The following is a 95,967-nucleotide window of genomic DNA, read 5'->3' as shown; positions in this document are numbered from 1 at the left end:
CCACGGGGCCGGCCGCCGGAATCAACAGCTGGGACCTACTTCGCCGTGGCCGGAGCGCCGACCGGGGCCTTCTTCTCGCCGCCGGAGGGGGCGGCGGCGGGGGCGGTGTGCGCGGCCGAGGCCACGGCGGTGCGCCGCAGACCGAGGACCGAGACCACGACGATGGCCACGGAGAGGCCGGTCGTGAACCAGAAGGCGCCCTGGAAGCCGCTGAGCGGGATGGTCGCGACCTTGGCGCCGTGCACCACGCCGGCGAGGGCGACGCCGACCGCGAGGCCGATGCCGACACCCAGCTGACGGCTGGAGTTGAACAGGCCGGAGGCGAGGCCCATCTGCGGACCGCTGACACCGCTGGTGCCCGCGATGGCCGTGGAGATCATCATCACCGTCACGCCGAGGCCGATCAGGACACCACCGGGCAGCACGCCCAGCCAGTACGAGCTGTCCGCGGTGACCTGCGCCAGCAGCGCCGCACCGGCGGCCAGCAGCACACCGCCGGCGATCAGTACATTGCGGGCACCGAGCTTGTGGGTGAGCTTGACGACCGGGAGGCTCGCCAGGAAGACCACGAAGGCCTGCGGGAAGAAGCCCATGCTCGCCCGCAGCGCGGAGTAGCCGAGCACCTGCTGCATGTACATGGTGATGAAGAAGGTCGACACCGACATCACGCCACCGGACAGGAACGCGATCCCGTTGCCCGCCGACAGCGCGCGGTTACGGAAGATCGACAGCGGGACGAGGGGGCCGGAGACCCGGGTCTGGACGACCAGGAAGACGATCAGCAGGGCGGCGCCGCCGCCCAGCGAGGCGAGGACGCTCGTGGCGCCCCAGCCCTTGCCGGAGGCCTCGGTCAGGCCGTAGGTGAGGGCGCACATCGCGGAGGTGACCAGGAGCGCGCCGGGCAGGTCCAGCTTCGCGGAGCCGGAGCCCTTGTGGTCGGCGAGGAGCCGGCGGGCGGCCAGGGCGACGAGCAGGATGCCGACCGGGACGTTGACGAGCATCACGGCGCGCCAGGTGAGGAACTCGGTGAGCAGGCCGCCCGCGACCACGCCGCCGGTGAAGCCGGCCGAGGAGACAGCGCCGAAGACGCCCATCGCCTTCACACGCTCGGGGCCCTCGGGGAAGCCGCCCGCGATCATCGCGAGGACCGCGGGGGAGACGGCCGCGGCCGACAGACCCTGGACCGCGCGGGCGAGCACGAGGATCCACGGCTCGTTGGCGATACCGCCGACGAGCGAGGCGATCGTGAAGACCGCCAGACCGGTCACGAACATGCGCTTGCGGCCGAAGGCGTCACCGGCACGGCCGCCGAGCAGCAGGAAGCCGCCGTAGAAGAGCGCGTACGCGCCGACGACCCACTGCAGTCCGCTGGCGGTGAACCCGAGGTCACGCTGCATGGCGCCCAGGGCCACGTTCACGATGGCGAAGTCGAGGACGAGCATGAACTGTGCGGCGCACAGCAGGCCGAGCGGCGGCCGGGTGGACCCGGCCGTGCTGGTGGAGCTGGTCATGATGTTCCTTTCACGGGGAGAGATGCGGGAGCGGGGGATACCGGCGAAAGTGATTGGCCGGTAGGGTCTGCGGGATGACGGAACCCAAGCGCGTGCGACAGCCGGGCGACCGTGAGGTGGCCCCCGGCCGGCTCGCTCTGGTGCAGTCCTTCGTCAACAGCGTCAATGTCGAGTTCGGGCCGGACGAGTTCACGTCCGTCGCGGGGCTGACGCGGTGGATGGAGCGGCAGGGCTTCCCCGCGGGAGCCCTCGCCCCCTCCGAGCCCGACCGCGTCGAGGCGGTCGAGGTCCGGGAGGCGCTGCGCGCCCTCATGCGGGAGAACAACGGAGCCGACGCCGACCCGGCGGCCCGCGCCGTCGTCGAACGCGTCGCCGCCGACTGCCCGTTGGTCCTGGCCTTCGGCGAGGACGGCGTCCCCGGCCTGCGTCCCGGCTCCACCGGCACCCGCGGCATGATCGGCCGGATCCTGGCGATCGTCGTCGAGGCCGCCGGCGACGGTTCCTGGCAGCGCCTGAAGGCCTGTCACGAGCACCGCTGCGAGTGGGCCTTCTACGACCGGGCCCGCAACCGCAGCGGCCGTTGGTGCTCCATGGCCGTCTGCGGCACGCGCTCCAAGATGCAGACCTACCGTCAGGGGCTGCGCACCCCGGCCGGCGCCCGCTGACAGCAGCGCCGCCACGGACCGTACGGCGTCCGCGGGCCGTAACGCGCCGACCGGGCTCTCGGCCACCGGCGCGGTCACGGCGCGTACTCCTTGCCGAGCAGCATCCGGGCCACGGTCAGCTTGGTGGCCGCCGCGGTGCCGTCCGCGAGCTGGAGGCCGATGACGTCCCGCAGCCGCTGGGCGACCGGGCCGTCCTCGCTCCACCCCTGGTGGCCCATGGTCAGCAGCGCCTGATGCACGGCCTCCACGGCCGCCTTCGGCGCCCACCACTTGGCCATGTTCGACGGGATGCGGGGATCCTCGCCCCGGTCCGCCTTCCACAGCGCCTCGAAGGAGACCAGCCGGGCCGCATGCAGCAGGGTGGTGTGCTCGACGAGCGGGAACACCACCGACTGGAAGCGGCTGATCGGCTGCCCGAAGGCGGTGCGCCCGGTGGCATGCGCGTACGCCTCCGCGAGGGCGGCGTCCCCGACGGCGATCGCCATCAGCGCGATGTACGCCCGGGAGACCCCGAAGCCGCGCATCACCGCGCCGAAGCCCCCGCCGGGAGTCCCGACCAGGTCCTCGGGCCCGACCCGCAGACCGTCGAAGACGATCCGGCCGCGTCCGCCGGAGCGGCAGCCGAGGTCGGTCAGCGGCTCCTTGCGGACCCGGTCGCCGTCGAGCCGGGTGTAGAACGCGCTGATGCCGTGCGCGCCCTCGCCGCCCGTCCGGGCGAAGACCAGCGCGTGGGTGGCATAGGCGGTGACCATGATCGAGGTCTTCTCGCCGGAGAGCAGCCAGCCGTCGCCGTCGGGCTCGGCGCGCATCTCGATGCCCGCCGCGTCCGTCCCGTGACCGGCCTCGGTCAGCGCGAGCGCCACCACGGCCTCGCCGCGGGCGATCGGCGGCAGCCAGCGCTCCAGCTGCTCCGGGCTGCCGTTGGCGGCCAGGACACCGCCGATGAGCGCGGCGTTGAGCACGGGGAAGCACACGGACAGATCGGCCGCCGCCAGCTTCTCGAGCGCGATGCCCGCGCTGACGGCGTCGAGCCCCTGCCCGCCGTACTCCTCGGGCACCCGCAGCGCGAACAGACCGGCCGCGGCCATGTCCTCGATCAGACCCGGGCGGTACGCGCCGCGACGGTCGTTCTCCTGACGGTGCGGGGCGATCTTCTCGCCGGCGAACTCCTCTATGCGCTTGGCCAGTTCGTCCTGCCGCGCGGTGAAGGCGTAGTTCATGAGGCCGTGCGTCCTTCCTGGGCCCGGAGCCGGTCCCGCAGAGCGAATTTCTGGATCTTTCCGGAGGGGGTCCTCGGCAGGGCCGGCACCAGTTCCAGCCGCTCGGGCCAGTACGTACGCGCCATGCCGAGCCCGGCGAGATGGCTGCGCACGCCCTCCAGGTCGGGGGCGGCCGCGCCGGTGGTGACGAGGAACGCGCAGGCGCGCTCCCCGAGCCGCTGGTCCGGGTAGCCGACCACGGCGACGTCCTTGACCACGGGGTGGCGCAACAGGGCCGCCTCGACCTCCACCACCGGGATGTTCTCGGCGCCCCGCATGATCACGTCCTTGACCCGGCCCGTGATCCGTATCCCGTCGTGGCCGTCGGCCCGGGCGAGATCACCGGTGTCGAACCAGCCGTCGGCGGTCACCGAGGCGTCGTACACGTCCTGGCGCCGGAAGTAGCCCAGGCACTGGGCGGACCCGCGCACCTGGAGATGTCCGGGGGTGCCCGTCGCCACCGGCTCGCCGTCCTTGCCGACGATCCGGACCTCCATGCCGGGCACGGTGGTGCCGTCGCTCTCGGCGGCGCGCAGCACCGGCTGTCCGGGGCGGGTGACGGTGACACAGCCGTTCTCCGTCATGCCCCACAGCGCGTACACCCGGCAGCCGAGCACCTCGCGCGCGTCCTCCACGAGCAACGGCGCTATCGGCGCGCTGCCGGTGGCGAAGCTGCTCAGCGCCGACAGGTCGTGGGGCGTCTCGCGCTGGGCGTAGATCAGATCGGAGAGGAAGGTCGGAGCTCCCATGAAGAACGTCACCCGCTGCTCCTGGAGCGTCCGCAGCATCTGCCGCGGATCCCAGCGGTCCACCTGCACGGCGGTCGCGCCGAGCAGCAGCGGCATCACGAAGTTCCAGGTGAAACCGGCCTGATGGGTGGTCGGCGACCCCATCGCGGTGACCTCGGAGCCGGTCAGGCCGAGCACATCGGCCTGCGCCTTGTTCATCGAGTACAGGGTGTTGTGGCTGTGCAGCACACCCTTGGGCTCACCGGTGGTCCCGGAGGTGAACATGATCTGGGCGGCGTCGTCCGGCCCGGCCTCGACCGCGTCGAGGGAGGCGAGCAGCTCCGGATCGGGCTCGGGCCCGTACAGATCGCGTACGAAGTCCAGCGCGCCGGCCTCGATGTCACCGGTACCGGCGCCGAGCAGCACCCGGTGTCGCAGGGTCGGCACGGCCTCGGCGATCTCGGCGGCCATCTCCCCGTAGGAGAAACCGCGCACCTCGCTGGCGGCGATGTAGACCGGGCTCGCGGTGAGCCGGGTCATGAACTCCACCTCGCGCCGGCGCATCACCGGAACCACCGGGCCCGCGACCGCGCCGACCCGGGCGGCCGCCAGACAGAGCGCCACCAGCTCCCAGGAGTTGGGCAGCTGGAGCGTCACCACGTCGCCGCGGCGCACCCCGAGCCGGAGCAGACCGACCGCGAGACGGTCGACCCGCCGGGCCAGCTCGGCGTAGGTCAGGGTCTCGTGATCGGCGCCCTTGTAACAGACCAGGGCCGGCTTGTCCGGCTGCTCACGGGCCCAGCGGCGCAGATCGTGCAGGACGGTCTCGTCCCGCCACCAGCCGGCGGCGCGGTAGGTGTCGGCGGCGGTCAACGGATGCCTCCACGGCGTGAATCGAGCGAGGTACGGGCCCGCTCGGCGATCGCCCGCGCGCTGACCCCGCCCCGTTCGAGCAGATAGCGCTGGCTGCCGGCGACGGGGACGAACTCGTCCGGCAGCGCCATCCGGTGCACCCGCACCGGGCGCACGGCACTGAGCGCCTCGGCGACGGCCGAGCCGAAGCCGCCGGAGCTCCAGTGCTCCTCCACGGTGATCACCGTGTCGCGCACACCCAGCGAGCTCAGCAGCGCCGGGGTGTCCAGCGGCTTGACGGTGTGCAGGTGCAGCACGTTCGCCGTGATGCCCTCGGACTCCAGCAGGTCGGCCGCCTCCAGGGCGGCGAGCGTCGGGTACGGCCCGCAGGCCGCCAGGGTGATGTCCGTACCGTGGCGCAGCTGCTGGGCCTTGCCGAGCCGCACCGGCGGACCGGCGGGCAGATCGGGGGTGGCGCCCCGGCCGAGCCGGAAGTAGACCGGGCCGCCCAGCGTGAGCGCCTGGCGCAGCAGGTCCTCCGTACCGGCCGCGTCGCCCGGGACCACCACGGTCATGTGGGGCAGCGCCCGCATCACCGCGAGGTCCTCAAGGGCGTGGTGGGTCGGGCCGAGGTGCCCGGCCGACACCCCGGAGTGGGTGGCCGCGATCAGCACCGGAAGGTTGCCCATCGCGATGTCGATCTTCACCGCCTCCACCGCGCGGGAGGAGGCGAACGCCGCCATGGTGTTGACCAGCGGGATACGGCCCTCCCGGGCGAGGCCGGCGGCCGTGCCCATCAGGGTGTGCTCGGCGATGCCGAGGTTGAGGTAGCGGTCGGCGGCGGAACCGAAGTCCACTCCGCCGAACAGTCCGGTGTCGCTGTCCAGGACGACCAGCCGCGGCTCACCGGGGAGCAGTTCGGCCACCGTGTCGCGGTAGACCTCACGGGCGGCGCGGGCCGGAGCGGGGGCGGGAGCCGTGGTCATCGACGGTCACCTCCCGAGGCGCGGACCGCGTTGAGCGCCCGCTGGTGCTGCCGTCCGCTCAGCCGGGCGTAGTGGCTCTTGGCCTGGCCCTCGATGAAGGGCACGCCCTTGCCCTTGACGGTGTGGGCGATGATCACGGTGGGCCTGTCCAGGTCCGCCGGCAGGGTCAACGCGCTCGTCAGAGCTTCGGCGTCGTGTCCGTCGGCCTCCACGACGCGCCAGCCGAAGGCCCGCCAGCGGTCGGCCAGCGGCTCCAGGGAGTTGACGGACTCCGTGCCGCCGGTGATCTGGAGACCGTTGCGGTCGACGATCGCGGTCAGGCTGTTCAGCCGGTGCGCGGAGGCGACCGAGGCGGCCTCCCAGACCGAGCCCTCCTGGAGCTCGCCGTCGCCCATCACCACGAAGCAGCGACGGTCCGAGCCGTCCAGACGGTTGGCCAGCGCGTAGCCGACGCCGAGGGCGAGACCGTGGCCGAGCGAGCCGGAGGCGATCTCCACACCGGCGATCTCGGGGTGCGGATGGGCCATCAGATGGCTGCCCGGCCTGGCGTACTCGTCGAGGTCCTCGGCCGGGAAGTAGCCGGCCTCGCAGAGCGTCGCGAACAGGGCGATGCCGCCGTGTCCCTTGCTCAGCAGCAGGACGTCGCGCTCGGGCAGGCCGGGGAAGCGGGGGTCGTGCCGCATCACCCGGAAGTACAGGACGGACAGGATCTCGACGAGCGACATCGACCCGCCCAGGTGGCCGCCCTCGGGGCCGGCGCACATGGCGACGATGTGCTCCCTGATCCGGCCGGCGATGTCGGCGAGCTCAGCCGCGTCGGGGCCGGGTGCGTCCGGGCGGCGCTCGTCGAGGCCGGTGCCGGTGAGATCGGTGCGGGCGGGGGCGCCCCGCAGCAGAGGCGGGCTGCTCATGCCTGGGTCCTTTCGGCTGGTACGTGAGGCGGCTGGTGGGTGGGGCGGGGCTGCTGAAGCGAGGTGGCCGGGAGCGCGGTGACGGTCAGTTGGGGTGCAGGCCGGTGAACTCGAGACCGCGGGTCTCGGGCTCGCCGAAGCGCACGTTCATGCACTGCACCGCGTTGCCCGCACCGCCCTTGACGAGGTTGTCCAGGGCCGCGATCACGGTGACGGTCGCCGCGCCCCGGTCCAGGGCGAACCCGACGTCGCAGAAGTTGGAACCGGAGAGGATCTTGGCGTCGGGGAAGCGGTGCATCCCGCGCCGGGCGGCGACGATCCGCATGAACGGCTCGTCGGCGTAGCGGCTCCGGTAGGCGGACCGGATGGCGCGCTCGTCGACACCGTCGGCGAGGGTCGCCCGGCTCAGCAGCTGGACGCCGCGGACCGCTTCGACACCGGTCGCCGACATCCGGACGGTGTGCCCGGTGGCCTGGGCGATCTCCGCCTCGTGCCGGTGCCGGGTGGGGGCGAACACCCGGAGGGCGCCGCTGCGTTCGGCGTGCAGGTTCTCCGCGCCGGCCTTGGCGCCCGAGCCGCTGGAGCCCGTCCTCGCGTCGACCGTGACATCGCCCGTGATGAGGCCTGCCTCGGCCAGCGGGACGAGGGAGAGGATGCCGGCGGCGGCCATGCAGCCGGGCACGGAGATCCGGTCCGCGGTGCGCAGCCGCGCGCGGTGGAGCTCCGGAAGCCCCTGGACGAAGGTGCCGATGAGCCCGGGGGTCTCGTGCGGGGTGCCGTAGTAGTCCTCGTACACCTCGGGGTCGGCGAGCCGGAAGTCGCCGGAGAGGTCGATGACGACGTTCGCCTTGGTGAGGAACTCCGGCATCCGCTGCATCGTCTCGCGGTGCGGAGTCGCCAGGAACAGCACGTCGACGCGGGGGAGTTGCTCCTCGGACGAGAACGTCAGCCGGGTGCGGCCGCGCAGATTGGGGTGCACGCCGTCGATCTGACGCCCCTGGAGGGTGCGCGAGGTGGCGGCCACCAGGTCGACCTGGGGGTGGTTGACGAGCAGCCGCAGCAGCTCCCCGCCGATGTAGCCGGCCGCTCCCAGCACTGCCGCGCGGATCATGACTCTGCCTTTGCTGTCAGGAGGGCGGCGATGGTGTCCGCCACATCGAGGTCGGTTCCGTACGTCGACTGCAGGCCGCGGAACTCGACCCGGTCGTTGACCTCCAGGACGGTCAGCCGGCCGCCCGGCTCCTCCAGGAGGTCCACCCCCGCCACACAGGCGCCGACGGTCTCCGCCGCCGCGACCGCGAGCTCGGTGAGGTCCGCCTCCAGCGGGCAGCGCTCGCTGACCGCGCCGCGGGCCACGTTGGTGCGCCAGTCCTCGCTGCGGCGGTAGGTGGCCCCGACCGCCCGGCCGCCGACGACGAGGACCCGGATGTCCCGGTCCGCCTTGGCGACCTCGCGCTGGACGTAGACGATGTGCGACTGCGGGGAGGGCAGGGCCGCGAGGTGCTCCAGCACCGCCTCGGCCATCGCCCGGTCGGTGACCCGGGTGACGAGCCGCCCCCAGGAGCCGACCAGCGGCTTGATCACCGCGGGATAGCCCAGCTCCTCCAGGGCCTTCAGGGCCGCGTCCGGAGTCAGGGCGAGCGTGGTCTCCGGGGTCGGCAGGCCCCGGGCGACCAGGGCCGCCGAGGTCTGCCACTTGTCCCCGCAGACGGCCGTGGCGGCGGCACTGTTGAGCACCGTCACGCCCGCCGACTCCAGTGCGGAAGCCGCGTACAGGGCACGGTAGTGACCCACTTCGCGGTTGAGCACGATCTGCGGGCCGTCCCAGGGCGTTCCGGCCCGGACCGACAGAGCGCGGGGGTCGATCTGTTCACAGGCGACGCCGCGCCTCTCCAGCGCGGTCAGGATGTTCTTCTCCTCGAACCGGACCCGGGAGGCGAGGACACCGAGTCGCGCTGCCGCAGAGCTCATCAGGGAAATCTCCTTCTCGTCTTCTCGTCGGGATGGCCGGGCCCGTTACTCGCCCCAGTCCTCCTCGACCTCGGGGGCGAGCAGAAGTCGCGGCGGCTCGACGGACTCGATCTCCAGCTCCAGCCGGCATTCCGGGCACTCGACTATTTCGCTCACCCGGGCGTCCGTTCCCAGCGACACCTCGGCGTCGCACTCGGGGCACTCGGGGGCGACAAGGGTTTCCTGCATGGCGATTTCCTCAATTCTTCCGTGGAGTTGGCGAATCGGAAATTACTGTAGTGCCGTCGTGGCGCCCTATTCCGTGGTGCTCCGACGCATGATCTGATCGGAACGAGGGCGAATGCTTATGGAAATGAAGGGGCCGTCAGGCCGCGGCGGTCGCGAGCACGGGAGCGCCGGCGGGGTCGGACGGGTCCGATGTCGGGGCCGTGTCGGCGGCCGGTGCGGACGTCGGGTCGGCGGGTGCGTCGGCGCGCGTTTCCGCGGCCGCCTCCGAGACGAGCGGATAGCCCCTCAGGGCCTGGCGGAACGCCTTCTCCGCGATGGCCGTGAAGCCCTCCGGCACGCCTCCCGGAGCCAGCGCCATCGTCACCGGCACCGGCTCGGGCGGCTCCGGGAGCCCGGGGCGTACGGACGGGGTCAGGCCCCACAGTTCGTCCCCGTTGGCCACCAGGCAGGTCATACCGAGACCCGCCTTGGCGGCCGACCTCAGTCCGATCAGCTCGCTGCTCTCGTACGCCACCCGCCACTCGATGCCCGAGGCGTCGAGGACCTCGCGGACCCGGCCCCGCAGCGTGCAGGGCTCGGGGAAGAGCGCCAGGGGCAGCGCGCCCCGCTCCCCGTGGGCCGGCCGCCCGAACCAGGCCATGCGCATCCTGCCCAGCTCCCGGCAGTCCGTGCCGGCAGCGGGCGGATCGGCCTGGAGCAGCAGCGCAGCGTCGAGCTGACCGCCGGACAGCTGGGCCGCCAGCTCCTCGCTCGCCCCGGTCCGCACGCTCAGCTGTGCCTGGGGCATCCCCCGGTTCAGGAGCCGGAGGAACTCGGGCAGCACCTCCGCGAGCTGGCTCGACACCCCGATCGAGAGCATGAGCTGGCCGGCCTGCGGGATGAAGCGGTCGACGGCCTCGTCGTTGAGGGCCACCATCCGGCGGGCGTATCTCAGGAGCTCCTCGCCCCGCGGGCTGAGCCGCAGATTGCGTCCCGTGGAGGCGAACACCGGGCTCCGGATGAGACCGCTCAGCTGGCGTATCTGCTGGCTGACGGCGGGCTGGGTGATGTGCAGTGACTCCGCCGCCCTCCGGAAACCGCCGAGTTCGACGACGGCCACCAGAGTCCTCAGCCTGTTTATCTGCAAGTCGTGATGCATTCTCCCACCCACATCGTCGAAGGACGTTCCGTGAAGTCTGCGGCTCAGCCTAGGGTCGGTGGTTTCGACGGCGCCATGGATGCGGTCACGGGCTGGATGTGACATCTTCATGTGACGGGTGTGCAACGCTCAAGAACGGGGTCCGTGGCCGGAATCAACGCCCCTTATTCGAGCCATAAATACAAGCCATCGACTTTCTCCCTCGAAATGCCGTCGGGTGCCTAATGTGAATGGCCGACCGAACATTTCACCGAACACCCGAGGAGACGTCATGCTGGCAGCCACCGCAGATTCCGCAGTGCAGCAGGGAGTCCAGATACAGCTCGCCGACCCGGCCCTCGCCACCCGCAGCCCGGGCGAGGAGTTCGCCTGGTCGGTCCGTGCCGCCGGCCCGGACCAGGACCACGAGGTGCCCTTCCGCGCCCATCTCCCGGCCGTCTTCCCGCTGTTCGCGACCCGTCCGCGGTACGCCGTGCGGCACCTGCTGAAGACCGCGTCGGTCGCCGACGCGCCCGTCACCTTCGTCCACGAGCCGCCGGCCGCCCGGCTGGCCGCCGCCGGCACCTCGTACCAGGCCACTCCCGAGGGTGCCTTCGCCCCGCGGCTCGAGCAGGCCGAGCTCACCGATCTCACCGTGCGCGTCCCGCTGCCCGCCGGGCTGCTCGACCAGCCGGCGCTGCTCGCGTCCTTCGTCGACTACCGCGTGCTGGTCCGGCTGTCCGTCGTGGAGAACGAGACGCTGCTGCACGGCAGTGCCGACAAGGCGATCAGCGGCCTGCTGAACCTTCCGGAGATCCGCCGCGGCACACTCGGCGACGACGTGTACGCCGCCATCACCGAGGCCGCCGCCGAGGTCGAGGAGACGGGCGGCTCCTGCGACGGGATCGTCGTGCACCCCTTCACGTACTGGGAGTTGGTCCGGGCCGGCGTCCTCGGTCAGCTGGGCGCGGCCGGCATCACCGTCTCGCGCACCCGCATGATCCCGCGCGGCCAGATCCTCCTCGGCGACTTCCGGGCCGCCGTCACCCTGCTCGTCCCGGGCGTGGCCTCGCTGGCGCTGCGCCGCGGCGCGGGCCCGGACGGCTCCGACGCCATCGAGGCGACCAGCCGCATCGGTCTCGCCGTCCACCTTCCGCAGCACTTCCTGCTGCTGACCCGCGACTGACGCGGACCGACCCCGCGACCGACCCGCGACGACCGCGTCCGGGGCGGCCCGATCACCTCGGGCCCGCGCCCGACCGCGCCAGGCCCGCGCCCGATCACCCCGGGCCCGCGCCCGATCACCCCGGGCCCGCGCCCGATCCGTGTCCGACCGTGTCGGTGGCACCACGAAGGGACCCCCACCACCATGACAGGCCCCTCCCCGCGCGTCCTCTACATCACCGGATGGATGCGCAGCGGCAGCACCCTGCTCGGCAACGTCCTCAACGAGATCCCCGGCGTCCGGCACGTCGGAGAGCTGTACTACCTCTGGCGCAACGGCGTCCTCGGCGCCGGCACCAACTCCAGCTGCGGCTGCGGCAGTCCGCTGCGCGAGTGCCCGCTCTGGGCAGGCGTCCTCGCCGGCCTGCCCGAGGGGTCCGCCGATCACACCGCGCACCGGATGGCCACGCTCCAGCAGGCGCTGCTGCGCACCCGGCACACCCCCGCCCGGCTCGCCGAGGCCCGCGGTGAGCGCCCGACCGCCCCCGGCGTGACGGAGCTCCTCGACCACTCGGCCTCCGTCTACCGCCAGGTGGCCGCCCTCGGCGGCGACCGCCTGATCGTGGACGGCTCCAAGTACCCGGCGGAGGCGGCGGCCCTCCTGGGCCGTACCGACCTGGACGTACGGGTGCTGCACATCGTGCGGGACCCGCGGGCCACCGCGCTGTCCTACCGCAGCGCCAAGGACTACATCGACCCCATGTCCCCGGCCCGCAGCAGCGGTTACTGGACCGCCTTCAACCTCGCCTCCGAACTGGTCGGCCGGACGGCCGGGGAGCGCTACCTGCGCATCCGCCACGAGGACCTGGCGCGCGACCCGCGAGAGGTGACGACCAGGGTCCTGCGCTTCGCGGGCCTCGACGACGAATCCCCCGTGGACGAATCCGGCCGGATCCCGCTCGGCGCCAACCACACCGTCACCGGCAACCCGGACCGGCTGCGCCGAGGCGTCACCCAGATCCGCCCCGACGAGCGCTGGCGCACCGCACTGCCCGGCGCCGACATCGCGGCGGCCACGGCGGCGGCCGCACCCCTGCTGCCCCGCTACGGCTACCCGCTCGCCCCCGTCCGCCCCTCCCGGACCACGGGCGCGGGCTCGGCCCAGGGCTCCGGCAGGAGCTCCGGCCCCGCCGGCCGGCCGGCCTCGCGGACCTCGGGACCGCCCTCGCGGGGTGAGGCCTCGTGAACCTGGGCCTCTCCGGACGCTCCGCCCTGGTCGCCGCGTCCAGCAGCGGAATCGGCCTCGCGGTGGCCCGAGTCCTGGCCACCGAGGGCGCCGACGTGTCGATCTGCGGCCGTGACCCGGAGCGGCTGGCCCGCGCCCACAAGGAGGTGGACGCCTGCGGTACGGGCCGGGTGCTGAGCACGGTCGTGGATCTGACCGACGAGGACGCCGCCGCAGACTGGGTCCGCCGCACCGCGACGGAGTTCGGCGCGCTGCACGTGGTCGTCACCAACTCCGGCGGGGTGCCCTTCGGTCCCGTGGAGGACTTCGAGGTCGCCGAGTACCGCGAGGCGGTCGACGCCAACCTGCTGCCGCACGTGTCGATCTCGCTGGCCGCCGCGCCGCATCTGCGGCACGCCGGCTGGGGCCGGATCGTCATGATCACCTCCGAGTCGGTGCGCCAGCCCCATCCGGGCAGCGGACTGTCCTCGGTGGCCCGGCTCGGCGTCCTCGGATTCGCCAAGGGCCTCGTGCACGCCTTCGGTCCCGCCGGGGTGACCGTGAACGTACTGGCGCCCGGCTTCCACCGCACCCCGATCCTCGACGTCCAGTACGGCGACGAGGTCGAGGAGCGCCTGGCCGAGGTCGCCGCCGGGATCCCGCTGGGCCGGATCGGGCGGGCCGAGGACCTCGGCGCACTGGTCGCCTTCCTCGCCGCCGAACAGGCCGCGTTCGTCACCGGCGCCGTGCTGGTCGCGGACGGCGGCAACACCCGCGGCATCGGCTGACACCGGCCGCTCCCCTCTCCGCCGCCCGGGACCCGGGCGGCCCGCCCGCCCCAGGACCGTCCGCCCTCCCAACAGCCGAAGGAGTTCCGTACATGCCAGCCCTCGGGGAAGTCGCCAGCTCACGCGAGGCCGCGCTCTACGTGGTCAAACTTGGCAGCGCCACCTTGCTCCACAGTCAGGTCTTCGACGAACTGCTCGAACTCAACCGGCGCGGCGCGCGCCTGCTCGTCATCGCCGGGGGAGCGGCCGGCATCCGGGAGCACTACCGGCGCACCGGCCGCGAGGTCCGCACCCTGCTCTCCCGCACCGGCGACGAGATCCGCTACTGCCCGCCGGAGGAGATGCGGCACATCGTCGCCGCGTACGAGGAGGTCACCCTGCCCCTGGTGGAGGAGGAGCTGACCCGGCGCGGACTCTCCGTCTACGCGGCGGTCGCCCGTACCGGCGCGCTCGTCAAGGCCACCGTCAACGGCCCGCTGCGCGTACAGGAGGACGGCAGGACCCGGGTGATCCGCGACCACCGCGCGGGCACCGTCAGCTCCGTGGACGTCCCCCGGCTGAACGGCCTGCTCGCCACCTTCGACGTCGTCTGCCTCTCCCCGCCGGTCGCCGACGCCGAAGGCGGTACGGCGCTCAACGTGGACGCCGACGTGCTCGCCGCAGAGGCCGCGCTCGCCCTGGACGCCGACCACCTGCGGCTGGTCACCGGCACCGCCGGGCTGCTCACGGACCCGGCCGACCCCACCAGCAGCCTGCGCCACCTCACCGAGGGCGAGGGCCGGCGCTACGCCAAGGGCCGGATGCGCCAGAAGGTCAGGGCCGCCGAGATCGCCCTCAAGGGCACCTCCGACACCGCCATCACCGGGCCGCACACACTGTCCGCCGCCGGGGCCACCTGGTTCTGGCGAGCCCCCGCCCCCGCCCCCGACCTCGATCTGCTCGCCCGCACGGTGGAGCTGTCCTCCGTCTCGCGCGACGAGCGGGAGATCGCAGAGTTCCTCGCCGAGTGGTGCGCGGAGCACGGCATCAAGGCGGAGATCGACGCCGCGAACAACCTGGTGGCCACCAAGGGGGCCGGCTCCCGGCGACTGCTGATGCTCGGTCACCTGGACACCGTCCCGCACCGCTGGCCCGTCCGCTGGGACGGCGAGGTGCTGTCCGGGCGCGGTTCCGTGGACGCCAAGGGCAGCCTGGTGACGTACCTCCAGACCCTGGCCGACTTCGACCCGCCCGAGGGTGTCGAGGTGCGGGTGGTCGGCGCCGTCGAGGAGGAGATCACCGGCGCCGGCGCCTTCCACGTCCGCGACGCCTACCCGGCCGACGCGGTCGTCGTGGGCGAGCCCAGCGGCGCCGAGGCCCTCACCCTCGGCTACTACGGCCTGGTCAAGGTCCGCTACGGCGTCGAGGAACCCACCGGGCACACGGCCGGCGAGGGCGTCCGCACCGCGGGCGACCGGATGGTCGAGGTGCTCGCCAAGGTCCCGGGCACGGTGGCCGGACTGCACCCGGACGCGCTCACCGCGGTGCTCGGCGTACGGGCCCTCAACCAGGGCGACGCCCAGGTCGGCGAGGCCGTCGTGGACGTCCGCGTACCGCCCGGCCTGGACGTGGAGACGACCGTGGACGCGCTGTGCGCGCTCGCGACCGCCCCGGTACGGATCGACGTCCTGCGGGCCACCCCCGGAGTGACCACGGGACGCACCAGTCCGCTGGTCAAGGCCTTCCAGCGGGCCTTCAGGGCGGAGGGGATCACCCCTCGGTACCTGATGAAGAAGGGCAGCAGCGACATGAACACGCTCGCCACCACCTGGCACGGCGTCCCCATGGTCGCCTACGGCCCCGGCGACGCGAAGCTCGACCACACCCCCGACGAACACCTGCACGCGGACGAGTTCCGGCGGGCCCAGCGCCTGCTGGCCGCCGCGGTCCGAGAATGGAGCTTGCTGTGACCGTCCTGACGGCCGCCCCCGGGCACGACCGCGCGGCCCCCGTCGTCCACTGCACCTGCTACCCCGGCTCGACCCTCTGGCTGACCGGCCTGCCCAGCGCGGGCAAGACCACCCTCGCGTACGCCACCGCCGAACTGCTGCGCTCGCAGGGCAGACGCGTGGAGGTCCTCGACGGCGACGAGCTGCGCCGGACCTTCTCGGCCGGCCTCGGCTTCTCCCGCACCGACCGGATCGACAACGTCGAGCGCATCGGCAGGGTCGCCCAGGTGCTCGCCCGCAACGGTGTGACCGTCCTCGTCCCGGTGATCGCGCCCTACGCGGAGTCCCGCGACACGGTGCGCTCCTGGCACCGGGAGAGCGGCACCGACTTCCTGGAGGTCCATGTCGCCGCACCGCTGTCGGTCTGCGCCCGACGGGACGTCAAGGGCCTGTACGCCCGGCAGGCGGCCGGCGAGATCAGCGGCCTGACCGGTGTGGACGACCCGTACGAGGAGCCGGCCGCGCCCGACCTGAGGATCGCCTCGCACACCCAGAGCGTCGCCGAGTCCGCGCAGGAGCTGCTCGATCTGCTCACCCGGCGGGGGCTCCTCGCCGGCGCGGACGAGAAGGAGAGGAGTGCCGCATGACCGCCACGACCGTCACCTCGGCCGCCACCACGTTCGCCGCCCCTTCGCTGCCGCCCGTCCGGACCGGTGACGCCTTCGGGCTCTCCCACCTCGACGCGGTCGAGTCCGAGGCCGTCCACATCTTCCGGGAGGTCGCGGGCGAGTTCGAGCGGCCGGTGATCCTCTTCTCGGGCGGCAAGGACTCCATCGTCATGCTCCACCTGGCGCTCAAGGCCTTCGCGCCCGCGCCGCTGCCCTTCTCCCTGCTGCACGTCGACACCGGGCACAACTTCCCCGAGGTCCTCGACTACCGCGACCGTGTGGTCGCCGAGCACGGCCTGCGGCTGCACGTCGCCCGGGTGCAGGACTTCATCGACGACGGCCGGCTGCGCGAGCGCCCGGACGGCACCCGTAACCCGCTGCAGACCGTCCCGCTGCTCGATGCCATCGCCGGCGGCCGCTACGACGCGGTGTTCGGCGGCGGCCGGCGCGACGAGGAGAAGGCCCGCGCCAAGGAGCGGGTGTTCTCGCTGCGCGACGAGTTCGGCGCCTGGGACCCCCGCCGCCAGCGGCCCGAACTCTGGTCGCTGTACAACGGCCGCCACGCTCCCGGCGAGCACGTCCGGGTCTTCCCGCTCTCCAACTGGACCGAGCTCGACGTCTGGCAGTACATCCAGCGCGAGAACATCGCCCTGCCGGAGATCTACTACGCCCACCACCGCGAGGTCTTCGCCCGCAACGGCATGTGGCTGGCCCCAGGCGACTGGGGCGGCCCGCGCGCCGACGAGCAGCTGGAGACCAGGCTCGTCCGCTACCGCACGGTCGGCGACATGTCCTGCACAGGGGCCGTGGAGTCCACCGCCGCCACCGTCGAGTCCGTGATCGCCGAGATCGCCGCCTCCCGGCTCACCGAACGCGGCGCGACCCGCGCCGACGACAAGCTCTCGGAAGCCGCCATGGAAGACCGCAAACGCGAAGGGTACTTCTAGCCGTGAATCTCACCGAAGCTCCGAACACCGCTCCGTACCCGACCGGTTCGCACGCCGCCGACCAGCGCGCCGCGGACTCCCACCGGGCCGTGGACACCCTGCGGTTCGCCACCGCGGGCTCCGTCGACGACGGCAAGTCCACCCTGGTGGGACGCCTCCTGCACGACTCCAAGTCGGTCCTCGCCGACCAGCTTGAGGCCGTCGAGGCCGCGTCCCTCAAGCGCGGCCAGGAAGCGCCCGACCTGGCGCTGCTGACCGACGGACTGCGCGCCGAGCGCGAACAGGGCATCACCATCGACGTGGCCTACCGCTACTTCGCCACCGCCCGCCGCCGGTTCATCCTCGCCGACACCCCCGGCCATGTGCAGTACACCCGCAACATGGTCACCGGCGCCTCCACGGCCGACCTCGCCCTCGTCCTCGTCGACGCCCGCAACGGCGTCGTCGAGCAGACCCGCCGCCACCTCGCCGTCGCCGCCCTGCTCCGCATCCGCCACGTCACCCTCGTGGTCAACAAGATGGACCTGGTGGGCTGCTCGGAGGAGGTGTTCGCCAGCACCGCCGCCGAGTTCTCCGACTGCGCCGCCGCCCTCGGCGTCGAGCGGGTGACCGCGATCCCGATCTCGGCCCTGGCCGGCGACAACGTGGTACGCCCCTCGGAGCGCATGGACTGGTACGCGGGGCCCACGGTGCTCGAACACCTGGAGTCGGTACCGGTGGGCGCCGACCCCCGTACCGAGTCCGCCCGGCTGCCGGTCCAGTACGTCATCCGGCCGAACACGGCCGCACACCGCGACTACCGCGGCTACGCCGGGCAGATCACCTCCGGCGTCCTGCGGGTCGGCGACCGGGTCACCGCCCTGCCGTCCGGCGCGGTCAGCACCATCGCGGCCATCGACACCCTGGACGGCACCGGCACCGACACCGCCTGGGCGCCCCAGTCCGTGACGGTCCGGCTGACCGACGACCTCGACATCGCCCGGGGCGATCTGCTGGCCCCGGCCGCCGCCGCGCCCCGCGCCGTCCGGCTGCTGACCGCCACCGTCTGCCATCTCGGCGAGCAGCCCCTGCACGCCGGCCGGCAGGTCCTGCTGCGGCACACCACCCGCACCGTACGGGCGGTGGTCGTGGAGGTCACCTCGCGGCTCGACCTCCAGGACCTCTCCGCCCGCCCGGGGCCCGACACCCTCGGCGTCAACGACATCGGCCGGATCGTCGTCCGCACCGCCGAACCGCTCGCCCTGGACGGCTACGCGGACTTCCGGCGCACCGGTTCGTTCCTGCTCATCGACCCCTCCGACGGCAGCACCCTCACTGCCGCGATGGCGGACGGACCGAGCCCCGCGGAAGGGGTGTGACGCCATCGCGAGATGACCATGAGAACTTCATGTCGGCCCGGTGACACAGGCACTGTCGGCCCTTCCCGGCGCCCAGCAGACTCTTCCCCGTCAGCAGGTCAACGACTCCAGGAAGGGCCGACATGAACCTCACCGTCGCCACCGCCGTCACCGCCGCCCCGGTCACCGAGGACCTGGTCATAGAGGACTTCGGTGCCATGGCCACCGAGCAGTACCAGCCCGGTACGTGCATCTGCTGGATGGGCGACTCGGTCGCGGAGTAACCGTCCGCACCCCGACGCACCCAACCGACCGCAGGCCGCACACCAGACAGGGGGAATCACGGTGGCACACCGCCAGGGCACCACGACCGGACTCGGGTTCAAGCCTCATCTGAAGGCCGAAGTCGTCCCCGGGGAGGGCGTGTTCCTCATATCCGAGCGCGGAGTGACCGCGCTGCGAGGATCCTGCGTCACCGCTCTCGCCCCGCTGCTCGACGGCACCCGCAGCCTCGACCGTCTGATCGCCGACGCCGCCGGCTCCCACCCCGCAGACCAGGTGCGCCAGGTCGTCACCCGGCTCCTCGGCTCCGGACTGCTCGCCCACCGGGCGCCGGACACGGCCACCGCCGGCTCGGGCGAGGCGTTCTGGGAACTGGCCGGAGTGGACGGCGGCGAAGCCGCCCGCCGCACCGGCAGCGCAGCCGTCGCCGGCCTCGGCCGCGGCACGGAGGCGGGCGCCGGCACCGAGGAACTGATCGCCGCACTGGCCGCGGCCGGCCTGCGCATCCACCGCACCGACACGGACACCGAACCCCCCGGTCTGGCCGTCGTCCTCTGCGACAGCTACCTCGACCCCGCGCTCGCCGAGCTCGACGCCACGTACCGCGCCAGTGGCACCCCCTGGCTCCCTGTCCGGCTGACGGGCGAACAGCCCTGGATCGGCCCGGTGTTCCAGCCGGACGACGGACCGTGCTGGCACTGCCTTGCCGAACCCCTGCGCCGTAACCGCCCCGCCGAGACCTATCTCGGCCGAGCCCTCGGACGCCCGGTCAGCGTGCCGCCCTCCGGTCTCGCCGCGGGCCGCGCCGTCGGGCTCCACCTGGCCTGCCTCGAAGCGGTCAAGTGGATGGCGGGACACCGCCACTCCGGCCAGAACGCGCTCTGGACGATGGACACCCTGACCCTGGCCGGCCGCCACCATCCCGTACGCCGCCGCCCCCAGTGCCCCTCCTGCGGCGACCCCGAGGTGACCGCCCGCCGGATCTGGGCACCGGTCCGGCCGGTCAGCCGGCCCAAGTCCGGCACCGGCACCGGGGAGCGGTCCCTGACCCCCGAGGAGATGCTGGAGACCTACGGCCACCTGGTGGACGAACTGACCGGCGTGGTCAAGGAGGTGCGCCGCGACCGGCGCGACCCCGGCTTCCTCAACTGCTTCCACTCCGGCCACAACCCGGCCACCTCGCCGACCGGACTCGCCGCGGTCCGCGCCGGCCTGCGCAGCCACAGCTCCGGCAAGGGCACCACCCCGCTGCAGGCCCGGGTCAGCGCCCTGTGCGAGGCCGTCGAACGCCACAGCGGCTACCGGCAGGGCGACGAACCCACCCTCCGCGCCACCTACCGCGAGGTCGCCGACCGCGCCGTCCATCCCGACACGGTCCAGCTGTTCCACCCCCGCCAGTTCCCCGACCGGGCCACCTGGAACGCCGAGCACGGCCCGGCACACCGGATCGTCGCGCCCTTCGACGAGGACACCCCGGTCGACTGGACCCCCGTCTGGTCGCTCACCGAGGACCGCCACCGGCTGCTGCCGACCTCGATGCTCTACTACGACGCGCCCTGCCCCACAGGCTTCTTCTCCGCGCACTCCAACGGCACGGCAGCCGGCAGCTCCCGCGAGGACGCCATCGTCCAGGGCTTCCTGGAACTCGTCGAACGCGACGCCGTGGCCCTGTGGTGGTACAACCGCACCCGCCAGCCCGGCGTGGACCTCGCATCCTTCGGCGACTCCTGGATCGAGAAGACCCGGGCCGCCCACGCCGACCTGGACCGCGAGCTCTGGGTGCTCGACCTCACCAGCGACCTCGGCGTCCCCGTCTTCGCCGCGCTCTCCCGCCGTACCGACAAGCCCGCCGAGGACATCACCCTCGGATTCGGCGCCCACTTCGACCCCCGGGTGGCACTGCGAAGAGCCGTGGCGGAGGTCAACCAGATGCTGCCGCCGGTCGTCAACGTGACCGCGGACGGCGCCGGCTACACCTGCGACGACCCCGCCGCACTGAACTGGTGGCGGTCCGCCACCACCACCGACCAGCCCTATCTGCTCCCGTCGGGACCGGACCGTACACCCGCCGACTTCCCGTACACGCCGCGCGCCGACCTGGCCGACGACGTGGCCGCGGCGGCGGAGCTCGCCCGCGGTCTCGGCAGCGAACTCCTGGTCCTCGACCAGACCCGGGCCGACATCGGGCTCCCCGTCGTCAAGGTGATCGTGCCCGGCCTGCGTACCTTCTGGACCCGCTTCGCCCCCGGCCGGCTGTACGACGTCCCGGTACGTCTGGGCCGGCTGGCCACCCCCACCCGCTACGAGGACCTCAACCCGGTCCCTCTCTTCCTGTGACACCCGTCGCGCGCCATCCGTGAGGTCCCGGCCATGAAGTCATCCGCCCCACCCGCCCCGCGGGACACCCGACTGATCGAACTCTGGTCGCTCCGCGAGGACACCACGGTGGAGACTGCGGCGGACGATCCCGGAACCGGCCTCGTCAGCACCCGCTGGGACGAGATCCGGCTGCCGTTCGCCGACCCGGTGATCTCGCGCGCCCTGGAACGCATGACGTACGGACCGGTGTCGCTGGACAACGTCCTGCCCGGCTTCAGCGAAGCCGGGTCCCTCCCCGGCGACCCGCGCCGCGCCGCACTCCGGGCCACCCTCGACTCGGTACGGCATGCGGTGATCCGCACGCTCGCCCTGTCCGACGGCACCGAACAGCTGGCGGTCGTGCCGATCGTGCGCGAGGCCCGGTTCGCTCCGGGCAGGCCGCCGCTGGACGCCGTCCACCGGCTGTCCCGGTTCGCCACCCTGCGCGTCGGCTCACAGGACATGATCCTCGAGTCACCGCTCAGCGCCCACCGGGTGCTGCTGCACACCCCGCAGGCGATGTGGCTGGTCAGCTGCTACGTACGCCCCACCTCGGTCCGCGACACGGCCCGACTCCTCGACGTCCCCGTGGACGTGGTGCGCACCGCGGTCGGCTATCTGGAGGCGTCCGGGATGCTCGTGCCCGGGACGCCCCCGGGACGCTCCGACGGCCGCACCACCGGAGCGGAGGACCGGGGGGCGTACGCCGTCACCTTCGCCGAGGACCGGGACCCCGCACTGGAGCACTGGTCGCCGCGCGAGCTGATGCTGCACAACCGCAGCCGGCCGGGCCTGCACGACGAGCCGCTCGGTCTCGACGTCAAGGACGGCGCGACCGCGCGGGAACACCCGGCACCCGGCGGTGCGCCCCTGACACTGCCGGTACCCGACCTCGACCTGGTGCTCGCCCGGGACCCCCGTCTGACCACCGTGCTCGAATCCCGCCGCTCGGTCCGCCCGGACGGCGGACTTCCGCTGTCCCTGGCCCAGTTGGGGGAGCTGCTCTACCGCTCGGCCCGGGCCCGGCCGGCCGCCGGGCGCCCGTACCCGAGCGCCGGCTCGATCTACCCGCTGGAGCTGTACGTCACGGTCGCGGGCTCCACCGAACTGCCGCGCGGGGTCTACCACTACGACCCGGCCGGACACACCCTCTTCCCGCTCGGCACCGAGCCGATCCTGGTGGACGCCCTGCTGGGCGAGGCCGGCGCCAACGCCGGGCTGAGCGAGGAACCGCCCGTCCTGATCAGCATGACGGCCCGGTTCCGCCGTATGAGCACCGCCTATCCGGGCAGCGCCTACAGCGTGCTCCTCAAGGAGGTCGGTGCGCTCCAGCAGACCCTGTACCTGGTATCCACGGCCATGGGCATCGGGCCGTGCGCCCTGGCGTTCGGCGACACCGCTACCTCGGCACGCGCCTTCGGACTCGACTGGCGCGCCGAGTCGGGCGTCGGCGAGTTCGTCCTGGCCGCGCTGCCGACCGGTGCCATCTCCGCGGAACACCAAGTTCCGGACACCTCGGGCGGCTTGGACGCGAGAGGTTCCCGACCGGAGATACCTCCCAGTCCGTAACCTACTCGGCCTATGCTGCACACCCCGTGCGAAAACGCAGTCGAGTAGGGAGCCCCTGTGCGATGGTCCCGCACCGCAGATTCAGACGCATACACCCACCGGGCCACCGAGGGAGGTGACTTGGCGCCGCGCGTCGCCGGCACCATCACCATCGTCGTCATCCTCTGCTTCTTCGCCGTCGCCCTGACGTACGCCATCGGCGGAGGATTCGGAGGAGGGGAGCTCGCCCTGTGCGGCGTCCTCATGCTGATGCTGCTCTTCCTCCAGCTCAGCCACTCCTTCCCGGACTGGATACCCGCGGCCGCCCGCTTCCGCCGGGGGACCTTGGCCCTCCAGGCGGTCCTCACCTTCGCCCCGTTCACCCTGTTCGGCGCCGCCTGGCTGGGAATGCCCGGCTTCCTCGCCGCCTCCTCGCTGCTCGTCCTCAGGGCGGCAGTGGGCTGGACCGCCTTCGCCGCCGTCATCGCCGCCACCGGCGTGGTCCAGTTCGCCGTGGGGTACGGAGTGGGGCAGCTCGCGTACAACACCGTGGCCACCGTCCTCACCGGCCTGGTCGTGTACGGACTCAGCCGGCTCTCCGGCCTGATCCGCGAAGTACAGGCGGCCCGCGAGGAGTTGGTCCGTCTCGCCGTGACGCAGGAACGGCTCCGGTTCGCCCGCGATCTGCACGACCTGCTCGGATTCAGCCTCTCCACCATCACGCTCAAGTGCGAACTCGCCCACCGGCTGGTGCGGGTGGCCCCCGAGCGCGCCGAGATGGAGATCACCGAGATCGTCCAGACCGCGCGCCAGGCCCTCACCGACGTCCGCTCCGTGGCCAGCAGCTATGTCCAGATGAGCCTGAACCGCGAGGTCGGCTGCGCGGCCTCCCTGCTGCGCGCCGTGGGCATCCGTACCGACATCCGGGTCACGCAGGAGCCGCTGCACAGCTCCGTGGACACCGTCCTCGCGACCGTACTGCGCGAAGGAGTGACCAACCTGCTGCGGCACAGCAAGGCCCAGCACTGTGTGATCGAGGCGGGCGTCGACGGCGGAACCGCCCACCTCCGCATCGCCAACGACGGTCTGCGCGACCGGGATTCCGCCCACTGCCCCGACAGCGAGGGCGTCACCGGCGGAGTGGGTCTGCGCAGCCTCACGATCCGCGCCGAGGCCGTGGGCGGCAAGCTCACCAGCCGCGTCCGCGAGGACGGCTGGTTCGAGCTCACCGTGGAACTCCCGTCCCCGCCGCCGGGCGCCGCCGCGGAGCCGACCGACCGCGAGGCCGCGGAGAGCTAGGGCGTGTCCCCGGAACGTGCCGCGGACCCCACCGCGGGCCGGCCCGCGGGACACGCCCCCGGCTCACAGCCAGCCGGCGTCCCGGGCGATCCGTACGGCGTCCATCCGGTTACGGGCGTTGAGCTTGGTCACCACCGTGGTCAGGTAGTTGCGCACGGTCCCCGCGGACAGGAACAGCTTCCGCGCGATCTCCGGCGCGTCGAGCCCCTGCGCGGCCAGCCGCAGCACCTCGCTCTCCCGCGCGCTCAGCGGACTCCCCCCGGCCGTCAGCGTCGCGAGCGCCAACTGCGGGTCCACCACCTGCTCCCCGGCCACCACCTGGTGGATCGCCGCCGCGAGCCGGGTCGGGTCGGCGTCCTTGAGTAGGAACCCGGACACCTTCGCCTCCAGCGCCCGACGCAGGTTCCCCGGCCTGCCGAGACTGGTGAGGATGATCGTCCTGCACTCCGGGAGCTCCCGGCTCAGCAGCTCCGCCGCTCTGATGCCGTCGATCCCCGGCATGTCGATGTCCAGTACCGCGACGTCCGGCCGCGTCTCCAGCGCCACCGGAAGCACCCGGTCGCCGTTGTCGGCCTCTCCCACCACTTCGATGCCGTCCTCCAGCTCCAGCAGCGAGACCAGGGCCCGCCGGAGCATCAGCATGTCGTCCGCGAGCATGACTCTGATCACTGTCGTCCCCCCTCACGAACCCCCCTGTGGAGCCCGTTCGCGAGGTGAATCGTAGTGCGGCAGAGGCTATTTGGCGGATAATCGTCACCGGACTCCGGTATCCGCGCTGGTCACGGCTCCGGGGAGAGAGCGACCGCCGCGGCATGATCGTCCGGAGTGGCCACATCCCGTACGGTCCAGCCGTCGGGACCCGCGGCCGGGGTGACACCCGTGCCCACGTAGTCCAGCGCGGGGGAGCGGCCGAGCCCCGTACCGATGCCCTTCAAATACGCCTCCTTGCGCGCCCACGCGCGCGTGAAGGCCGGCAGGCGCGACTCCTCGTCGAGTACCGCCAGTTCGGCCTGCTCCTCCGGGTGCAGGACGGTCATCGTCTCCGCGACGGCCTCCGGCGTCGGCACGCGCTCCACATCCACCCCGAGCGGTACCGGCGCGAGACCCAGCAGCACCATCGACCCGCCGTGCGAGAGCGAGAAGTGCGCCCCGCCCCCCTCGACCACGGGCCGGCCGTGCGGCCCGCCGCAGCAGGGGCACACCGCCCGCCCCAGCCGGACCGCCTCCGGCGCCAGACCGAGCCGTTCGCCGAGCAGCACCCGCAGCGCCACATGGGCCACGAGATAGCTCCGCCGGTCCGCCTCGCGCCGCAGGGAGTCCGCGCGCCGCGACTCCCCGGCGTCCAGCACCCGGGGAGCGAGCCGCCCCGCCCAGCCGGCCCAGGCATCCGCCTCGACCAGCCACAACGTCGTCTCCGACGCCCGCTGTACGGGCAGGGCGGCGGGCACCGCCACGAGCGGCGACGGGGGCAGGGGCGGGATCACGGCTGCCTCCGGGGTCCGTGCGGGGGATCGCCGGCCTCCAGCCGCCCGACGTACCCCGCGATCCTGCGCGCCCGCGTCTCCGCCTTCACCGCCTTCTCCACGTTGAGCAGGATCTGGTACCTGTTGCTCCTGCTCAACGCCTCGTACGCGGCGGCCGCCGCCGGGGACGCGTCGAGCGCGGCCCGCAGGTCGGGCGGGACCTCCGCCGTGCTCTGCGGGGCGTACGCGGCGGCCCAACGGCCGTCGGCCTTGGCCAGCTCGATCTGCGCGAGCCCCGCGGGCCGCATCCGGCCCGCGGCGATCAGCTTCTCGACCTTGGCGCAGTTGATCTTCGACCAGGGGCTGCGGCGCTTGCGGGGCGAGAAGCGCTGCGCCCACCAGCCGTCCGGCACGTTCCCGGAGAAGGCCTTGCCGTCGATCCAGCCGTAGCAGAGCGCGACGTCCAGGGCCTCGGACCGGGTGACCGAGGCGACCGCCGTGCCCTTCTTCGGCAGAGCGAGCCAGACCTCGTCGGCCGCCTCGTGATGCGTCTCCATCCAGGCGGCGAACTCCTCGACGGAGGAGCAGCGCAGATTGTCGTCCGTCATGCCGCCGTGTCCACCTCCACCGCCTCCGTGACGAGCGCACCGGAGCGCGCGGTGTCCTGCACGCTGCTCAGCGGCCGGCCCTGCTGCTCGGCGGCGGCCTTGACGCGCTCCAGAGTCATCCGCATCCCCTCGCGCAGCTCCTCGGTGTGGTTCTCGTAGCCGCCGAGCATCGAGTTGGCGAAGGACGCGGTGCGCTTGCGCTGCCCGGTGTTCTGCCCGGAGACGTCCCACACCTCGGTGACCAGTGTGCCTCCCTGGCCGTCCCGCTCGAGACGGTACCCCCAGCGCACCCCGTTGGTCGTCGTGTGGAAGGCGAAGGACTTGCCCCGCTCCCACTGCTCGACCGTGTTGGAGGTGATCCACGCGACCCAGCCGCGGCGGTTGATGCCGATGAACTTCGACCCCACCCCGCGCTTGTCACCGCGCCAGTGGCAGCGGCGGCACTCGGGACTCCACTCGCCCATCCGCGTCACATCGCTGATCAGGTCCCACACCACCTCGGGAGACGCGCCGATCCGGATCGACACCTCCTCGGGACGGTAGTCGGGCGCGAGCGTCCCGCCGGCCTTCTTCGCGAGCTTGGCGCCCCTGCGACGTACCCCGCGCAGCTCCGCGAGATAGGGGTAGTGGTCCACCTGCATGGTGTGCCGCTTGGACGTGATGTAGCGCTTGGCGAGCTTCTCCTTGTACCGGGTGATCTCCTTGCGCATCTCCGACAGGGACGGCAGCGCGGCCTTGCCCTGGAGCAGATCGGCGATCCAGTGGGACTGGGCCTCGGCCAGCACCGTCGTCGCGCCCAGCGGCTGGAACAGCCCCACGAAGTACAGCCCGGAGCGCTGGGGGTCGACCACACGGTGGAAGAGGGAGACGTCGTTGTCCGTCGGGGCCATCACGGACTCGTCGAGGAAGGGGAAGCTGACCTTGTAACCGGTGCTGTAGATGACCGTGTCGACGACCTCGCTGCTGCCGTCGGTGAAGTGCACCGTGTCGCCGTCGAAGTGCGAGATGTTCGGCTTGACCGAGAGGCCGCCGTGGCCGAGCCGGGGGAGCAGGGACTCCGAGACGGTCGGGTGGGAGTTGAACAGCTTGTGGCCCGGCTTCGGCAGACCGAAGTCGGTGACCTTGCCGATCGTCATCCGCAGCAGGAGGGCCATGACCCAGCGCTGGGTCTCGCGCGGCATCACCCGGGTGATGAAGGGGCTGATCATGTCGTCGCCGGGCTTGCCGAACATGAACTTCGGGAAGACGTAGCCACCGGTACGGATCGACAGGAACGTGCGCTCGGAGACGGTGGAGGTCTCCACCGCGATGTCGGACGCCGAGTTGCCGAACCCCAGCACCAGCACCCGCTTGCCGGCGTACTCGTCGGGGACCTTGTAGTAGTGCGAGTGGATCTGGGTGCCGGTGAAGGTGTCCGCGCCGGGGAAGGCCGGCTCGGGGTCGCGCGGGTCCCAGTGGTGGCCGTTGGCCACGACCACGGAGCCGTAGTGCCGGGTCGTCTCGACCCCGGTGTCACGGTCCTGCGAGGTCACGGTCCAGCCGCCGCCCTCGGCGGGCTCCACATGGGTCACCGACGTACGGAAGGCGATCGACTCGCGGAAGCCGAAGTGGTCGACGTAGTCGTCCAGGTACTGCGCGATCTGGACGTGGTCGGGGTAGTGCGGATAGTCCTTCGGCATGGGGTACGCGCGGTACTCGGACAGCTTCTTGGACGTGTTGATGTGCAGGGAGCGGTAGCCGGACGACATGCCGTTGTCGTTGAGATAGCGCCAGTTGCCGCCGACCTTCGAGCCGGCTTCGTAGCAGTCGAAATCGATCCCGCGCGCGTGCAGGACCTGGCAGGCGGCAAGCCCCGACCAGCCGGCTCCGATGATGCAGACCTTCTCCATGGGGGTGCTTCTCCTTGTGTGTCAGGACAGGTGGTGGCCGCCGGCGGTGACCCGGGCGGGGCCTCCGACGGCGGAGATGACCTGGTGGGCGCTGCGGAGCAGCACATGTCCGACGGCCGAGTCGATCGCACCCGCGAGATGGGGGACGCTCGTGCTGAAACTGACCTCGAAGGCGACCTCGCTGCCACCGGGGACGTCGGTGCTGGTCCAGGTCCCCTTCAGATGCTGGAAGTCCCCGCTGACCTGCTCGAACTCGATGCGGTACGACTGCTCGCCAGTGGTGTCGCCCTCGCCGGGCCGCACATCGGCGGAGTCGCTCGGCCGAACGTCCGCACGGCCGTCTCGACCGGTCCGCCCGGTGGCCCGAGCGCCCGCGGGGGCGTGGCGCTCGGCCGGCCCGGTGCGCTGCACCCAGCCGGCCGTACCGCCGCGGAAGGCGAGCACCCACGCCTGATCCCCGTCGGCGGTGGGCGCGACGGACAGGATGTCCTCGGCGTACGAGGGGAACGCCAACCCGTCCGCGAGACGTTCGATGACGTCGGCCGCCGAGGCGGGGACCGTGGCCTTCAGTACGCGGGTCGTCATGACGCGTCCTCCTTGTCGGCCGACGGGCGCAGCACGCTGACGGCCTGGAAGCGGGTGGTGCGCAGCATGGGGTGGCTCGCCTCGCCGAAGGCACCGCCGGTGAGACCGGGACCGCCCTGGTTGGGAAGGAAGGGGAGGAAGCCGCTGTGCGAGTCGTTGATCTTCAGATTGCCGGCGTTGGTGACCCCGTCCAGGAAGCGCTCGATCGTCGCGAAGCTGGAGGACCAGACGGAGTTGCGCAGCCCGTACGCGTTGCTGTTGACGAACTCCAGCACCTGCTCCAGGAGTTCCTCGTCCGAGGCCGCCGCCTCGGGCACGATGATCGGCAGCAGCGGGAAGAAGGTCTCGTCACGGACGACGGAGAGCGACCTGGCGCCCTGGAGGCCCTCCACGCGCACGATGCTCGGCTCGACGAAGAAGCCGGTGCTCGACTCCGACCCGTCCACCTCCAGGCGGCGCCCGCCGTGCACGAGCTTCGCGCCCTTGGCGAGCGCCTCGCCCAGGCAACCGAAGAACCAGTCGACCCCGAGGACCGGGGTGAGGACCACGCCCGACTCGTCGGGATACCCCGGCTGGATGTCCTTGGTGGCCGCGACGAGCCGCTCGATGAGCTCGTCGGCGATCGCCGGGTGGGCGACGACCTGGTTGGGGACGTTGCAGATCTGGCCGGAGTTCAGGAAGAACTGGGTGATGGTCTCCACCGCGGCGTCCAGGTCGGCGTCGTGCCAGACCACGCAGCAGTCGTTCCCCGCGAGCTCCAGGATCGGCTTCTTGCCCGCGGCGATCGCGTCGGCCTCGAACTCCAGGCCCTTCTTGCTGCCGCCGAAGTAGAGCACGTCGTCGACGTGCTCACTGGCGAGCCAGGTCTCCAGCATGGGGGCCCCGCAGAACGCGTTGACCGTCCCGGCCGGTGCGCCCATCTCCTCCAGCACGGGTGCCACGACCTCTCTCATCGCGTACATACAGCTGAGCGCGACGCCACGCGGCGCCCGCACCACGACGGTGTTGCCCGCGATGAGGGCGGTGAGCCCGTTCAGCGCGTTCACGGTCGCGGCGTTCTGCGGCGGATTGATGCACACGACGCCGTCGGGAATGCGGCGCAGAATCATCTCCCGCTCGCCGTCCATGCGCCGGAACTCCAGCTGCTCGGCACACCATTCGAGCGTTTCCCTGCTCCAACTGGTGAAAGGAATTCCCGTGATCATTCCCGCGGCCGCGTCCCGGGGAGTCCCCTCGGCGACCAGAATCTCGACAAGCGGCTCCCGGTGCTCCAACAAACGCTCTCCGATCCGCCGCCCCACCTCCAGACGTGTCTCGATCGGCACCCGCCGCCACTCCTCGGCGGCCTTGGCCGCCGCCTCCAGCGCCAGCGCCGCCATGCCCTCGTCGGCGACGACGCAGGCCCCGACGACGCGCTCCCCTGCCGCATCCGGATCGACGATTCCCAGATCGAGATCGCGCTTGAGACGCAGACTGGGGAAGGTGTCCTCGATGAGGGAACGGGCGGTAATGGTGTGTACGAACTGCGGATTGTCGCCGGTGATGTCCTGGCCACCGATGTAGGCCGGATATACCCCGAACTTCATTTCGCCCCCTTCGGTCAGTCCGAATACGGCTGACGTTTGTCCCCAAAGCTAGGGCGGCGAATCAACGCGAACAATGAGCCCACCATCAGGCTTGCTTATGGAAGCGATCCGACCCGACTCGGCGCCGCACACACCGTCGGAACGCCGCCGGCGCCGGCTGACGGGGTGATGGTCGCGGGGGGCCTGGGCGGCCGCTTCCTCCTCATGCAGCGGGCGCATACGAGACCGACGGCTCGCTGCCGGGCACCCCCATCAGGAGGCGGGGAACTCTCCCGCCATCCACCCGACTTCGCCCGCGAGCTGCCGGAACACGGCACGAGGCACTGGGCCCGACGAACTCTCCCGCCATCCACTCGACTTCGCCCGCGAGCTGCCGGAACACGGCACGAGGCACTGGGCCCGCAGATCCAGGGCAGCCCGCACCTCCTCGCGGACGGGCCGAGTCGCGGCCCGAAGCGGGTGAGCACCGCTGCCAGGCCACGGCGGGGGCCGAGGGTGCATGGCTGGTGCTCCGGGCCGGGCATGCGCGACCATGACCGGATGGACGCTCGCTTCCTCGGCATCGTCGACCTGGTCGAAACCCCGTCCGTGGCGGTCGTGGTCGACGTCATGCGCGCCTACACGGTGGCCGCCTGGGCCTTCGCCCAGGGGGCGGAAAAAATCGTTCTCGCCGAGTCGCTGGACGAGGCCCTGGCCCTCAAGGCCCGCCACCCGGACTGGGTGGCGCTCAAGGACGGCCCGCCCGCGCCGGGATTCGACGCCGTCAACTCGCCCGCCCTGCTGCGGTCCATCGACCTCGGCGGACGGACGGTCGTGCAGAAGACCACGGCAGGGACGGTCGGCGCCCTCGCGGTCAAGGAGGCGTCGCTCGTGCTGTGCGCCGGCTTCGTGGTGGCGGAGGCGACGGCTCGACTCCTGCGGACACGGGACTGCGCCGGTGTCACGTTCGTGGTCACGGGCGAGGACGGGCACGCCGAAGAGGATCTGGCATGCGCCCAGTACATCGCTCGAAGGACCACCGAAGCCGGAACGGACCCAGCCGAGTTCCTCCGCCGCGCAGCCAAGTCGCGCGCCGCCGAAGAACTGGCGGAAGGGGTACGTCGAGGCTCCCATCCGGACGACGTGGCACTCTGCCTGGAACTCGACCGCTTCCCCTTCGCCATGGTGGCGACCCAGGAAGACACCCTCATGGTCCTCCGCCCGCACACGATCTGAGGCCCGGGGGATCCGAGGCGGTCAGCTTCCGTGCCGACGACCTCATTCACGCACCAACGGCAAGGGCGTGGCGGGACGAGCACCGCCCGCGCTCAGTAGACGATCTCCATGCTCCGGCAACAGGGCCCAGGCACGGCCAGAGGCGTACGACACCCCGGATCGTTCGAGAACTCCAAGGCCGACCACGCGTAACCCTCCTCCACCTCCCCGACCGGGTCATCCCACCGCTCAATGAGCGGTGCGGGGGCGCGGCGAGTGCTCGCACAGGGCACGCGGATTTGAGCGTGCGCGGCAACCGCGGGCCATCCGGGATGGATCAGGGCTCATGAGGACACGATGGGCAGGGCATTGTCGGCCGCCTCGGCCAGAATGCGCGGGGTGAGTATCGAGATGCAGCTGCGCGCCATGCCGGAGTCCGAGATCCGAGAGGAGTGGGCTTGGCTGGATGAGTTCATGGGAGCCGCCGGGGACTTCGACCGCTTCCAGGCCGAACGCCAGGCCGGAATCGCCGAAGTCGTGGAGTACCACTTCCCCGCCCTCCATACGGTCTACGAGGGGGCGTGCACCCCTCAGGGGCCTCATGACTGGGAGCTCCCTGTCTTCGGGGGCAGTCCCGTGTATCACGCCACTCACGGCCAACCGCCGTTTCTGATACTCCGCCCCGACCAGGTGCGCGAGGTGGCGGACTTCCTGGCTGCGGTCTCGTTCGACGATCTCTGGGAGGCAGCCCGGCCGAAGGTCCTGCCGCCCTTCTCCGCCTTCGGCGAGGCGGAGGTCAAGGGCTGGTTCCTCACCCATCACGCCGACCTGAAGGCCTTCTACCTTCGTAACGTCTCCACAGGGCACGCCATCGTGAAGGCATTCTGGTACTGAACGCAGTCTCGACTCCCCTCGATCGAGCTCGGGAGGGGCACGTCTCTAGTCGTCGAGCCAGGGGCCTCGGGTGATGTGCTTGTGAAGCCGATCGTCCAGGCAGATCAGGTGGGCCCAGACGATCTGCGTGCTGGGGGATCCAGCCCGCGTGATGTCCAACGTGACGCCGTCACCGGAGACGCCGACGTCGGTGGTTTCCATACAAAACGCGCAGCTCACTAGCTCCTCGGTGCTCATCGGACGAATGTAGCCCGAAGAGCTCAGAGGCTGTAGCCGTCAGGTAGGTCGGACCTCGTGAGGACGGTGGGGCTCGTTCAAGGCCCTAGGGGCGCCCGGTCGAGGCGGCACCGACCGGCACTCGGAAACGAACATCGTCGGCCCGCCGTGACCTGGTGCAGCCGCCATCGTGCCCTCCCTCGATGGCGGCTGCGTCGTGTCTCAGTTCAGCCGGGTGATGGCGTAGGCATCCATGGCGTCGCGCTGGTACGCGGCGAGCCCGGGAGCGATGGCCTCGTATGCGGCGTGCCATGTCTCATTGTCGACGAGGGAGCGTCCGATGGCCCGGTAGTCCTCGGCGGAGACGGCGCGCAGTTCGGCCAGTGCCTGGTACTGGGTGTCGATCTCGGCCTGGACGGGGGCGGCGTCGGCGGGGTGGCCCGCGGCCATGAGTTCGGCCAACCGGATCATCTGCGCCGTGCGCTGGCGGTGCGCGGCGTCGGCGTCGGCCTGGGTCATCGTGGCGGCGCGCCGGCCGACCTCCTGGGCGAGTTCGGGGTAGTCGCGCATGTTGTCTTCGTAGTGGGAGGGCGTCACGCCCTCGAAGAGGTTCTCCGGTCGATTGATGGTCATGGGGTTGTCGTCCTTCCTGGACTGTTCCAGTTCGGCGATCGTGCGGGAGACGGTGCCGGCCAGGGCGCCGAGCCGGTCTCGCTCCGCAAGGAGGCGCCGGTGGTGGCCTCGCAGGGCGTCCACCGCGTCGACCTGCTCGGACAGGATCCGGCCGATCTCCGGCAGCCCGACGCCCAGCGCTCGCAGTACGAGGATCTGTTGCAGCCGCAGGAGCTGGGGCTCCTCGTAGTAGCGGTGACCGTTGGCGCCGATCCGGGCCGGTGGCAGCAGGCCGGTCTCGTCGTAGTGGCGCAGTGTCCGGGCGGTCACGCCCGACATCCGTGCCACCTCTGCGATCGGCCAGTCCATCGCCACTCCCGCACGTATGTGTCGCCGGGCCGGTCGCTCCGGCCCTGGTCACGACGGTAGAAGCTGCCGCAACGGCAACTTCAACCCCGAGAACCGAGATCCTCGCAACCGAACAGGCGCGGTCGCCCGCCGGGAAGACTTGTGAACATGCTGGACCCCGCCCAGGACGTTGCGAATCGCTGCCGTCTCTCGTGAGCAGAGCCAAGAATCAGACTTGCGGCTGGTTTGTGCCCCTACCCGAGACGGCGGGCTCTCGTCACACTCTGGTTGGAGTGAGCGAGATATCCATTGGCTTGGTGCTGAGTGCGCTGGGGGAAGCCGTTGGCTTACGTTCCGATACTCAAGGGAAAAGCGGGGGAGTTCTCGGCACTCGGGCATGTCACGCCGGCTGTCCGCTCTCACATCCGCCCTGTCATGGAGCTGGTCCCTGACCCGGACGTCCGGGATGCCCTGGAGACCTTCTGTGACCGTGCGATGGACGCAGTGCCTCAGGACGCGGTCCTGACCGTCGACAGCGGAGCCATTCCAGCAGTACGAGTCCTTGAGGGCGATGCCGGTGGTCCCACGGCCCGCCTCAGCGAGTCTCTCGGCTTCCGTGGCGTGGCCATGTGCCCGGTCGTTCGGCACACAGACGAAAGAGATGCCCTCGTAGAGGCGGCACGGGCTGCGGCGGAGCATGAGCGAGGTGCCTGTTTGCGGGTTTCTGTTGCTGTTGACTCGCCCCAATGCCTTCCCGATCACGCCCAGATCCGGGCGCTCCTCAGGGTGTTGCGCCTTGAACCAGAAGAGATGGACCTCCTCATTGATGCCGGCCCGGTGGAATCAGAGATCGAAAGGGATCGACTTGCTGACCGCGCTGTCCTCGCCTTGGAGGCCCTTGCCTCATGGGGCTGGCGCCACGAGTGTGTCGCTGCCGGCGCCTTCCCGGTCAACCTGACCGGCTTCCCGAGGGGCCGAGCAACGCCGGTGACCCGGAGAGATGCACAGCTCTGGCGACGCGTCCTCGATGGGTACTGCGGGAGATCCCCAGACTTCGGAGACTTCGGCGTGACGCATCCGCGGATGCCGGTGAATTCCCGGGGGACGCCGGACCCCAACATGCGCTACACGACACCGGATGCCTGGCAAGTCTTCGTCTATCCGCGAGTCCGCTCCGGCAATGACGACTTCTTTCTTCTGAGTGCTGACTTGGTCGACTCTCCGCATTGGCCGGCCACAGGTGCGCGAACGTCATGGGGTGACGCCCGACTGAAGGAGTGCGCGAATCGCCAGAGACGCAAGGCCGGAGGCGGAACGGAATGGCGAGCCTGGGCGACCTCGCACCACCTGGCGGTAGTGTCATCAAACCTCGCCACGCTTGGACACCCCTGAGATACCGCGGCACGGCAAACCGCGCAAGCACCCGGCCCGGGTGCGGGCCGACAAGGCATGCGACGCGCCGTCCGCTACGAAGCGACCGTGCTGGCCGCAGCCATCAACGAATGGCTGTGACCAGCACGTTCACAACAGGCCCTAGGGCCTTTCCGATGGCTCGGGGGACGGGCATACAGGCGAATCGTCCCGGTAGGCGCTCACCGCAGCCCCGGTCAAGGAACCGAATCACTCTCCCCAGGAGTCAGTCGCAGACTGATGTGGATTCATCTGCGGCCAAGAAGCGCGTAGTCAAGCATGGTTGATGTGCGCGACGATCATCTACGGCACAGTCGTTCTGGGGTCGGGGGTCGATCGTCGGGAACCCGAAGAACTGGGTGGGCGGCGCCCTCGCGATCACCATGATCGTGGCCGCCGTACATGCCGCCACCCTGGACGCGGACTGGAAGCCAGGGCGGTAGCCAGTCGAGACAAGCTGACCTGCTCATTGAGACGCCGGCGGGCTGCCGCCGACACGACTCGGGTAGACCGAGCCGTGTCCGTCTCGGTGGACTTTCTGATCCGTAGCTCTAGCCAGACCGGTCAGCAATGGTCATTCCGGCCGCTCCAAGGCCCCGAAGGGGCGCTGTCGGACGGGGTCGGTTGCTGGAGTTGCTGTACAGCACGGGCATCACCAGTCGCGCCGGCAGTCCGTGATCTCCGACCGATCGGCGGCTAGAGCTGCCCTGGCCACCATCTGACGTCAGGAGAGTCGACGGGGATGACCTTGGCACGGGCCAGGATCTTTGAGTCGAGAGCCCATACGCGTCGTCGCAGCTCGCGGGCTGACTTCGTAGGAAGGGCGTGCAGGACCTCTTCAAGGTGGTCGCGGTAGAGGGAGGGATCACAGCCGCATTCGCGGATGTCGCATCGGGTTTCGGTGCGCGGACTGGCCAGCCGCTTTAGAGGGCCGTGGGCCAGGGCAGCCCAGTGCCAAAAGGCTCCGGCTGTGGCCTCAAACCAGTAGCGACTCTGGTCCAGCTGGCGGATGTCGGCTGTGCAGGCTCCGGACAGGCGGTCGATCACCGGATAGAGGCGTCGGCGGTCGCGGTTCCGTATGGGGATGCCAGCCCGCACGTGAGAGGGGCGCCTACGCGGCATTGCCCTTTCGGTTGTCAGTCATGGGATCAACGTACCGGGCTTAGGCACCGCATTCTAGGCCGACTGGGCGGCTGCTGATCAGTGTCAGGTTGGCACGTACTTCTTGCCCTGGTTCTTGATCCGACCTGGGGCGCTGTCAGGATGATGGTCTCTGACCTGCGGCCGAGCGGTCGCCTGTTGTCACGCGCGGTCGCTGTTGGTTGCCCTTCCACGGCCCACAGACGGCCCGGCGGTCGGCTGCTCTCTCAGTTGCTGAATACGTGCGGAACCGGGCAGAGGTCCATGGATGCGTCCGGCTGATCGGCCCAATGCCACCAGAGCTGTCGGTCTGGGCACCGCCACAGGGCACGGCATGTCCGCTTGCTGTCCTCTTCCCGCAGCATGAGGACAAAGCCGCCGAACTTCATCGGCTGAGCGCACTCGGGGCAGAGGGGAGGACCACTAGACATGCCGCGCACCATATCCAGGGGCCGATGATTCTGAGGGCGGTCCCGGAACGCGGAAGCGCCGAAGTCGTCGCTCGTGGCAGGTTGGCCGCACAAGTGAGACACCAGACCCCGGCAACCCGAACGGCATCCAGGTGGGCGTCATCTATGAAGGCTGTTCGTTCCATCCGATCATGTGTACCGCGGTTGATGAAGTGGCGGGCGTAGTGCTCAGCGGCATCTCACTCATCGACGGCGGCCTTCCCCGCTCCTGCGATGCCCCGCGCTGCGGACCCATCCGCATCCGCGTTGAGGACGTCATGACCATCAAGCAGGACCTGGAGGGTTACGCCCGCCGACGAATGGAGGAGCTACGGACCGGCGACACCACTTGATCCGTTTGCGGTACCGCGCTGCTGCACGGAAGACCTCTTCGTCCCGAAGCAACTCGGGCGGGCCGCTTCCTCGGACTGTTGCGCCTATAGCCAGCACTGATGGTCCGCAGACGTTCGCGCTCGTCCTCCGCTGTCCGTCGGCATTGTCACGCAGTGAGACACTCACCTCTCACGACCAGCCACGGGCAGGCCCGTTGTCAGTGTCGGCCTCTATGGTCTCAAGCGCGCGGTCGGCTTCCGGGGGTTCCAGCTCTGAAGGTAATGGTTGCATCCCCGGCCTGTCTGGGGGCGGCCCGGAGACTCGTCCGGGACCTAACCGACGGTCGGGCTTCGTCGATGGCCAGGAGACAACCTGTCAGCGCCGGCCGCGCACCGCCCCCTTGCGAGGTCAGTGGTCCGCCGGTGGGCCGTACGCGTACCGATCAGAAGGGAGGTTCGAGATCGCCGCGGCCATCGCTGTGTGGCCCCCAGTCCCAGGGCTCCTCCCGGAAAGGTTCAGGGTCGGGGACGTCGTGGCCCCATGCTTCGAGGGCCTTCCGCGCAACGCGCCGATTGGGGTCGTCGCTGCTGGTGTCCAGGATGCGGTGCGCGTGCACGGCGAGGTGATCGCGGTGCACGGCGAGCGCGGGGTGTTCGGCGAGGATGAGCGCGGCGATGACGGCGGCTTCGCGCACGTCCTCGTGGCTGTCCTGCAGGAAGGGCGCGACGGCCCGATAGAGCATCGGGCGCAGGTCCCGGAAGGCCGCCACGGTGGTGCCGTGGGTGAGGAAGCCAGGGAAGTACTGCTCGGTGCGGCCAACAATCTCGTCGGAGGCGTCGTAGGCCGTGGTAGCCAGCCAGTTCAGCAGCGTCGCGCGGATGGGGACGTTGCGATAGGGCCGGAGGGTCATAGCCGCCGGGTGGGCGAGGATGCCGGCGACATACATCGCGACTGGGGCGGTGGCTTCGTAGATGGTGTTCTGGTGGCCGACCAGCTCACTCAGCTCCGACAAACCGGTGACCTGGACCCTGGGATCGGGCTCCAACAGCCGCGCCAGGACCTTGGGAAGGTCTTCGCCGTTCCCGAAAGCTGTCTGGAGCGAACCCCAATCAGTCTCCGCCAGAACTACCTGGTAGGGCGGCAAGTCAGGCTCGCGGGGCGCCCCGGCGTTGGAACGGCTCTGGTTCACAGGCCCAACCTAGACCAGACTTCTGACGCGATTCCCTTCCGGGCCAACTTGGTCTGCGGTCCTGCCTTAGGCGGCTGCTGCATGAGTGGCATGTCACCAGTTTGGAAGACCCCGTATGCGGATGGGGCCTGACCTGCGGGGCTCCTGACCTGGCGGTGAGCCGGCTGCACCCCCGCGATTCTCCGCGACTCCCCGCGGCTTCCCTCTATGTCGGGCACGCGCCGGGCACGCGTCGGGCACGCAAGGGAGCAGTCTGCGATGATGCCCGCGTATGCGGCTCGGCCGTGACGTGACGTGACGTGACGTGATCAGTGTGGGGCACCGTGGCTGCGTTGGGCTTCTTCTTCATCATCCTGCCGTGCCTGGCCATCGTCAGCTTCACCTGCTTCGCCGCTTGCCGTGCTCGACGGCAGAAGGTGTTCAAAGCCCTGGCGTATGTGTGCCTGTCCGTTGGCGTCATCTGCGGGCTGACTCCTGTAGGGGTCCTGATCTGGGCTTCCACGCTCTGAGTGGTTTCCAGCGGCTTCGTCACCTCGCATCTCAACCAAACGCTTACCCAGCTCCCATCCCGTCTGCCGTCGGCCCACACACCGTGGAGCAGGCCCGGTGCCGCGTCTGCTCGGCTCTGCCTGGGTGGACGGCAGACGGGATGGGAGTTCCCCACCGACACACCCCACCGGCCGCACCCGCGTACAGAGCCCCCGCCATCCCGGAGCCTGAGCGCCCCCGCCGGAGGCATCATCTTCGACCCGCGGCTGCCCTATCGCCTTCTCGACCGCCCGCTGCACGTGGCGCCCCGCCGTAAAGGCGGCGCGCTCCCGCGCCGTGCGCGGGTCTTGATGAGGTAGAGAAACCTGTAACAGCTCGCCCCTAGAAGCGAGCGAAGATCACCGTTGCGTCGTCGTGCTCCTTGGAGAGCGGGGCCAGCGCTCACGGTCTGGGTCGCTCTGCTCGGCGTCGCGGACTTGGCCGATGAGAGAGGCTGGGCCGTGTTGTTCCAGAACGTCGAGGCAATCTGACCAGTCGCCAAGAGCGAAGGTGTCGACGAACCGGGCAGAGCCGTCAGTGAGAAGCGCCGCTCGTCTCAGGTGTGCGATCGGCGTCGTGCCCGTCAGAGCCTCGGCCGCAGCTTCGGGCTCCGCAGCGGCCACCCAGAACCCGCCCGGCCGGTTGCGCAGTGCCCGCTCCTCCTCGACCAACGAGGTGTGCGTTGCCCGTTCCTCCTGTGACCCCGGCTTGGCCGCGCGCAAGGCGGCTCGCTTCTCGCTTGCGACCGCTTTCAGGCGTTGATCAGTGACGACTAGGGGCTTCTGCCCTTCGTCGAGGACGAGAGAGCCGTCTCCCAGCACGAGCCATTCGGCTTGCTCGTCCTGGACTCGAAGCAGGGCGACCATCGCTGACGGGGAGAACGGACTGTTCACATCGCAGGTCCCCCGGTGAAGATCCGCCGTCTGCTCAATGGCGGTAGCGAGGCAGTGAGTCAGCTCCCGTCGGCTTTCGGTGGCCTCTCTGTGCAGCGAGTTGCCCAGCCTCTGGACGAACCAAGCCACGCCGTGGATGCATCCGGTGGCCAGGCCCTGTGGCATCCCGGCTCCATCCAGCACCACGACGCACTCGGCGCTGCCGATGGCGAAGTCCTCGTTGGGTCCCCCAGGTCGGGGGGTGCTGGACAGGGCGACATCCACGTCAGCTCACCTCGTGCAGGAGCAACTCACTGATCGCGCGGCTGTCCGTGATCGACGGCATCAACGAGTCGCTGACGTCGGTCACGATGGCGTTCCTGGCTGACCGCCCCGGCCGGCCGGTCGACAACGAGCTTCGCAAGATCCTCAGGACTTGGGCATTCGTCCTTCCCGGGCCGGGGGAGAGGGAGCTCCCCATCGAGGCTGGCAACGCTCTGCACTGGGTAGCCAAGGCCTCGCGGCCCCTGGCTGATCTTGCGGACCCGGTTGTCGGACGGGCTGTCCTCGACTCGCTGAAACTGAAGCTGGACGGCACCGCCGCGGCCGCATAGACGGTACGCCGGAAGCGGCGCACGCTCGTCAACGCCATGAACTACGCGGTCGACCTCGGCGAGTTCTCGGAGAACCCGCTCGCCGCGGTGCGCTGGCACAAGCCCAAGGTGTCCGGCGAGGTGGGCCCGCGCGTCGTGGCCAACCCGGAGCAGGCCCGGTCCCTCCTTCACGCCGTCTCGTACATCGGGGGCTATCGGCGAGCTCGCGGCCGGCGTCTGGTCGGCCTGTTTGCCGGGATGTACTTCGGGGGCTTCAGACCTGCTGAAGTGGTGGGCATAGCCGAGCCGGATCTCACGCTCCCCGCCTCCGGATGGGGCTCCGCTCTCCTGCACCGGACCCGCCCGAGTGTCGGCAAGCAGTGGACCGACTCAGGAGAGAGCCACGACGACCGCGGGCTGAAGAACCGCCCGAACGAGGACGTCCGTCGGGTCCCCATCCCTCCCCAGCTCGTGAGCATCTTCCGCGAGCACATCGAGACCTTCGGCACCGCTGGCGACGGGCGGCTGTTCTTCAGCGAGAGCGGGGGAGTGGTCTCCTCGTCGACGTACTACCGGGCCTGGCAGGAAGCCCGAGAGCTCGCGCTCCCGCCGGCAGTGGTCGCCTCCCCGCTCGCCCGTCGGCCTTACGACCTCAGGCACTCGGCGCTCTCCACGTGGCTCAACGCGGGTGTCGACGCCACTGAGGTCGCCGAGCGTGCGGGCAACAGCGTGGAGGTGCTGCTGAGTCGGTATGCGAAGTGCCTCGACGGCCGTCAGGAAGTGGCGAATCGGCGCATCGAGGACCTGCTCCGCGAATACGAGTGAGAGCCGTCGAACGCGCTCCGAGGCCCCTGGACCTGTCCGGGGGCCTCTGTCGTTCCCCTGGACCGACCTGCGTCGATGCCTCAAGATCCTGTCCACAAATAGTCCACGGACCCCGACATACGGCCGCTCCGAGCGGCACATGGCTGCACATACGACAAGACCCCGTCCTCAGCATCAACGCTGGTGGCGGGGTCTTTAGGCACTTCCTGCGAAGTGCCCCCGGCAGGATTCGAACCTGCGCACACGGCTCCGGAGGCCGTTGCTCTATCCCCTGAGCTACGGGGGCGTCCGCCGTGTTCGGCGGCGACGGGTAGAACCCTACCAGCATCCGAGGAGTGCCTGTGAACAGGTATTTCCGTCGCGTCACCGACCCCTCGTTCCCCCTCACGGGTCGGAAGTGGGCAAAACCCGGACGCAGCCCCTCCCCGCGACCTACTCTCGTCGTGTGTCAGGCGTGTCCGGTCGGGTGCTCGTTGTCGATGACAACCGGGTGATCCGGCAGTTGATCAGGGTCAATCTTGAACTCGAGGGGTTCGAGGTCGTGACCGCGGCCGATGGTGCCGAGTGTCTGGATGTCGTGCATCAGGTCTGTCCTGATGTCGTCACCCTCGACGTCGTCATGCCCCGGCTGGACGGGTTCCGCACCGCCGAGAAGCTGCGGTCCGATCCGCGGACCAGTCATGTGCCCGTTGCCATCGTCAGTGCCTGTACGCAGCACGAGATGGACAGCGGAGTCGCGGCCGGTGTCGACGCGTTCCTCGCCAAGCCCTTCGAGCCCGCCGAGCTCGTCCGCGTCGTGCGCCAGCTCATGCACCGGGAGCGCGGCCAGCGGCGCGACGGACAGGAGGGGCCTTCTGCCGTCGACGGCAGACACGGGGCCGGGCGTGCCGGCAGTCCCAGCGGGTCCCACTAGTCGTGCTCCACCGCGTGCCCGGCCGCGAGTGAGCGTGCCCGCTTCCCCGCTGCCCGCATTGCGAAACCGGTTCGCGTTCCGCCCCCCCTTCTCCCATACGCTTGTCCCGTGACCCCCGCGGACCTCTCCCTCACCGTGCTGCACGCCGTGCGCCGTGCGGTCGACGACGGTGCGCTGCGGGTCGACAGCGGAGACATGCCCCGGCACATCAAGGTCGAGCGGCCCCGCCCCGGCGGGCGCGGGGACTACGCGAGCAACGTGGCCCTGACCCTCGCGCGCGCCGCCCAGCGCACCCCCCTCGACGTGGCCGCCATCCTCCGGGACCGGCTCCACCACAGCCCCGGGCTCGCCGCCGTCGACATCACCGGCCCCGGCTTCCTCAACTTCACCCTGCGCCACGAGGCACAGCAGGACCTCGTACGCGAGATCCTCCACCGCGGTCCCCACTACGGGTGGCACCAGCCCACCGGCCAGACCGCCCAGCCCTGCTACCGCGCCGACCTCCGCGCCGCCGTCACCGCCGACTCCGTGCGGCGGATCCTCCTCTCCCAGGGCGTCGCCGTCCGCACCAGCTGCGAGGACGCCGCCGACCCCGACTGGGCGCTCTTCGACGTGCGGATCGAGGCCCAGGAAGCGAGGGGAAAGCTACCCGTCGACCTCGCGCCCCTCCCCGTTTCCGACACCCCCCGCGCCCTCCTCCGCCGTCTCGGTGTCGACGCCGCACGTTGGGGGCTCCTCTCCGCCGCCTCGCACGACCGGGCCCGTCTCGGTGACGAACTCCTCCGTCAGCACGAGGACAATCCCCTCTTCCGCGTCCGGTACGCCCACTCCCGTACCCGCGCCCTCCTCCGTAACGCCGCACAGCTCCGGATCGAGTCCCATCGTTCGTCCGACCGCTGCGGCTACGTCGATGACTGCGGCGCTGAGCGCAGCCACCCCACCGTCCAAGACGCCGAGCCCGCGAACCCCGCCGCGCCCACCCACGCCGCGCCCGCCGACGACCCCGCCGCGCCCACCCCCGCCACCCACACCGTCGACGCCCACGCCCTGACCCGCGCCCTCGCCGACCACCCCGACGTTCTCGCCTCCGCCGCCCGCCTTCGCGCCCCCGATCGGGTCGCCCGGCATCTCGAAGTCGTCGCCGATGCGCTGCTCGACTTCCAGCACACCGTCCTGCCCCTCGGCGACGAGAAACCCTCGGCCGCCCACCGTTCCCGGCTCGCGCTCGCCGAAGCCGCCGGGGTGGTGCTCGCCGGTGGCCTCTCCCTGCTCGGCATCAGCGCACCCGACCAGATTTGAAAGATGCAGACATGAGCCGTTCCGCCCACCCCGCCGGGCCCCGTCACGCCGATGTCCTTCCCGAAGGGCACTACACCGCCCCGCCCGCCGATCTGAACCTCCTCGACCCCAAGGTCTGGGCCAGGACCGTCGAGCGGAACGATCTGGGCGTCGTCACCGTCGGCGGTATCGGAGTCGACGAGCTCCGCGAGCAGTTCGGCACCCCCGCGTACTTCCTCGACGAGGCCGACTTCCGCGCGCGCTGCCGCGCCTGGGCCGACGCCTTCGGCGCCGACGCCGACGTCTTCTACGCCGGCAAGGCCTTCCTCTCCCGCGCCGTCGTGCGCTGGCTGAAGGAGGAGGGGCTGAATCTGGACGTGTGCTCCGGTGGCGAGCTGTCCACGGCCCTGTCCGCCGGGATGCCCGCCGAGCGCATCGCCTTCCACGGGAACAACAAGTCCCACGACGAGATCCAGCGCGCGATCGAGGTCGGCGTCGGGCGCATCGTCCTCGACTCCTTCCAGGAGATCGTCCGCGTCGCCCACATCGCCCAGTCCCTCGGCAAGCGCCAGCGCGTGCAGATCCGGGTGACGGTCGGGGTCGAGGCTCACACGCACGAGTTCATCGCCACCGCCCACGAGGACCAGAAGTTCGGCATCGCCCTCGCCGGGGGACAGGCCGCCGAGGCCGTCCGCAGGATCCTCAAGCTCGACGGGCTCGAGCTCATCGGCATCCACTCCCACATCGGGTCCCAGATCTTCGACATGGCCGGCTTCGAGGTGTCCGCCCGCCGCGTCGTCCAGCTGCTCGCCGAGGTACGCGACGAGCACGGCGTCGAGCTCCCCGAGATCGACCTCGGCGGCGGCCTCGGCATCGCCTACACCTCCGAGGACGACCCCCGCGAGCCGCACCACATCGCCAAGGCCCTCACCGAGATCGTCACCCGTGAGTGCGAGTCCGCGGGGCTCCGTACACCCCGGATCTCCGTCGAGCCCGGGCGCGCCATCGTCGGGCCCACCGCCTTCACCCTCTACGAGGTCGGCACCGTCAAGCCCCTCGAAGGGCTGCGGACGTACGTCAGCGTCGACGGCGGCATGTCGGACAACATCCGCACCGCGCTGTACGACGCCGAGTACAGCGTCGCCCTGGTGTCGCGGACGAGTGACGCCGAGCCCATGCTCGCCCGCGTCGTCGGCAAGCACTGCGAGAGTGGCGACATCGTCGTACGGGACGCGTTCCTGCCCGCCGACATCGCCCCCGGCGATCTCATCGCCGTACCGGCCACCGGGGCGTACTGCCGCTCCATGGCCAGCAACTACAACCACGCACTCCGCCCGCCCGTCGTCGCCGTGCGCGACGGCGAGGCGAAGGTGATCGTCCGGCGTGAGACAGAGGAAGATCTCCTGCGTCTCGATGTCGGGTGATGAAATAAGCGTCTCAGGATCCGGACGAGGGGCAGAAACCCTCGTCCGGTGAGTGAGACTGGTCCAACCGTAGAGATACGAAGTAGTACGAGAAACGAGGTCGGATGATGCGTACGCGTCCGCTGAAGGTGGCGCTGCTGGGCTGTGGTGTGGTCGGCTCAGAGGTGGCGCGCATCATGACGACGCACGCCGACGACCTCGCCGCGCGCATCGGCGCCCCGGTCGAGCTCGCCGGCGTGGCGGTCCGCCGCCCGGACAAGGTCCGTGAGGGCATCCCCGCGGAGCTGATCACCACCGACGCCACCGCCCTGGTCAAACGGGGCGACATCGACGTCGTCGTCGAGGTCATCGGCGGGGTCGAGCCCGCCCGCACCCTCATCACCACCGCCTTCGAGCACGGCGCCTCCGTCGTCTCGGCCAACAAGGCGCTCCTCGCCCAGGACGGCGCGAGCCTCTACGCCTCCGCCGACCAGCACGGCCAGGACCTGTACTACGAGGCCGCCGTCGCGGGTGCCATCCCGCTCATCCGGCCGCTGCGCGAGTCCCTCGCCGGCGACAAGATCAACCGCGTGATGGGCATCGTCAACGGGACGACCAACTTCATCCTCGACAAGATGGACACGTCCGGCGCCGGGTACTCCGAAGCGCTCGACGAGGCCACCGCCCTCGGGTACGCCGAGGCCGACCCGACCGCCGACGTCGAGGGCTTCGACGCCGCCGCCAAGGCCGCCATCCTCGCCGGGATCGCCTTCCACACCCGCGTGCGCCTCGACGACGTCTACCGCGAGGGCATGACCGAGGTCACCGCCGCCGACTTCGCCTCCGCCAAGCGCATGGGCTGCACCATCAAGCTGCTCGCCATCTGCGAGCGCTCCGCGGACGGCGGCTCCGTCACCGCGCGCGTGCACCCCGCGATGATCCCGCTGAGCCACCCGCTCGCCTCCGTCCGCGAGGCCTACAACGCGGTCTTCGTCGAGGCCGAGGCCGCCGGGCGGCTCATGTTCTACGGCCCCGGCGCCGGCGGTTCTCCGACCGCCTCGGCCGTCCTCGGCGACCTGGTCGCCGTGTGCCGCAACAAGCTCAACGAGGCCACCGGCCCCGGCGAGTCCGCGTACACCCAGCTGCCCGTGAGTCCCATGGGCGACGTCGTGACGCGGTACCACATCAGCCTCGACGTGGCCGACAAGCCTGGCGTGCTCGCCCAGGTCGCGACGGTCTTCGCCGAGCACGGCGTATCCATCGATACGGTGCGCCAGCAGGGCAAGGACGGCGAGGCCTCCCTCGTCGTCGTCACCCACCGCGCGCCCGACGCCGCCCTCTCCGGGACCGTCGAGGCGCTGCGCAAGCTCGACACCGTGCGCGGTGTCGCCAGCATCATGCGTGTTGAAGGGGAGTAAGGACCCATGACCAGCAAGGGCACCCACCAGTGGCGCGGCATCATCGAGGAGTACCGGGACCGCCTTCCGGTCACGGACACGACGCCCGTCGTCACGCTCCGTGAGGGCGGCACGCCGCTCGTCCCCGCTCAGGTCCTCTCCGAGCGCACGGGCTGCGAGGTGCACCTCAAGGTCGAGGGCGCCAACCCCACCGGTTCCTTCAAGGACCGCGGTATGACCATGGCCATCTCCAAGGCCAAGGAGGAGGGCGCGCAGGCCGTCATCTGCGCCTCCACCGGCAACACCTCGGCGTCCGCGGCGGCTTACGCGGTCCGCGCCGGGATGGTGTCCGCCGTCCTCGTGCCGCAGGGCAAGATCGCGCTCGGCAAGATGGGCCAGGCCCTCGTGCACGGCGCGAAGATCCTCCAGGTCGACGGCAACTTCGACGACTGCCTCACCCTGGCCCGCGCGCTCTCCGAGAACTACCCGGTGGCGCTGGTCAATTCGGTGAACCCGGTCCGTATCGAGGGCCAGAAGACCGCGGCCTTCGAGATCGTGGACATGCTGGGCGACGCCCCCGACATCCACGTCCTGCCCGTGGGCAACGCCGGCAACATCACGGCGTACTGGAAGGGGTACCGGGAGTACGCCGCGGACGGTCTGGCGACGCACACCCCGCGCATGTGGGGCTTCCAGGCCTCCGGCTCCGCGCCGCTCGTGCGCGGCGAGGTCGTCAAGGACCCGTCGACCATCGCCACCGCGATCCGGATCGGAAACCCGGCCTCCTGGGACTTCGCGATCGCCGCGCGGGACGAGTCCGGCGGCTTCATCGACGAGGTGACGGACCGTGAGATCCTGCGCGCCTACCGGCTGTTGGCCGCGCAGGAGGGTGTCTTCGTCGAGCCCGCCTCCGCCGCGTCCGTCGCCGGTCTGCTGAAGGCCGCCGAGCAGGGCAAGGTCGACCCGGGCCAGCGGATCGTCTGCACGGTCACCGGCAACGGCCTGAAGGACCCCGACTGGGCCGTCGCCGGCGCGCCCCAGCCGGTCACCGTCCCGGTCGACGCGGCCACCGCCGCGGAGCGCCTCGGCCTGATCTGATCGGCCCCGTCCGGTCCGTTCGGCCTCGGATCGGGGGCTGATCCGCCGCGCCCGGCGCGATCAGCCTCCTGATCTGGCCTGATCCACCTCTGCCTGGCCTGATTCGGCCCCTCCTCACGGAGGGGCCACCGGGTGAAACCCGATCAGGAACGTACATAGGCGCACAGGATGGCTCGCGACACGCATCGTGCGCCTCCTGTGCGCCCTATGTCGCCACAGAACCTTCCTTCGATAGGCTGTACCGAACCCGCCCCGTTGCATATGCGCGGTGTCGTTGCCGTTGTCGCCCCCGAGGCAGAAGCGGCCCCCGGGTTTCCGTGTACTTCTCTTGAAATCCCGTAGTCGCAAGTCAAGGAGAGTCATCGAGCGATGGCCGGTCCCGCGTTCCGCGCCGCCGCCGTACGGGTGCGCGTTCCCGCCACCAGCGCCAACCTCGGCCCGGGCTTCGATGCCTTCGGCCTGTCGCTGGGTCTCTACGACGACGTCGTCGTCCGGGTCGCCGACTCCGGGCTGCACATCGACATCGCCGGAGAGGGCGCCGACACGCTCCCGCGCGACGAGAGCCACCTGCTCGTACGCTCCCTGCGCACGGCCTTCGACCTGCTCGGCGGTCAGCCGCGCGGCCTCGAGGTCGTCTGCGCCAACCGCATCCCGCACGGCCGCGGCCTCGGCTCCTCCTCCGCCGCCATCTGCGCCGGCATCGTCGCCGCGCGAGCCGTGACCATAGGCGGCGACACGCGCCTCGACGAGGCGGCCCTCCTCGAGCTCGCCACGGAGATCGAGGGGCACCCCGACAACGTCGCCGCCTGCCTGCTCGGCGGCTTCACGCTCGCGTGGACCGAATCCGGTGCCGCGCGGGCGATCAGGATGGATCCCTCGGATTCCATCGTTCCGGTGGTTTTCGTCCCCGGAAAGCCCGTGCTGACCGAGACCGCCCGCGGTCTGCTGCCGCGCACCGTCCCGCACGTCGACGCCGCGGCCAACGCCGGGCGTGCCGCGCTCCTCGTGGAGGCGCTCACCCGCCGCCCCGAGCTGCTGCTCGCGGCCACCGAGGACCGGCTGCACCAGGAGTACCGGGCTCCCGCGATGCCCGAGAGCATCGCCCTTGTGAACCGGCTGCGGGCGGACGGAGTCCCCGCGGTCATCTCCGGCGCGGGCCCCACGGTGCTCGCGCTGGCCGAACACGGGACGGCCGACAAGGTCGCCCGGCTGGCGGGAGAGGGATGGGCCGCGAACCGGCTCGACCTCGACGTGTCCGGAGCGAGTGTTCTGCCGCTCGCTCCGTAGGGACACGTGATTGCCGGTGATGGAGAGGGGGAATGTTTGTTGGAGCCGGTAGTGTTAACCTCAAGTCAGCACCCGGCGCCTTTGTGGCGCGGTGCTGAGTGTCCCCATCCGGGACCACCGATTCTTCCGGGAGCCTCCCCAACTGCCTGAGCAGCCTGCCTGAGCAGTTTCGAGCACGCTCCGGAACCGGCACGACACCCCTCGCTCTTCCCAGGTGAGGGCCGAGCAGGGGGCCTCGGGCCGGACCCACAGCACGTTTTTTCTCTTCCGCCGTACCCGGCGGGACCACCGCCCCGACACGGTCCACAAGCCAGGACCGCTGCCGGACAGCACAACCGGTCGCCGAGCCAGATGGCCGACGTCCGCTCCAGGGAAGGACCCTTCGTGAGCGACACCACCGATCTGATGGGCGTGACTGCCGACAACAGTGTCGACAACGCCGCGCCCGCCGAAGGTGCTGCCACTGGCACCACCGCACGGCGCCGCCGCTCCGGCACCGGCCTCGAGGGCATGGTCCTGGCCGAGCTGCAGCAGGTCGCGTCCGGCCTCGGCATCAGGGGCACCGCGCGGATGCGCAAGAGCCAGCTGATCGAGGTCATCAAGGAGGCGCAGGCCGGAGGCGGCTCGTCCGCCCCCGCCAAGGCCGCCGACACGGCCGAGACCAAGCCGAAGCGCCGTGCCACGTCCAAGGCGCGCACGAGCGAGGGCGCGGCCGAGACCGCCGCCCCGCAGGCGGAGAAGGCCGAGAAGGCCGTCGCCCAGCAGCAGATCGACATCCCCGGTCAGCCCGCCTCCGACGACCAGCCGGCCGGCGAGCGCCGCCGCCGCCGGGCCACCGCGCCCGCCGGCAGCCCGGAGGGCGAGGCCAAGGCGGAGACGGCCCAGGCCGTGAAGACCGAGGCCAAGGCCGAGGCCCGTACGGACACGTCCGCCGACGCCAAGGCCGACACCGCCGTCGACACCGCCGAGGGTCGCGGCCGCCGTGACCGCGGCGAGCGGGGCGAGCGCGGGGAGCGCCGTGACCGCGGCGACCGCCAGCGCGACCGCCGTGACCGCGGCAAGGGCGACGACCAGCAGGGCGGTGGCCAGGGCGGCCAGCGCCAGCAGCGTCAGGGCGGCCAGCAGCCGAACACCGGCCCGCAGGACGACTTCGACGACGAGGGCGGCCGTCGTGGCCGTCGCGGCCGCTACCGCGACCGTCGTGGCCGTCGTGGCCGTGACGACTTCGCGACCGGCGAGCCGCAGGTCTCGGACGACGATGTCCTGATCCCCGTCGCGGGCATCCTCGACATCCTCGACAACTACGCGTTCATCCGGACCTCCGGCTACCTGCCCGGCCCGAACGACGTGTACGTCTCCCTCGCCCAGGTCCGCAAGAACGGCCTGCGCAAGGGTGACCACGTCACCGGCGCCGTGCGTCAGCCGAAGGAGGGCGAGCGCCGCGAGAAGTTCAACGCGCTGGTCCGCCTGGACTCCTCGAACGGCATGGCCGCCGATTCCGGCCGTGGCCGCCCGGAGTTCAACAAGCTGACCCCGCTCTACCCGCAGGACCGGCTCCGTCTGGAGACCGACCCGGGCGTGCTGACCACGCGGATCATCGACCTCGTGTCGCCGATCGGCAAGGGCCAGCGTGGCCTGATCGTGGCCCCGCCGAAGACCGGCAAGACCATGATCATGCAGGCGATCGCCAACGCGATCACGCACAACAACCCCGAGTGCCACCTGATGGTCGTCCTGGTCGACGAGCGTCCGGAAGAGGTCACCGACATGCAGCGGTCGGTCAAGGGCGAGGTCATCTCCTCGACCTTCGACCGCCCGGCCGAGGACCACACCACGGTCGCCGAGCTGGCCATCGAGCGCGCCAAGCGTCTCGTGGAGCTGGGTCACGACGTGGTCGTCCTGCTCGACTCGATCACCCGCCTGGGCCGCGCGTACAACCTCGCGGCGCCGGCCTCCGGCCGCATCCTGTCCGGTGGTGTCGACTCGACCGCGCTCTACCCGCCGAAGCGCTTCTTCGGTGCCGCGCGCAACATCGAGGACGGCGGCTCGCTGACCATCCTGGCCACCGCGCTGGTCGACACCGGCTCGCGCATGGACGAGGTGATCTTCGAGGAGTTCAAGGGCACCGGCAACATGGAGCTCAAGCTCGACCGGAAGCTCGCCGACAAGCGCATCTTCCCGGCCGTCGACGTCGACGCCTCGGGTACGCGTAAGGAAGAGATCCTGCTCGGCAGCGACGAGCTCGCCGTCACCTGGAAGCTGCGCCGTGTGCTGCACGCGCTCGACCAGCAGCAGGCGATCGAGCTGCTCCTCGACAAGATGAAGCAGACGAAGTCGAACGGCGAGTTCCTGCTCCAGATCCAGAAGACGACTCCCGGAGCCGCCAACAACGACTGAGGCGAGACCTCCGTCACACGGCGGGGAACCGGCCTCAGGGCCGTAACCCCGCCGTGACCTGGACAAACCCACTGCGCCCACCGTGCCTCGCACGGTGGGCGCGGTGCGTTGTGGGCCGTCGCTCTGCGAAACCTCACAGGTTCCTATGCAACCCTTTTGGGCGCTTCGCCGTCACAGAAGGTGAAACTAGGACCTGAGGTAGCAGATGAGTCAGCAGAGCAGGAGTGGCCGAATACCAGGCAGCGGCAACGGCCGCCGGCGCAAGCCGCCCACCAAGGGCCGGCGCGCGGTGACCGTCGCCGCCTGGGGCGCGGCCGCACTCGTCGTGGTCGGCGGCTCCGGACTCGGTTACGTCTACTTCAAGCTGAACGGCAACCTCAAGGGCGTCGACATCAACGCCCAGCTCGGCACCGAACGGCCCGAGAACGTCGACAACGGCTCCATGGACATCCTCGTCCTGGGCTCCGACTCCCGCTCCGGGGACAACGGCGCGTACGGCAAGGACGAGGGCGGGGCCCGCTCCGACACCGCGATGATCGTCCACGTCTACGAGGGCCACAAGAAGGCAAGCGTCGTCTCCGTCCCGCGTGACACCATCGTCGCCCGCCCCGCCTGCACCGACGGGCAGGGCAACGCCGTCGCCGGCGACAAGCGGGCGATGTTCAACACCGCGTACGAGGTGGGCGGCCCGGCCTGCGCCGTGAAGACCGTCGAGTCGATGTCCGGCATCCGCATGGACCACTACATCGAGGTCGACTTCACCGGCTTCACCAAGCTGATCGACAAGCTCGGCGGCGTGGAGGTCACCACGACGCGCCGGATCACGGACGACAAGAGCCACCTCGACCTCGCACCGGGCACCCACACCCTCGACGGCGAGCAGTCCCTCGGTCTGGTGCGCACCCGCAAGACCGTCGGCGACGGCAGCGACCTCGGCCGCATCCAGCTCCAGCAGGCCTTCATGAAGGCCTTCATCGAGCAGGTCAAGGACGTCGGCGTCCTCACCGACCCCAAGAAGCTCCTGGACGTCGCGGACACGGCCACCAAGGCGATCACGCCCGACTCCGAGCTGGACTCCGTCAACGAGCTCATGAGCTTCTCCCAGGGGCTCTCGGGGATCGACTCGCAGGACGTCCGGATGGTCACGATGCCGGTTCGGTACGACCCCGCCGACCCGAACCGCGTCATACCCCTGGAAGCCCAGTCCCGGCAGGTCTGGCAGGCGCTCAAGGCCGACAGGCCCATCCCCGCCTCCGCGACCGAGGACGCGGCCACCGGGCAGGCGGACGGCGTCGTGAAGTAGCCCTTCGGGACACCGCTCGACGGCCCCGGAATAGTTTCACCACGGACCCGGTTTTGGGAGATACGGCCGGTCCTGGCAGACTGGTACGTCGGCTCCGGTTCACGCAGGTGCAATCCGCACGGCGACCCGGCGCCCTCCCGAAACTAGGAGACACCTTGAAGCGCGAGATCCACCCCGAGTACGTCGAGACCCAGGTCAGCTGCACCTGTGGCGCGTCGTTCACCACCCGTAGCACCCTGGCCGAGGGCACCATCCGTGCCGAGGTCTGCTCCGAGTGCCACCCGTTCTACACGGGCAAGCAGAAGATCCTCGACACCGGCGGCCGCGTCGCCCGCTTCGAGGCCCGCTTCGGCAAGGCTGCGGCCAAGAAGTAGCACGTCACTGCGCCGGTCCTTGGTCGCTCCCCCTGGGAGTACCGGACCGGCGCTTTGCCGTCCCCGCAGTCCGTTCGTACGAAAACCAGGAGCCCCCGATGTTCGAGGCGGTCGAGGAACTGATCGGCGAGCACGCCGATCTCGAGAAGAAGCTCGCTGACCCTTCGGTCCACGCGGACCAGGCCAACGCGCGCAAGCTGAACAAGCGTTACGCCGAGCTGACCCCGATCGTCGCCGTCTACCGTTCGTGGAAGCAGAACGGTGACGACATCGAGACCGCCCGCGAGCTGATGCACGACGACCCCGACTTCGCGGCCGAGGTCAAGGAGCTGGAGAAGCAGCGCGAGGAGCTGACCGACAAGCTGCGGCTGCTGCTCGTCCCGCGCGACCCCAGCGACGACAAGGACGTCATCCTGGAGATCAAGGCCGGCGCGGGCGGCGACGAGTCCGCCCTGTTCGCCGGCGATCTGCTGCGGATGTATCTGCGCTACGCCGAGCGCGTCGGCTGGAAGACCGAGATCATCGACTCCACCGAGTCCGAGCTCGGCGGCTACAAGGACGTCCAGGTCGCGGTGAAGACCAAGGGCGGCAACGGCGCGACCGAGCCCGGCCAGGGCGTCTGGGCGCGGCTGAAGTACGAGGGCGGGGTGCACCGCGTGCAGCGCGTGCCCGCCACCGAGTCGGCCGGCCGGATCCACACCTCCGCCGCCGGTGTCCTCGTGACGCCCGAGGCCGAGGAGATCGACGTCGAGATCCACGCCAACGACCTGCGCATCGACGTGTACCGCTCCTCCGGTCCCGGCGGCCAGTCCGTCAACACGACCGACTCCGCGGTCCGCATCACGCACCTGCCGACCGGCATCGTCGCCTCCTGCCAGAACGAGAAGAGCCAGCTCCAGAACAAGGAGCAGGCCATGCGAATCCTCCGGTCCCGGCTGCTCGCCGCGGCGCAGGAGGAGGCCGAGTCCAAGGCCGCCGACGCCCGCCGCAGCCAGGTCCGCACCGTCGACCGGTCCGAGAAGATCCGTACGTACAACTTCCCGGAAAACCGGATCTCGGACCACCGCGTCGGCTTCAAGGCGTACAACTTGGACCAGGTGCTCGACGGCGACCTGGACTCGATGATCCAGGCCTGCGTCGACGCCGACTCTGCTGCGAAACTGGCCGCCGCGTAAGTTCCGTAAGCCCCACCCCGTACCACGGAGGACCAGCGTGAACCTGCTGCTTGCCGAGGTGGCCCAGGCCACCCAGCGGCTGGCCGACGCCGGCGTTCCCTCTCCGCGTTTCGACGCGGAGGAGCTCGCCGCGTTCGTGCACGGCGTCAAGCGGGGGGAGCTGCACAACGTCAAGGACGCGGACTTCGACGCCCGCTACTGGGAGGCGGTGGCCCGCCGGGAGGCGCGCGAGCCGCTCCAGCACATCACCGGCCGGGCGTTCTTCCGCTACCTGGAGCTCCAGGTGGGGCCGGGCGTCTTCGTGCCCCGCCCGGAGACCGAGTCGGTCGTCGGCTGGGCCATAGACGCCGTACGGGCCATGGACGTCGTCGAGCCGCTGATCGTCGACCTGTGCAGCGGTTCGGGCGCGATCGCGCTCGCCATGGCGCAGGAGGTGCCGCGCTCGCGCGTGCACGCCGTGGAGCTCTCGGACGACGCGCTGGTGTGGACCCGTAAGAACGCCGAGGGTTCACGGGTCACCGTGCACCAGGGCGACGCGCTCAGCGCGCTGCCCGAGCTCGACGGTCAGGTCGACCTGGTCATCTCCAACCCGCCGTACATCCCGCTGACCGAGTGGGAGTACGTCGCGCCCGAGGCACGCGACCACGACCCGGAGATGGCACTCTTCTCCGGCGAGGACGGCCTCGACACGATCCGGGGGATCGAGCGCACCGCGCACCGGCTGCTGCGCCCGGGGGGCCTCGTCGTGATCGAACACGCGGACACCCAGGGCGGCCAGGTGCCGTGGATCTTCAACGAGGAGGCCGGCTGGGCGGACGCAGCCGACCACCCCGACCTGAACAACCGGCCGCGCTTCGCCACCGCCCGCAAGGCGATGCCGTGAACCGCACCGCCATGACCACGCTTGTGTATGAGGAGGCCCGCTGATGGCTCGGCGATACGACTGCAACGAGGCGACGGACCGGGTGACCGGTCTGCGCGAGGCCGCGTCCGCCGTTCGTCGTGGCGAGCTGGTCGTGCTGCCCACCGACACCGTGTACGGGATCGGCGCGGACGCCTTCAGCTCGGAGGCGGTCGCGGACCTGCTGGACGCCAAGGGCCGGGGCCGCAACATGCCCACGCCCGTCCTCATCGGCTCCCCGAACACGCTGCACGGGCTCGTCACGGACTTCTCCGAGCAGGCGTGGGAGCTCGTCGACGCCTTCTGGCCGGGCGCGCTGACGCTGGTCGCCAAGCACCAGCCGTCGCTGCAGTGGGACCTGGGGGACACCCGGGGCACGGTGGCGATCCGCATGCCGCTGCACCCGGTCGCGATCGAGCTGCTCACCGAGGTGGGCCCCATGGCCGTCTCCTCGGCGAACCTCACGGGACACCCGTCGCCGGAGGACTGCGACGCGGCACAGGGCATGCTGGGGGACTCCGTCTCGGTGTACCTCGACGGCGGCCCGACGCCCGGGATCGTCCCGTCGTCGATCGTGGACGTCACGGGCAAGGTGCCCGTCCTGCTGCGCGAGGGCGCCCTGTCCCCGGAGGAGCTCCGCAAGGTCGTACCCGACCTCGAGGTGGCCAATTGACCGCCCCTGAGGGGCGTGGCATAGCGGGGCACGAGAGCACTTCCTTCCGCATCCTCCACGTCAGCACCGGCAACGTCTGCCGCTCGCCGATCACCGAGCGGCTGACCCGCCATGCCCTGTGCGACCGCCTGGGCGACCCCCGGGGCGGTGGCCTGATCGTGGAGAGCGCGGGCACCTGGGGCCACGAGGGCGCCCCGATGGAGGCCAACGCGGAGCTGGTCCTCGCCGACTTCGGCGCGGACGCCAGCGGCTTCGTGGGCCGCGAGCTCCTCGACGAGCACGTCATCCGCGCGGACCTCGTCCTGACGGCGACCCGCGACCACCGGGCGCAGGTCATCTCGATGGGCCACTCGGCGGGACTGCGGACCTTCACCCTGAAGGAGTTCACCCGGCTCGTCCGCGCCATAGATCCCGCGACGCTGCCGGACCCCCTGGGCGACGGCATGGTCGAACGCGCACGCGCCCTGGTCCGCGCGGCGGCCGCTCTACGCGGGTGGCTCCTGGCCCCGAACGCGGAGGCGGACGAGGTGAACGACCCGTACGGTGCGCCGATCACGTTCTTCCGCTCGATCGGCGAGGAGATCAACACGGCCCTCGACCCGGTCGTGACGGCGCTGACGGGCGTGCCCACACGGCGTTGAGGTGCGGACGGGGGCGGGGCTCGACACGGCGTCGACCCGGTCGTGAGGGCACTCACGGGTGTGCCCGATGTGGCACCGACGGGTGTGCCCGCGCGGCGTTGACGGGTGGGCACCGTTCCGGCGAGCGGGCGTCAGGGCCATCCGGCCCAGGAGCTTCGTGAACATCGGGCAAACCCTTGCCGACGCGCCTACATTGGAGCTGAAGCCCAGCCCACGCCTGGAGCCAACGATGCCGGTCACCGCTCCCCCCGAAGTGGATCTCGACGTCCTGCGCCGGCAGGACCCGGAGATCGCCGACGTGCTGCTCGGGGAGGTGCGCCGGCAGTCCGACAGTCTCCAGCTGATCGCGGCCGAGAACTTCACCTCGCCCGCCGTCCTCGCCGCGCTCGGCTCCCCGCTCGCCAACAAGTACGCCGAGGGCTATCCCGGCGCCCGGCACCACGGCGGCTGCGAGTTCGTCGACGCCGCCGAGCGGATCGCCGTGGACCGGGCCAAGGCGCTCTTCGGGTCCGAGCACGCCAATGTGCAGTCCCACTCCGGTTCCTCCGCCGTCCTCGCCGCCTACGCGGCCCTCCTGCGGCCCGGGGACACCGTCCTCGCCATGGGCCTCGAACACGGCGGCCATCTCACCCACGGCTCGCCCGCCAACTTCTCGGGACGCTGGTTCGACTTCGTTCCCTACGGCGTCGACGCCGAGACCGGACTCGTCGACTACGAGCAGGTCGCCGCCCTCGCCCGTCACCACCGCCCGAAGGCGATCGTCTGCGGCTCCATCTCCTACCCCCGGCATCTCGACTACGCGCTCTTCCGCGAGATCGCCGACGAGACCGGCGCCTATCTCATCGCCGACGCCGCGCACCCCATCGGCCTCGTCGCCGGGGGAGCGGCCCCCAACCCCGTCCCCTACGCCGATGTGGTGTGCGCCACCACGCACAAGGTGCTCCGCGGTCCGCGCGGCGGGATGATCCTGTGCGGCGCCGAGCTCGCCGACCGCGTCGACCGGGCCGTCTTCCCGTTCACGCAGGGCGGCGCCCAGATGCACACCATCGCCGCGAAGGCCGTCGCCTTCGGAGAGGCGGCGACGCCGGCCTTCGCCGCGTACGCCCATCAGGTGGTCGCGCACGCCCGCGTCCTCGCCGACGCGCTCGCCGCCGAGGGCTTCGCCGTCACCACGGGCGGCACGGACACCCACCTGATCACCGCGGATCCCGCCCCGCTCGGCATCGAGGGCCGCACCGCCCGGATGCGCCTCGCCGCCGCCGGCATGGTCCTCGACACATGTGCTCTTCCTTACGGGGACGGGCGCGGCATCCGGCTCGGTACGGCCGCCCTCACCACCCAGGGGATGGGCTCCCGGGAGATGGCCCGGATCGCCGCGTTGTTCACGATCGCGCTACGGGACGAGCCCGAGGAGACAGGCCGGGTACGCGCCGAAGTGCGCGATCTGGCCGGGCGATTTCCACCGTATGGACGGTGATGGCAGGCGGAGCGCAACCATCCTCGCGGGCCGAATGTCCTCAAGCACATGGACAGCACGGCTAGGGTGTGGGGCTGAGATGGCCAGCGATTCCTGTGGGGCAGCCCGTGCGTGATTACCTGCTGACGCTCTGTGTCACGGCCGCGGTGACCTATCTGCTGACCGGTCCGGTGCGGAAGTTCGCCATCGCGACCGGGGCGATGCCGGAGATCCGTGCCCGAGACGTACACCGAGAACCGACTCCGCGGCTCGGTGGCATCGCCATGTTCTTCGGGCTGTGCGCCGGACTGCTGGTCGCCGACCACCTCCAGAACCTCAACAGCGTCTTCGAGCTCTCCAACGAGCCCAGGGCGCTGCTGTCCGGAGCCGCGCTGATCTGGCTGATCGGTGTCCTCGACGACAAGTTCGAGCTGGACGCCCTGATCAAGCTGGGCGCGCAGATGATCTCCGCCGGCGTGATGGTGATCCAGGGTCTGACGATCCTGTGGCTGCCGATCCCCGGTGTCGGCACGGTCGCCCTCACCCGCGGGCAGGGCACGCTCCTCACGGTCGCCCTGGTGGTCCTCACCATCAACGCGGTGAACTTCGTGGACGGGCTCGACGGCCTCGCCGCCGGCATGGTCTGCATCGCGGCCGCCGCCTTCTTCCTGTACGCCTACCGCCTCTGGTACGGCTACACGATCGAGGCCGCCGCCCCCGCCACGCTCTTCGCCGCGATCCTCATGGGCATGTGCCTGGGCTTCCTGCCGCACAACATGCATCCGGCCCGGATCTTCATGGGCGACTCCGGCTCGATGCTGATCGGTCTGATCCTGGCCGCCTCGGCGATCTCGATCACCGGCCAGGTCGACCCGGACGCGCTGAAGATCTTCGAGGGCTCGACCCGCCAGGCCACCCACGCCGCGCTCCCGGTCTTCATCCCGCTCGTGCTGCCGCTGACGATCATCGCGATCCCGATGGCGGACCTGATCCTGGCCATCGTGCGCCGCACCTGGAACGGCCAGTCGCCGTTCGCGGCCGACCGCGGGCATCTGCACCACCGGCTTCTGGAGATCGGGCACTCGCACAGCCGTGCCGTGCTGATCATGTACTTCTGGTCGGCGCTGATCGCCTTCGGGACGCTCGCGTACTCGGTGCACTCGGCGTCCATGTGGATCGTGCTCGTGGTGGTGCTGCTCAGCGCGATCGGTCTGGTGCTGCTCCTGCTGCCGCGCTTCTCGCCGCGGGCCCCGCGGTGGGCGGAGTCCTTCGTCCCGCCGCGCTACCGGCGCCGTAAGCGGACGGCCGTGGAACCCCTGGCCGAATCCGCGACTCCGGTCCCCGCGTCCGTGGAGGGGCCTCTGGAGGAGCGCATCCCGCTCCCGGCAGGAGTCAACGGCGCCACCGCCATCGGCCACCGTTCGCGCTTCACCGACCGGCGGAAGGCCGGAACGTCGAGTTGACGAACGCCTCATCGGCGTCCAATACCAGACAAGTCCACCCCGTGTCGTGCACACACGCGCGCGGTAACTCTCATGTGTGACAGTCAGCACACTTCACGGGTAAAGAACTACTCAAATAGTTTGTGATACCGTTCACGAGACCCGGCGACAGAGCCGAAGGACCGTAGTGCGACGGTTCATTGGCCCCGAGACTCACCTCGGACCGGGCTTACGCTCGTCCCTGACGACACCATCGCCCCCACCAAGCAACAGCGGAGACACCGCCATGCCGTCCAACGACGCACGCATCCTTCTGTCAGCTGCCATTCCCACTGCTGCCACCGGCGCGATCGCCGCGGTCATCAGCGGCGTGGTCGCCGGTGGGAAGGGTGCGATCGGCGCCGTCCTCGGCTGCGTGATCGTCATCGCGTTCATGGGTATCGGGCTCGTGGTGCTCCAGCGGACGGCGAAGTCGTACCCGCACCTGTTCCAGGCGATGGGTCTTCTGCTCTACACGACCCAGCTCCTGCTTCTCTTCGTCTTGTTGCTGTTGCTCAAGAGCACCACGTTCTTCGACTTCAAGGCTTTCGCCTTCACCCTGCTCGCGTCGACCCTCGTCTGGATCGCCGCGCAGGCGCGTGCCTACATGAAGGCCAAGATCATGTACATCGACGACCCCAAGAAGCCGGGGTCGTCGACGTGAGGGGTAGGGCCGGGATAAAGGCGCATTCGGCTTCCTGCTATCGTCCGGTGCCAACTGCGGCACTGCGGGCGCGGGCATCCGAGCTGACGCCTGTCCCAGCGCGAGGCTCGAAGCCGAACCGCCGCCCCCTTATCCGTAAGACCAGTCCAGTGCCGACCCGCGGCTGCGTGCCGCGCCGACACAACGAGGTTGCCGTACCTATGCGCCACGCTGAAGGAGCCCGCGGTGAGTGCTGACCAGACGCTTGCCTTCGACCCGGATTGCCACATCTTCAGTGGATGCGGTTTCCCGGCGCCGGGCCTGCACACGTTCATGTACGAGCCCATCGCCACGGTGGGGGGCATCGACATCACCAAGCCGATGCTGCTCGCCGTGCTGGGCTCCATCGTGGTCGTCGGGTTCTTCTGGGCCGCCTTCAACAAGCCCAAGCTGATCCCCGGCAAGATGCAGATGGTCGGCGAGGCCGGTTACGACTTCGTTCGCCGCGGCATCGTCTACGAGATCATCGGCAAGAAGGACGGCGAGAAGTACGTCCCCTTCATGGTGTCGCTGTTCTTCTTCGTCTGGATCATGAACCTCTGGTCGATCATTCCGCTCGCCCAGTTCCCGGTCACGTCGCTGATCGCCTTCCCGGCCGGTCTCGCGCTGATCGTGTACGTCATGTGGATCTCGCTGACGTTCAAGAAGCACGGCTTCGTGGGCGGCTGGAAGAACATCGTCGGTTACGACAAGTCCCTCGGCGCGATCCTGCCGATGGTCGTCGTCCTCGAGTTCTTCTCGAACCTCATCATCCGGCCCTTCACGCACGCGGTCCGACTGTTCGCGAACATGTTCGCCGGTCACCTGCTGATCGTGATGTTCTCGCTGGCCACCTGGTACCTGATGAACGGCCTGGGCTTCGTCTACGCCGGCGCCTCGTTCGTCATGGTCCTCGTGATGACGGCCTTCGAGCTCTTCATCCAGGCCGTCCAGGCGTACGTCTTCGTCCTCCTGGCCTGCAGCTACATCCAGGGCGCGCTCGCCGAGCACCACTGAGCGACTCCCGCCCGGGATTCGGCTACACCCCCAATCCAACAGTCGTCCGGTGGCCAACCCCCACCGGGTCATTGAAAGAGAAGGAAGTAACGGCATGTCCGCTGCTCTCGAGCTGATCAACCTCGCCGCCCCCGGTGACAGCGCCAAGACCACCCTCGTCGGCAACGTCGCCTCGATCGGCTACGGCCTGGCCGCGATCGGCCCCGGCGTCGGCGTCGGCATCATCTTCGGTAACGGTACGCAGGCCCTCGCCCGCCAGCCCGAGGCCGCCGGTCTGATCCGCACCAACCAGATCATGGGCTTCGCCTTCTGTGAGGCGCTCGCCCTCATCGGCATCGTCATGGGCTTCGTCTACCAGTAAATCGGACCGACAGCCCAAACCTTTTTACGGAAGGCACTGATGTGAACGCTCTGCTTCTTGCGCAGGGTCAGGAGCCCCAGCCTCCTCTGATCCCGCATCTTGACGAGCTCGTCATCGGCCTGATCGCCTTCGTCATCGTCTTCGGCTTCCTCGCCAAGAAGCTCCTCCCGAACATCAACAAGGTTCTGGACGAGCGTCGGCAGGCCATCGAGGGCGGCATCGAGAAGGCCGAGTCGGCCCAGATCGAGGCCAAGAGCGTGCTGGAGCAGTACAAGGCCCAGCTCGCCGAGGCCCGCCATGAGGCCGCGCGTCTTCGCCAGGAGGCGACGGAGCAGGGCACCGCGATCATCCAGGAGATGAAGGCGGAAGGCCAGCGCCAGCGCGAGGAGATCATCGCGGCCGGCCACACGCAGATCGAGGCCGACCGCAAGGCTGCGGCGACCTCGCTGCGTCAGGACGTGGGCAAGCTCGCCACCGACCTGGCCGGCAAGCTGGTCGGCGAGTCCCTCGAGGACCACGCCCGCCAGAGCCGCACGATCGACCGCTTCCTCGATGAGCTCGAGGAGAAGGCCGAGGCCGTCCGATGAACGGAGCGAGCCGTGAAGCACTGGCCGCCGCACGTGAGTCCCTCGACGCGCTGACCGACAACACCTCGGTCGACGCCGCGAAGCTCGCGGGTGAGCTGGCCGCAGTCACCGCGCTGCTCGACCGCGAGGTGTCGCTGCGTCGGGTCCTGACCGACCCGGCGCAGGCAGGCGAGGCCAAGGCCGAGCTCGCCGGGCGCCTGCTCGGCGGCCAGGTGGGCGGCGAGACCGTCGACCTGATCTCCGGCATGGTGCGTTCCCGCTGGTCGTCCTCGCGTGACCTGGTCGACTCGGCCGAGGAGCTGGCGAACATCGCCGACCTCACCGCCGCGCAGCGGGCCGGTGCCCTGGACGACGTCGAGGACGAGCTGTTCCGGTTCGGCCGGATCATCACCTCCAGCACCGAGCTGCGCTCGGCGCTGACCGACAAGGCCGCCACGGCGTCCGCCAAGAGCGAGCTGCTGCGCAGCCTGCTCGGCGGCAAGGCCAACCCGGTCACCGAGCGTCTGGTCGTCCGTCTCGTGACCCAGCCGCGTGGACGTAGCCTGGAAGCGGGACTCGAGTCCCTCTCCAAGCTCGCCGCGGCGCGCCGGGACCGGATGGTCGCCGTCGTCACCTCGGCGGTGCCGCTGACCGACCAGCAGAAGCAGCGCCTCGGTGCCGTCCTGGCCAAGCTGTACGGCCGACAGATGCACCTGAACCTCGATGTGGACCCGGCGGTCCTCGGCGGGATCACGGTGCAGGTCGGTGACGAGGTCATCAACGGCACCATCGCGGAGCGCCTCGACGAGGCGACCCGGCGGCTGGCCGGCTGACGGCTTCGGCCACCAACTGAACAAGCATGATCAGCGGCCCGGTTGGGCCGTGCAATTGCAGAAGATTCCTGGGGGTCGGCCCCCAGACCCCCAAGAAAACTTCGGGCCCAACAAGGAGAGCAGGGAACCCAGATGGCGGAGCTCACGATCCGGCCGGAGGAGATCCGGGACGCGCTGGAGAACTTCGTCCAGTCGTACCAGCCGGACGCGGCCTCGCGCGAGGAGGTCGGAACGGTCAGCCTGGCCGGCGACGGCATTGCCAAGATCGAGGGTCTTCCCTCGGCCATGGCGAACGAGCTGCTGAAGTTCGAGGACGGCACCCTCGGTCTCGCCCTCAACCTCGAGGAGCGCGAGATCGGTGCGATCGTCCTCGGCGAGTTCAGCGGTATCGAGGAGGGCCAGCCGGTGCAGCGCACCGGTGAGGTTCTCTCCGTAGGTGTCGGCGAGGGCTACCTCGGCCGCGTCGTCGACCCGCTCGGCAACCCGATCGACGGCCTCGGCGAGATCGCGACCGAGGGCCGCCGCGCCCTCGAGCTGCAGGCCCCGGGCGTCATGGCCCGTAAGTCGGTGCACGAGCCGATGGAGACCGGCTACAAGGCCGTCGACGCCATGACGCCGGTCGGCCGTGGCCAGCGTCAGCTGATCATCGGCGACCGTCAGACCGGCAAGACCGCGCTGTGCGTCGACACGATCATCAACCAGCGTGACAACTGGCGCTCGGGCGACGTGAACAAGCAGGTTCGCTGCATCTACGTCGCCGTCGGCCAGAAGGGCTCGACCATCGCGTCCGTTCGCGGCGCCCTGGAAGAGGCCGGAGCCCTCGAGTACACGACGATCGTCGCCGCCCCGGCGTCCGACCCGGCCGGCTTCAAGTACCTGGCGCCGTACACCGGCTCCGCCATCGGTCAGCACTGGATGTACCAGGGCAAGCACGTCCTGATCGTCTTCGACGACCTGTCGAAGCAGGCCGACGCCTACCGCGCCGTGTCGCTGCTGCTGCGCCGCCCGCCGGGCCGTGAGGCCTACCCGGGTGACGTCTTCTACCTGCACTCCCGTCTGCTCGAGCGTTGCGCCAAGCTCTCGGACGAGCTGGGTGCCGGTTCGATGACCGGTCTGCCGATCGTCGAGACCAAGGCGAACGACGTGTCGGCGTTCATCCCGACCAACGTCATCTCCATCACCGACGGCCAGTGCTTCCTGGAGTCCGACCTGTTCAACGCCGGCCAGCGTCCGGCCCTGAACGTCGGTATCTCGGTCTCGCGTGTCGGTGGCTCCGCCCAGCACAAGGCGATGAAGCAGATCTCCGGTCGCCTCCGTGTCGACCTGGCCCAGTTCCGTGAGCTCGAGGCGTTCGCCGCCTTCGGTTCGGACCTGGACGCCGCGTCGAAGGCGCAGCTGGAGCGTGGTCAGCGCATGGTCGAGCTGCTCAAGCAGGCTCAGTACCAGCCGATGCCCACCGAGAACCAGGTCGTTTCCGTCTGGGCCGGCACCACCGGCAAGATGGACGACGTCCCGGTGGCCGACATCCGCCGCTTCGAGGCCGAGATGCTGGCGTACCTGCGCCAGAGCCACTCCGGTCTCATGGCCTCCATCCGTGAGGGCGGCAAGATGTCGGACGACACCCTGCAGTCCGTGGCCGACGCCATCGCGGAGTTCAAGAAGCAGTTCGAGACCTCTGACGGGAAGCTGCTGGGCGACGACGCTTCCGCTGCCGTCAACGTCTCGAAGTGACGACGGAAGGGACCTGACTCATGGGAGCGCAGCTCCGGGTCTACAAGCGTCGCATCAAATCCGTCACCGCGACGAAGAAGATCACCAAGGCGATGGAGATGATCGCCGCCTCGCGTGTCGTCAAGGCGCAGCGCAAGGTGCAGGCGTCGACCCCGTACGCCACCGAGCTGACCCGCGCGGTCACCGCGGTGGCCACGGGTGCGAACGACAAGCACCCGCTGACCACGGAGACGGAGAACCCGACCCGTGCCGCAGTCCTGCTCCTCTCGAGCGACCGCGGTCTGGCCGGCGCCTTCAACTCCAACGCCATCAAGGCGGCGGAAGCGCTGACGAGGAAGCTGGAGAGCGAGGGACGCGAGGTCGACATCTACGTCGTCGGCCGTCGTGGCATCGCGCACTACAACTTCCGTGAGCGCAAGCTGGCCGACTCGTGGACCGGTTTCACGGACCAGCCGGAGTACGCGGACGCCAAGAAGATCGCGGCTCCGCTGATCGAGGCGATCGAGAAGGACACGGCCGAGGGCGGAGTGGACGAGCTCCACATCGTCTACACCGAGTTCGTCTCGATGATGACGCAGACGGCGGTCGAGGCCCGGCTGCTGCCCCTCAGCCTCGACGAGGTGGCGAAGGAGGCGGGCGAGCAGGACACGCTCCGTCCGCTGTACGACTTCGAGCCGTCGGCGGAGGACGTCCTCGACGCCCTTCTGCCGCGCTACGTCGAGAGCCGGATCTACAACGCGCTGCTTCAGTCGGCTGCCTCCAAGCACGCCGCCACGCGCCGTGCGATGAAGTCGGCGACCGACAACGCGGGAGACTTGATCAACAACCTCTCCCGACTTGCCAACGCGGCCCGCCAGGCCGAAATCACCCAGGAAATCAGCGAGATCGTCGGTGGCACCGCAGCCCTGGCCGACGCGACCGCGGGGAGTGACAAGTAATGACGACCACTGTTGAGACGGCCGCCGCCACGGGCCGCGTCGCCCGGGTCATCGGCCCGGTCGTCGACGTGGAGTTCCCCGTCGACGCGATGCCGGAGATCTACAACGCGCTGAACGTCGAGGTTCCGGACCCGGCCGAGGAGGGCGCGACCAAGACGCTGACCCTCGAGGTCGCCCAGCACCTCGGTGACGGCGTCGTCCGCACCATCTCGATGCAGCCCACCGACGGTCTGGTCCGCCAGGCGGCGGTGACCGACACCGGCACGGGCATCACCGTTCCCGTCGGTGACGTCACCAAGGGCCGCGTGTTCAACACGCTGGGTCAGGTGCTGAACGCGGACGAGTCCACCGTGGCCGACGCGCCGCGCTGGACGATCCACCGCAAGGCCCCGGCCTTCGACCAGCTCGAGTCCAAGACCGAGATGTTCGAGACCGGCCTGAAGGTCGTCGACCTTCTCACCCCGTACGTCAAGGGTGGAAAGATCGGTCTGTTCGGTGGCGCCGGTGTCGGCAAGACCGTTCTGATCCAGGAAATGATCGTCCGTGTGGCCAAGCTGCACGACGGTGTGTCGGTCTTCGCGGGCGTCGGCGAGCGCACCCGTGAGGGCAACGACCTCATGGTGGAGATGGAGGAGGCCGGCGTTCTGGACAAGACCGCGCTGGTCTTCGGCCAGATGGACGAGCCCCCGGGCACCCGTCTGCGCGTGGCCCTCGCCGGTCTGACCATGGCGGAGTACTTCCGCGATGTGCAGAAGCAGGACGTGCTGTTCTTCATCGACAACATCTTCCGCTTCACGCAGGCCGGCTCCGAGGTCTCGACCCTGCTCGGCCGTATGCCCTCCGCCGTGGGTTACCAGCCGAACCTGGCCGACGAGATGGGTCTCCTCCAGGAGCGCATCACCTCGACCCGTGGTCACTCGATCACCTCGATGCAGGCGATCTACGTCCCCGCGGACGACCTGACCGACCCGGCTCCGGCCACCACCTTCGCCCACCTCGACGCGACGACGGTTCTCTCCCGTCCGATCTCCGAGAAGGGCATCTACCCGGCCGTGGACCCGCTGGACTCCACGTCCCGGATCCTGGACCCGCGCTACATCGCGCAGGACCACTACGACGCCGCCACGCGCGTCAAGGGAATCCTGCAGAAGTACAAGGACCTCCAGGACATCATCGCGATCCTCGGTATCGACGAGCTGAGCGAGGAGGACAAGCTCGTTGTCCACCGCGCCCGCCGTGTCGAGCGCTTCCTGTCCCAGAACACCCACGCGGCGAAGCAGTTCACCGGTGTGGACGGTTCGGACGTTCCGCTCGACGAGTCGATCGCCGCGTTCAACGCGATCTGCGACGGTGAGTACGACCACTTCCCCGAGCAGGCCTTCTTCATGTGTGGTGGCCTCGAGGACCTCAAGAAGAACGCCAAGGAGCTTGGCGTCTCCTGAGCCCCGTGCTCTCGCGAGGGGGGCGGGTGTGTCCTGCCCCCCTCGTCACGCCCATTAGAATTGACCCCAACACCCGGCACGACCGCCGGGTGGTGACCCGAGGAGCCACCCTTGGCTGCTGAGCTGCACGTCGAGCTGGTCGCCGCGGACCGGAGTGTCTGGTCCGGCGAGGCCACCTTGGTCATCGCACGTACCACCTCCGGCGACATCGGCGTCATGCCCGGCCACCAGCCGCTGCTCGGTGTGCTGGAGTCGGGCCCGGTGACCATCCGTACCAGCGAGGGCGACACCGTCGTCGCCGCTGTGCACGGTGGATTCATCTCGTTCGCCGACGACAAGCTGTCTCTGCTCGCGGAGATCGTCGAGCTGGCGGACGAGATCGACGCCCAGCGCGCCGAGCGTGCGCTGGAGCGCGCCAAGTCGGAGTCGGACGCCGCCGCCGAGCGTCGCGCCGACGTCCGGTTGCGTGCGGTAGCGGTCCGCTAGCGGACCGCGCCGAGAGTTGTGCCCTCAGCCGCGGCACGGCTGGAATTCTCCAGACCGTGTCGCGGCTGAGGCGATGCATATGCAGGTTGTATTCGGTTACGCCGGCGAAGCCGGTCACGGGACGCAGCGAGGAGGTCGGTGAAGATGTTCCTCGCTCTGCTCCTGAGCGGCCTGGTCGTCGCACTGGTGGTGATCGGGCTCTTCGTCTTCGGCTTGCGCCGCCGCCTGATCCAGCGTGCCGGCGGCACCTTCGACTGTTCCCTTCGCTGGAACGTCCCCGAGGAGCCGGACATCTCCGGCAAGGGCTGGGTGTACGGCGTCGCCCGCTACAGCGGTGACCAGGTCTCCTGGTTCCGCGTCTTCTCCTACGCGCCGCGCCCGCGCCGTGTCCTCGAGCGCTCGGCGATCGAGGTCCTGGAGCGCCGGATGCCCGAGGGCGAGGAGGAGCTGGCGCTGCTCTCCGACGCCGTGATCCAGGGCTGTATGCACCGGGGGACCCGCCTGGAGCTGGCGATGAGCGAGGACGCTCTCACCGGCTTCCTCGCATGGCTGGAAGCGGCGCCTCCTGGCCAGAGGGTGAACGTGGCCTGATCGGCCTCACCCCTGGATGGGGGTCCCCCCGGACGAAGTCTGGGGGAGGGTGAATGTGGCCTGACAGTGGAAGTACGACGGCGGGGACGGTGTGCTGCACCGTCCCCGCCGCGTTCTCCGTGGGGCTAGTTCAGCCCGCTGTTGATGGCTCCGACCAGCTCGCCGTTGCCCGTGTCACCGCTGAACTCCCAGAAGAACGCGCCTCCCAGGCCCTGGTTCTTCGCCCAGCTCATCTTGGACGTGACCGTGGCCGGGGTGTCGTAGCTCCACCAGTTGCTGCCGCAGTGCGCGTACGCCGTACCGGCCACCGTGCCGTTGGCCGGGCAGGAGTTCTTCAGGACCTTGTAGTCCTCGATGCCCTGCTCGTACGTGCCGGCCGCCGGGCCGGTCGCGCTGCCGCCCGGTGCGGACTGGCTGACGCCGGTCCAGCCGCGGCCGTAGAAGCCGATGCCGAGCAGCAGCTTGTTGGCCGGGACGCCCTTCGCCTTGAACTTGGCGATCGCCTCGGCGGAGTTGAAGCCCGCCTGCGGGATGCCGGCGTAGGAGGTGAGCGGGGAGTGCGGGGCCGTCGGGCCCTGCGCCGCCCAGGCGCCGAAGAAGTCGTACGTCATCACGTTGAACCAGTTCATGTACTGCGCCGCGCCCGCGTAGTCGGCCGCGTCGATCTTGCCGCCGGAGGAGGCGTCGGCCGTCACGGCCGCCGTGACCAGGGCGTTGCCGCCGAACTTGGCACGCATGGCCTGCATCATGTTCTTGAAGGAGGCCGGGCCGCTGGTGTCGCAGGAGAGACCGCAGGCGTTCGGGTACTCCCAGTCCAGGTCGATGCCGTCGAAGACGTCGGCCCAGCGCGGGTCCTCCACCAGGTCGTAGCAGGACTGCGCGAAGGCGGTCGGGTTCTGCACGGCCTGGCCGAAGCCGCCGGACCAGGTCCAGCCGCCGAAGGACCACAGCACCTTGATGTTCGGGTACGCCTTCTTCAGCTTGCGCAGCTGGTTGAAGTTGCCGCGCAGCGGCTGGTCCCAGGTGTCGGCGACGCCGTCGACGGACTGGTCGGCGGTGTAGGCCTTGTCGTAGTCCGCGTAGGCGTCACCGATCGTGCACTTGCCGCCGGTCACGTTGCCGAAGGCGTAGTTGATGTGCGTGATCTTGGACGCGGAGCCGGAGGTCGCGATGTTCTTGACGTGGTAGTTCCGGCCGTAGACGCCCCAGTTGGTGAAGTAGCCGAGCTTCACGGTGGAGCCGGGGTTGGGGTTGCCCCCGCCGCCCGTGGTCCGGACGCTCGCGGTGCCGCTCGCCGGGCCGGTCTGGTCGATGGTGTCGCGGGCGACGACCGTGTAGGTGTAGTCGGTGCCGGCGGTCAGCCCGGTGTTGGTGTAGGTCAGTCCGGTGACCGTCGCGACCGTGGTGCCGTCGCGCTTGACGTCGTAGTTCTTGATGCCCTTGTCGTCCGTGGCCGCGGTCCAGGTCAGCTTGACCGAGGTGTTGGTGATGTCGGAGGCGACGGGAGTGCCGGGCGCGGAGGGCGCGTTGTCGCCGGGCTGGGTGCCTCCGTCGCACGAGGCGCCGTTGATCTTGCAGCCGCTGGGCGCGCCGGAGCCGGAGCCGTTGAAGCCGAAGGAGACGGTGGCGCCGGGGGCGAGGGTGCCGTTCCAGCCGACGTTCTTGGCGGTCCAGTGGGTGCCGGAGCTGGTGACGGTCGCGTCCCAGGCGGAGGTGACGGCGGTGCCGGCGGGGTAGTCCCACTCGACTGTCCAGGAGGAGAGCGTGGTGGTGCCGGTGTTCTTCACCGTCCACTTGCCCTCGAAGCCGGAGCCCCAGTCGGAGACCTTGGTGTACGTGGCGGTGGCCGCCGTGGCGGCCTCGGCGGGTGCTGCGAGGCCGACCATGGCGGCCAGGGGCAGGATCAGGGCGGTCAGACCGGCGGCGGCCCGGTGTCTGAACCCTGTTCTGCGCGTCGGTGCTTGAGTGCTCAACGGTGCTCCTCAAGTTGCGGACGGACAAGCTGGGGGTGGTCCGTGAATGTGCGCGCGCCCCGCGAGCGTAGAAAGGTCTGGACCAACCGTCAAGAGGTCCAGACCAACGTCGGAGTCCGGTCCTTCAGACCCCCAACTCCTGTGCCAGCACTGCCGCTTGGACCCTGCTGCGCAGCTTCAGCTTCCCCAGCACCTTGCTGACGTGGGTCTTCACCGTGGCCTCCGCCATGTCCAGGCGTACCGCGATCTCGGCGTTCGACAGACCCTTGCCCAGCGCGGAGAGCACCTCCCGCTCCCGCGGTGTCAGCGCGTCCAGTACGGAAGGATCCGGCGCACCGGGCGCACGCACCGGCGTGCGGGGCGCCGCGAACTCGGCGATCAGCCGCCGGGTCACGGCCGGGGCGATCATGCCTTCCCCGCGCCCCACCGTCCGTACCGCCTCGATCAGGTCCTTCGCGTCGGTGTTCTTCAGCAGGAACCCCGCCGCACCGGCCCGCAGCGCCCCGAAGACGTACTCGTCGAGGTCGAAGGTGGTCAGGACCAGCACATCGGCCAGGCCCTCGGAGACCACGAGCCGGGTCGCCGTCACCCCGTCCATCCGCGGCATCTGCACATCCATCAGGACCAGGTCCGGGCGGAGTTCGCGGGCCAGTTCCACCGCCCGTTCGCCGTCGGCGGCCTCCCCGACCACCTCGATGTCCGGTGCGCTGCCCAGGATCAGGACGAGTCCCGCCCTGACCGCGCTCTGATCCTCGGCCACGATCACCCGTACCATGCCGGCGGCTCCCTGTCGCTCGTACCGACGGGCAGGACCGCCCGTACCCGCCATTCTTTCCGCCCGTCGTCCGCCGTCACCGGACCGGACTCGAACTGCCCGTCGAGCAGTGCCACGCGTTCCCGCATCCCCACCAGGCCCGCGCCGGATCCAGGGGCGCGCGGCCCGGGCTGCCCGCCGAGCACACTGGTCACGCCGACCGTGAGGCCACCGTCACGGCAGCGGCCCAGCTCCACCCTTACCTCGCCGGGGGCCGCGTGCTTGAGGGCGTTGGTCAGCGACTCCTGCACGATCCGGTACGCGGCGAGCTCGACCGGAGCCGGCAGCGCCACGGCGTCGCGCGACCGGCTGTCGTCGAGGACGAACGTCAGTCCGCTCGACTCCCCGTTCGTCGCCGCCTGGGCCACCAGCGCGTCCAGCCCGTCCAGGGTGGGCGCCGCCGCCGGTGCCGCGTCCCCGCTGCTGTCCCGCAGCAGCCCGATCAGCCGCCGCATCTCCGCGAGCCCCTCCACGCTGTTCTCCCGGATCACGGTCAGCGCCTGCCGGGTGGTCGCCGGATCGTCGAGCGACAGCGCGGCCGTGGAGTGGATCGCGATCGCGGAGAGATGGTTGGCGACCATGTCGTGCAGCTCCCGCGCCATCCGCGCGCGCTCGGCCACGACGGCCTGGCTGCGGTCCATCTCGGCGAGCAGCGCGGTCTGCTCCGCGCGCAGACGGGCGGCGTCGGCGGCCTGGCGGTGATTGCGTACGACGGCGCCGGTGACCGCGGGCAGGAAGGACACCATGCCGGTGATCAGGCCGACGACCAGGGCGACCGCGTTCTGCCACCAGACGAGGAAGCCGATCGTCACACCGATCGTGATCAGTCCGGTCGTGTACGGGATGCGCCGGGCGGCCCCGGACGTGCCGTAGACCACGGCCGAGTAGACCAGGTCCGTGAACATCAACGCGGTCACGAGGCTGCCGTAGGTGAACTGGTCCGCCACCAGAGCGATCGTGCCGACGGTCAGGGCGGTCTGGGGCATCGTGCGCCGCAGGGCCTCCATCGAGGCCATCACCACGAGCGGGATCAGCGTCGCCCACCGCGCGGTGATCATCCGGTCGGTCTGGGTGTGCAGCCCGAACGACCACATCAGCAGGCCGATGGCGAGGCCGCCGGCGGCGATGAGCAGGTCGTCGCGGTGCGGTCGGGGGAAGGTCACGTTCCCATCCAACACGGCGGGTGGACTCCGGGCCTCGCCGCCGGGGCCGATCCGTGCCTCCGTCGAAGGATGTAGCCGCACTTCGTCATCGGCGACGACGATCCGGGCGGAATGCGACGGGACGCTGGAGGGGAACCGAAAGGGGAGTACCGCCGTGATCGTCATGCTGATCGTGATCTGCGAAGTGGGATTCTGGGTCCTGCTGGCCGCGGGTCTCGCCACCCGCTATCTGCTGAAGATGCCCCGGACGGGTCTCGCCCTGCTGCTGTGCGAGCCGCTCCTGGAAGTCCTGCTGCTCGTCGTCACCGCGATCGACCTCAAGAACGGGGCGGAGCCGAGCTGGCGGCACGGACTCGCGGCGGTGTACATCGGCTACACCGTCGGGCACGGCCACCGCACCGTGAAGTGGCTCGACGGTCACGCCGCCCACCGCCTCGGCGGCGGACCGCCGCCCGTGAAGCCGCCGCCCTACGGGATGGCCCGTGCCCGCCACGAGGGCAAGGTCTGGCTGGGCTCGGTGACGGCGGCGGCCGTCGCGTCCGGACTGCTGCTGCTCGCGATCTGGTACGTCGGCGACGACGGGAACACCGACTCGCTGCGGAGCTGGATCTTCGTCGCCTGGCGGGCGGCCGGGATCCACGGTCTGATCGCGCTCAGCTACGCGATCTGGCCGAAGAAGGCCCCGGCCGGCGACCCGGAGTCAGCGGTCCCCGCCCGGGACCCAGAGCACGTCCCCGACCTCCTTGTTCGCGACTCGCGCAAGGATGAAGAGCAGGTCTGAGAGGCGGTTGAGGTACGTGGCGGTCAGCGGGTTCATCGTCTCGCCGTGGACCTCCAGGGCCGCCCAGGTGGAACGCTCCGCGCGCCGGACCACCGTGCACGCCTGGTGCAGCAGTGCCGCACCGGGCGTGCCGCCCGGCAGGATGAAGGAGCGCAGCTTCTCCAGCTCCTCCAGGAAGCCGTCGCAGTCCGCCTCCAGCTTGTCGATGTACGACTGCTCGACCCGCAGCGGCGGGTACTTCGGGTCCTGGACCACCGGGGTGGAGAGGTCCGCGCCCACGTCGAACAGGTCGTTCTGGACGCGGACGAGGACCTTCACGACCTCCTCGTCGAGCTGCCCGAGGGCGATGGCCGTGCCGAGTACGGCGTTGGCCTCGTTGGCGTCGGCGTACGCCGAGATCCGCAGATCGGTCTTGGCGGTCCGGCTCATGTCGCCCAGCGCGGTGGTGCCCTGGTCGCCGGTACGGGTGTAGATGCGCGTCAGATTGACCATGACCCCAGCGTAGTTACGCTCCGGCTCTCCGGAACGTCCGTGTGCCGACCGTCACGGCGAGCGCCGTGAGCGCGACCGCCACCAGAACGCCGTACAGCATGGTCGCCGTCGCGTACCGCCCGACGTACGCGTCCCGTACCGCGTCCACCAGATAGCGGAACGGCATGAAGTGCGAGAGCACGTCCAGCCAGCCGGGGGCGAGCGCCATCGGCAGCATCAGCCCGGACAGCAGCATCGCGGGCAGCGAGAGCGCGTTGATCGTCGGGCCGAACTCCTGCGGCGTACGGACCTTCATCGCCAGCGCGTACGAGAGCGACGCCAACGCGAAGGTCAGCAGGGCGACGAAGACGAAACCGATCAGGATGCCGGTGAGCGGGGCCCGCAGCCCCATCGCCAGCGCGGCGAGCACCAGCAGCACGGCCTGGAACACGAAGAGCGAGGCGTCGCGCAGGACCCGGCCGAGGAGCAGCGCGAGCCGGCTGACCGGGGTGACGCGCATCCGCTCCACCACGCCCCAGTTCTTCTCCATGATGAGCGAGAAGCCGGCGAACGAGGCTCCGAAGAGCCCGAGTTGGAGCAGCAGGCCGGGGACGAGGATCTGCCAGGAGTCGCCCTCGCGGCCGAGCGGAAGGTCGGCGAGCAGCGGCCCGAAGAAGAGCAGGTACAGCAGCGGCATCAGGACGCCGAACAGCATCTGGAACTTGGAGCGCAGGGTCTGGCGGGCGTAGCGCCCGAAGATCAGCGAGGTGTCGTGGAGGAGCAAGGCGAGTCCTAGACGGCGACGGGGGCGAGGTCGGCGGGGGCCGGGCCGCGCCCGGTGATGGCGAGGAAGGCGTCCTGGAGGGTGGCGACACAGTGCCGGGCCTTGAGCGCGGCCGGGCTGCCCTCGGCGACGACGACGCCCTTGTCCACGATCACCAGTCGGTCCGCGAGGGCGTCGGCCTCGTCGAGGTAGTGGGTGGTGAGGACGACGGTCGTGCCGAAGTCGTCGCGCAGTCGGCGCACCAGCGCCCACAGGTCGGCCCTGCTGCCCGGGTCGAGACCGGTCGTCGGCTCGTCGAGGAAGAGCACGTCGGGCCGGTGGGTGAGGCCCATCGCGAGATCGAGACGGCGTCGCTGGCCGCCGGAGAGCGCAGCGGTGGAGCGGTCGAGGAGTTCGGTGAGGCCGAGCTCGCCGGCCAGTTCCTCGGCGCGGGCCGTCGCGTCGGCCCTGGAGAGCCGGTAGAGCCGTCCCTGGGTGACGAGTTCGGAGCGCACGGTCTCCTGCGGGTCGACCCCGCCGGCCTGGGCGACGTACCCGATCCGCTGCCGTACGGCAGCGGGGTCGGTGAGCAGGTCGTGGCCCGCGACCGTGGCCGCGCCGCCGGTGGGCGGGAGCAGCGTGGTGAGCATCCGCAGGGTCGTGGTCTTGCCGGCGCCGTTGGGTCCGAGGAGGCCGAGGATCTCGCCCGGCCGCACCGTCAGGTCGATCCCGCGCACGGCTTCCACGGGGCCGCGTTTCGTCTCGAAGGTCCGGGCGAGCCCGGCCGTACTGATGATTGGCATGGTGACCACAAAAACAGAGTCACTGAAATTTTGCAATGCCACCAAGTTTTCAGCAGCCCTAGGATGGGGGCATGGCTGAGGGGCTCAGGGAGCGCAAGAAGCGCGAGACGAAGCAGCGGATCTCCGACATCGCGACCGGACTCTTCCTGGAACACGGCTTCGTGACCGTGACCGTCGCGGACGTCGCCGAGGCCGCGGACGTGTCCGTCAACACCGTCTACAACTACTTCCCGGCCAAGGAGGACCTCTTCCTCGACCGGATGGAAGGCGTCACCCTCCGCCTCTCGCGGATGATCCGGGGCCGCGACCGGGGGGAGTCCGCCGCCGACGCAGTGCTGCGCGAGATGCGCGGGCAGATCGGCGCCGTCTCACCCGCGTACGGACTCATGGACGGCTTCGACGCCTTCATGAACGTCATCGAGCACGCCCCCACGCTCAAGGCCCGGCTCTTCTACCTCCAGCAGGAGGTCCACGACGCGGTCGTCGCCACCCTGCGAGAGGAGACCGGCGCGGCCGCCGACGACCCGCTGCCGCTGCTCGTCGGCGGACAGATCGCCTGGATCGAGAACACCGCCGTCGGCTACATCACCCGCGAGATGACCGCCGGCCGCAAGGCCACCACCGTCTCCCGCGAGACCCTCGTCCTCCTCGACGAGATCGAGGAGCTGCTGAGCGAGCGAGTCCTGACCTACGCGGTACGCGCCTAGGGCCCGTCCGGTCACCCGGTCGGGGCCTGTCGTGAGTGTGACGTCCGTCAAACCGGGCGTGACGCGCATTACTTCGCGGTCACATGCGGCCTCACTCCCGCTAATCTCCGCCGGAGAGTCAGAGAAGTGAACAGGTGTTAAGGGGTGGAAGACCGTGGCCAGGAAGCTCGCCGTCATCGGAGCCGGACTCATGGGGTCCGGAATCGCGCAGGTCTCGGCCCAGGCGGGGTGGGACGTCGTTCTGCGTGACGTCACCGACGCCGCGCTGACCCGTGGCACCGACGGCATCAAGGCGTCGTACGACCGCTTCGTCGCGAAGGGCAAGCTCGACGCCGCCGACGCCGAGGCCGCCCTCGGCCGCATCACCGCCACCACCGAACTCGACGCGGTCGCCGACGCCGACATCGTCGTCGAGGCCGTCTTCGAGAAGCTGGAGGTGAAGCACGAGATCTTCCGCGCCCTCGACAAGACCGTCAAGGACGGGGCCGTTCTCGCCTCCAACACCTCCGCCATCCCGATCACCAAGATCGCCGCGGTGACGGAGCGCCCCGAGGCCGTCGTCGGCGCCCACTTCTTCTCGCCGGTCCCGATGATGCAGCTCTGCGAGCTCGTCCGCGGCTACAAGACCAGCGACGCCACCCTCGCCGCCGCGCGGGAGTTCGCCGAGTCCGTCGGCAAGACCTGCATCGTGGTCAACCGCGACGTCGCCGGCTTCGTCACCACCCGCCTCATCTCGGCCCTGGTCGTCGAGGCCGCGAAGCTCCAGGAGTCGGGCGTCGCCACCGCCGAGGACATCGACATCGCCTGCAAGCTGGGCTTCGGTCACGCCATGGGACCGCTCGCCACCGCCGATCTGACCGGCATCGACATCCTGGTGAACGCCACCAGCAACATCTACACCGAGACCCAGGACGAGAAGTTCGCACCGCCGGAGCTGATGCGCCGGATGGTGGACGCGGGTGACATCGGCCGCAAGAGCGGGCAGGGGTTCTACAAGCACTGAGTTCCGACGGCCGTTTGGGCCTGCACTCGAAAGGGTGAATTCGGTATCAGTTCGCTTACAAGGCGCAACGCTTCTGCGCCGACGGCAGTCAGTTGATGCAAAGACGGAGCACTCCCGGGGAGCGCATATGCACATCAGGGGCGACCACGTCGAGCTGGTCGTCGGGGGCCGCCTCGACGTGCGCAGCGCGGCGGACGCCCGTACGGTCCTGCACTCGGCCGTCGACGACGGAGTCGGCGACCTGGTGCTCGACCTGACCGGCCTCGACTCCTGGGACGCCACCGGGCTCGGGGTCATCATGGGCGCACATCGCAGGGCCGGCCGCTGCGGCCGCCGGCTGGTGCTGCGCGGGGTCCCCCCGCAGATGCAGCGCCTGCTCGTGGCGACCCGGCTGCACCGGATCCTCGCCATCGAAGGCGGGCTCGCGGCGGAGTCCCTGCCCCGCGTCTGATCCTCGCCCCCGGCTGTGGGGCGAGGCGGACCGCGGCATGAATCGACGCCGTACCGACTGTGAAGCTGCTGTGAGAAACCGGCGTCCCGGGCGAATCCTTAGCGGACCGTGACGTCTTGGGCGGGGTGGCACCCCGCCTGTTCCCGGATACTCGAAGAACGTCTAGGGTTCGGTCGCCTGCCCATTGACGGACCCACCCGGCGGGCACCGGACCAGAAGCGACAGCGAGCCTGCAGATCGGCCGGAGGGGCTTCCGCACGCACCGCTTTTGGGGGGCTTGAACCATGGACCCGTTGAACCGGGAGCCGGAAGAGTACGGCTACGACCACGAGGGCGACGAAGCCCGCGACACCCGCGGCGGCCTCCTGCCCGAGCGCGGCCCGTCCGCGCCCGCCCGGGTCCGCACCGCCCGGGTCGTCTCGGGTGAACTGCTGCTCACCGTCAACCCCGTCGACGGCAGCGAGATCGAGGCATGCCCGCCCGGCGAGCAGCCCGCACCGCCCCGCCGTCGCACCGCCCAGGAGCGCATCGAGGCCGCCCGCGCGGTCGCCCCGCCCGTACCGCCGGGCCCCGCCGCCCCGCGGCTGCCGATCCTGGAGAGACAGGAGGAGCACGAGCGGCTCGTCCAGCTCCTCGCCCGCGGCCGCTCCGTCCGCCTCACCGGGCCCGCGGGCTCCGGCCGCACCGTCCTGCTCGACGCCGTCGCCGCGGAGTGCGCCGACCTCGCGCCCGACGGAGTCGTCAGGCTCTCCGGCCACCACCGGACCCCCACCGAGCTGCTGTACGAGCTCTTCGCCACCGTCCAGCACGCCCCGGACCACCGGCCCGACCGCCCCGCCCTGCTCGAACTGGTCCACGACATCGGAGCGGTCGTCGTCGTCGACGACCTCGAGTTCGGCGGCACCACCCTCGACGAGCTGATCACCGCCGCCCCCGAGTGCGCGTTCCTGCTCGCGACCACCCCCGACATCCCGGCGCCCTCGCCCGACGCCCACATCGAAGAGGTCTCCCTCACCGGCCTCGGCCGGGCCACCGCCATCGAACTCCTGGAGAGCGCCGTCGACCGGCCGCTCACCGACGACGAGGCCAACTGGGCGGGCGACCTCTGGTTCGAGTCCGAGGGCCTGCCGCTGCGGTTCGTGCAGGCCGGCGCCCTGCTCCGGCAGCGCGACCAGCTCCGGGTCACCCCCGCGGAGTTCGACGCCTTCGGCGCCCAGGAGGACGCCCCCGCGGAGTTCGACGCCTTCGGCGCCCTGGACGACGCGTTCGGGCCGACCGAAACGGCCCCCGCGGACCCCACCGACATCGAGCTGCGCGACATACCCCTGCCCAGCCTCGGCGAGGGCGCGGCCCCCGCCGCCCTGCTCGCCTCCCGGCTCAGCCGCTCCGCCCAGGAGACCCTGCGGTTCGCCGTCGCCCTCGGCGGCGAGGTGCCGCACCAGGCCCACCTCCCCGCCCTCGTCGGGGACACGCATGCGGACGCCGCCCTCGGCGAGCTCATGACCTGTGGCCTGCTCACCCCGGTGGGTCCCCGCTACCGCCTCGCGGCCGGGGTCCTCACCCAGCTCCGCGCCCAGGGGTACGGCGGGACCGACGAGGAGACCGCCGCCCGGGTGCACACCGTCGCCCAGCACTACGCCTGGTGGGCCGGACACCCGTCCGTCACCCCCGCCCGCGCCGTCGCCGAGTCCGACGCGCTGCTCGCCGCCCTGACCACGCTCCGGCCCGGCACGAACCCCGAGCACCCCGCCACCGCCGCGCAGCTCGCCCGCAGCGCAGCGCCGGCCTTCGCCGCCGGACTCCACTGGGGCGCCTGGGAGCGTGCCCTGCGCAGCGGCCAGGAGGCCGCCCGGATCGCCGGTGAGGTCGCCGAAGAGGCGTACTTCCACCACGAGTTGGGCGTTCTCGCGCTCTGCTCCGGCAACCTCGACCGGGCCCGCGCCGAACTGGAGGCGTCCATCGGGATGCGCGGGGTCCTGGCCGACAAGCGCGGTACCGTCGCCGGCCGCCGTGCGCTCGCCCTGGTCGCCGACCGCGCCGGAGGTCCCCCCGGCGGCGACCGCACCCCGGCGGGCGAAGAACCGCCCGCCGCCCGGTACGAGGAGTCCGCCTCCCCGCCTCGCGGCATCCCGAAGCCCATCGTCCCCCTCCGGTCGGCCGCACCCAGGACCGCGCCGATCCCGGCGTTCCCGGACTTCGCCGACGAGGGCCCGACGCTGATCACCCGCTCCGACGCCACGCCCAGCGGCGATGGCGCGAAGGCCGGCGGCATGAAGCTCGGCCGCTTCGGCATCATCGCCGGGGCCCGCCGCAACCTCGTCGCGGTCGGTACGGGAGCGCTCCTGGCCGCCGTGCTCGGCACGGTCGTGACGATCGGGGCCACCTCCGGCAACGCCGAGGACCCCGGCTCCAACCGCGTCACCTCCGACCGGACGGCCAGCGAGGACGGCGCCGACGACGGCCTGGACGCGGACGAGCCCACGGACGACTCGACCGGCGACCCCGCGGACGCTCCGAGCTCCCCGGGCCCCTCGGGCTCGGCGACGACCCCGGGCGTCCCCGGCACCTCGGGCACCCCGTCGTCCCCGGACGGCTCGACGAGCCCGGCCAAGCCGTCGACGGGGGCGCCGTCGACGACGGCGACCGGTCCGCGTCCGACGATCAGCCCGACGACCAGGCCGACGCCGTCGACGACCCCGCCGACGACGCCTCCGACCACCCCGCCGACGACCCCGCCCACGACTCCGCCGACGACCGAGCCCACGCCGCCGTCCACGACCACGCAGAGCCAGGGCAGCCCGTCCAACTCGGCCTCGGGCGACACCACCGGCTCGACCGGTACCCCCGCCTGACCCACGACGACGACGGCCCCGGGTGCGTTCACCGCACCCGGGGCCGTTGCCGTACGTCCGGCACGCGTTCGTACTAGAAGAGCCTCAGCTTGTCGTCCTCGATGCCCCGCATCGCGTCGTAGTCGAGCACTACGCAGTCGATGCCCCGGTCCGTGGCCAGCACGCGCGCCTGGGGCTTGATCTCCTGGGCCGCGAATACGCCCTTCACCGGCGCGAGGTGCGGATCGCGGTTCAGCAGTTCGAGGTAGCGGGTCAGCTGCTCCACACCGTCGATCTCGCCGCGCCGCTTGATCTCCACCGCGACGGTCGCCCCGTCGGCGTCCCGGCACAGGATGTCCACCGGGCCGATCGCCGTCGGGTACTCGCGACGGATCAGCGTGTGTCCCTCGCCGAGGGTCTCGATGCGGTCGGCGAGCAGCTCCTGGAGGTGCGCTTCCACGCCGTCCTTGATGAGACCCGGGTCCACCCCGAGCTCGTGCGAGGAGTCGTGCAGGATCTCCTCCATCGTGATGATCAGTTTCTCGCCCGCTTTGTTCACCACGGTCCAGATGCCGGCCTCACCGTCGACACCCTCCTTCAGGGTGCACGGCGGGGACATCCAGTTGAGGGGTTTGTACGCCCGGTCGTCCGCGTGGATGGAGACGCTGCCGTCTGCCTTGACCAGGATCAGACGGGGGGCGGAGGGCAGGTGGGCGGTGAGCCGGCCCGCGTAGTCCACGGAACAACGGGCGATGACGAGACGCATGGTCGGCAACGCTACAAGACGCACGCTCTTCCGCGCGATTCGGCTCTTAACGCCCGCCCAACCTCCGTCGGTTATTGGCCGGTTGTGTTCCCAATCTCCTGGTGCGCTCCGAAGGACGCGCTTACCGTGGAAGCAGGAGGTCGCCGTCCGTGCACGCAGCGTGTCGTACGGGCGGTCCTTCATCCCTGCCCGTAAGACCCCGCCCGTCGGGGTCGCGAGAGGAGAACCCATGTCGCTCGACGTCTCACCGGCGCTGTTGGAACAGGCCGAGCGAGGCGAGGTCGACGAAGCCGACTTCGTCGACTGCGTCCGGACCTCCCTGCCCTACGCATGGGAGATGATCAGTTCTCTGGTGGCTCAGCTGAAGGTGGACGGTGGAGAGTTCGCCGACAACCAGACGCCGCCGCCGAACGAGCAGGCACGTGGTCAGCTGTTGCGTGCACTCGCGAGTGATGCGATCCGTGGTGCACTGCAGCGGCACTTCGGGGTGCGTCTGGCCTTCCAGAACTGCCACCGCGTTGCGGTGTTCCCGCTGGACCCCGCGGTGGACGAGCGGCTCGCCCGCTTCACCTCCGTACGAGGTCAGCTGCTCAACCAGTCGCCGGAACTTCGCGACTGCTGACACACGGTGCTGCCGCTCCGCATCGCGGGAGACGCGAACGCTGCGAGAGGTGCCGGAGCGGCGGCATCACACCCGAACCACCCATGAACTCAGACCAGCAGGGGGAGCACCTCTGCCCCCAGCCGCCGTACGTTCTCCTCGGTGGCCGCGAGATCGCCCGTGCCCTCGGCGAGCAGCGCGAAGCGTGTGATGCCCGTGCGCTCCGAGGTCGCCGCGAGCCGGTCCGCCGCGCGCCGGGGCGTGCCCACCGGATGCAGCCCGCACAGCAACTCCGTGTACGCGACGGGGTCCCGCATCGCGCGGTGCCGGCCGTCCACCGTCACATGGGCGTCGAGTCCCTGCTTCAGCCAGCCGGGCATCGCCTTCACCAGGGCCTCTGCCGCGTCCGCCCCGCGGTCGGCGAGCTGGGCGACGCCCGCCGAGACATGACCGGCGCCGATCCGCGCGATCTCGTCGGGATCGTGCCCGGCCTCCCGCGCGCACCGTGCCCAGGTGGCCACCATCTCGGCCTTGTCCTCGTCGCCGCAGTGCATCCCGAGCAGCATCGGCAGCCCGCGCTCGGCGGCAAGCCTGACGCTCCTGGGGGAGGTGCAGGCGACGACGACCTCGGGCGCCGCGTCCCCGCCGATGAGCTCGCCGGGGCGTGGCACGACGGCCACCTCGCGGAAGGCGAATCGTTCTCCCTCGGCCGAGACCCGTGGCTCGGACAGCCAGCGCAGCAACAGGTCGAGCGATTCCGGGAAGCCCTGCTCGTACGCCGGGAGACCGGCGCCGAACACCTCCAGATCGACCCACGGACCGCCCCTGCCCACCCCGAGCGTGAAGCGGCCCCCGGAGGTGAGGTGGAGCAGCGCGGCCTGCTCGCCCAGCGCCACCGGATGGACGGTCGGCAGCACACTGACCGCCGTACCGACCCGGAGGCGGCGCGTGCGGCCCAGCAGCAGCGCCGCCAGGGTCACGGCCGACGGACAGACTCCGTACGGAACGAAGTGGTGCTCGGCGAGCCAGACGGAGTCGAGCCCCGCCTCCTCCGCCACCTCGGCGGTCCGCACCGCCCTGTGCAGCGCCTCGCCCTGGCCCTGACCCGGGAACTGGGCGGCCAGAACAAACGTACCCACGCGCATCGCCTTCTGCCTCCTTGCGGCCGACGCGGTTCTCCCCCTCGTACTGGCAACAACGTCTGACACGTGCCAAAGGCAACGGCCTTGTATGAAGTTCTTGCGATTTTCCGCTGATTCGGCCTGGAGGGTGGGCCGGGCCACCGCGTCGCGGCCCGTAGGCTGGAGAGAACCGTCCGTGTTCCCCGCCCCCGGCCCCGTGAGGTGATTACGTGTCCCCGCGTCGCAACCGTCCCAGTGGCGGCGAGAAGCCCGATCCTCAGGGTGAGTCGGGCGACCGGTACGGGGGATCGCAGCGCAGCGAGACCTGGCAGGGCGAGGAGTGGTACGTCCGCCATGTCGCCGGCGCCAGCGCGCCCGGGAAGCGCTACCGCTGCCCCGGCTGCGACCAGGAGATCCCCGGCGGCGCGCCGCACGTGGTGGCCTGGCCGGAGTACGGGGGAGTGGACGACCGGCGGCACTGGCACAAGGCCTGCTGGAACGCGAAGGACCGCCGCACCTCCAGGGTGCAGCGGTCCCGTAACGCGCCGAGGTACTAGCCCCGGGAGTCCTGGCTCCGGGTCACACGTCCCGGCTGTTCAGCAGGGCGTACGCACCGCCCATCGTCGCGGCCGTGATGACCAGCAGGATCCACACCGGGTCCCAGCCCGCCGGCCCGGACTCGCTCATGGCCGCCTTGCCCGCGTACAGCGCGATGAGCTGGCTCGGGATCGCGTAGTCGAGCAGCCAGTCCTGCACCTTGGCCAGCGACTCCGAGAACATGAACATGGCGGCCACCAGCGGCAGCAGCAGTACGCCGATCATGATGGTGATCGCGCCGGCCGAGTGCCGGATGATCGCGCCGATCGAGAGCGCCAGCAGTCCGAGCTCGGCCATGAACAGACCGACGCCGATCGTGGCCCGCAGCCACTCCCCGGAGGTGGGCTCCAGGGCCTGGTCCACCATCGCCACCTGCGCCACGGCGACGATGCCCGCCGTGACCGTGGTGATCGTGAAGACGAGCGCGAAGAAGACGATCGCTTTCGCCGTCAGCACCCGGGCGCGGCTCGGGCAGGCGGTGAGCGTGGTGCGGATCATGCCCGTGCCGTACTCGGAGGCGATGGTCAGCACGCCCAGCGTGATCACGCAGATGGAGCCGAGGAGCACGCCGAAGAAGCCCAGGCCGAGCGCCGACTCGCTCTCGGCCGACACGTCCGACGACGCCACGATCGCGGCGACGCCGAGTCCGATTCCCAGCATCAGCAGCACCATCACGCCCAGCGTCCACACCGTGGAGCGCAGGGAGCGGATCTTGGTCCACTCCGATGCGATGGCGTCACCGAGGTGCGCCTTGCGTACGGGGATGGGGGAGACGTACGAGTAGGGGGCGGGGGCGGTCATCGGGCGTCCTCGTCGTTCTTGGCGGGCTCGCTCTGCGGGGTGGCGTAGGGGTTCTGTCCGGGCGGCGGCGGGGCGTACCAGCCCTGCTGCGGCACGTCCGGGACCACCGGCTGCGGCGGCACGGCGTACCCCTGTCCGTGCGGCTGCGGCTGCTGGAGATGGGCCAGCTGGTCCTCGGTGGAGCGGTAGTCCACGGCGCCCTGCGTCATCCGCATGTACGCCTCCTCCAGCGAGGCCTGGTGCGGGGACAGCTCCCAGAGCCGCACATCCGCGTCATGGGCCAGATCGCTGATCCGGGGCAGCGGCAGACCGGTCACGCGCAGCGCGCCGTCCGGCTCGGACATCACCCGGCCGCCGGCCTCGGTCAGCGCGGCCGTCAGCTTCTCCCGCTGCTGCGGCTCCGTCTGCGGGGTCCGCACGCGGGCGAAGTCCGCTGAGTTCGCCGAGATGAAGTCCTTGACGCTCATGTCGGCCATCAGCTGGCCGCGGCCGATCACGATCAGATGGTCGGCGGTCAGCGCCATCTCGCTCATGAGGTGGCTGGAGACGAAGACGGTCCGACCCTCGGAAGCGAGCTTCTTCATCAGGTTGCGGACCCAGAGGATGCCCTCGGGGTCGAGACCGTTGACCGGCTCGTCGAAGAGCAGCACCTGCGGGTCGCCGAGCAGTGCGGCGGCGATGCCGAGCCGCTGCCCCATGCCCAGCGAGAAGCCCTTGGAGCGGCGCTTGGCGACGTCCTGGAGGCCGACGACCCCGAGGACCTCGTCGACCCGCTGCGCAGGGATGCCGGCGAGCTGGGCGAGCGACAGCAGGTGGCTGCGCGCGCTGCGTCCGCCGTGCACCGCCTTGGCGTCGAGCAGCGCACCGACCTGGCGGGGCGCGTTCGGCAGCTGCCGGAACGGATGACCGCCGATCGTGACGTGCCCGGACGTGGGCTCGTCGAGTCCGAGGATCATGCGCATGGTCGTGGACTTGCCGGAGCCGTTGGGTCCCAGGAAGCCGGTGACGGTCCCCGGCCGCACGTGGAAGGAAAGGTTGTACACGGCCGTCTTGGCGCCGTAGCGCTTCGTCAGGCCGACTGCCTCGATCATTCTCCAGCCCCATCGACAGGTCAGGTCGTCGTCGGGGCCGTGGCCGACAGGCGGAGCCCCCCGTATGAGCTAGGAGCTTATCGAGCCATTGACGGTTCCGGCGAAGTCCTATCAGCCGTTACGGGTTCTGTTCGGCAGGGAGCCCGCGAGCGGCGGCAGGTCGTCGTACGGCAGCAGTTCGGCGGACTCGTCGAGATAGGGGAGGAAGTCGGTCTGCGGAAGGACCCACCCCTCCTCGCCGAAGATCTTCGTGCCGCGCGCCCGCGTACCCGGGTCCCCGCCGGCGCGGTCGACCCAGGAGGCGGCGTCCGACCCCAGCAGCTCCCGGAGCCGCGCCGAACCGGTGAGCAGGCCGTCGAGGATGGTCGCCTGGTCGCCACCGCCCGGCAGCGGCCGTGTCCCGTCGGGGGCCAGCACGCCGTGCGCGCTGAAGTAGATGTACGCCCCGCTCAGGCGCTCGTCGGAGGGCATCGTCATGTCGAAGACCTCGCCCGGCAGGATCGCGCGCCGGTAGTCCGGGAACTCGGTGTCGTCGACCGCCTTGAGCTGGCGCGCGTCGAGCCAGGTGACGACCAGGGTGGCGTCGGCCGTGTGATCGACGAACGGGGTGCCCGCCACGTACCCCGCGGGACTGATGTGGCCGGAGCAGCCGACTCCGATCCCGCCGACCCGCACCGGGATCATGGGGACGAACACCGGCAGGTTCAGCCGGCGCAGCTTGTGGCGCACCTGGCCGGGGGAGGCGTTCGAGCCGACCGCGATCACCGGATGGCGGCGTCCGACGGGTTCCTGCCCGTGCAGCGTCAGGATCTCGTCGAGCCGTCCGCCCCGATCGACCGTCCAGTCGCCCAGGCGCGTCGCCCGGACGTCCAGCGGCAGCAGCTCGTCGTCGAGGAGGAGCGAGGGTTCCGTCACGGGGCGTCCGGGATAGATCAGGGGACGCTCGACGGCCACGTCGTCCAGGCCGAGGGCTGCCAGGCTGCGATCCATCACATGGGCCCTTCGAGGTCGTGCAGGTGGGGCGGTGCACCGGCCGTGCCGGAACTGCTCCCGGAGAGCGTACGGGACGTGGGTCGTCGCGTATACCGGACACGCGTCCGGTCGGGCAGAATGTGCGTACTGCGTCAATTCACTTGGGGGGAAGTGGAGTTGATGGTGACAGGGAGTTGGCTGAGGCGGGGGCGTCGTCCCCACCCGAGACGTCGTACGTCCGTTCGATGGTGGATCGCCGGGCGTTCGGTCCACGTCCTGATGGCCATGACGCTCGGCGCGCTGATGGCGCTCGCCGTCGTCATCGCCGCCGTCTGGACCCTCACGGAGTCCTCGCCGACGTCGCTGGCCGACCGGTTCGGTGACGTCGAGGGGCTGGTGAGCACGGCGCTCGAAGCGCTGCGGGCCTGCGTCGGCACGGACAACCTCAGCCCGCAGGACCACAACCTGGCCCATCAGCTGCTGGCCTCGGTCGCCTCCGTGACCGGCGCGTTGGCGCCCGCCGTCGTGCTCGGCATCGTGCTGATCAAGCTCTTCGCGCTGCGGCCGTTCATCTGGCGGAAGCGAGCCAGCATCTCCCACGCCTGGGCGGCCGACTTCCCCGGGTACGCGCGCGCCCACGCCGCCAGCGAGGACGGCATCATCGCGGTGCGCTTCTACAACTACCTCGACAACCTCTCGGTGGTCGACCTGCGCGCCCGGGTGCACCTTCGCTACCTGGAGAGGTCACCCCACGACGGCAGCCTCGTCATCTACAAGAAGTGGCTCAAGGTCCTCGACGAGAAGGGCGAGCCGGCCGACGAGCGTGCCTGGCTGGCGGTGGAGCGCGGGGCGCCCTTCACCGTGTGGATCCCGCTGGACGCACCCGCGGACTCGCTCCCCTTCCGCGAGATCCAGGGCAAGGACCTCTCGGACTCGGTGGGTGCGAAGCTGCTGGTCCGGCTGACCGCGCGCACCGTCGGCCTCGGCACCGAGGTCGTCGACGAGCGGTGGTTCGACCTGGACGGTGACGACTTCGAGCGCGGCCGCTTCGTGCCGCTCCACCCGGACACGGCCGTCGACGTGTGGGACTGGCGGGGCTGGCCGGAGTTCGACGAGGTCCTCCCCGACGAGGGCCGGCCGCCGCAGGTGCTCCCGGCGCCCAGGGACCCCACCGCGACGGGCTGAGGGGCTACGGGATCACGCGTCCCGCTTCTTCAGGACCAGGTACCCGCCGAGCAGCGCGACCGCCACCCAGATCAGCATGATGCCCAGCCCTCCCCAGGGGCCGTACGGAGCCTCCTCCGTGTTCATGGCGTCCGGGACGACCTGCATGATCTTGGAGCCGGCCTGGTCGGGGAAGTAGAGCGCCACCTCCTTGGCCTTCGGTACGGCCGAGAGGATCTGCGAGACCAGGAAGAAGAACGGGACCAGGATGCCGAGCGAGAGCATCGACGAGCGCAGCATGGTCGCCACACCCATCGAGAAGAGCGCGATCAGGCCCATGTAGAGCCCGCCGCCCACGACCGCCCGCAGCACGTTGTCCGCTCCCAGGGAGGTGCGGTGCTCGCCGAGCAGCGCCTGGCCCAGGAAGAAGGAGAGGAAGCTGGTCGCCAGGCCCACCACCAGGGCGAGCGCCCCGGCCACCGCGATCTTGCTGAAGATGAAGGTCGCCCGCTGCGGGACCGCCGCCAGGGATGTGCGGATCATGCCCGAGCTGTACTCGGTGCCGACCACGAGGACGCCGAAGACCACCATCGCCAGCTGTCCGAGCACCATCCCGGAGAAGCTGATGAAGGTGGGGTCGAACGTCGCCTGCTCGGCCTCGGAGAGATCCGAGAAGGTCGACTTCAGCAGGGCGCAGAGCGCCGCGCTCATCGCCACCGTCACCAGGAGCGCGCTCGCCAGGGTCCAGACCGTCGAGGAGACCGTCCGGATCTTGGTCCACTCCGACTGGAGGACCGCGGATACCGCTGCCATCGTTCAGGCTCCCTTGGTGTTCTCGCCCCAGCGGGGACCGGCGGCGGGCGCGTCCGCGCCGTGTACGTTCGTGCCGTGCGCGTGGTACTCCACGGCGCCGGCCGTCATCTGCATGAACGCCTCCTCCAGGGAGGCACGCTGGGAGCTCAGCTCGTGCAGCACGAGCCGGTTCTCGGCGGCCAGTTCACCGAGCTTCTCGGTGGTGGCCCCGTCCACCTCCAGCGTCCCGTTGCCCGCCTCTACGGGGGTGAAGCCGTTGGCGTGCAGGAGGTCCCGCAGCCGCTCCTGCTGCGGCGACCGCAGCCGTACATAGCTGCGCGAATTCTGATGGATGAAATCCGCCATCGAGGTGTCGGCCAGCAGTTTTCCCTGGCCGATCACGATCAGATGATCGGCCGTCAGGGCCATTTCACTCATCAGATGGCTGGAAACGAAGATCGTCCGGCCCTCGGCCGCGAGCGCCTTCATCAGATTGCGGATCCAGTGAATTCCCTCGGGGTCCAGACCATTGACGGGTTCGTCGAACATCAGGATCTCGGGATCGCCGAGCAGCGCCGACGCGATTCCCAGCCGCTGGCCCATGCCGAGGGAGAAGCCCTTCGACTTCTTCCGCGCGACCGGCGTCAGACCGACCAGATCGAGCACCTCGCCGACCCGGCTCGCCGGGATGCGGTTCGACTGCGCGAGACAGAGCAGATTGTTGTACGCGGACCGGCCGCCGTGCATCGCCTTGGCGTCGAGGAGCGCCCCGATGTACTTCAACGGTTCCTGGAGCTCGCGGTAGTGCTTGCCGTCGATCCGGACCGTGCCGCTGGTCGGGTTGTCCAGATCGAGCATCATGCGCATGGTCGTCGACTTGCCCGCGCCGTTGGGGCCCAGGAAGCCGGTCACCACACCAGGCCGCACCTGGAAGGAGAGATGGTCGACCGCCGTCTTCGTTCCGAACCGTTTCGTCAGGCCCTCGAGCTCGATCATGCGACCACGCTACGGGTGCGCAAAACCCTCCGCCACTGGAATGGCGGAGGGTTTTGTGGGTGTTCGCGTTCCGGTTACCGGGACCGCTTACACGGAGCCCTACCGGGTCTGCTGCGCCGGGACGCCGCGGGTGGCCGGCTCGTCGTCGATCGGGGAGCCGGCGGCCGCCACGGCGGCACCGGTCAGCGTCGCCAGCATCTCGCGGACGTTGGTCAGCTGGGCGTTGATCGAGTCGCGGCGGTTCGTCAGCGCAGCGAGCTCGCGCTCCGATTCCGAGCGGATCCGGTCGGCCTTGGCGTTCGCGTCGGCCACGATGTCCTCGGCCTGGCGCTGCGCGGTCTCCACCGTCTGACGGGCCCGGCGCTCCGCGTCGGTGCGCAGCTTCTCGGCCTCCAGGCGGAGCTGCTCGGCGCGGTGCTCGATCTCGGCGAGACGCTTCTCGGCCTTGGCCTGACGCGAGGCCAGGTCGCGCTCCGACTGCTCGCGGCGCTTGGCCAGGTTGGTCTCGAAGTCCGCGGCGGCCTGGGCGGCCTTGGCGCGGGTCTCCTCGAAGAGCGCGTCCGCCTCCTCGCGCTTGGACTGCGCGTCCTTCTGCGCCTCGGCACGCAGCGAGTTGGCCTCACCCTGCGCCTTCTCGACGATCCGAACGCCCTCGTCCTCGGCCTTCGCCTTGCGCTCGGCCGAGAACGACTCGGCGTCGTTGCGCACCTGCTGGGCGGCCGACTCGGCCAGCTCGCGGTGCTGCTCGGCGGCGCGACGGGCCTCCTCACGCAGGTCCTTCGCCTCCTCCTCGGCGAGGCGGAGGATCTTCTCGACGCGGGCACCGAGGCCGGCGTACGACGGCTCCGCGTCGGTGACCTGGGCCTGGGCGTTCTGCGTCTCGAGGTGGAGCTCCTCGATGCGCTTTTCCAGAGAGGTGATTCGGGCCAGAGCACTGTCACGGTCGGCGACGAGCTTGGTAATGCGGTCGTCCACCTGACCGCGGTCGTAACCACGCCGCACGAGCTCGAAGCCGAAGGGGGAGGAAGTGTCGCTCATGGGGTTCCTGTCAATGAGACCGGTGAGGTGTTAGGGGGAATCCTAGGCGCCGAAGCGGCGTGTCATCGAGCGGATGCCCGTTTGATATGGAGAATGTCCAGCCTTTTGAGTGGCTAGCCGTCAGAGGACTTGCCACTCGAACGTGTCGCCCCCGCCGACGCACCTGCCTTGACGTCGTCCTTCGCACCGGCTGACTTCGCTCCGTTGGCCGGTGTCTCGAAAGACTCCAACGCTTCGAGGACGTCCTGGACACGGGAGATCTCGGCATTGATGTCCTCGCGACGGCGTACGAGCACATCAAGATCCCGCTTGCCCTCGGAGATCATCTGCTCGGCCTCGGTCTCGGCCTCCGCCTTGATCCGCTCCGCCTCTCCGACCAGCGAGGCCTTCTTCTGCTCGGCCTCCTTGAGCAGCGCCTCCGCCTTCCGTACGGCCGCGATCCGGACCTTGCTCGCCTCCGAACTCGCCTCGGAGAGCATCTCCTTGGACTTGTCCTCGGCCTCGGTCCGCTGCTCCTCCGCAGCCTTCACCAGCTTGTCGACGCGCTCCCCCGCCGTCTTCATCTGCTCGGCCGTCTCGCGCCGCGCCCGCTCGTGCAGTTCCTCGATCTCGCCCTCGATGCGGCCGCGCAGCTCCTCGGCCCGCTCCCTTATGGCCGTCGCGTCGGTGCGCGCGCCCACCAGAAGCTCGTCCGCGTCCGTGCGCGCCTTCTCCACCAGCGAGTTGCCCTCGACCGTCGCCTCGGCCACGATCCGCTCGGCCTCCTGACGGGCCGCGCCGACCATCGTGTCCGCCTGCGACTCCGCCTCGGTGGTGGCGCGCAGCGCCTCCTCCTGAGCCTTCGCCATCAGCTGGTCGGCCTGCTCGGCCGCGTCCGAGCGGCGCTTGGCACCGGCCTCGCGCGCCTCGTCGAGCGTACGGTCGGCCTCGGCCCGCGCCTCGGAGCGCATCTGCTCCGCCGCCGCCTCGGCCTCGGCACCCAGCCGCTCGCCCTCGGCGCGAATCCGCTCGGCCTCGCCCGCGGCCTCCGCGATGAGGGAGTCCGCCTGCTCGGCCGCGTCCGCGCGCCGCTTGTCGGCGGCGTTGCGGGCCTCGTCGAGGACCTGCTCGCCGTCCGCCCGCGCGGCGGCCCGCAACGCCTCGGCCTGCGCCTCGCCGTCCTCCTTGACCTGCTCGGCCTCGGTCCGCAGCCGCAGCGCGTCCTGCTCGGTCGACTCCAGGAGCTCGGCGGCCTCGGTGGTGAGCCGCTCGGCCTCGTTCGTGGCCTCCGCGATGAGCGCGTCGGCCTGCTCGGCGGCGTCCGTGCGCCGCTTGTCGGCGGCCTTGCGGGCCTCGTCGAGGACCTGCTCGCCGTCGGCGAGCGCGGCGACCCGCAGCGCCTGCGCGTGCGCCTCGCCGTCCGTCTTGAGCTGCTCCGCCTCGGCGCGCAGCTCGGCGGCCTCGGTGGTGAGCCGCTCGGCCTCGTTCGTGGCCTCCGTGACGAGCGTGTCCGCCTGCTCGGCGGCGTCCGTACGCCGCTTGTCGGCGGCCTTGCGGGCCTCGTCGAGGATCTGCTCGCCCTCGGTGCGGGCGACCGTGACCAGCTCCTCGGCCTCGGCCGTCAGCCGGTCGGCCTCCGTCGCCGCCTCGGAGCGGATGCGGTTGGCGTCCTCGCGGGCGTCCGCCCGGGTGCGGGCCGCGTCCTGCTCGGCGGCGCCCAGCGCGTCCGAAGCCTCGGTCCGTACCCGCTGCGCGTACTCCGCGGTGTCCGCGCGCAGCTTCTCCGACTCGGAGATCGCGTCCGCGACCGTCCGCTCGGCCAGCGACGTCGCGGCCTCGGACTCCTCCTGGGCGCGCGCACGGACGCGGTTGGCGTCCTCGGTGGCCCGCTCCCGCTCCTCGTACGCGTCGGCGCGGACGCGGTCCGCCTCCTCCTGCGCCTCGGTCCTGGTGCGCTCCGCCACGTGCTCGGCGGCGCTGCGCAGACCGGTGATCTCCTCCTCGGCCTGCTCGCGCAGACCCGCGACCGAGTCGCGTACCTCCTGCGCGGCTCGCGAGGCCGTGGACACCATCTCCGTGGCCCGCCGGTCCGCCTCCTCGACCAGGCGGTGTGCCTCGGTCTGGGCCTCCTCCACCCGCTTGCGGGCGGAGGCGAGGAGCTCCTCGGACTGCTCGCGGGCGTGCTCGCGCTCGCGGCCGGCCTCGGAACGGGCCGAGTCCAGCGTCTCCTCGGCCTCCCGGCGGCGCCGGTTGGCCTCCTCCTGCGCGGCGGCCAGCGCCTCGGCGGCCTCGGTGGCGACCCGCTCGGCGGCGGCCGCGGCCTCGGCCCGTACCCGGTCCGCGGTCTCCTGAGCCTCCGACTTCAGCCGCTCGGCCTCCGTCGCCGCCTCCGTCCGCAGTCGTACGGCCGCGGCCTCGGCCTCGGCGCGCGACGTGGACGCGTCCGACGCGGCCTCCGTGCGCAGCCGCTCGGCTTCCTGCTCGGCCTGTGCCTGGAGCGTACGGATGCGCTCCGCGGCCTCCGTGCGGAGCCGCTCGGTCTCCTCCGCGGCCTCGCGCCGGAGCCGCTCGCTCTCGGCGCGGGCGTCGGTCAGCGCCTGCTCGGCGGTCTCGACCCGCGTCGCGGCCTCGGTGTGCAGCCGGGTGAGCTCGTCGGCCGCCTCCGCGTGCCGGGCCTCGGCGGCCCGCTCGGCGTCCTCGCGCACCGTGGCCGCGTCCCGCTCGGCGGCCTCCTTGACCGACTCGGCCTGCTCCTCGGCCTCCGCGCGCATCCGCTCGGCCTCGGCGCGGGTGCGATCCAGCGTCTCCTCGGCCTGGGTGCGCAGCGTCTGCGCGCGCTCCATCGCCTCGGAGCGGACCCGCTCGCCCTCGGCGCCCGCGCTCGCGCGCAGCTCGTCGGCGTCGGTACGCGCCTTGGTCAGCAGCTCCTCGGCGGTCCTGGCCGCCTCCTCGATCTGCTGGACGGCCTCGCGCCGGGCCTCGCCGCGGATCTTCTCGCCCTCGGCGATCGCCTCGGCCCGCAGCTGCTCGGCCTCGCCGCGCAGCCGGCGCGCCTCCTCCTGCAGCTCGACCGTCTTGGCGCGGTACTCCTTGGTGTCGTCCTTCGCCGAGCCGAGCACCTCGTCGGCCTGCTCCTCGGCCTGGTTGCGCAGCCGGTCGGCCTCCGCGTCGGCCTCGCGCCGGATGCGGTCGGCCTCCTCGGAGGCCTTGCGGGTGGTCGCCTGGGCGTCCTCGGACGCCTTGGTGAGGACCTCCTCGGCGGTCCTGGCCGCCTTGGCCAGCGCGGCGGCGGAGTCCTCGGCCGCGACCGTGCGCGCCTTGTCGGACGCCTCGGAGACCAGCTTCTCCGCCTCGGCGGTCGCCTCGCGGAGCTTCTCCTCGGCCTCCGTCTTGAGGGTCTCGGCCTCCTTGGTCGCCTCGCCGACCAGGCGCGCGATCTCCGCCTTCGCGGTACGGGTGCGCTGCTCGTTGACGGACTCCGCGGACGACAGCTGCTTGGCGGCCGCCTCCTTGGCCTCGGAGAGCGCCTTCTCGGCCTCCGCACGGGCCTCGCGCAGCCGGTCCTCGGCCTCCTGCAGCCGCTGCTCGGCGGCGCGCGACAGCTCGGTGGCCTGCTGACGGGCCTGCTCGGTCTCGACGGTGGTGGAGGAGCGCAGCTGCTCGGCGTGACTGGTGGCCTCCTGCGCCTGCGTGGACGCGGCGTTCAGGAGCCGCTCGGCGTCCTTGCGGGCGCGCAGCAGAATCGCTTCGGCCTCGGCACGGGCGGCCTCCGCCTCCGAGCCGACCCGCTGCCGGGTCTCCTCGGCGAGCCGGGTGGCCTCGGCGCGCGCCCCGGCCAGCGACTGCTCGGCGTCGGCGCGGGACTCCTCCATCAGGCGGCGGGCCTGGGACTCCGTGCGGGCGCGCAGCTGCTCGGCCCAGGCGACGTTCTCGTTGACGTGCGCCTCGACGGTCTGGCGGCGCTCCGACAGCTCCTGGTCCAGGCGCTGCCGGCGCTGGACGGCCTCCGCATGCAGCTCGGCCTGGAGCCGCGCCTGGTGCTCGGCGTGCTCCTGCAGGATGCGCTGGGTCTGGGCGCGGGCCTCGCGCAGCTCGCGCTCGGCGTCCTGGCGCAGCTGGTCGGCCTGGATCTGCGCGTTCCGCAGGAGCTGCTCGGCCTGGTAGCCGATGTCCGCGCTGTCGAACGCGGGGCGGGATGCGATGGTCCGGCGCGCCTCGTGGAGCTTGGCACGCAAGACCTCGACCTGGTAACCGAGGTCCTCGGCGTGCTGGACGGCCTTCTCCCGCTCGGTCTTCAGCCGGTCCATCTCGGCTTCGAACCGCGAAAGATGGTCGTCTTCAGCTCGGTGGCTCTCCTGGTGTTCGTAGCCCCGCACTGCGCGGTCCCATCCGTCCCCTGGTCGCAACACTCCAACGAGCACCGTTCCCCGAAGAACGGCCCCCCGGAATCGTGGCAGATCGGATACCCCGACTTCGACGCCGCATGACATGCGGCACCGACCGGCCCCGGCCCGGAGCCGCCCACTCTACCGGGCCAGGAATCCGGAGGTCAGTGCTCCGTTGAGGAGGGGTCCGCCGAGGTGACCAGTTCGGTCAGTACGCCGTGGCAGTCCTTGGGGTGCAGGAAGGTGATACGGGACCCCATGGAGCCGATCCTCGGCTCGTCGTAGAGGACCCGGACGCCCTTGGAGCGGATGTCCGCGGCGTCCCCGTCGACATCGGCGGTGCCGAAGGCGATGTGGTGCACTCCCTCGCCGTTCTTGGCCAGCCACTTGCCCACCGCGGAGTCCTCGCGGGTGGGCTCGAGGAGCTGGAGGTACGAGGCGCCGCCGTCGGAGGTGTCGTTGATCTTGAGCATGGCTTCGCGGACGCCCTGCTCCTCGTTCACCTCGGAGTGGAACACCTCGAAACCGTAGGTCGCACGGTAGAACTCGACGGTCTTGTCGAGGTCGAAACAGGCGATCCCGATGTGGTCGATTCGCGTCAGCATTCCCCCAGTGCAGCGCGCACCTGGTGGTTACGCAACGTGCGCGCCGTCACACCGGCCGGGCGGTGACCAGCCGCGGCACGGCTCAGTACATTGGCGGTAAACCCTCGTTCACTCCTCATCTCAAGGGGCTGTGCCTCATGTCTGGAACGACCGGTACCACCTCAGTGATCGTCTCGGGCGCCCGCACGCCCATGGGACGGCTGCTCGGTTCCCTCAAGTCCTTCTCCGGCGCGGAGCTGGGCGGCTTCGCCATCAAGGCCGCGCTCGACCGGGCCGGCATCGGCGGCGACCAGGTGCAGTACGTGATCATGGGCCAGGTGCTCCAGGCGGGCGCCGGCCAGATCCCCGCCCGCCAGGCCGCCGTCAAGGCCGGCATCCCGATGAACGTCCCGGCCCTCACCATCAACAAGGTGTGTCTGTCCGGCCTCGACGCCATCGCGCTCGCCGACCAGCTCATCCGCGCGGGTGAGTTCGATGTGGTCGTCGCCGGCGGCCAGGAGTCGATGACCAACGCCCCGCACCTGCTGCCGAAGTCCCGCGAGGGCTTCAAGTACGGCGCCATCGAGATGCTCGACGCCATGGCGTACGACGGCCTGACCGACGCCTTCGAGAACATCGCCATGGGCGAGTCCACCGAGAAGCACAACACCCGCCTCGGCATCGCCCGCCCCGAGCAGGACGAGATCGCCGCGCTGTCGCACCAGCGCGCCGCCGCCGCGCAGAAGAACGGCATCTTCGAGGCCGAGATCACCCCGGTCGAGATCCCGCAGCGCAAGGGCGAGCCGGTCGTCTTCTCCAAGGACGAGGGCATCCGCGGCGAGACCACCGTCGAGTCGCTCGGCAAGCTCCGCCCGGCCTTCGCCAAGGACGGCACCATCACCGCCGGCACCTCCTCGCAGATCTCGGACGGCGCGGCCGCCGTGGTCGTGATGAGCAAGGCCAAGGCGGAGGAGCTCGGCCTGGAGTGGATCGCCGAGATCGGCGCCCACGGCAACGTGGCCGGCCCGGACAACTCGCTCCAGTCGCAGCCGTCCAACGCGATCCAGCACGCCCTGAAGAAGGAGGGCCTGGGCGTCGAGGACCTCGACCTCATCGAGATCAACGAGGCGTTCGCGGCCGTCGCCGTCCAGTCAATGAAGGACCTGGGCGTGACCCCGGAAAAGGTGAACGTCAACGGTGGCGCGATCGCCCTGGGCCACCCGATCGGCATGTCCGGCGCCCGTGTGGTGCTGCACCTGGCCCTGGAGCTCAAGCGGCGCGGCGGCGGCGTCGGCGCGGCGGCGCTGTGCGGCGGCGGTGGCCAGGGTGACGCTCTGATCGTTCGCGTACCCGGCAAGTAGTCCCGGAAGCAAGGAGCGGTTGAACATGGTGGACGTCCCCGAACTGGTCGCCCAGGCACGGGAGGGCCGGCCGCGCGCCGTGGCCCGGCTGATCTCGCTCGTGGAGGGGGCGTCCCCGCAGCTGCGTGAGGTGATGGCGGCGCTGGCGCCGCTCACCGGCGGCGCGTACGTGGTGGGCCTGACGGGCTCGCCCGGCGTGGGCAAGTCCACGTCGACGTCCGCGCTGGTGGCGGCGTACCGGCGGGCCGGCAAGCGGGTCGGCGTCCTGGCCGTCGACCCCTCGTCCCCCTTCAGCGGGGGAGCGCTGCTCGGCGACCGGGTCCGGATGTCGGAGCACGCCTCCGACCCGGGCGTGTACATCCGCTCGATGGCGACCCGCGGCCACCTGGGCGGGCTCGCCTGGTCGGCGCCGCAGGCGATCCGCGTCCTGGACGCGGCGGGTTGCGACGTGATCCTCGTGGAGACGGTGGGCGTCGGGCAGTCGGAGGTGGAGATCGCCTCCCAGGCCGACACCTCGGTGGTGCTCCTCGCCCCGGGCATGGGCGACGGGATCCAGGCCGCGAAGGCGGGCATCCTGGAGATCGGCGACGTGTACGTGGTGAACAAGGCGGACCGGGACGGCGCGGACGCGACGGCCCGGGAGCTGAATCACATGCTGGGTCTGGGCGAGGCGCGCGGGCCGGGGGACTGGCGGCCGCCGATCGTGAAGACGGTCGCGGCGCGCGGCGAGGGCATCGACGAGGTCGTCGAGGCGCTGGAGAAGCACCGCGCGTGGATGGAGGAGCACGGGGTCCTGGCGGAGCGCCGCCGCTCGCGCTCGGCGCGCGAGGTCGAGACGATCGCGGTCACGGCGCTGCGCGAGCGCATCGGCGATCTGCACGGCGACCGCCGTCTGGACGCGCTGGCGGAGCGGATCGTGGCGGGCGAGCTGGACCCGTACCGCGCCGCGGACGAACTGGTGGCGGGCCTGACCGAGGCCTGACGGCCCTGGGGCCGAGAAGACGACCGCGCCGCCGGCCGGGCATCAGC

General features: G+C 70.6%; 87 protein-coding genes, 1 tRNA gene and 1 pseudogene. 53 read left to right on the top strand and 36 right to left on the bottom strand.

From position 1 onward, the window contains the following. Positions 1-35: 35 nt before the first annotated feature. Positions 36-1,511 (bottom strand): MFS transporter, encoded by a 1,476-nt coding sequence (locus ACFQ7Q_RS12975; RefSeq protein ID WP_383553358.1) that lies wholly within the window; start codon positions 1,509-1,511, stop codon positions 36-38. A gap of 74 nt (positions 1,512-1,585) precedes the next feature. Between ACFQ7Q_RS12975 and ACFQ7Q_RS12970 the strand changes: the two genes are divergently transcribed. Continuing rightward, positions 1,586-2,176, top strand: a complete 591-nt coding sequence (locus tag ACFQ7Q_RS12970) for a CGNR zinc finger domain-containing protein (RefSeq protein ID WP_383553355.1) — start codon at positions 1,586-1,588, stop codon at positions 2,174-2,176. A 74-nt stretch (positions 2,177-2,250) separates the two neighbouring features. Here ACFQ7Q_RS12970 and ACFQ7Q_RS12965 read toward each other — a convergent pair whose 3' ends face one another. The 8 genes from ACFQ7Q_RS12965 to ACFQ7Q_RS12930 form a co-directional block, all read right to left on the bottom strand. Beyond that, the gene (locus ACFQ7Q_RS12965; protein ID WP_383553353.1) at positions 2,251-3,396 is read right to left on the bottom strand and encodes an acyl-CoA dehydrogenase family protein; all 1,146 of its coding nucleotides are present in this window, start codon (positions 3,394-3,396) and stop codon (positions 2,251-2,253) included. Further along, positions 3,393-5,036: an AMP-binding protein gene (locus ACFQ7Q_RS12960; RefSeq protein WP_383553351.1), complete on the bottom strand. Its 1,644-nt coding sequence runs from the start codon at positions 5,034-5,036 to the stop codon at positions 3,393-3,395. The genes ACFQ7Q_RS12965 and ACFQ7Q_RS12960 overlap by 4 nt, the downstream gene beginning before the upstream one ends. Beyond that, positions 5,033-6,001 carry a transketolase family protein gene (locus ACFQ7Q_RS12955; RefSeq protein ID WP_383553349.1) on the bottom strand — a complete coding sequence of 323 codons (969 nt, stop codon included), beginning with the start codon at positions 5,999-6,001 and terminating at the stop codon, positions 5,033-5,035. Before ACFQ7Q_RS12955 ends, ACFQ7Q_RS12960 begins: the two co-directional genes overlap by 4 nt. Continuing rightward, on the bottom strand, positions 5,998-6,765 hold the full coding sequence (locus tag ACFQ7Q_RS12950) for a transketolase (protein ID WP_383553363.1): 768 nt from the start codon (positions 6,763-6,765) through the stop codon (positions 5,998-6,000). Before ACFQ7Q_RS12950 ends, ACFQ7Q_RS12955 begins: the two co-directional genes overlap by 4 nt. 232 nt (positions 6,766-6,997) lie before the next feature. Continuing rightward, on the bottom strand, positions 6,998-8,023 hold the full coding sequence (gene argC / locus ACFQ7Q_RS12945) for an N-acetyl-gamma-glutamyl-phosphate reductase (RefSeq protein WP_383553346.1): 1,026 nt from the start codon (positions 8,021-8,023) through the stop codon (positions 6,998-7,000). Continuing rightward, positions 8,020-8,883, bottom strand: a complete 864-nt coding sequence (locus ACFQ7Q_RS12940; protein WP_376433342.1) for a RimK family alpha-L-glutamate ligase — start codon at positions 8,881-8,883, stop codon at positions 8,020-8,022. Before ACFQ7Q_RS12940 ends, argC begins: the two co-directional genes overlap by 4 nt. Positions 8,884-8,928: 45 nt before the next feature. Next, positions 8,929-9,111, bottom strand: a complete 183-nt coding sequence (gene lysW / locus ACFQ7Q_RS12935; RefSeq protein ID WP_329115996.1) for a lysine biosynthesis protein LysW — start codon at positions 9,109-9,111, stop codon at positions 8,929-8,931. Between the two features lie 136 nt (positions 9,112-9,247). After that, complete coding sequence (locus tag ACFQ7Q_RS12930; protein WP_383553342.1) at positions 9,248-10,249, bottom strand: LysR substrate-binding domain-containing protein; 1,002 nt, start codon at positions 10,247-10,249, stop codon at positions 9,248-9,250. A gap of 271 nt (positions 10,250-10,520) precedes the next feature. Here ACFQ7Q_RS12930 and ACFQ7Q_RS12925 point away from each other — a divergent pair, with 271 nt between their 5' ends. The 11 genes from ACFQ7Q_RS12925 to ACFQ7Q_RS12875 all read left to right on the top strand — a co-directional run bounded on the left by ACFQ7Q_RS12925 (position 10,521) and on the right by ACFQ7Q_RS12875 (position 23,772). Then, positions 10,521-11,414 (top strand): family 3 encapsulin nanocompartment shell protein, encoded by an 894-nt coding sequence (locus tag ACFQ7Q_RS12925; RefSeq protein ID WP_383553340.1) that lies wholly within the window; start codon positions 10,521-10,523, stop codon positions 11,412-11,414. 183 nt (positions 11,415-11,597) lie between these two features. Then, positions 11,598-12,638, top strand: a complete 1,041-nt coding sequence (locus ACFQ7Q_RS12920) for a sulfotransferase (RefSeq protein WP_383553337.1) — start codon at positions 11,598-11,600, stop codon at positions 12,636-12,638. Next, positions 12,635-13,405, top strand: a complete 771-nt coding sequence (locus tag ACFQ7Q_RS12915) for an SDR family NAD(P)-dependent oxidoreductase (RefSeq protein ID WP_383553334.1) — start codon at positions 12,635-12,637, stop codon at positions 13,403-13,405. The genes ACFQ7Q_RS12920 and ACFQ7Q_RS12915 overlap by 4 nt, the downstream gene beginning before the upstream one ends. Positions 13,406-13,497: 92 nt before the next feature. Further along, positions 13,498-15,354: a M20/M25/M40 family metallo-hydrolase gene (locus ACFQ7Q_RS12910; RefSeq protein WP_383553331.1), complete on the top strand. Its 1,857-nt coding sequence runs from the start codon at positions 13,498-13,500 to the stop codon at positions 15,352-15,354. After that, a complete protein-coding gene (gene cysC, locus ACFQ7Q_RS12905) occupies positions 15,351-15,980 on the top strand; it encodes an adenylyl-sulfate kinase (protein WP_383553328.1) in 630 nt (209 codons plus the stop codon). Before ACFQ7Q_RS12910 ends, cysC begins: the two co-directional genes overlap by 4 nt. Next, complete coding sequence (cysD, locus tag ACFQ7Q_RS12900) at positions 15,977-16,948, top strand: sulfate adenylyltransferase subunit CysD (protein WP_383553325.1); 972 nt, start codon at positions 15,977-15,979, stop codon at positions 16,946-16,948. Before cysC ends, cysD begins: the two co-directional genes overlap by 4 nt. A gap of 89 nt (positions 16,949-17,037) precedes the next feature. Then, positions 17,038-18,306 carry a sulfate adenylyltransferase subunit 1 gene (locus tag ACFQ7Q_RS12895; protein ID WP_383553360.1) on the top strand — a complete coding sequence of 423 codons (1,269 nt, stop codon included), beginning with the start codon at positions 17,038-17,040 and terminating at the stop codon, positions 18,304-18,306. Between the two features lie 122 nt (positions 18,307-18,428). Then, positions 18,429-18,569 (top strand): hypothetical protein, encoded by a 141-nt coding sequence (locus ACFQ7Q_RS12890; protein WP_383553322.1) that lies wholly within the window; start codon positions 18,429-18,431, stop codon positions 18,567-18,569. Between the two features lie 61 nt (positions 18,570-18,630). Next, complete coding sequence (locus ACFQ7Q_RS12885) at positions 18,631-20,904, top strand: TOMM precursor leader peptide-binding protein (protein ID WP_383553319.1); 2,274 nt, start codon at positions 18,631-18,633, stop codon at positions 20,902-20,904. Positions 20,905-20,937: 33 nt separating this feature from the next. Next, positions 20,938-22,494 (top strand): SagB family peptide dehydrogenase, encoded by a 1,557-nt coding sequence (locus tag ACFQ7Q_RS12880; RefSeq protein ID WP_383553317.1) that lies wholly within the window; start codon positions 20,938-20,940, stop codon positions 22,492-22,494. A 120-nt stretch (positions 22,495-22,614) separates the two neighbouring features. Then, complete coding sequence (locus tag ACFQ7Q_RS12875) at positions 22,615-23,772, top strand: sensor histidine kinase (RefSeq protein ID WP_383553315.1); 1,158 nt, start codon at positions 22,615-22,617, stop codon at positions 23,770-23,772. Positions 23,773-23,835: 63 nt separating this feature from the next. Here ACFQ7Q_RS12875 and ACFQ7Q_RS12870 read toward each other — a convergent pair whose 3' ends face one another. From ACFQ7Q_RS12870 to ACFQ7Q_RS12845, 6 genes are all read right to left on the bottom strand, one after another. Next, complete coding sequence (locus ACFQ7Q_RS12870) at positions 23,836-24,429, bottom strand: DNA-binding response regulator (protein WP_383553313.1); 594 nt, start codon at positions 24,427-24,429, stop codon at positions 23,836-23,838. A gap of 122 nt (positions 24,430-24,551) precedes the next feature. Continuing rightward, entirely contained in the window at positions 24,552-25,256 is a 705-nt protein-coding gene (locus tag ACFQ7Q_RS12865) for a 4'-phosphopantetheinyl transferase family protein (protein WP_383553311.1), read from the bottom strand. Further along, complete coding sequence (locus ACFQ7Q_RS12860) at positions 25,253-25,843, bottom strand: YdeI family protein (RefSeq protein WP_383553308.1); 591 nt, start codon at positions 25,841-25,843, stop codon at positions 25,253-25,255. Before ACFQ7Q_RS12860 ends, ACFQ7Q_RS12865 begins: the two co-directional genes overlap by 4 nt. Continuing rightward, complete coding sequence (locus ACFQ7Q_RS12855) at positions 25,840-27,732, bottom strand: NAD(P)-binding domain-containing protein (RefSeq protein ID WP_383553305.1); 1,893 nt, start codon at positions 27,730-27,732, stop codon at positions 25,840-25,842. The genes ACFQ7Q_RS12860 and ACFQ7Q_RS12855 overlap by 4 nt, the downstream gene beginning before the upstream one ends. Before the next feature lie 21 nt (positions 27,733-27,753). After that, complete coding sequence (locus tag ACFQ7Q_RS12850; protein WP_383553302.1) at positions 27,754-28,317, bottom strand: SRPBCC family protein; 564 nt, start codon at positions 28,315-28,317, stop codon at positions 27,754-27,756. After that, positions 28,314-29,903 (bottom strand): aldehyde dehydrogenase family protein, encoded by a 1,590-nt coding sequence (locus ACFQ7Q_RS12845; RefSeq protein ID WP_383553299.1) that lies wholly within the window; start codon positions 29,901-29,903, stop codon positions 28,314-28,316. Before ACFQ7Q_RS12845 ends, ACFQ7Q_RS12850 begins: the two co-directional genes overlap by 4 nt. 540 nt (positions 29,904-30,443) lie before the next feature. On the opposite strand from ACFQ7Q_RS12845, the gene ACFQ7Q_RS12840 reads away from it, so the two are divergent. Beyond that, on the top strand, positions 30,444-31,118 hold the full coding sequence (locus ACFQ7Q_RS12840) for a 2-phosphosulfolactate phosphatase (protein ID WP_383553296.1): 675 nt from the start codon (positions 30,444-30,446) through the stop codon (positions 31,116-31,118). A 378-nt stretch (positions 31,119-31,496) separates the two neighbouring features. After that, complete coding sequence (locus tag ACFQ7Q_RS12835) at positions 31,497-31,991, top strand: DUF1877 family protein (protein ID WP_383553293.1); 495 nt, start codon at positions 31,497-31,499, stop codon at positions 31,989-31,991. A gap of 45 nt (positions 31,992-32,036) precedes the next feature. Here the strand turns inward: ACFQ7Q_RS12835 and ACFQ7Q_RS12830 are convergent, their stop codons facing one another. Together ACFQ7Q_RS12830 and ACFQ7Q_RS12825 are read right to left on the bottom strand one after the other, a co-directional pair. Then, on the bottom strand, positions 32,037-32,228 hold the full coding sequence (locus tag ACFQ7Q_RS12830; protein WP_383553291.1) for a hypothetical protein: 192 nt from the start codon (positions 32,226-32,228) through the stop codon (positions 32,037-32,039). Between the two features lie 201 nt (positions 32,229-32,429). Next, a complete protein-coding gene (locus ACFQ7Q_RS12825; protein WP_383553288.1) occupies positions 32,430-33,188 on the bottom strand; it encodes a MerR family transcriptional regulator in 759 nt (252 codons plus the stop codon). 303 nt (positions 33,189-33,491) lie between these two features. Between ACFQ7Q_RS12825 and ACFQ7Q_RS12820 the strand changes: the two genes are divergently transcribed. Together ACFQ7Q_RS12820 and ACFQ7Q_RS12815 are read left to right on the top strand one after the other, a co-directional pair. Further along, on the top strand, positions 33,492-34,559 hold the full coding sequence (locus ACFQ7Q_RS12820) for a hypothetical protein (protein ID WP_383553286.1): 1,068 nt from the start codon (positions 33,492-33,494) through the stop codon (positions 34,557-34,559). A 1,720-nt stretch (positions 34,560-36,279) separates the two neighbouring features. Beyond that, on the top strand, positions 36,280-36,519 hold the full coding sequence (locus ACFQ7Q_RS12815) for a hypothetical protein (protein WP_383553284.1): 240 nt from the start codon (positions 36,280-36,282) through the stop codon (positions 36,517-36,519). Positions 36,520-36,941: 422 nt separating this feature from the next. Here the strand turns inward: ACFQ7Q_RS12815 and ACFQ7Q_RS12810 are convergent, their stop codons facing one another. After that, the gene (locus tag ACFQ7Q_RS12810) at positions 36,942-37,688 is read right to left on the bottom strand and encodes a hypothetical protein (protein ID WP_383553282.1); all 747 of its coding nucleotides are present in this window, start codon (positions 37,686-37,688) and stop codon (positions 36,942-36,944) included. A gap of 323 nt (positions 37,689-38,011) precedes the next feature. Between ACFQ7Q_RS12810 and ACFQ7Q_RS12805 the strand changes: the two genes are divergently transcribed. Then, positions 38,012-38,197: a hypothetical protein gene (locus ACFQ7Q_RS12805; protein ID WP_383553280.1), complete on the top strand. Its 186-nt coding sequence runs from the start codon at positions 38,012-38,014 to the stop codon at positions 38,195-38,197. A gap of 378 nt (positions 38,198-38,575) precedes the next feature. On the opposite strand, the gene ACFQ7Q_RS12800 is transcribed toward ACFQ7Q_RS12805, so the two are convergent. After that, positions 38,576-39,373, bottom strand: coding sequence for a protein phosphatase 2C domain-containing protein (locus tag ACFQ7Q_RS12800; RefSeq protein WP_383553277.1), 798 nt, complete (start codon positions 39,371-39,373; stop codon positions 38,576-38,578). A gap of 53 nt (positions 39,374-39,426) precedes the next feature. Between ACFQ7Q_RS12800 and ACFQ7Q_RS12795 the strand changes: the two are divergent. Further along, positions 39,427-40,506: pseudogene (locus ACFQ7Q_RS12795) on the top strand (tyrosine-type recombinase/integrase); the annotation flags it as partial. Positions 40,507-40,720: 214 nt separating this feature from the next. Here ACFQ7Q_RS12795 and ACFQ7Q_RS12790 read toward each other — a convergent pair. Beyond that, positions 40,721-40,792 (bottom strand) — tRNA-Arg (locus tag ACFQ7Q_RS12790). A 111-nt stretch (positions 40,793-40,903) separates the two neighbouring features. On the opposite strand from ACFQ7Q_RS12790, the gene ACFQ7Q_RS12785 reads away from it, so the two are divergent. The 25 genes from ACFQ7Q_RS12785 to ACFQ7Q_RS12665 all read left to right on the top strand — a co-directional run bounded on the left by ACFQ7Q_RS12785 (position 40,904) and on the right by ACFQ7Q_RS12665 (position 66,930). After that, positions 40,904-41,419 carry a response regulator gene (locus ACFQ7Q_RS12785; RefSeq protein ID WP_383553274.1) on the top strand — a complete coding sequence of 172 codons (516 nt, stop codon included), beginning with the start codon at positions 40,904-40,906 and terminating at the stop codon, positions 41,417-41,419. Between the two features lie 108 nt (positions 41,420-41,527). Beyond that, positions 41,528-42,718, top strand: a complete 1,191-nt coding sequence (gene nrtL, locus ACFQ7Q_RS12780) for an ArgS-related anticodon-binding protein NrtL (RefSeq protein WP_383553272.1) — start codon at positions 41,528-41,530, stop codon at positions 42,716-42,718. An 11-nt stretch (positions 42,719-42,729) separates the two neighbouring features. Next, complete coding sequence (lysA, locus tag ACFQ7Q_RS12775) at positions 42,730-44,121, top strand: diaminopimelate decarboxylase (protein ID WP_383553269.1); 1,392 nt, start codon at positions 42,730-42,732, stop codon at positions 44,119-44,121. A 104-nt stretch (positions 44,122-44,225) separates the two neighbouring features. Continuing rightward, a complete protein-coding gene (locus ACFQ7Q_RS12770; RefSeq protein WP_383553265.1) occupies positions 44,226-45,518 on the top strand; it encodes a homoserine dehydrogenase in 1,293 nt (430 codons plus the stop codon). 6 nt (positions 45,519-45,524) lie between these two features. Then, positions 45,525-46,595 (top strand): threonine synthase, encoded by a 1,071-nt coding sequence (gene thrC, locus ACFQ7Q_RS12765; protein WP_383553263.1) that lies wholly within the window; start codon positions 45,525-45,527, stop codon positions 46,593-46,595. Positions 46,596-46,964: 369 nt separating this feature from the next. Beyond that, on the top strand, positions 46,965-47,882 hold the full coding sequence (gene thrB, locus ACFQ7Q_RS12760) for a homoserine kinase (RefSeq protein ID WP_383553260.1): 918 nt from the start codon (positions 46,965-46,967) through the stop codon (positions 47,880-47,882). Between the two features lie 384 nt (positions 47,883-48,266). After that, positions 48,267-50,279 (top strand): transcription termination factor Rho, encoded by a 2,013-nt coding sequence (gene rho / locus ACFQ7Q_RS12755; protein WP_383553257.1) that lies wholly within the window; start codon positions 48,267-48,269, stop codon positions 50,277-50,279. A 205-nt stretch (positions 50,280-50,484) separates the two neighbouring features. Beyond that, complete coding sequence (locus ACFQ7Q_RS12750) at positions 50,485-51,582, top strand: LCP family protein (protein WP_383553254.1); 1,098 nt, start codon at positions 50,485-50,487, stop codon at positions 51,580-51,582. Positions 51,583-51,737: 155 nt separating this feature from the next. Next, a complete protein-coding gene (gene rpmE / locus ACFQ7Q_RS12745; RefSeq protein ID WP_383553251.1) occupies positions 51,738-51,956 on the top strand; it encodes a 50S ribosomal protein L31 in 219 nt (72 codons plus the stop codon). A gap of 98 nt (positions 51,957-52,054) precedes the next feature. Further along, positions 52,055-53,131 carry a peptide chain release factor 1 gene (gene prfA, locus ACFQ7Q_RS12740; protein WP_383553248.1) on the top strand — a complete coding sequence of 359 codons (1,077 nt, stop codon included), beginning with the start codon at positions 52,055-52,057 and terminating at the stop codon, positions 53,129-53,131. Between the two features lie 37 nt (positions 53,132-53,168). Then, positions 53,169-54,014 carry a peptide chain release factor N(5)-glutamine methyltransferase gene (prmC, locus tag ACFQ7Q_RS12735; RefSeq protein ID WP_383553246.1) on the top strand — a complete coding sequence of 282 codons (846 nt, stop codon included), beginning with the start codon at positions 53,169-53,171 and terminating at the stop codon, positions 54,012-54,014. A 43-nt stretch (positions 54,015-54,057) separates the two neighbouring features. Further along, positions 54,058-54,705 (top strand): L-threonylcarbamoyladenylate synthase, encoded by a 648-nt coding sequence (locus tag ACFQ7Q_RS12730; protein WP_329115876.1) that lies wholly within the window; start codon positions 54,058-54,060, stop codon positions 54,703-54,705. After that, positions 54,702-55,346, top strand: a complete 645-nt coding sequence (locus ACFQ7Q_RS12725; protein WP_383553241.1) for a protein-tyrosine-phosphatase — start codon at positions 54,702-54,704, stop codon at positions 55,344-55,346. The genes ACFQ7Q_RS12730 and ACFQ7Q_RS12725 overlap by 4 nt, the downstream gene beginning before the upstream one ends. Positions 55,347-55,575: 229 nt before the next feature. Further along, positions 55,576-56,823, top strand: coding sequence for a serine hydroxymethyltransferase (gene glyA / locus ACFQ7Q_RS12720; RefSeq protein ID WP_383553238.1), 1,248 nt, complete (start codon positions 55,576-55,578; stop codon positions 56,821-56,823). A gap of 107 nt (positions 56,824-56,930) precedes the next feature. Further along, a complete protein-coding gene (locus ACFQ7Q_RS12715) occupies positions 56,931-58,265 on the top strand; it encodes an MraY family glycosyltransferase (protein WP_383553235.1) in 1,335 nt (444 codons plus the stop codon). A gap of 265 nt (positions 58,266-58,530) precedes the next feature. Next, complete coding sequence (locus ACFQ7Q_RS12710) at positions 58,531-58,947, top strand: hypothetical protein (RefSeq protein WP_383553232.1); 417 nt, start codon at positions 58,531-58,533, stop codon at positions 58,945-58,947. A gap of 225 nt (positions 58,948-59,172) precedes the next feature. Next, entirely contained in the window at positions 59,173-59,982 is an 810-nt protein-coding gene (gene atpB, locus ACFQ7Q_RS12705; RefSeq protein ID WP_383553229.1) for a F0F1 ATP synthase subunit A, read from the top strand. Positions 59,983-60,076: 94 nt separating this feature from the next. Further along, positions 60,077-60,343 (top strand): ATP synthase F0 subunit C, encoded by a 267-nt coding sequence (atpE, locus tag ACFQ7Q_RS12700; RefSeq protein ID WP_366371947.1) that lies wholly within the window; start codon positions 60,077-60,079, stop codon positions 60,341-60,343. Between the two features lie 41 nt (positions 60,344-60,384). Next, positions 60,385-60,930, top strand: a complete 546-nt coding sequence (locus tag ACFQ7Q_RS12695) for a F0F1 ATP synthase subunit B (protein ID WP_383553226.1) — start codon at positions 60,385-60,387, stop codon at positions 60,928-60,930. Further along, a complete protein-coding gene (locus ACFQ7Q_RS12690; protein WP_383553223.1) occupies positions 60,927-61,742 on the top strand; it encodes a F0F1 ATP synthase subunit delta in 816 nt (271 codons plus the stop codon). Before ACFQ7Q_RS12695 ends, ACFQ7Q_RS12690 begins: the two co-directional genes overlap by 4 nt. A gap of 132 nt (positions 61,743-61,874) precedes the next feature. Then, positions 61,875-63,473, top strand: a complete 1,599-nt coding sequence (gene atpA / locus ACFQ7Q_RS12685) for a F0F1 ATP synthase subunit alpha (RefSeq protein WP_383553220.1) — start codon at positions 61,875-61,877, stop codon at positions 63,471-63,473. A gap of 20 nt (positions 63,474-63,493) precedes the next feature. After that, the gene (locus ACFQ7Q_RS12680; protein WP_383553217.1) at positions 63,494-64,411 is read left to right on the top strand and encodes a F0F1 ATP synthase subunit gamma; all 918 of its coding nucleotides are present in this window, start codon (positions 63,494-63,496) and stop codon (positions 64,409-64,411) included. Further along, positions 64,411-65,853, top strand: coding sequence for a F0F1 ATP synthase subunit beta (gene atpD / locus ACFQ7Q_RS12675; RefSeq protein WP_383553214.1), 1,443 nt, complete (start codon positions 64,411-64,413; stop codon positions 65,851-65,853). Before ACFQ7Q_RS12680 ends, atpD begins: the two co-directional genes overlap by 1 nt. Positions 65,854-65,964: 111 nt before the next feature. Then, positions 65,965-66,339, top strand: coding sequence for a F0F1 ATP synthase subunit epsilon (locus ACFQ7Q_RS12670; RefSeq protein WP_383553211.1), 375 nt, complete (start codon positions 65,965-65,967; stop codon positions 66,337-66,339). A gap of 144 nt (positions 66,340-66,483) precedes the next feature. Next, positions 66,484-66,930, top strand: coding sequence for a DUF2550 domain-containing protein (locus ACFQ7Q_RS12665; RefSeq protein WP_383553208.1), 447 nt, complete (start codon positions 66,484-66,486; stop codon positions 66,928-66,930). Positions 66,931-67,055: 125 nt separating this feature from the next. Here ACFQ7Q_RS12665 and ACFQ7Q_RS12660 read toward each other — a convergent pair whose 3' ends face one another. The 3 genes from ACFQ7Q_RS12660 to ACFQ7Q_RS12650 form a co-directional block, all read right to left on the bottom strand. Then, positions 67,056-68,903: a glycosyl hydrolase family 18 protein gene (locus tag ACFQ7Q_RS12660; RefSeq protein WP_383553205.1), complete on the bottom strand. Its 1,848-nt coding sequence runs from the start codon at positions 68,901-68,903 to the stop codon at positions 67,056-67,058. Between the two features lie 124 nt (positions 68,904-69,027). Continuing rightward, positions 69,028-69,678 carry a response regulator gene (locus ACFQ7Q_RS12655; RefSeq protein ID WP_383553202.1) on the bottom strand — a complete coding sequence of 217 codons (651 nt, stop codon included), beginning with the start codon at positions 69,676-69,678 and terminating at the stop codon, positions 69,028-69,030. Further along, complete coding sequence (locus tag ACFQ7Q_RS12650) at positions 69,666-70,880, bottom strand: sensor histidine kinase (protein ID WP_383553200.1); 1,215 nt, start codon at positions 70,878-70,880, stop codon at positions 69,666-69,668. Before ACFQ7Q_RS12650 ends, ACFQ7Q_RS12655 begins: the two co-directional genes overlap by 13 nt. Before the next feature lie 154 nt (positions 70,881-71,034). Between ACFQ7Q_RS12650 and ACFQ7Q_RS12645 the strand changes: the two genes are divergently transcribed. Then, positions 71,035-71,661: a hypothetical protein gene (locus tag ACFQ7Q_RS12645; RefSeq protein WP_383553198.1), complete on the top strand. Its 627-nt coding sequence runs from the start codon at positions 71,035-71,037 to the stop codon at positions 71,659-71,661. Here the strand turns inward: ACFQ7Q_RS12645 and ACFQ7Q_RS12640 are convergent. The 3 genes from ACFQ7Q_RS12640 to ACFQ7Q_RS12630 are packed head-to-tail and all read right to left on the bottom strand — an operon-like array spanning position 71,581 to position 73,698. After that, positions 71,581-72,153 (bottom strand): cob(I)yrinic acid a,c-diamide adenosyltransferase, encoded by a 573-nt coding sequence (locus tag ACFQ7Q_RS12640; protein WP_383553195.1) that lies wholly within the window; start codon positions 72,151-72,153, stop codon positions 71,581-71,583. The two genes, ACFQ7Q_RS12645 and ACFQ7Q_RS12640, sit on opposite strands and share 81 nt — an antisense overlap. A 13-nt stretch (positions 72,154-72,166) precedes the next feature. Next, complete coding sequence (locus tag ACFQ7Q_RS12635) at positions 72,167-72,916, bottom strand: ABC transporter permease (protein ID WP_383553192.1); 750 nt, start codon at positions 72,914-72,916, stop codon at positions 72,167-72,169. A gap of 8 nt (positions 72,917-72,924) precedes the next feature. Then, on the bottom strand, positions 72,925-73,698 hold the full coding sequence (locus ACFQ7Q_RS12630; protein WP_383553189.1) for an ABC transporter ATP-binding protein: 774 nt from the start codon (positions 73,696-73,698) through the stop codon (positions 72,925-72,927). Positions 73,699-73,769: 71 nt separating this feature from the next. On the opposite strand from ACFQ7Q_RS12630, the gene ACFQ7Q_RS12625 reads away from it, so the two are divergent. The 4 genes from ACFQ7Q_RS12625 to ACFQ7Q_RS12610 all read left to right on the top strand — a co-directional run bounded on the left by ACFQ7Q_RS12625 (position 73,770) and on the right by ACFQ7Q_RS12610 (position 78,711). Beyond that, positions 73,770-74,405 (top strand): TetR/AcrR family transcriptional regulator, encoded by a 636-nt coding sequence (locus tag ACFQ7Q_RS12625; protein ID WP_383553187.1) that lies wholly within the window; start codon positions 73,770-73,772, stop codon positions 74,403-74,405. Positions 74,406-74,559: 154 nt separating this feature from the next. Then, the gene (locus ACFQ7Q_RS12620; RefSeq protein ID WP_383553184.1) at positions 74,560-75,408 is read left to right on the top strand and encodes a 3-hydroxyacyl-CoA dehydrogenase family protein; all 849 of its coding nucleotides are present in this window, start codon (positions 74,560-74,562) and stop codon (positions 75,406-75,408) included. A 127-nt stretch (positions 75,409-75,535) separates the two neighbouring features. Next, the gene (locus tag ACFQ7Q_RS12615) at positions 75,536-75,859 is read left to right on the top strand and encodes an STAS domain-containing protein (RefSeq protein WP_024761898.1); all 324 of its coding nucleotides are present in this window, start codon (positions 75,536-75,538) and stop codon (positions 75,857-75,859) included. Between the two features lie 284 nt (positions 75,860-76,143). Continuing rightward, positions 76,144-78,711, top strand: coding sequence for an ATP-binding protein (locus ACFQ7Q_RS12610; protein ID WP_383553181.1), 2,568 nt, complete (start codon positions 76,144-76,146; stop codon positions 78,709-78,711). Between the two features lie 73 nt (positions 78,712-78,784). Here the strand turns inward: ACFQ7Q_RS12610 and nucS are convergent, their stop codons facing one another. Further along, on the bottom strand, positions 78,785-79,456 hold the full coding sequence (nucS, locus tag ACFQ7Q_RS12605; RefSeq protein WP_329115828.1) for an endonuclease NucS: 672 nt from the start codon (positions 79,454-79,456) through the stop codon (positions 78,785-78,787). A gap of 229 nt (positions 79,457-79,685) precedes the next feature. Between nucS and ACFQ7Q_RS12600 the strand changes: the two genes are divergently transcribed. Then, entirely contained in the window at positions 79,686-80,078 is a 393-nt protein-coding gene (locus tag ACFQ7Q_RS12600; protein WP_017236120.1) for an SCO5389 family protein, read from the top strand. Positions 80,079-80,167: 89 nt separating this feature from the next. Here the strand turns inward: ACFQ7Q_RS12600 and ACFQ7Q_RS12595 are convergent, their stop codons facing one another. Continuing rightward, positions 80,168-81,202 carry an LLM class flavin-dependent oxidoreductase gene (locus ACFQ7Q_RS12595; protein WP_383553178.1) on the bottom strand — a complete coding sequence of 345 codons (1,035 nt, stop codon included), beginning with the start codon at positions 81,200-81,202 and terminating at the stop codon, positions 80,168-80,170. 206 nt (positions 81,203-81,408) lie between these two features. Between ACFQ7Q_RS12595 and ACFQ7Q_RS12590 the strand changes: the two genes are divergently transcribed. Then, complete coding sequence (locus ACFQ7Q_RS12590; RefSeq protein ID WP_383553175.1) at positions 81,409-81,735, top strand: ATP/GTP-binding protein; 327 nt, start codon at positions 81,409-81,411, stop codon at positions 81,733-81,735. A gap of 22 nt (positions 81,736-81,757) precedes the next feature. Here ACFQ7Q_RS12590 and ACFQ7Q_RS12585 read toward each other — a convergent pair whose 3' ends face one another. The 3 genes from ACFQ7Q_RS12585 to ACFQ7Q_RS12575 form a co-directional block, all read right to left on the bottom strand. Further along, positions 81,758-82,576, bottom strand: coding sequence for an ABC transporter permease (locus ACFQ7Q_RS12585; RefSeq protein ID WP_383553172.1), 819 nt, complete (start codon positions 82,574-82,576; stop codon positions 81,758-81,760). Then, positions 82,573-83,667: an ABC transporter ATP-binding protein gene (locus tag ACFQ7Q_RS12580; protein WP_383553169.1), complete on the bottom strand. Its 1,095-nt coding sequence runs from the start codon at positions 83,665-83,667 to the stop codon at positions 82,573-82,575. The genes ACFQ7Q_RS12585 and ACFQ7Q_RS12580 overlap by 4 nt, the downstream gene beginning before the upstream one ends. 111 nt (positions 83,668-83,778) lie before the next feature. Then, a complete protein-coding gene (locus ACFQ7Q_RS12575; RefSeq protein ID WP_383553166.1) occupies positions 83,779-84,657 on the bottom strand; it encodes a hypothetical protein in 879 nt (292 codons plus the stop codon). A gap of 261 nt (positions 84,658-84,918) precedes the next feature. On the opposite strand from ACFQ7Q_RS12575, the gene ACFQ7Q_RS12570 reads away from it, so the two are divergent. Then, complete coding sequence (locus tag ACFQ7Q_RS12570; protein ID WP_383553163.1) at positions 84,919-85,824, top strand: hypothetical protein; 906 nt, start codon at positions 84,919-84,921, stop codon at positions 85,822-85,824. 12 nt (positions 85,825-85,836) lie between these two features. Here ACFQ7Q_RS12570 and ACFQ7Q_RS12565 read toward each other — a convergent pair whose 3' ends face one another. The 5 genes from ACFQ7Q_RS12565 to mce form a co-directional block, all read right to left on the bottom strand. Next, complete coding sequence (locus tag ACFQ7Q_RS12565; protein WP_383553160.1) at positions 85,837-86,616, bottom strand: ABC transporter permease; 780 nt, start codon at positions 86,614-86,616, stop codon at positions 85,837-85,839. Positions 86,617-86,619: 3 nt separating this feature from the next. After that, entirely contained in the window at positions 86,620-87,591 is a 972-nt protein-coding gene (locus ACFQ7Q_RS12560) for an ABC transporter ATP-binding protein (RefSeq protein ID WP_383553157.1), read from the bottom strand. Positions 87,592-87,690: 99 nt separating this feature from the next. Then, positions 87,691-88,629: a cellulose-binding protein gene (locus tag ACFQ7Q_RS12555; protein ID WP_383553154.1), complete on the bottom strand. Its 939-nt coding sequence runs from the start codon at positions 88,627-88,629 to the stop codon at positions 87,691-87,693. A gap of 113 nt (positions 88,630-88,742) precedes the next feature. Further along, positions 88,743-92,984, bottom strand: coding sequence for a polarized growth protein Scy (gene scy, locus ACFQ7Q_RS12550; RefSeq protein WP_383553151.1), 4,242 nt, complete (start codon positions 92,982-92,984; stop codon positions 88,743-88,745). 173 nt (positions 92,985-93,157) lie between these two features. Then, positions 93,158-93,598 carry a methylmalonyl-CoA epimerase gene (gene mce, locus ACFQ7Q_RS12545; protein ID WP_329115806.1) on the bottom strand — a complete coding sequence of 147 codons (441 nt, stop codon included), beginning with the start codon at positions 93,596-93,598 and terminating at the stop codon, positions 93,158-93,160. A 137-nt stretch (positions 93,599-93,735) separates the two neighbouring features. On the opposite strand from mce, the gene ACFQ7Q_RS12540 reads away from it, so the two are divergent. Continuing rightward, positions 93,736-94,938, top strand: a complete 1,203-nt coding sequence (locus ACFQ7Q_RS12540) for an acetyl-CoA C-acetyltransferase (RefSeq protein ID WP_376439422.1) — start codon at positions 93,736-93,738, stop codon at positions 94,936-94,938. Between the two features lie 25 nt (positions 94,939-94,963). Then, complete coding sequence (gene meaB, locus ACFQ7Q_RS12535) at positions 94,964-95,920, top strand: methylmalonyl Co-A mutase-associated GTPase MeaB (RefSeq protein WP_383553147.1); 957 nt, start codon at positions 94,964-94,966, stop codon at positions 95,918-95,920. Positions 95,921-95,967 lie beyond the last annotated feature (47 nt).

The organism is Streptomyces sp. NPDC056527 (assembly GCF_042794475.1).
Lineage (GTDB): Bacteria > Actinomycetota > Actinomycetes > Streptomycetales > Streptomycetaceae > Streptomyces.
This window is presented reverse-complemented; position numbering and strand designations above follow the sequence as displayed.

What these genes read in the sequence shown, in the direction of transcription:
- ACFQ7Q_RS12570 (WP_383553163.1), top strand. Translation starts at nt 84,919, where the DNA reads ATGGCCATGACGCTCGGCGCGCTGATGGCGCTCGCCGTCGTCATCGCC.
- ACFQ7Q_RS12560 (WP_383553157.1), bottom strand. Translation starts at nt 87,591, where the DNA reads ATGATCGAGCTCGAGGGCCTGACGAAACGGTTCGGAACGAAGACGGCG.
- ACFQ7Q_RS12730 (WP_329115876.1), top strand. Translation starts at nt 54,058, where the DNA reads ATGGCTCGGCGATACGACTGCAACGAGGCGACGGACCGGGTGACCGGT.
- ACFQ7Q_RS12565 (WP_383553160.1), bottom strand. Translation starts at nt 86,616, where the DNA reads ATGGCAGCGGTATCCGCGGTCCTCCAGTCGGAGTGGACCAAGATCCGG.
- ACFQ7Q_RS12870 (WP_383553313.1), bottom strand. Translation starts at nt 24,429, where the DNA reads ATGCTCGCGGACGACATGCTGATGCTCCGGCGGGCCCTGGTCTCGCTG.
- ACFQ7Q_RS12860 (WP_383553308.1), bottom strand. Translation starts at nt 25,843, where the DNA reads ATGACGGACGACAATCTGCGCTGCTCCTCCGTCGAGGAGTTCGCCGCC.
- lysA (WP_383553269.1), top strand. Translation starts at nt 42,730, where the DNA reads ATGAGCCGTTCCGCCCACCCCGCCGGGCCCCGTCACGCCGATGTCCTT.
- ACFQ7Q_RS12880 (WP_383553317.1), top strand. Translation starts at nt 20,938, where the DNA reads ATGAAGTCATCCGCCCCACCCGCCCCGCGGGACACCCGACTGATCGAA.
- ACFQ7Q_RS12610 (WP_383553181.1), top strand. Translation starts at nt 76,144, where the DNA reads ATGGACCCGTTGAACCGGGAGCCGGAAGAGTACGGCTACGACCACGAG.
- ACFQ7Q_RS12955 (WP_383553349.1), bottom strand. Translation starts at nt 6,001, where the DNA reads ATGACCACGGCTCCCGCCCCCGCTCCGGCCCGCGCCGCCCGTGAGGTC.
- thrB (WP_383553260.1), top strand. Translation starts at nt 46,965, where the DNA reads ATGGCCGGTCCCGCGTTCCGCGCCGCCGCCGTACGGGTGCGCGTTCCC.
- ACFQ7Q_RS12680 (WP_383553217.1), top strand. Translation starts at nt 63,494, where the DNA reads ATGGGAGCGCAGCTCCGGGTCTACAAGCGTCGCATCAAATCCGTCACC.
- atpA (WP_383553220.1), top strand. Translation starts at nt 61,875, where the DNA reads ATGGCGGAGCTCACGATCCGGCCGGAGGAGATCCGGGACGCGCTGGAG.
- ACFQ7Q_RS12595 (WP_383553178.1), bottom strand. Translation starts at nt 81,202, where the DNA reads ATGCGCGTGGGTACGTTTGTTCTGGCCGCCCAGTTCCCGGGTCAGGGC.
- lysW (WP_329115996.1), bottom strand. Translation starts at nt 9,111, where the DNA reads ATGCAGGAAACCCTTGTCGCCCCCGAGTGCCCCGAGTGCGACGCCGAG.
- ACFQ7Q_RS12890 (WP_383553322.1), top strand. Translation starts at nt 18,429, where the DNA reads ATGAACCTCACCGTCGCCACCGCCGTCACCGCCGCCCCGGTCACCGAG.
- prfA (WP_383553248.1), top strand. Translation starts at nt 52,055, where the DNA reads ATGTTCGAGGCGGTCGAGGAACTGATCGGCGAGCACGCCGATCTCGAG.
- ACFQ7Q_RS12630 (WP_383553189.1), bottom strand. Translation starts at nt 73,698, where the DNA reads ATGCCAATCATCAGTACGGCCGGGCTCGCCCGGACCTTCGAGACGAAA.
- ACFQ7Q_RS12575 (WP_383553166.1), bottom strand. Translation starts at nt 84,657, where the DNA reads ATGGATCGCAGCCTGGCAGCCCTCGGCCTGGACGACGTGGCCGTCGAG.
- ACFQ7Q_RS12920 (WP_383553337.1), top strand. Translation starts at nt 11,598, where the DNA reads ATGACAGGCCCCTCCCCGCGCGTCCTCTACATCACCGGATGGATGCGC.
- ACFQ7Q_RS12710 (WP_383553232.1), top strand. Translation starts at nt 58,531, where the DNA reads ATGCCGTCCAACGACGCACGCATCCTTCTGTCAGCTGCCATTCCCACT.
- ACFQ7Q_RS12640 (WP_383553195.1), bottom strand. Translation starts at nt 72,153, where the DNA reads ATGGTCAATCTGACGCGCATCTACACCCGTACCGGCGACCAGGGCACC.
- ACFQ7Q_RS12770 (WP_383553265.1), top strand. Translation starts at nt 44,226, where the DNA reads ATGATGCGTACGCGTCCGCTGAAGGTGGCGCTGCTGGGCTGTGGTGTG.
- ACFQ7Q_RS12655 (WP_383553202.1), bottom strand. Translation starts at nt 69,678, where the DNA reads ATGGTACGGGTGATCGTGGCCGAGGATCAGAGCGCGGTCAGGGCGGGA.
- ACFQ7Q_RS12975 (WP_383553358.1), bottom strand. Translation starts at nt 1,511, where the DNA reads ATGACCAGCTCCACCAGCACGGCCGGGTCCACCCGGCCGCCGCTCGGC.
- thrC (WP_383553263.1), top strand. Translation starts at nt 45,525, where the DNA reads ATGACCAGCAAGGGCACCCACCAGTGGCGCGGCATCATCGAGGAGTAC.
- ACFQ7Q_RS12855 (WP_383553305.1), bottom strand. Translation starts at nt 27,732, where the DNA reads ATGGAGAAGGTCTGCATCATCGGAGCCGGCTGGTCGGGGCTTGCCGCC.
- ACFQ7Q_RS12845 (WP_383553299.1), bottom strand. Translation starts at nt 29,903, where the DNA reads ATGAAGTTCGGGGTATATCCGGCCTACATCGGTGGCCAGGACATCACC.
- ACFQ7Q_RS12850 (WP_383553302.1), bottom strand. Translation starts at nt 28,317, where the DNA reads ATGACGACCCGCGTACTGAAGGCCACGGTCCCCGCCTCGGCGGCCGAC.
- ACFQ7Q_RS12950 (WP_383553363.1), bottom strand. Translation starts at nt 6,765, where the DNA reads ATGTGCGCCGGCCCCGAGGGCGGCCACCTGGGCGGGTCGATGTCGCTC.
- nucS (WP_329115828.1), bottom strand. Translation starts at nt 79,456, where the DNA reads ATGCGTCTCGTCATCGCCCGTTGTTCCGTGGACTACGCGGGCCGGCTC.
- ACFQ7Q_RS12825 (WP_383553288.1), bottom strand. Translation starts at nt 33,188, where the DNA reads ATGGACTGGCCGATCGCAGAGGTGGCACGGATGTCGGGCGTGACCGCC.
- meaB (WP_383553147.1), top strand. Translation starts at nt 94,964, where the DNA reads ATGGTGGACGTCCCCGAACTGGTCGCCCAGGCACGGGAGGGCCGGCCG.
- ACFQ7Q_RS12585 (WP_383553172.1), bottom strand. Translation starts at nt 82,576, where the DNA reads ATGACCGCCCCCGCCCCCTACTCGTACGTCTCCCCCATCCCCGTACGC.
- ACFQ7Q_RS12750 (WP_383553254.1), top strand. Translation starts at nt 50,485, where the DNA reads ATGAGTCAGCAGAGCAGGAGTGGCCGAATACCAGGCAGCGGCAACGGC.
- ACFQ7Q_RS12940 (WP_376433342.1), bottom strand. Translation starts at nt 8,883, where the DNA reads ATGAGCTCTGCGGCAGCGCGACTCGGTGTCCTCGCCTCCCGGGTCCGG.
- ACFQ7Q_RS12600 (WP_017236120.1), top strand. Translation starts at nt 79,686, where the DNA reads ATGTCGCTCGACGTCTCACCGGCGCTGTTGGAACAGGCCGAGCGAGGC.
- argC (WP_383553346.1), bottom strand. Translation starts at nt 8,023, where the DNA reads ATGATCCGCGCGGCAGTGCTGGGAGCGGCCGGCTACATCGGCGGGGAG.
- atpE (WP_366371947.1), top strand. Translation starts at nt 60,077, where the DNA reads ATGTCCGCTGCTCTCGAGCTGATCAACCTCGCCGCCCCCGGTGACAGC.
- mce (WP_329115806.1), bottom strand. Translation starts at nt 93,598, where the DNA reads ATGCTGACGCGAATCGACCACATCGGGATCGCCTGTTTCGACCTCGAC.
- ACFQ7Q_RS12580 (WP_383553169.1), bottom strand. Translation starts at nt 83,667, where the DNA reads ATGATCGAGGCAGTCGGCCTGACGAAGCGCTACGGCGCCAAGACGGCC.
- ACFQ7Q_RS12840 (WP_383553296.1), top strand. Translation starts at nt 30,444, where the DNA reads ATGGACGCTCGCTTCCTCGGCATCGTCGACCTGGTCGAAACCCCGTCC.
- ACFQ7Q_RS12690 (WP_383553223.1), top strand. Translation starts at nt 60,927, where the DNA reads ATGAACGGAGCGAGCCGTGAAGCACTGGCCGCCGCACGTGAGTCCCTC.
- ACFQ7Q_RS12555 (WP_383553154.1), bottom strand. Translation starts at nt 88,629, where the DNA reads ATGAGCGACACTTCCTCCCCCTTCGGCTTCGAGCTCGTGCGGCGTGGT.
- ACFQ7Q_RS12925 (WP_383553340.1), top strand. Translation starts at nt 10,521, where the DNA reads ATGCTGGCAGCCACCGCAGATTCCGCAGTGCAGCAGGGAGTCCAGATA.
- cysD (WP_383553325.1), top strand. Translation starts at nt 15,977, where the DNA reads ATGACCGCCACGACCGTCACCTCGGCCGCCACCACGTTCGCCGCCCCT.
- ACFQ7Q_RS12970 (WP_383553355.1), top strand. Translation starts at nt 1,586, where the DNA reads ATGACGGAACCCAAGCGCGTGCGACAGCCGGGCGACCGTGAGGTGGCC.
- ACFQ7Q_RS12830 (WP_383553291.1), bottom strand. Translation starts at nt 32,228, where the DNA reads ATGAGCACCGAGGAGCTAGTGAGCTGCGCGTTTTGTATGGAAACCACC.
- ACFQ7Q_RS12910 (WP_383553331.1), top strand. Translation starts at nt 13,498, where the DNA reads ATGCCAGCCCTCGGGGAAGTCGCCAGCTCACGCGAGGCCGCGCTCTAC.
- ACFQ7Q_RS12625 (WP_383553187.1), top strand. Translation starts at nt 73,770, where the DNA reads ATGGCTGAGGGGCTCAGGGAGCGCAAGAAGCGCGAGACGAAGCAGCGG.
- ACFQ7Q_RS12965 (WP_383553353.1), bottom strand. Translation starts at nt 3,396, where the DNA reads ATGAACTACGCCTTCACCGCGCGGCAGGACGAACTGGCCAAGCGCATA.
- ACFQ7Q_RS12665 (WP_383553208.1), top strand. Translation starts at nt 66,484, where the DNA reads ATGTTCCTCGCTCTGCTCCTGAGCGGCCTGGTCGTCGCACTGGTGGTG.
- atpD (WP_383553214.1), top strand. Translation starts at nt 64,411, where the DNA reads ATGACGACCACTGTTGAGACGGCCGCCGCCACGGGCCGCGTCGCCCGG.
- glyA (WP_383553238.1), top strand. Translation starts at nt 55,576, where the DNA reads ATGCCGGTCACCGCTCCCCCCGAAGTGGATCTCGACGTCCTGCGCCGG.
- ACFQ7Q_RS12615 (WP_024761898.1), top strand. Translation starts at nt 75,536, where the DNA reads ATGCACATCAGGGGCGACCACGTCGAGCTGGTCGTCGGGGGCCGCCTC.
- ACFQ7Q_RS12540 (WP_376439422.1), top strand. Translation starts at nt 93,736, where the DNA reads ATGTCTGGAACGACCGGTACCACCTCAGTGATCGTCTCGGGCGCCCGC.
- ACFQ7Q_RS12930 (WP_383553342.1), bottom strand. Translation starts at nt 10,249, where the DNA reads ATGCATCACGACTTGCAGATAAACAGGCTGAGGACTCTGGTGGCCGTC.